General features: G+C 69.2%; 108 protein-coding genes, 3 pseudogenes and 1 CRISPR repeat array (1 of these 112 only partly in view). Of the genes and pseudogenes, 38 read left to right on the top strand and 73 right to left on the bottom strand.

The window, feature by feature from the left end:
* Positions 1-1,448, bottom strand: partial view of a CRISPR-associated helicase Cas3' gene (gene cas3, locus AC3EO7_RS20595; protein ID WP_435592106.1) — the 5' portion only. It extends 760 nt beyond the left edge of the window; only the first 1,448 of its 2,208 coding nucleotides appear in the window; the start codon lies at positions 1,446-1,448; its stop codon lies beyond the left edge, outside the window.
* 92 nt (positions 1,449-1,540) lie between these two features.
* Here cas3 and AC3EO7_RS20590 point away from each other — a divergent pair, with 92 nt between their 5' ends.
* Positions 1,541-1,756, top strand: a complete 216-nt coding sequence (locus tag AC3EO7_RS20590; protein ID WP_435592105.1) for a hypothetical protein — start codon at positions 1,541-1,543, stop codon at positions 1,754-1,756.
* 393 nt (positions 1,757-2,149) lie between these two features.
* Here the strand turns inward: AC3EO7_RS20590 and AC3EO7_RS20585 are convergent, their stop codons facing one another.
* A complete protein-coding gene (locus AC3EO7_RS20585; protein WP_435592104.1) occupies positions 2,150-2,419 on the bottom strand; it encodes a hypothetical protein in 270 nt (89 codons plus the stop codon).
* Between the two features lie 193 nt (positions 2,420-2,612).
* Positions 2,613-4,021: a CRISPR direct-repeat array (repeat unit 37 nt; unit sequence GTTGAGATTCTCGCCGGACCCGGAGGTCCGGCGCTGC).
* Positions 4,022-4,966: 945 nt separating this feature from the next.
* On the opposite strand from AC3EO7_RS20585, the gene AC3EO7_RS20580 reads away from it, so the two are divergent.
* From AC3EO7_RS20580 to AC3EO7_RS20550, 7 genes are all read left to right on the top strand, one after another.
* Positions 4,967-5,389, top strand: a complete 423-nt coding sequence (locus AC3EO7_RS20580) for a peptidase inhibitor family I36 protein (RefSeq protein WP_431969365.1) — start codon at positions 4,967-4,969, stop codon at positions 5,387-5,389.
* Between the two features lie 710 nt (positions 5,390-6,099).
* On the top strand, positions 6,100-7,623 hold the full coding sequence (locus AC3EO7_RS20575; RefSeq protein ID WP_435592103.1) for a WS/DGAT/MGAT family O-acyltransferase: 1,524 nt from the start codon (positions 6,100-6,102) through the stop codon (positions 7,621-7,623).
* Between the two features lie 2 nt (positions 7,624-7,625).
* Positions 7,626-8,279, top strand: coding sequence for a TetR/AcrR family transcriptional regulator (locus AC3EO7_RS20570; RefSeq protein WP_431969369.1), 654 nt, complete (start codon positions 7,626-7,628; stop codon positions 8,277-8,279).
* Between the two features lie 304 nt (positions 8,280-8,583).
* The gene (locus tag AC3EO7_RS20565; RefSeq protein ID WP_435592102.1) at positions 8,584-9,636 is read left to right on the top strand and encodes a beta-keto acid cleavage family enzyme; all 1,053 of its coding nucleotides are present in this window, start codon (positions 8,584-8,586) and stop codon (positions 9,634-9,636) included.
* Positions 9,637-9,770: 134 nt separating this feature from the next.
* Positions 9,771-11,105 carry an MFS transporter gene (locus AC3EO7_RS20560; protein ID WP_435592101.1) on the top strand — a complete coding sequence of 445 codons (1,335 nt, stop codon included), beginning with the start codon at positions 9,771-9,773 and terminating at the stop codon, positions 11,103-11,105.
* Between the two features lie 25 nt (positions 11,106-11,130).
* Positions 11,131-11,733: an RBBP9/YdeN family alpha/beta hydrolase gene (locus tag AC3EO7_RS20555; protein ID WP_431969373.1), complete on the top strand. Its 603-nt coding sequence runs from the start codon at positions 11,131-11,133 to the stop codon at positions 11,731-11,733.
* A 263-nt stretch (positions 11,734-11,996) separates the two neighbouring features.
* A complete protein-coding gene (locus AC3EO7_RS20550; protein ID WP_431969375.1) occupies positions 11,997-12,914 on the top strand; it encodes a YeiH family protein in 918 nt (305 codons plus the stop codon).
* Positions 12,915-13,071: 157 nt separating this feature from the next.
* Here AC3EO7_RS20550 and AC3EO7_RS20545 read toward each other — a convergent pair whose 3' ends face one another.
* From AC3EO7_RS20545 to AC3EO7_RS20530, 4 genes are all read right to left on the bottom strand, one after another.
* Positions 13,072-13,683 (bottom strand): TetR/AcrR family transcriptional regulator, encoded by a 612-nt coding sequence (locus tag AC3EO7_RS20545; RefSeq protein ID WP_431969377.1) that lies wholly within the window; start codon positions 13,681-13,683, stop codon positions 13,072-13,074.
* Positions 13,680-14,765: a saccharopine dehydrogenase family protein gene (locus AC3EO7_RS20540; protein ID WP_435592100.1), complete on the bottom strand. Its 1,086-nt coding sequence runs from the start codon at positions 14,763-14,765 to the stop codon at positions 13,680-13,682. Before AC3EO7_RS20540 ends, AC3EO7_RS20545 begins: the two co-directional genes overlap by 4 nt.
* An 83-nt stretch (positions 14,766-14,848) precedes the next feature.
* The gene (locus AC3EO7_RS20535; RefSeq protein ID WP_435592099.1) at positions 14,849-15,373 is read right to left on the bottom strand and encodes a L,D-transpeptidase; all 525 of its coding nucleotides are present in this window, start codon (positions 15,371-15,373) and stop codon (positions 14,849-14,851) included.
* Between the two features lie 261 nt (positions 15,374-15,634).
* Positions 15,635-16,222, bottom strand: a complete 588-nt coding sequence (locus AC3EO7_RS20530; RefSeq protein ID WP_435592098.1) for a TetR/AcrR family transcriptional regulator — start codon at positions 16,220-16,222, stop codon at positions 15,635-15,637.
* Positions 16,223-16,308: 86 nt separating this feature from the next.
* On the opposite strand from AC3EO7_RS20530, the gene AC3EO7_RS20525 reads away from it, so the two are divergent.
* A complete protein-coding gene (locus tag AC3EO7_RS20525) occupies positions 16,309-16,836 on the top strand; it encodes an anthrone oxygenase family protein (RefSeq protein WP_431969385.1) in 528 nt (175 codons plus the stop codon).
* A gap of 80 nt (positions 16,837-16,916) precedes the next feature.
* Here AC3EO7_RS20525 and rox read toward each other — a convergent pair whose 3' ends face one another.
* Positions 16,917-18,341 carry a rifampin monooxygenase gene (rox, locus tag AC3EO7_RS20520; protein WP_435592097.1) on the bottom strand — a complete coding sequence of 475 codons (1,425 nt, stop codon included), beginning with the start codon at positions 18,339-18,341 and terminating at the stop codon, positions 16,917-16,919.
* A gap of 194 nt (positions 18,342-18,535) precedes the next feature.
* Here rox and AC3EO7_RS20515 point away from each other — a divergent pair.
* The 3 genes and pseudogenes from AC3EO7_RS20515 to AC3EO7_RS20505 form a co-directional block, all read left to right on the top strand.
* Positions 18,536-18,904, top strand: a pseudogene (locus tag AC3EO7_RS20515) (ketopantoate reductase family protein); the annotation flags it as partial.
* A gap of 187 nt (positions 18,905-19,091) precedes the next feature.
* Positions 19,092-19,418 (top strand): hypothetical protein, encoded by a 327-nt coding sequence (locus AC3EO7_RS20510; RefSeq protein ID WP_435592162.1) that lies wholly within the window; start codon positions 19,092-19,094, stop codon positions 19,416-19,418.
* Between the two features lie 301 nt (positions 19,419-19,719).
* Positions 19,720-20,334, top strand: coding sequence for a hypothetical protein (locus AC3EO7_RS20505; protein ID WP_431969391.1), 615 nt, complete (start codon positions 19,720-19,722; stop codon positions 20,332-20,334).
* Between the two features lie 4 nt (positions 20,335-20,338).
* Here the strand turns inward: AC3EO7_RS20505 and AC3EO7_RS20500 are convergent, their stop codons facing one another.
* The 4 genes from AC3EO7_RS20500 to AC3EO7_RS20485 form a co-directional block, all read right to left on the bottom strand.
* Positions 20,339-21,586: a PucR family transcriptional regulator gene (locus tag AC3EO7_RS20500; protein WP_431969393.1), complete on the bottom strand. Its 1,248-nt coding sequence runs from the start codon at positions 21,584-21,586 to the stop codon at positions 20,339-20,341.
* A 205-nt stretch (positions 21,587-21,791) separates the two neighbouring features.
* The gene (locus AC3EO7_RS20495; RefSeq protein WP_435592096.1) at positions 21,792-22,895 is read right to left on the bottom strand and encodes a mechanosensitive ion channel family protein; all 1,104 of its coding nucleotides are present in this window, start codon (positions 22,893-22,895) and stop codon (positions 21,792-21,794) included.
* A 74-nt stretch (positions 22,896-22,969) separates the two neighbouring features.
* Complete coding sequence (locus tag AC3EO7_RS20490) at positions 22,970-23,116, bottom strand: hypothetical protein (RefSeq protein WP_357400409.1); 147 nt, start codon at positions 23,114-23,116, stop codon at positions 22,970-22,972.
* Positions 23,117-23,324: 208 nt separating this feature from the next.
* Complete coding sequence (locus AC3EO7_RS20485; protein WP_435592095.1) at positions 23,325-24,830, bottom strand: MFS transporter; 1,506 nt, start codon at positions 24,828-24,830, stop codon at positions 23,325-23,327.
* 75 nt (positions 24,831-24,905) lie between these two features.
* On the opposite strand from AC3EO7_RS20485, the gene AC3EO7_RS20480 reads away from it, so the two are divergent.
* Positions 24,906-25,814: a LysR family transcriptional regulator gene (locus AC3EO7_RS20480; RefSeq protein ID WP_431969400.1), complete on the top strand. Its 909-nt coding sequence runs from the start codon at positions 24,906-24,908 to the stop codon at positions 25,812-25,814.
* 52 nt (positions 25,815-25,866) lie between these two features.
* Here AC3EO7_RS20480 and AC3EO7_RS20475 read toward each other — a convergent pair whose 3' ends face one another.
* From AC3EO7_RS20475 to AC3EO7_RS20460, 4 genes are all read right to left on the bottom strand, one after another.
* The gene (locus AC3EO7_RS20475; RefSeq protein ID WP_431969402.1) at positions 25,867-26,448 is read right to left on the bottom strand and encodes a TerD family protein; all 582 of its coding nucleotides are present in this window, start codon (positions 26,446-26,448) and stop codon (positions 25,867-25,869) included.
* Positions 26,449-26,632: 184 nt separating this feature from the next.
* Positions 26,633-27,505 (bottom strand): aldo/keto reductase, encoded by an 873-nt coding sequence (locus AC3EO7_RS20470; protein WP_431969404.1) that lies wholly within the window; start codon positions 27,503-27,505, stop codon positions 26,633-26,635.
* Positions 27,506-27,550: 45 nt separating this feature from the next.
* A complete protein-coding gene (locus AC3EO7_RS20465; RefSeq protein ID WP_431969406.1) occupies positions 27,551-28,177 on the bottom strand; it encodes a TetR/AcrR family transcriptional regulator in 627 nt (208 codons plus the stop codon).
* A gap of 2 nt (positions 28,178-28,179) precedes the next feature.
* Complete coding sequence (locus AC3EO7_RS20460; protein ID WP_431969408.1) at positions 28,180-28,875, bottom strand: type 1 glutamine amidotransferase domain-containing protein; 696 nt, start codon at positions 28,873-28,875, stop codon at positions 28,180-28,182.
* Between the two features lie 357 nt (positions 28,876-29,232).
* Here AC3EO7_RS20460 and AC3EO7_RS20455 point away from each other — a divergent pair, with 357 nt between their 5' ends.
* The 5 genes from AC3EO7_RS20455 to AC3EO7_RS20435 all read left to right on the top strand — a co-directional run bounded on the left by AC3EO7_RS20455 (position 29,233) and on the right by AC3EO7_RS20435 (position 35,323).
* On the top strand, positions 29,233-30,108 hold the full coding sequence (locus AC3EO7_RS20455; RefSeq protein ID WP_431969410.1) for a metal-dependent hydrolase: 876 nt from the start codon (positions 29,233-29,235) through the stop codon (positions 30,106-30,108).
* Positions 30,105-31,178 (top strand): PDR/VanB family oxidoreductase, encoded by a 1,074-nt coding sequence (locus tag AC3EO7_RS20450; protein ID WP_488186280.1) that lies wholly within the window; start codon positions 30,105-30,107, stop codon positions 31,176-31,178. The genes AC3EO7_RS20455 and AC3EO7_RS20450 overlap by 4 nt, the downstream gene beginning before the upstream one ends.
* A gap of 42 nt (positions 31,179-31,220) precedes the next feature.
* Positions 31,221-32,699, top strand: a complete 1,479-nt coding sequence (locus AC3EO7_RS20445) for a flavin-containing monooxygenase (RefSeq protein WP_435592094.1) — start codon at positions 31,221-31,223, stop codon at positions 32,697-32,699.
* Positions 32,696-33,631 carry an SDR family oxidoreductase gene (locus AC3EO7_RS20440; protein ID WP_435592093.1) on the top strand — a complete coding sequence of 312 codons (936 nt, stop codon included), beginning with the start codon at positions 32,696-32,698 and terminating at the stop codon, positions 33,629-33,631. The genes AC3EO7_RS20445 and AC3EO7_RS20440 overlap by 4 nt, the downstream gene beginning before the upstream one ends.
* 63 nt (positions 33,632-33,694) lie before the next feature.
* Positions 33,695-35,323 (top strand): FAD-binding oxidoreductase, encoded by a 1,629-nt coding sequence (locus AC3EO7_RS20435; protein WP_435592092.1) that lies wholly within the window; start codon positions 33,695-33,697, stop codon positions 35,321-35,323.
* 80 nt (positions 35,324-35,403) lie between these two features.
* Here AC3EO7_RS20435 and AC3EO7_RS20430 read toward each other — a convergent pair whose 3' ends face one another.
* Positions 35,404-35,790 (bottom strand): hypothetical protein, encoded by a 387-nt coding sequence (locus AC3EO7_RS20430; RefSeq protein WP_431969420.1) that lies wholly within the window; start codon positions 35,788-35,790, stop codon positions 35,404-35,406.
* A gap of 163 nt (positions 35,791-35,953) precedes the next feature.
* Complete coding sequence (locus AC3EO7_RS20425) at positions 35,954-36,379, bottom strand: DUF6010 family protein (RefSeq protein WP_431969422.1); 426 nt, start codon at positions 36,377-36,379, stop codon at positions 35,954-35,956.
* A gap of 213 nt (positions 36,380-36,592) precedes the next feature.
* Between AC3EO7_RS20425 and AC3EO7_RS20420 the strand changes: the two genes are divergently transcribed.
* A complete protein-coding gene (locus AC3EO7_RS20420) occupies positions 36,593-37,531 on the top strand; it encodes a GlxA family transcriptional regulator (RefSeq protein ID WP_435592091.1) in 939 nt (312 codons plus the stop codon).
* A 55-nt stretch (positions 37,532-37,586) separates the two neighbouring features.
* On the opposite strand, the gene AC3EO7_RS20415 is transcribed toward AC3EO7_RS20420, so the two are convergent.
* Complete coding sequence (locus AC3EO7_RS20415; RefSeq protein WP_431969426.1) at positions 37,587-38,129, bottom strand: LppU/SCO3897 family protein; 543 nt, start codon at positions 38,127-38,129, stop codon at positions 37,587-37,589.
* A 246-nt stretch (positions 38,130-38,375) separates the two neighbouring features.
* Here AC3EO7_RS20415 and AC3EO7_RS20410 point away from each other — a divergent pair, with 246 nt between their 5' ends.
* Positions 38,376-41,084 carry an AAA family ATPase gene (locus AC3EO7_RS20410; RefSeq protein ID WP_435592090.1) on the top strand — a complete coding sequence of 903 codons (2,709 nt, stop codon included), beginning with the start codon at positions 38,376-38,378 and terminating at the stop codon, positions 41,082-41,084.
* Between the two features lie 4 nt (positions 41,085-41,088).
* Here the strand turns inward: AC3EO7_RS20410 and AC3EO7_RS20405 are convergent, their stop codons facing one another.
* A complete protein-coding gene (locus tag AC3EO7_RS20405) occupies positions 41,089-42,264 on the bottom strand; it encodes an NAD(P)-binding protein (RefSeq protein ID WP_435592089.1) in 1,176 nt (391 codons plus the stop codon).
* The gene (locus tag AC3EO7_RS20400) at positions 42,261-42,911 is read right to left on the bottom strand and encodes a TetR/AcrR family transcriptional regulator (protein ID WP_431969432.1); all 651 of its coding nucleotides are present in this window, start codon (positions 42,909-42,911) and stop codon (positions 42,261-42,263) included. The genes AC3EO7_RS20405 and AC3EO7_RS20400 overlap by 4 nt, the downstream gene beginning before the upstream one ends.
* A gap of 156 nt (positions 42,912-43,067) precedes the next feature.
* On the opposite strand from AC3EO7_RS20400, the gene AC3EO7_RS20395 reads away from it, so the two are divergent.
* From AC3EO7_RS20395 to AC3EO7_RS20385, 3 genes are all read left to right on the top strand, one after another.
* On the top strand, positions 43,068-43,928 hold the full coding sequence (locus AC3EO7_RS20395; protein ID WP_431969434.1) for a helix-turn-helix domain-containing protein: 861 nt from the start codon (positions 43,068-43,070) through the stop codon (positions 43,926-43,928).
* Positions 43,929-44,011: 83 nt separating this feature from the next.
* The gene (locus AC3EO7_RS20390; protein WP_431969436.1) at positions 44,012-45,406 is read left to right on the top strand and encodes an APC family permease; all 1,395 of its coding nucleotides are present in this window, start codon (positions 44,012-44,014) and stop codon (positions 45,404-45,406) included.
* Between the two features lie 143 nt (positions 45,407-45,549).
* The gene (locus AC3EO7_RS20385) at positions 45,550-46,041 is read left to right on the top strand and encodes a hypothetical protein (RefSeq protein ID WP_431969438.1); all 492 of its coding nucleotides are present in this window, start codon (positions 45,550-45,552) and stop codon (positions 46,039-46,041) included.
* 288 nt (positions 46,042-46,329) lie between these two features.
* Here the strand turns inward: AC3EO7_RS20385 and AC3EO7_RS20380 are convergent, their stop codons facing one another.
* Positions 46,330-46,755: a DUF4254 domain-containing protein gene (locus AC3EO7_RS20380; RefSeq protein WP_431969440.1), complete on the bottom strand. Its 426-nt coding sequence runs from the start codon at positions 46,753-46,755 to the stop codon at positions 46,330-46,332.
* Positions 46,756-46,888: 133 nt separating this feature from the next.
* Positions 46,889-47,485: a P-loop nucleotide/nucleoside kinase family protein gene (locus AC3EO7_RS20375; protein WP_435592088.1), complete on the bottom strand. Its 597-nt coding sequence runs from the start codon at positions 47,483-47,485 to the stop codon at positions 46,889-46,891.
* Positions 47,486-47,623: 138 nt separating this feature from the next.
* Here AC3EO7_RS20375 and AC3EO7_RS20370 point away from each other — a divergent pair, with 138 nt between their 5' ends.
* Positions 47,624-48,121, top strand: coding sequence for a peroxynitrite isomerase (locus AC3EO7_RS20370; RefSeq protein WP_435592087.1), 498 nt, complete (start codon positions 47,624-47,626; stop codon positions 48,119-48,121).
* 25 nt (positions 48,122-48,146) lie between these two features.
* Here the strand turns inward: AC3EO7_RS20370 and AC3EO7_RS20365 are convergent, their stop codons facing one another.
* Entirely contained in the window at positions 48,147-49,484 is a 1,338-nt protein-coding gene (locus tag AC3EO7_RS20365; protein WP_435592086.1) for a serine/threonine protein kinase, read from the bottom strand.
* A gap of 205 nt (positions 49,485-49,689) precedes the next feature.
* Here AC3EO7_RS20365 and AC3EO7_RS20360 point away from each other — a divergent pair, with 205 nt between their 5' ends.
* Positions 49,690-50,826, top strand: coding sequence for a BTAD domain-containing putative transcriptional regulator (locus AC3EO7_RS20360; RefSeq protein WP_435592085.1), 1,137 nt, complete (start codon positions 49,690-49,692; stop codon positions 50,824-50,826).
* Between the two features lie 105 nt (positions 50,827-50,931).
* Positions 50,932-51,273 (top strand): peptidoglycan-binding domain-containing protein, encoded by a 342-nt coding sequence (locus AC3EO7_RS20355; RefSeq protein ID WP_435592084.1) that lies wholly within the window; start codon positions 50,932-50,934, stop codon positions 51,271-51,273.
* 46 nt (positions 51,274-51,319) lie between these two features.
* Here AC3EO7_RS20355 and AC3EO7_RS20350 read toward each other — a convergent pair whose 3' ends face one another.
* The 5 genes from AC3EO7_RS20350 to dxr form a co-directional block, all read right to left on the bottom strand.
* The gene (locus AC3EO7_RS20350) at positions 51,320-53,107 is read right to left on the bottom strand and encodes a penicillin-binding transpeptidase domain-containing protein (RefSeq protein WP_435592083.1); all 1,788 of its coding nucleotides are present in this window, start codon (positions 53,105-53,107) and stop codon (positions 51,320-51,322) included.
* Positions 53,108-53,223: 116 nt separating this feature from the next.
* Entirely contained in the window at positions 53,224-54,087 is an 864-nt protein-coding gene (locus AC3EO7_RS20345) for a GNAT family N-acetyltransferase (RefSeq protein WP_431969451.1), read from the bottom strand.
* A gap of 69 nt (positions 54,088-54,156) precedes the next feature.
* Entirely contained in the window at positions 54,157-55,314 is a 1,158-nt protein-coding gene (ispG, locus tag AC3EO7_RS20340; protein WP_435592082.1) for a flavodoxin-dependent (E)-4-hydroxy-3-methylbut-2-enyl-diphosphate synthase, read from the bottom strand.
* A gap of 153 nt (positions 55,315-55,467) precedes the next feature.
* Entirely contained in the window at positions 55,468-56,664 is a 1,197-nt protein-coding gene (locus tag AC3EO7_RS20335) for a M50 family metallopeptidase (RefSeq protein WP_435592081.1), read from the bottom strand.
* Between the two features lie 236 nt (positions 56,665-56,900).
* On the bottom strand, positions 56,901-58,040 hold the full coding sequence (gene dxr, locus AC3EO7_RS20330; RefSeq protein WP_431969454.1) for a 1-deoxy-D-xylulose-5-phosphate reductoisomerase: 1,140 nt from the start codon (positions 58,038-58,040) through the stop codon (positions 56,901-56,903).
* Between the two features lie 154 nt (positions 58,041-58,194).
* On the opposite strand from dxr, the gene AC3EO7_RS20325 reads away from it, so the two are divergent.
* Positions 58,195-58,464 carry a DUF2631 domain-containing protein gene (locus AC3EO7_RS20325; protein ID WP_431969455.1) on the top strand — a complete coding sequence of 90 codons (270 nt, stop codon included), beginning with the start codon at positions 58,195-58,197 and terminating at the stop codon, positions 58,462-58,464.
* A gap of 80 nt (positions 58,465-58,544) precedes the next feature.
* On the opposite strand, the gene AC3EO7_RS20320 is transcribed toward AC3EO7_RS20325, so the two are convergent.
* Positions 58,545-61,157, bottom strand: coding sequence for an ATP-binding protein (locus AC3EO7_RS20320; protein WP_431969456.1), 2,613 nt, complete (start codon positions 61,155-61,157; stop codon positions 58,545-58,547).
* A 141-nt stretch (positions 61,158-61,298) separates the two neighbouring features.
* Between AC3EO7_RS20320 and AC3EO7_RS20315 the strand changes: the two genes are divergently transcribed.
* The 3 genes from AC3EO7_RS20315 to AC3EO7_RS20305 all read left to right on the top strand — a co-directional run bounded on the left by AC3EO7_RS20315 (position 61,299) and on the right by AC3EO7_RS20305 (position 63,679).
* Entirely contained in the window at positions 61,299-62,237 is a 939-nt protein-coding gene (locus AC3EO7_RS20315) for a dihydrodipicolinate synthase family protein (RefSeq protein ID WP_431969457.1), read from the top strand.
* Entirely contained in the window at positions 62,234-62,716 is a 483-nt protein-coding gene (locus AC3EO7_RS20310) for a hypothetical protein (protein ID WP_431969458.1), read from the top strand. Before AC3EO7_RS20315 ends, AC3EO7_RS20310 begins: the two co-directional genes overlap by 4 nt.
* Positions 62,717-62,806: 90 nt before the next feature.
* Complete coding sequence (locus AC3EO7_RS20305) at positions 62,807-63,679, top strand: DUF4231 domain-containing protein (protein WP_435592080.1); 873 nt, start codon at positions 62,807-62,809, stop codon at positions 63,677-63,679.
* A 17-nt stretch (positions 63,680-63,696) separates the two neighbouring features.
* Here AC3EO7_RS20305 and AC3EO7_RS20300 read toward each other — a convergent pair whose 3' ends face one another.
* Positions 63,697-64,650 carry a LysR family transcriptional regulator gene (locus AC3EO7_RS20300; protein WP_435592079.1) on the bottom strand — a complete coding sequence of 318 codons (954 nt, stop codon included), beginning with the start codon at positions 64,648-64,650 and terminating at the stop codon, positions 63,697-63,699.
* A 97-nt stretch (positions 64,651-64,747) separates the two neighbouring features.
* On the opposite strand from AC3EO7_RS20300, the gene AC3EO7_RS20295 reads away from it, so the two are divergent.
* Positions 64,748-65,170, top strand: a complete 423-nt coding sequence (locus tag AC3EO7_RS20295) for a DUF5997 family protein (RefSeq protein ID WP_435592078.1) — start codon at positions 64,748-64,750, stop codon at positions 65,168-65,170.
* 96 nt (positions 65,171-65,266) lie between these two features.
* On the opposite strand, the gene AC3EO7_RS20290 is transcribed toward AC3EO7_RS20295, so the two are convergent.
* From AC3EO7_RS20290 to rpsB, 10 genes and pseudogenes are all read right to left on the bottom strand, one after another.
* Positions 65,267-65,905, bottom strand: coding sequence for a Uma2 family endonuclease (locus tag AC3EO7_RS20290; RefSeq protein WP_435592077.1), 639 nt, complete (start codon positions 65,903-65,905; stop codon positions 65,267-65,269).
* Positions 65,906-65,977: 72 nt separating this feature from the next.
* Positions 65,978-67,624: a serine/threonine-protein kinase gene (locus tag AC3EO7_RS20285; RefSeq protein ID WP_435592076.1), complete on the bottom strand. Its 1,647-nt coding sequence runs from the start codon at positions 67,622-67,624 to the stop codon at positions 65,978-65,980.
* Between the two features lie 16 nt (positions 67,625-67,640).
* Positions 67,641-68,750, bottom strand: coding sequence for a dual-specificity RNA methyltransferase RlmN (rlmN, locus tag AC3EO7_RS20280; protein WP_435592075.1), 1,110 nt, complete (start codon positions 68,748-68,750; stop codon positions 67,641-67,643).
* A gap of 132 nt (positions 68,751-68,882) precedes the next feature.
* Positions 68,883-69,314: pseudogene (locus tag AC3EO7_RS20275) on the bottom strand (alpha/beta hydrolase); the annotation flags it as partial.
* 140 nt (positions 69,315-69,454) lie between these two features.
* Positions 69,455-69,820: a LapA family protein gene (locus AC3EO7_RS20270; RefSeq protein ID WP_431969465.1), complete on the bottom strand. Its 366-nt coding sequence runs from the start codon at positions 69,818-69,820 to the stop codon at positions 69,455-69,457.
* A gap of 61 nt (positions 69,821-69,881) precedes the next feature.
* The gene (locus tag AC3EO7_RS20265; RefSeq protein WP_431969543.1) at positions 69,882-70,739 is read right to left on the bottom strand and encodes a phosphatidate cytidylyltransferase; all 858 of its coding nucleotides are present in this window, start codon (positions 70,737-70,739) and stop codon (positions 69,882-69,884) included.
* A 195-nt stretch (positions 70,740-70,934) separates the two neighbouring features.
* Positions 70,935-71,492 carry a ribosome recycling factor gene (frr, locus tag AC3EO7_RS20260; protein ID WP_431969466.1) on the bottom strand — a complete coding sequence of 186 codons (558 nt, stop codon included), beginning with the start codon at positions 71,490-71,492 and terminating at the stop codon, positions 70,935-70,937.
* 50 nt (positions 71,493-71,542) lie between these two features.
* Positions 71,543-72,271: a UMP kinase gene (gene pyrH, locus AC3EO7_RS20255; protein ID WP_357445914.1), complete on the bottom strand. Its 729-nt coding sequence runs from the start codon at positions 72,269-72,271 to the stop codon at positions 71,543-71,545.
* Between the two features lie 254 nt (positions 72,272-72,525).
* Positions 72,526-73,350, bottom strand: a complete 825-nt coding sequence (gene tsf, locus AC3EO7_RS20250; RefSeq protein WP_431969467.1) for a translation elongation factor Ts — start codon at positions 73,348-73,350, stop codon at positions 72,526-72,528.
* 97 nt (positions 73,351-73,447) lie between these two features.
* Positions 73,448-74,263, bottom strand: coding sequence for a 30S ribosomal protein S2 (gene rpsB / locus AC3EO7_RS20245; protein WP_357445920.1), 816 nt, complete (start codon positions 74,261-74,263; stop codon positions 73,448-73,450).
* 920 nt (positions 74,264-75,183) lie between these two features.
* Between rpsB and AC3EO7_RS20240 the strand changes: the two are divergent.
* Together AC3EO7_RS20240 and AC3EO7_RS20235 are read left to right on the top strand one after the other, a co-directional pair.
* Positions 75,184-75,705 (top strand): annotated as a pseudogene (locus tag AC3EO7_RS20240) (M23 family metallopeptidase); the annotation flags it as partial.
* Between the two features lie 175 nt (positions 75,706-75,880).
* The gene (locus tag AC3EO7_RS20235) at positions 75,881-76,402 is read left to right on the top strand and encodes a DUF1990 domain-containing protein (RefSeq protein WP_431969468.1); all 522 of its coding nucleotides are present in this window, start codon (positions 75,881-75,883) and stop codon (positions 76,400-76,402) included.
* 197 nt (positions 76,403-76,599) lie between these two features.
* Here AC3EO7_RS20235 and AC3EO7_RS20230 read toward each other — a convergent pair whose 3' ends face one another.
* Both AC3EO7_RS20230 and AC3EO7_RS20225 read right to left on the bottom strand, forming a co-directional pair.
* The gene (locus AC3EO7_RS20230; RefSeq protein WP_431969469.1) at positions 76,600-77,199 is read right to left on the bottom strand and encodes a sigma-70 family RNA polymerase sigma factor; all 600 of its coding nucleotides are present in this window, start codon (positions 77,197-77,199) and stop codon (positions 76,600-76,602) included.
* Between the two features lie 195 nt (positions 77,200-77,394).
* Positions 77,395-78,096: a GAF and ANTAR domain-containing protein gene (locus AC3EO7_RS20225; RefSeq protein ID WP_431969470.1), complete on the bottom strand. Its 702-nt coding sequence runs from the start codon at positions 78,094-78,096 to the stop codon at positions 77,395-77,397.
* A 242-nt stretch (positions 78,097-78,338) separates the two neighbouring features.
* On the opposite strand from AC3EO7_RS20225, the gene AC3EO7_RS20220 reads away from it, so the two are divergent.
* Positions 78,339-79,067, top strand: a complete 729-nt coding sequence (locus tag AC3EO7_RS20220) for a GAF and ANTAR domain-containing protein (RefSeq protein ID WP_435592074.1) — start codon at positions 78,339-78,341, stop codon at positions 79,065-79,067.
* 4 nt (positions 79,068-79,071) lie between these two features.
* Here AC3EO7_RS20220 and AC3EO7_RS20215 read toward each other — a convergent pair whose 3' ends face one another.
* The 18 genes from AC3EO7_RS20215 to AC3EO7_RS20130 form a co-directional block, all read right to left on the bottom strand.
* Positions 79,072-79,770, bottom strand: coding sequence for a GAF and ANTAR domain-containing protein (locus AC3EO7_RS20215; RefSeq protein ID WP_435592073.1), 699 nt, complete (start codon positions 79,768-79,770; stop codon positions 79,072-79,074).
* A 71-nt stretch (positions 79,771-79,841) separates the two neighbouring features.
* Positions 79,842-80,213, bottom strand: coding sequence for a GatB/YqeY domain-containing protein (locus tag AC3EO7_RS20210; protein ID WP_431969473.1), 372 nt, complete (start codon positions 80,211-80,213; stop codon positions 79,842-79,844).
* Between the two features lie 54 nt (positions 80,214-80,267).
* On the bottom strand, positions 80,268-82,169 hold the full coding sequence (locus AC3EO7_RS20205; protein ID WP_435592072.1) for an alkyl/aryl-sulfatase: 1,902 nt from the start codon (positions 82,167-82,169) through the stop codon (positions 80,268-80,270).
* A 46-nt stretch (positions 82,170-82,215) separates the two neighbouring features.
* Entirely contained in the window at positions 82,216-82,530 is a 315-nt protein-coding gene (locus AC3EO7_RS20200) for a DUF202 domain-containing protein (protein WP_435592071.1), read from the bottom strand.
* Complete coding sequence (locus tag AC3EO7_RS20195; protein ID WP_431969476.1) at positions 82,527-82,892, bottom strand: YidH family protein; 366 nt, start codon at positions 82,890-82,892, stop codon at positions 82,527-82,529. The genes AC3EO7_RS20200 and AC3EO7_RS20195 overlap by 4 nt, the downstream gene beginning before the upstream one ends.
* Positions 82,893-83,118: 226 nt before the next feature.
* Positions 83,119-83,874, bottom strand: coding sequence for an acetoacetate decarboxylase family protein (locus AC3EO7_RS20190; protein ID WP_435592070.1), 756 nt, complete (start codon positions 83,872-83,874; stop codon positions 83,119-83,121).
* Between the two features lie 73 nt (positions 83,875-83,947).
* Complete coding sequence (locus tag AC3EO7_RS20185; RefSeq protein ID WP_431969478.1) at positions 83,948-84,871, bottom strand: tyrosine recombinase XerC; 924 nt, start codon at positions 84,869-84,871, stop codon at positions 83,948-83,950.
* A gap of 87 nt (positions 84,872-84,958) precedes the next feature.
* A complete protein-coding gene (gene dprA, locus AC3EO7_RS20180) occupies positions 84,959-86,098 on the bottom strand; it encodes a DNA-processing protein DprA (RefSeq protein ID WP_435592160.1) in 1,140 nt (379 codons plus the stop codon).
* A gap of 119 nt (positions 86,099-86,217) precedes the next feature.
* Positions 86,218-87,726: a YifB family Mg chelatase-like AAA ATPase gene (locus tag AC3EO7_RS20175; protein WP_431969479.1), complete on the bottom strand. Its 1,509-nt coding sequence runs from the start codon at positions 87,724-87,726 to the stop codon at positions 86,218-86,220.
* The gene (locus AC3EO7_RS20170) at positions 87,726-88,082 is read right to left on the bottom strand and encodes a YraN family protein (protein WP_435592069.1); all 357 of its coding nucleotides are present in this window, start codon (positions 88,080-88,082) and stop codon (positions 87,726-87,728) included. Before AC3EO7_RS20170 ends, AC3EO7_RS20175 begins: the two co-directional genes overlap by 1 nt.
* Positions 88,083-88,253: 171 nt before the next feature.
* Positions 88,254-88,559 carry a DUF2469 domain-containing protein gene (locus AC3EO7_RS20165; RefSeq protein ID WP_011210678.1) on the bottom strand — a complete coding sequence of 102 codons (306 nt, stop codon included), beginning with the start codon at positions 88,557-88,559 and terminating at the stop codon, positions 88,254-88,256.
* A gap of 124 nt (positions 88,560-88,683) precedes the next feature.
* Complete coding sequence (locus tag AC3EO7_RS20160; RefSeq protein WP_435592068.1) at positions 88,684-89,439, bottom strand: ribonuclease HII; 756 nt, start codon at positions 89,437-89,439, stop codon at positions 88,684-88,686.
* 57 nt (positions 89,440-89,496) lie between these two features.
* Entirely contained in the window at positions 89,497-90,270 is a 774-nt protein-coding gene (lepB, locus tag AC3EO7_RS20155; protein ID WP_431969481.1) for a signal peptidase I, read from the bottom strand.
* An 83-nt stretch (positions 90,271-90,353) separates the two neighbouring features.
* Complete coding sequence (gene rplS / locus AC3EO7_RS20150; protein WP_357400359.1) at positions 90,354-90,695, bottom strand: 50S ribosomal protein L19; 342 nt, start codon at positions 90,693-90,695, stop codon at positions 90,354-90,356.
* Between the two features lie 253 nt (positions 90,696-90,948).
* Complete coding sequence (locus AC3EO7_RS20145) at positions 90,949-91,830, bottom strand: hypothetical protein (protein ID WP_435592067.1); 882 nt, start codon at positions 91,828-91,830, stop codon at positions 90,949-90,951.
* A gap of 34 nt (positions 91,831-91,864) precedes the next feature.
* A complete protein-coding gene (locus AC3EO7_RS20140; protein WP_435592159.1) occupies positions 91,865-94,204 on the bottom strand; it encodes a Tex family protein in 2,340 nt (779 codons plus the stop codon).
* A gap of 377 nt (positions 94,205-94,581) precedes the next feature.
* Positions 94,582-96,216 (bottom strand): AMP-binding protein, encoded by a 1,635-nt coding sequence (locus AC3EO7_RS20135; protein WP_435592066.1) that lies wholly within the window; start codon positions 96,214-96,216, stop codon positions 94,582-94,584.
* Positions 96,213-97,856, bottom strand: a complete 1,644-nt coding sequence (locus AC3EO7_RS20130) for an AMP-binding protein (protein ID WP_435592065.1) — start codon at positions 97,854-97,856, stop codon at positions 96,213-96,215. The genes AC3EO7_RS20135 and AC3EO7_RS20130 overlap by 4 nt, the downstream gene beginning before the upstream one ends.
* A 96-nt stretch (positions 97,857-97,952) precedes the next feature.
* Here AC3EO7_RS20130 and AC3EO7_RS20125 point away from each other — a divergent pair, with 96 nt between their 5' ends.
* On the top strand, positions 97,953-98,804 hold the full coding sequence (locus AC3EO7_RS20125) for a helix-turn-helix transcriptional regulator (RefSeq protein WP_435592064.1): 852 nt from the start codon (positions 97,953-97,955) through the stop codon (positions 98,802-98,804).
* 115 nt (positions 98,805-98,919) lie between these two features.
* On the top strand, positions 98,920-99,288 hold the full coding sequence (locus AC3EO7_RS20120; protein ID WP_431969487.1) for a VOC family protein: 369 nt from the start codon (positions 98,920-98,922) through the stop codon (positions 99,286-99,288).
* Positions 99,289-99,553: 265 nt separating this feature from the next.
* Here the strand turns inward: AC3EO7_RS20120 and trmD are convergent, their stop codons facing one another.
* The 12 genes from trmD to ftsY all read right to left on the bottom strand — a co-directional run bounded on the left by trmD (position 99,554) and on the right by ftsY (position 112,008).
* Entirely contained in the window at positions 99,554-100,237 is a 684-nt protein-coding gene (gene trmD / locus AC3EO7_RS20115) for a tRNA (guanosine(37)-N1)-methyltransferase TrmD (protein ID WP_431969488.1), read from the bottom strand.
* 61 nt (positions 100,238-100,298) lie between these two features.
* Positions 100,299-100,823, bottom strand: coding sequence for a ribosome maturation factor RimM (gene rimM / locus AC3EO7_RS20110; RefSeq protein ID WP_435592063.1), 525 nt, complete (start codon positions 100,821-100,823; stop codon positions 100,299-100,301).
* Positions 100,824-101,066 carry an RNA-binding protein gene (locus tag AC3EO7_RS20105; protein ID WP_067782143.1) on the bottom strand — a complete coding sequence of 81 codons (243 nt, stop codon included), beginning with the start codon at positions 101,064-101,066 and terminating at the stop codon, positions 100,824-100,826.
* Positions 101,067-101,148: 82 nt separating this feature from the next.
* The gene (gene rpsP, locus AC3EO7_RS20100; RefSeq protein ID WP_431969490.1) at positions 101,149-101,580 is read right to left on the bottom strand and encodes a 30S ribosomal protein S16; all 432 of its coding nucleotides are present in this window, start codon (positions 101,578-101,580) and stop codon (positions 101,149-101,151) included.
* Positions 101,581-101,794: 214 nt separating this feature from the next.
* A complete protein-coding gene (locus tag AC3EO7_RS20095) occupies positions 101,795-102,349 on the bottom strand; it encodes a dihydrofolate reductase family protein (RefSeq protein ID WP_435592062.1) in 555 nt (184 codons plus the stop codon).
* Positions 102,350-102,444: 95 nt separating this feature from the next.
* Positions 102,445-103,539 carry an amidohydrolase family protein gene (locus AC3EO7_RS20090; RefSeq protein WP_435592061.1) on the bottom strand — a complete coding sequence of 365 codons (1,095 nt, stop codon included), beginning with the start codon at positions 103,537-103,539 and terminating at the stop codon, positions 102,445-102,447.
* 73 nt (positions 103,540-103,612) lie between these two features.
* Positions 103,613-105,181 carry a signal recognition particle protein gene (ffh, locus tag AC3EO7_RS20085; RefSeq protein ID WP_431969493.1) on the bottom strand — a complete coding sequence of 523 codons (1,569 nt, stop codon included), beginning with the start codon at positions 105,179-105,181 and terminating at the stop codon, positions 103,613-103,615.
* Between the two features lie 102 nt (positions 105,182-105,283).
* On the bottom strand, positions 105,284-105,601 hold the full coding sequence (locus AC3EO7_RS20080) for a hypothetical protein (protein WP_245668712.1): 318 nt from the start codon (positions 105,599-105,601) through the stop codon (positions 105,284-105,286).
* A gap of 129 nt (positions 105,602-105,730) precedes the next feature.
* A complete protein-coding gene (locus tag AC3EO7_RS20075; protein WP_435592060.1) occupies positions 105,731-108,184 on the bottom strand; it encodes a [protein-PII] uridylyltransferase in 2,454 nt (817 codons plus the stop codon).
* Between the two features lie 156 nt (positions 108,185-108,340).
* Entirely contained in the window at positions 108,341-108,679 is a 339-nt protein-coding gene (locus tag AC3EO7_RS20070) for a P-II family nitrogen regulator (RefSeq protein WP_040868325.1), read from the bottom strand.
* Between the two features lie 4 nt (positions 108,680-108,683).
* Positions 108,684-109,982, bottom strand: coding sequence for an ammonium transporter (locus AC3EO7_RS20065; RefSeq protein ID WP_431969546.1), 1,299 nt, complete (start codon positions 109,980-109,982; stop codon positions 108,684-108,686).
* Between the two features lie 457 nt (positions 109,983-110,439).
* On the bottom strand, positions 110,440-112,008 hold the full coding sequence (gene ftsY, locus AC3EO7_RS20060) for a signal recognition particle-docking protein FtsY (RefSeq protein ID WP_435592059.1): 1,569 nt from the start codon (positions 112,006-112,008) through the stop codon (positions 110,440-110,442).
* A gap of 330 nt (positions 112,009-112,338) precedes the next feature.
* Here ftsY and AC3EO7_RS20055 point away from each other — a divergent pair, with 330 nt between their 5' ends.
* Positions 112,339-112,728: a DUF2237 family protein gene (locus AC3EO7_RS20055; protein ID WP_019048221.1), complete on the top strand. Its 390-nt coding sequence runs from the start codon at positions 112,339-112,341 to the stop codon at positions 112,726-112,728.
* Positions 112,729-113,025: 297 nt separating this feature from the next.
* Here AC3EO7_RS20055 and AC3EO7_RS20050 read toward each other — a convergent pair whose 3' ends face one another.
* Complete coding sequence (locus tag AC3EO7_RS20050; protein WP_431969496.1) at positions 113,026-113,811, bottom strand: TetR/AcrR family transcriptional regulator; 786 nt, start codon at positions 113,809-113,811, stop codon at positions 113,026-113,028.
* 115 nt (positions 113,812-113,926) lie between these two features.
* Between AC3EO7_RS20050 and AC3EO7_RS20045 the strand changes: the two genes are divergently transcribed.
* Positions 113,927-114,844, top strand: coding sequence for an NmrA family NAD(P)-binding protein (locus AC3EO7_RS20045; RefSeq protein ID WP_435592058.1), 918 nt, complete (start codon positions 113,927-113,929; stop codon positions 114,842-114,844).
* Positions 114,845-114,957: the final 113 nt, after the last annotated feature.

Below are 114,957 nucleotides of genomic sequence, written 5' to 3'. Positions count from 1 at the left end.
ACAGCGCTCAGTTCCCGGTGCAGTCGGGCAGCATCGCGAGTGGTATTGACGATCAGCAACACTTGGCGCAGATCAGCGGATTCCTCCGCGATCTCGGCGAACGACGGCTTCGGGCGACAGCGCCACTCGAAGCGCACCCGGCGAAGTTCATCGAACAGTTGCTGCGGCTCGGTGATCAACGGCGCCGCTGGCACGTCCCGGAAGATGTCGAGTGCGAAGTACTCCGGCTGCGTCGCCGAAGCCAACACCACACTGGTGTCGAAGTACTCGACCAGATGCCGCAGGACTGTCAGGATCGGCATCAGCATCGCATCCGGAAGAGCCTGCACCTCATCCAACACGATCACCGCGCCCGCCAGACGGTGAAGTTTCCGCATCGCCGCCGGACGGCAGTCGAACAGAGACTCGAACAACTGCACCGTTGTGGTCACCACCACTGGAGCGTCCCAATTCTCGACCGCAAATCGATGCTGTCGTCGCCGATCATCGGCCATGTCGTCGACGTCCACGCTCGAGTGGTGTTCAAGCACATTCTCCGCGCCGAACAAGCTCCGATAGACCTTCGCGTTCTGCTCGGTGATCGACGTGAACGGAACCGCGACGATCATCCGCCGCAGACCACGTCGTCGCGCGTGGTACACACCGAAACCAGCCGCCGCGATCGTCTTACCTGCACCGGTGGGCGCCGCGAAGGGGTAGATCCCCGGCTCCCCGGCCCCAGACCCGGCCGCCACCGCCTTCGCATACACCCGTGCCCGAACCTCATCAACCGGCGACGATCCCCATCGCCGCAGCTGCTCGGCTAGATAGCGACCCCGATTCGCTTCGAACGACTCCACCAGCGACGACAACGGCTGCACCTTCACCGGCGCCTGACCAGTCCGATGCTCACGGGTGTCGATCACATCGGCATCGACTACTGCGCTGAAGACCATCCGCACCATCAACTCCACGGCCTCAACATCAGCGTCGCGAGTCAACCAGTCCGGAAGGACTACCGGCAGCACACCTTCGATCTCCGGCACGAGACCAACAACATTCTCGACAGCCTCTTGAACCGCAGCCGAACCCGCCCGATCAGCCTGTATCACAGCGTCTTTCAACATCTGCCTATCCCTCAGCCCGCCGTGATGACCCCACACGACCATCGCGAAAACGCCCAAGTTGGCCCGCCGCGCGGCAAGCCACGTCCCCGCTCGCTTGTGATCGATCCCCCGCCCATCGACGCCAAGGACCCGAGAGTTCGTCGCCTCGGCGCGAAGCAACCCCTGCTGCCACGCATGAGTCGCCTTTCCTACGTCATGAACCAAGCCCAAATAGAACGCGAGCGCACCCGCACCGAACACCTCAGCGAACGCCTGTGCACGCCACGCCGTGCCGCGCAGATGCGCCACCAGCCCGTGACGGCGCCGCTGAAAGTTGTTGCTATGCGCCCAGAATCCCGTCATACCACCCCTGTCGGACCGAAGACCTCAACGACGCAGCGACCCTACGCCACAGGTCCGACATTGATGATGTAAGTCGTGTTCCCGCACTGGTCGTGACTCTGGCAGCCTCGCACTGGGACCCGGCCCAGCACCGGCGGGTCTGGGGTCGAACGATCGCCGATGTCGGCATCGCACGCTGGGAATATGGCGACCACCCTGGAGCAGCGGACGCTTGGGGCACCGCGGTGCCGATCCTGAAATCGCTGCAATCGACCCGCGCCGACGACGCACTCAACCGCATCCGGCGCCGTGCACCAGAACTGGTGTAGCCCACCAGCCCTTCGGCGCCGGTCGGTGCACGACAAGTGTCCCGCTGTCGCTGAAAGCGCCAGCGGGACCCCTGGATTCGACGCCCTGGGTTAGGTCAGGTGAACCAGTCGGTTGCGGCAGTCAACCGCGGCACCGTAGCGATCTGCGTGCCCACAGACCGAGCAGGTACAGATCTCGGTTCTGCTGTCGTCGGACAATCTGCCCGGCGCGAGGTCGACGTGTTTGCCGTCGCAGCCGGCGCAGGGCATGTAGGCCCGCCAGCGAACCAGCTGGCCGTAGGAGTTATTGTCGCTGAGCATTATTCGCTCCGCCCGGACTCGGCGAGTTCGCGACCCCTGACCGCGGGGTTGCTCAGCAGCTGGTCGTAGGGTTCCAGCAACGGGACGAGGCGGCTATCGGGCAGCGGGATTGCGCACGGGCAGGACCGGAATACCGTGCGCGGCGCCCATCCAGTCTACCCAGCGAATGAACTCGAGCGCCGATCCGGCAAACATCCGGCGGACGCGGTCCTGCATGGCGCGCACGTCGTGACCGGGCAGGAAATCGCGCGTGCTGATCTCGGCGCAGCCGCAACCGCAAGGGCGTCCGCGGAACCCCGCCTCCTCGGGAAGATCGCAGTAACCGATGCGGTTCTGCGAAGCGTGGTCCGGAGTTGTCGCCAAACGACTACCGCGGGCGCGGCGGGGAGGCTTCGGACGGATCCCACTGCGAGTTGAGATTCTCGCCGGACCCGGAGGCCCGGCGCTGCATTTCGACCAGCGCGGCAGCGAGGCGGACACGCTGTTGAGATTCTCGCCGGACCGGAGGTCCGGCGCTGCCCCACTCGAGCGCCCGTTGACGGCGCTGCAACTCCTCGTTGAGATTCTCGCCGGACCCGGAGGTCCGGCGCTGCGACACCGAGACGGACGGCTCGCTGAGCGTGATGTCGTTGAGATTCTCGCCGGACCTGGAGGTCCGGCGCTGCGCTGGACCTCTACCACCTCATCGGCAAACAGATCGGTTGAGATTCTCGCCGGACCCGGAGGTCCGGCGCTGCGAGCCTGCTCCGGGGAGCGCGGACTCGACCAGGTTGAGATTCTCGCCGGATCCGGAGGTCCGGCGCTGCCTGCACCGAGTCGTTCGATGGTGGCGATGGCGAGGTTGTTGAGATTCTCGCCGGACCCGGAGGTCCGGCGCTGCGGCCAGGCGCTGCTCGAGGTCGATCTCTTCGTAGAACAGGTTGAGATTCTCGCCGGACCCGGAGGTCCGGCGCTGCGCGCGAGATCGCTGCCAGGTTCGGCTGGTCGGACGCGTTGAGATTCTCGCCGGACCCGGAGGTCCGGCGCTGCAGCCAGACTTCGTTGTTCGTCGGGTTGTCCATCTGGTTGAGATTCTCGCCGGACCCGGAGGTCCGGCGCTGCATGCCCTCACGTTCGGTTGCCTCCGTCTCCACATGGTTGAGATTCTCGCCGGACCCGGAGGTCCGGCGCTGCGATAGCGTCCGCCGACGCCGGGTTGTCAGTGACGTTGAGATTCTCGCCGGACCCGGAGGTCCGGCGCTGCTCCGGGGCGTCCAACCACTTGTCCGGGATCGACCAGTTGAGATTCTCGCCGGACCCGCAGGTCCAGCGCTGCACGTTCCGGGCATCGGAGGCGAGCCGCTCAGCGGCAGGTTGAGATTCTCGCCGGACTCGGAGGTCCGGCGCTGCCTTTGGGGTTACCTTGACCTGTCCCTGCGGAGTGTTGAGGTTCTCGCCGGACCCGGAGGTCCGGCGCTGCCGGCCACCGTCTTGATAACCGGGGTCAGCGCTTCGTTGAGATTCACGCCGGACCCGGAGGTCCGGCGCTGCCTTGGACTATCAGTACGAGAACGGCCTGTATTACAAGTTGAGATTCTCGCCGGCCCCGGAGGTCCGGCGCTGCACACCTTCGGGGTCTCGACCCAAGTGCGGATCATGTTGAGATTCTCGCCGGACCCGGAGGTCCGGCGCTGCAGCGAGCCTCTCGGGTCACGCTCAGGCCCTTCGGAGTTGAGATTCTCGCCGGACCCGGAGGTCCGGCGCTGCCTACGCCGACCGCAACGCCGACTTCCTCCGGCGGGCGTTGAGATTCTCGCCGGACCCGGAGGTCCGGTGCTGCAGGACGCCGTACAGCCAAGTGCGCCAGGTTGCAGTGGTTGAGATTCTCGCCGGACCCGGAGGTCCGGCGCTGCCCGCCACCTCGGCGCGCGAGATATCCGCCATCAGCGGTTGAGATTCTCGCCGGACCCGGAGGTCCGGCGCTGCCCTGTATGAGCTGCAGTTATGCTCCCCGAGACAGTACACCGGTATGTCAAAGACAACTCGTCGACGCAGTCTGCCCACGTCGCCAGTTCAGAACCCTCCTGGGATTTCGGCTGCACCCCAGGTTCCGAACCGAACACACAACCCAGAACAACCACCCATCACCACCTGGCAACCGTGCGTTTCGCAGCCTAGACGGCTCCCTAGACCAACCCCGCAACCCTCGCTGGGTTCGCGGCACGATGCCAACGGCTGCCTCGCATTACCCTCGGAATCACATTGGCGGAATGGGTTTTACGGGCTGACCGTGCCGTCGATGCGAACTCGCCAGGGCATGAACGTGCGACCTGCAGACGCGGGCCTTGGACCACGCAGTCATTCCAGGAGATAACGGAGGTGTAATCTCGCTCGACATGAACACATTCGCGTTGCAAGCGTGCAGCGCGCCGTGGACTCTTACAGATGCAAGAACACAACAGAAAACGCAATATTGCGTTCCCTCTGCGGCGACTTGCTTCCACCTGGCTTCCACGCAGCGGCAACCATGCAGCTAGGACGTGTTCCGGGTCACAGAATCGGCCGAATGCCGGTGCGTAAGGGGGCTTTCCGCAACCGGTTCCGGTAGCCGAAACTTCGCCCGAACCGGACGAAACCCCCTGCCTTGTCGAATGCGTGTCGGACAACGCAGGGAGACATACTCGAGCTCTAGCCAACCCTCATGATCCACAGGCGGCTGTCGACCTCGGCAGCACGAGCATGGGGCCATTCCTCGAGCCCTCGCCGCATTCAAACCGGTTGAACAAGTCCGGTAGCGGGCTGGCCGCCGGCCGGCCACCACCGCTCCGAATGAGTACGGGCGGTGAGTATTTCGGCGGACGTCGCGGGCATCGGCGGTTCGTACGCTCGCAACATCACCCGCAGGGGGTGATTTGCCAGAGGGAGGAACCCATGTTCTACAGAAACGCCACGCGTACGGTCCCACTCGCCGCGGTCGCTCTGACGCTCGGCGCGCTCGCGGGCGCAGGCGTCACGACGATCTCGCCCGCCCCGGCATCCGCGGCGCCGGGCTACAGCTGCCCGGGCGGGATGTTCTGCGGCTGGGACGGAGCCGATGGCAAGGGCAGCATGATCATTCAGGTCGATGCCAATTGTTTTCTGCACGATATCGGCAACGGCGGCGTCGGCGACCGCTTGACCTCCTACTGGAACCGCACCGGCCAGACCGTGGGGGTGTACAACTGGACGGGCGAACGCTGGCAGCTGCTCGCCTCCATCACGGACAACAGCCGGGGCACCCTGTCACCCGGCGCGGACAACAGAGCCGACGCGGTGATGCCCGGCGGGAACAGCGGTGCGACCGGCTGCGTGTGAACACACCGCGAGGATTGTGGGTGCGGAGACCGTGGGTGCCGCGGTCTCCCGCTTCGCCGGATACGCCTCGACCGCACGGTAGTCGTTACGCACCACCGGAATGATCATGCGCAGACGCTGGTCACCATCCGCCCCGGACGCTCGGCGAACTCCGATTCCAGCGCCTCGAGTGCGACTCGACCGGGCGTCGCATCGTCCGGAAGCAGCGTCGACTTCGACACAGGAAATACGTCTACGACGCAACAGAATTCGGCCGACGAGGCAGCGGTGCCAATTCTTTTGATATCAGCCGGAGGCCCATCCGGCCACCCACTCCGCAGGCGACCACCTTGATTTTCCCGCGCCCATTCGGCGATATCGCTGGTCTCAGCACATTTGGACAGATGAACAGAATGCAGCTGTGAGATATGTCAACTATCAAACCCTGGCACCGTGCCCCGCCAGTGTGATACAGCACGTTCTCGCTGCTACCGACCCGAAACCACGCTTCAGCACTAGCTATTAACAGAGCGTTACACGCACCAACTGTTAACGCGAAATACACAATTCGCGGCGTGGGATCGGGCAGCGAGTGCTGCCGATCGAAACTAGACTTGCGCTCACGTTCTCGGAGCAAGGTCGAATTACGCCCGCCGACAGCTCCATTCGAACGGCTTTCCGCCGCCGTGCCGCGATGCACGAAAACTCACCGTGACTCCTGAGAGGGAAGCATGCATTCCTCAGCGCCCGATACACGTGCTCCGCGCGACGTCGGCCTCCGAATCACCACACCCGGCGAGTCGTTGTACGCCGCCCGAGATACCCCGACACCCGCGCGGACGTCTACGGTCACCATTCCCGCCGCACCCGAGCCGGGCAGGCCACGCCAGTTGAGTTCGCTGGATCTGCAACTGCTCGACCTCGAAACCGACTCGGCGCCAATGCATGTCGGCACGGTCACCGTGCTGGACTCCGCCGCGGCCCCCGAAACGCCGCTGGATGTCACCTCCCTGCGGCAGCTGTTCGCCGACCGCCTCCACCTGATCGCGCCATTGCGCCGTCGCCTGCGCACGGTCCCGTTCGGGCTCGATCTGCCGTACTGGGAGGACTGCGACTACATCGATCTCGGCTACCACATACGGCACATACGACTACCCCACGACGCCGGCGACGAACACCTCGCCGACTACGTGGCACGACGGCACGCCGCACCGCTGGACCGCACCAGACCACTGTGGGAATGCGATCTGATCTCCGGGCTCGCCGACGGACGGCAGGCCGTCTACACCAAGATCCACCACTCGGTGATCGACGGCATCTCCGGCGCCGAGATCATGGCGGTCATCCTCGACCTCCACCCCGAGAGTCTGCCCACACCGCCACCCGCGGACGGCATCTCCCGCGACCGCAACCCGTCCACCGCCGAACTGCTCGCCCGCAGCCTGCCGAACATGATCGGCCGCCAGGCAATCCGCGTTCAGTCCCTTCTGCACGCGGGTCCCGCCCTGCTCCAAGCCCGCGACGACCTCCGCGCGAAACACCCCGACGTTCCGATCAAGGCACCCACCACCCCCACACGCAGTCTCGCCTACACCTCGCTCCCCCTCGACGCGGTCAAAAACATCAAAGACCGCGTCGACGGCACCGTCAACGACGTGGTGATGGAGCTGTGCACCTCGGCGCTACGACGCTGGCTGCTCGACCACGACCAGCCCGCCGACCATCCCCTGGTGGCCGCGATTCCAGTATCCGTACGCACCCCCGAGCAATTCGGCACCGCCGGAAACCAGTTCTCCCTCATGCTCACTGCGCTACCGATCGCCGAACCCGACCCCGAACATCGGCTCGAACAGCTGCACAGCAACCTGCTCGAAGCCAAGAAGCGATTCCAGACCCAACCGCCCACCCTGCTGCACAAAGCCACCTCCCTGCTCACACCGCTGCTCCACGGCCGACCCACCCGCGCCCTCCTCCGAGCAGCAGCACCGAGCCTTCCCCTGGTCGACCTCGTCGTCTCGAATGTCCCCGGCCCGCAAATTCCGTTGTACCTCCGCGGAATCCGCGTCCAGCACAGCTACCCGGTCTCCCTGCTCACCGAACTGGCAGGCAGCCTCAACATCACCGTCATGTCCTACGACGGACACCTCGACTTCGGCATCGTCGCCTGCCCCGACGATTTCCCCGATGTCTGGGACCTCGCCGATCACCTGCACAAGGCACTGGCCGACCTAGAGCAGTCGCCCGGGAGGCCATAGCGATGACCGCAGACCCCATACCCCACGAATACCCACTGTCCACATCACCGCAGAGGCCGGACCGTGCCGCCCAGCGGGACTTCCGACGTCGATACGCCCTCGCCGCCGCCACCGAGGTCTTCGTCTCGCGCGGCTATCACGCGACCACCATGGATGAAATCGCGCAGCGCGCCGGCTACACCAAACCCATACTGTACAAACAGTTCTCCGGAAAACTGGACCTGTATCTCGCCGTCCTGCAGGACCATATCGACACCCTGACCGAAAGCCTGCGACAAGCACTGGCCTCGACATCGATCAACAAGCAGCGTGTGCGCGCCGCGGTGCAGACATACTTCGACTTCGTCGACCACGAGACGCACGGCTTCCGGTTGGTGTTCGAATTCAGCGCGGCCAGCGAACCCTCGGTGCAGTTGCGTATCGGCCGCGCCACCGACGCGTGCGTGGACACGGTCTGCGAGGCGGTGACACACGACTCCGGGCTGAACCCACAACAGGCCCGCCTGCTGGCCGCTGGGCTGGTGGGCGCGAGCCAGGTCGCGGCGCAGTACTGGCTCGACACCGGCCGGGCGATCCCGAAATCCGACGCCATCGATGCCGTGATCAGATTGTGCTGGGGTGGGCTGTCGCAAGTGCCTTTGCACCCGACCGAATGAACGCCGGCCGACTTGCAGCGCTCCTGTGTCCGCAACGGCGCGCGGTCGCATCCCTGGCCTCGTGCGCGAAGAGCATCCGGCCGGCCATTGCACCTGGATGCGGCAGCCATGCGCATGTCCCGAAATGAATAAATTCGCGTCCCGCGAGGATAAGCATCGGTGAGTGATCTGGATTACCGTGGGTTACATCACAGCGAGTTGATCAGCGAACGGAAGACGCCGTGTTCGGTGAGCGCACCCGGCACGGTCTTCTGCCGACAACTCGCACGCGATCCCACGATTCGATCCCGATCGGAGCACTCTCATGTATTTTCACGACGACTCGCTGTTCCCGGAGAACCAAGAGAAGCTGGTCATCACCGCCGCCCCGTACGGCCCGGAGTGGGAAATCGACGACTTCCGCGAGGACCTGCCGCTGACCGTGGACGAGCACGTCCAAGCCGCGGTGGACTGCTACAACGCGGGCGCCACCGTACTGCACATCCACGTGCGTGAACTCGACGGCAAGGGTTCCAAGCGGCTGTCGAAGTTCAACGAGCTGCTCGGCCGCCTGCGCGAGGCGGTGCCGGACATGATCCTCCAGGTCGGCGGCTCCATCTCCTTCGCACCGGAAGGCGAAGGCGCGGACGCCAAGTGGCTTTCCGACGACACCCGGCACCTGCTCGCCGAACTCGACCCGCGACCGGATCAGGTCACCATCGCCATCAACACCAACCAGATGAACATCGTCGAGCTGATGACCGGCGACGACATCGCGGGCACGTCGTTCACGCGACCGGAGGTATACGAGGCCTACCGGGAGATGTACGTCCCCGCCGGCCCCGCTTGGGTCGAAGAGCACGTGAAGCGGTTGCAGGCCAACGGGATTCAGCCGCACTTCCAGCTGGCCAACATCCCGCAGCTCGAGACGGTGGAGCGGTTGATCCGGCGCGGCGCGTACACCGGTCCGCTCTTGGTGACCTGGGTCGGCATCGGCGGCGGCTTCGACGGACCCAACCCCTACAACATGATGGAGTTCATCCGCCGTGTTCCCGACGGTGCGGTGCTGACGCTGGAGACGCTCATGCGCAGCGTGCTGCCCATCAACACCATGGCCATCGCCATGGGCCTGCACGCGCGCTGCGGTAACGAGGACACCCTGTGGGGCCGCAAGGGCCAGAAGATGACCTCGGTGCAGCAGATCGAGCAGCTGGTCCGCCTCGCGGGTGAACTCGGCCGCGAAGTCGCGACCGGCAAGGAAGCGCGCGAGATCTACAAGCTCGACGAGCGCTACGCCAACGCGGACGAGACGTTGGCCAAGATCGGATTCGCTCCCAATCGCAAGCCCGGCCAGGTCGGATTCACCCACCACGCCTGAGCATTCCGGGCGATGCCACGCCGGGCGTCGCCCGCCTCGGGGCCAACGGCCCAGGTGAGCCCCGGGCTCACGATTCCTTTCACAGCTCCGGTGCGCGCGCACCGTCTCCGCGCACCGGATTCGTAGGAGCACCAATGGAGTTGCACACTACCGCCACCGGGACGGCAGGCTCCCCTGCCGCCGTCCCGGCCATGGCGGCCACCCGCGCCCCAGCAATCCGCCGGGTCTATCCGTGGGTCGTCTTCGCCCTGGCCTTCGGCCTGCTGCTGGCCGACTACATGTCGCGACAGGTTCTCAGCGCGGTCTTCCCCTTCCTGAAAACCGAATGGGCACTGTCCGATTCGAAGCTGGCCTCGCTGAGCAGCATTGTCGCGCTCATGGTCGGCCTGCTGACGTTGCCGCTCTCGCTCCTGGCCGACCGGTGGGGCCGGGTGCGCAGCCTGGTTCTGATGGCTGTCCTGTGGAGCGCGGCCACCTTGGTGTGCGCGACCGCCACCGATTACGAACAGATGCTCGGCGCTCGCTTCCTGGTCGGGGTCGGTGAGGCCGCCTACGGCAGCGTCGGCATCGCGGTGGTGCTCAGCGTGTTCGCGCCCCACGTGCACGCCGCGCTGAGCGGGGCGTTCATGGCAGGCGGCTCGTTCGGATCGGTCCTCGGCGTGGCCGCGGGCGGCGTCATTGCCGTCCAGTTCGGCTGGCGGTGGGCCTTCGCCGCGATGGCCGTCTTCGGCCTGATTCTTGCCGCGCTGTTCCGGACCCTGATCAGCGATGCGAAGCTGGCCGGCCACGCCGCCGTGCCGACGCCGCGCGCGAACGCCAGAGGGTTCCGCGCGCCGGTCTCGACACTGTTCACCGATCCCGCAGTGCTGTGCGCCTACCTCGGCAGCGCCCTGCAAATCTTCACCGCCGCGGTGCTGCTGTCGTGGATGCCGAGTTTCTTCCACCGCTACTACGGTCTGGCGCCGGACAGAGCGGGCGCGACCGCCTCGATATTCGTGCTGCTCGTCGGCGCGGGCATGGTGGGCTGCGGGATGATCACCGACCGCGTCGGCCGCGCCGACATATCCCGCAAATGGACCGCCGCGATCGTGTTCTGCCTGATCTCGCTCGTGTGCCTCACCCTCGGCTTCAGCCTGGACACCGGTGCGCCGCAACTGCTTCTGATCGGCATCGGCGCGTTCTTCTCCGGCGGATCGTCCGGGCCTGCCGCGGCCATGGTCGCCACTCTCACCCACCACTCCGTGCGTGCCTCGGCCTTCGGCGCCCTCACCCTGGCCAACAGCCTGCTCGGCCTGGCCCTCGGCCCGTTCGTCGTCGGCGTGCTCGCCGACCACCTCGGGCTCGCCGGTGCGCTGCGGCTGGCGCCGCTGACGTACCTGGTCGCCATCGCCGCGCTGATTCTCGGCAAACGCGCCTACCCGGCCGGGTTGCGCAGGCTCGCCGTACTGAATTCCACCGCCTCGCTGTGATCATCGAAAGGATGCGCCACACGCCATGAGCAGCATCGTCGAACCGACCGTCGTCATCGTCCCCGGAATGCGCGACCACGTGGCCGAACACTGGCAGACCCTGCTCGCCGACCGGCTCGATCGGGTGCGCACGGTACCGCCGCTCGAACACCACCGGCTCAGCCGGACCGCACAGGTCGCCGCACTCGATGCCGTGCTCGGCGACATCGACGGCCCCGTGGTGCTCGTCGCACACAGCGCGGGCGTCATGACCACCGTGCACTGGGCCCAGCAGGCCACCCGGCGGGTGCGAGGAGCGTTGCTCGCCGCCCCGCCTGACTTCGAAACGCCTCTGCCGCAGAGATATCCGTCGATCGAGGAGCTCGACTCGCACGGCTGGACGCCGATCCCGTGGCGGCGGCTGCCGTTCCCGAGCATCGTGGCCGCAAGCACCACCGACCCGCTCGCCGCCTTCCGCCGCGCGGCGGCGATGGCCGAGGCATGGGGCAGCCGGCTGGTCGGCCTCGGTGATGTCGGCCACCTCGATCCCGCCTCCGGTTACGGCTACTGGCCGCGCGCGGAGGAGCTCCTGCGGGAGCTGCTCGACACGTCCGCACGGGCCGCGACCGGAGCAGAGGTCGCCGGGTGAGCAAGGTCTTCACTTCGGCGGCCGACGCCTCGGGGGTACCCGCATCCGGGCGCGCGGCCCGAGCGCCATCGCCGACCGCCACCGACCCGCGACAACATCAGCCGAGGATCATGGTTCACTCCGAAACATTCTCTCCGCCAATCATTCTTGAAGACGCCGGCGCATCGGCGCGACCGCACGGAGTCACCGGCCGTACCACGAGTTGGGTACAGGAGTACTGGCCCGGGCTCGCGCTCGCCGCCGTCGCCGTCACTGCCGTCTCGATGTTGGGGCGGTTGCTGCCCGGTCTGAGCCCGCTGCTGGCGGCGATCGTCGTCGGCGCGGTCGCCGCGAACACGGTCTCCCTCCCGCAGCGAGTCCAGCCCGGATTGCAGTTCTGCTCGAAACGCCTGCTCCGTATCGGCGTCGCACTGTTGGGCCTGCAAGTGACGTTCACCGACATCCTCGGGCTCGGACCCGCGGCGCTGGCGGTGGTCGTCACGGTCGTCGTCTTCGGTATCGGCGGGACCATGATGCTCGGCAAGATGCTCGGCCTGAACTGGACCCAGCGACTGTTGATCGCCTGCGGCTTCTCCATCTGCGGAGCCGCCGCCGTCGCCGCGGTGGACAGCGTGGTCGACGCGAAAGAAGAAGAACTGCTGACCACCATCGCGCTGGTGGTCGTGTTCGGAACGGCGCTCATCGCGATCATCCCGGCGACCGCCCACGCCATGGAACTCGGCGACTCGGCCAGCGGTATCTGGGCCGGAGCCGCGATCCACGAGGTCGCGCAAGTCGTCGCCGCGGGCGGCGCGCTCGGCGGCGGCGCGCTCACCATCGCCGTCGTAGTGAAACTCGCCCGCGTCGTCCTGCTCGCCCCCGTCCTCGCAGTCATCGGCTGGCAAGTCCGCCGCCACACCCCAGACTCCGCGAAACACCGCACCACACCGTTGGTTCCGCTGTTCGTCCTCGCCTTCCTTGCCTTCGCGGCGCTCCGCACCACCGGCGCGGTGCCCACCGTCGCCGTGGAAGCCGCACGCACACTTCAGATCACGCTGCTCACCGCCGCGATGTTCGCACTCGGCACCGGCGTCCACCGCAGCACCCTGAGCCGGATCGGCATCCGCCCCCTTGTGCTCGCCACCGCGGCCACCATCTGGATCACCGCGCTGGCGCTGGCCGGTGCACTACTCGCAGCTTGAGCCGCAATGACGTCGCCGAATCTCGCACCACCGCAACGATTCTGCGCGTCTTCCCGCACAGCAGCTGCGGCAACCTTCGGCAGGCTCGGGTCCAGAGCTCTCTGCCCGGTCATCCCGCACCCAGCACACGCCAGGCTGATCCGGCCGGGTCCGGCACCTAACGCCCATCGAGAAGTGCTGCTGCGGTGGCAATCAGCACTCGGTCTGCGGTTTCGTCGCGGTGAGCGGCTATGCCCGAGCGGAACAGTGCGGCTCCTTCGACGATGATGGCGAACACTCGGGCGCGAGCTCGGCAGATCTCGGGGGCGAGGTCGGGATTGCGCGCGACGATGACCTCGATGACATGGGATTGGTAGCTGCTGTAGAACTTCTGGATCTCGGAGGCGACAGTCTCGTCGCGTCCGGCCAGCGCCCACAGCTCGGTGTAGATCCGCGTCAGCCGGGGATCGTCGTGTTCGGCGAGCAGGGTGCGGACGAGGTCTTCGGCGGATTGTTCGGCGACCGGCCGCGCCAGCAGCGGTTCGAGGCGCCGGAGCGACGATTCCAAGGTCCGGCGCAGGACCGCGCCGACCAGGTCGGTACGGGTGGGGAAGTAGTACTGGAGATGGCCGAGGCGCACTTCGGCTTTCGCGGCGACGGCGCGCATGGTCAGCTCACCGTAGCCGGAGTCGACGAGGATCCGTTCGGCGATGTCGAGCAGATCGGCCCGGCGCTGCTCGCCTTTGGTGGTGGCTCCCGCGCGCCGGGCCTCGCCGCCGGGGTGGGTCATGCGGCCCTACCGGTCGCGATGACGGTGTCGATTCGCGTCTCGACACCGTAGGCGGCGAGTGCGTCCGGGACGTGCGACGGCACCGGAGTCTGCTCGGGGAAGCGCACGCCGTTCGCTGCGGGCGCACCGTCGAGGCCGAGTACTCGTCGCACTCCGAGGAACGCACCGACCGCGGTGAGATGCGCCTGCCCGGCGGGATCGGTCACCACCGCGCGGCGGGTCAGGCCGTCGCGGGTGACGTCGACGCGCACCTGAGCGGTGCCGCCCGCACCGGGCGCGTACAGCAGGGCCCGGCGGGCGCCGGTGAAGCAGTCCCCGCGTCCCCATCGGAAGAATCCGAGCCGTTTGACCGCCAGCAACGCCGAAGTCGAAGCGGCGGAGCTGAATCCGATCCGGGTAGCCGCGGTGACGGTGCCCAGCGTCAGCGGCAGGGTGAACTGTTCGGGGGTATCGATACGGACGACCCGGGTCAGGGTGTCGCCGATGCGGACGCGGCGGGAGTCGGTGAGCGGCATGATGGTGTGCCGCTGCCCGTCCTGGACCACCTCGTAGTCCAGTCCGAGACGGTCCATGAACTCCACCGAGTCGGCGCCCGCACGGTCGCGCAGGTCCCAGCGGATCGCCACCTCCACGGTGTCGGCGCCGCCGAGCTCCTCGGCCAGATGTGCGGCCACGAGACTGGTGACCCCGCCCATCCACGCCGACGACAACAGCACCGGCGCAACCGGATTCAGCATCGCCGCCACTGTCGCGGCGCGCTGTAGACGCGCGGTCCAGCGGGTGATGTCGACCAGCGGCGCCCCGCCGACGATCGCCGCCCGCAACACCCGATCGTCGGGGTCGTTGACCGCACTCACCACCGCCCGCACCCGAGCACGGAACGGCGCGGGATCGGACAGATCCCAGACCCGCAACGCCGCTCCGGTCGCCGCGGCGAGGTCGCGCCCTCGTTCCACCGATCGCCCGGTGAGCAGCAGCGGCAACGACGGGGCCGCCAACCGCGCCAGCTCGGCGCCGACGGTTCCGTATCCGCCCACGAGCAGGACCGGGCCATTCGCATCGAATTCGAGTTCATCGCTCACGTACCCAATATAGGTCAACCGACCTAAAAACGATCGGGCGCCTATGGGTGACCGATCGGACCGCAAGATCCAGCGGAACGTCGTTACGGCACGACTTCGATGATGTCGCCGGGCTCCAGGTAGTAGAAGAACTCGCGCGCACCGTCGGGGGTCATGCGGATGCACCCGTGTGACTGCTCTTCGATCGGGCCGATGTGGGTGGCGATGTCACCGTCGAAGAACACCGCGTACTTCATCCAGACGTGGTGCATCGTGCTCCAGTGGTCCTCGCGCTTGAAGTCGACGTCGAAGACGCCCGCCCGGGTCAGGTAGCCGGGCCTGCCGTGCGAGATCGGGGTCGGGCCGTAGGTGACCCGGCCGTTGTCCATCAGCCACGCCTCATTGGTCGACAGGCGCATACACCCGCGCGCCTGGGCGGAGCACGGCGCCACCACCGGCGCGGGCGGAATCAGTGGGGGCGCGATCAGCGGAGGCACGCCGGGGATGTCCGGTCCGCCGGGCCACAGCGGTTCGGCCTGCGCCGGGAGCGCGACGGCGAGTCCGGCCACCGCCGTGCCGATCAACAACGCGAGTCGCGCCACTGGGCGCAGTCGACTCTGGCACTTCATGGATCAGACCTGCCTTCCCCTCACCCCGTCGTGGGGACGTGCCGACCGCGGGGCGAGGGAATACGCATGGGCGACACGAGAGTCCGAGCTGACCTAGAAGTGTTTTCGATCATTGTGAAGCGGCTCTGGACCCCCGCGGGACAAATCGGACGCGACCGGTAGGCAACCGAGTCGATCTCGATAGCGTGGCGTGCTTGCCATCTTCGAGTTGTTGTGATTCCGCCGGAGATGGCGGCGTCAGGGCACGGAACTGATGTTCGGTCAGCCGAAGAGGCCGGCGCGTGCGGCCGTCAACGCCAGTGCCGCGGCGGCGTCCGCTGCGCTGTCGGTCACCCGCTCGCCGGTGATCAGGACTCGGAAATAGATCGGCGCCGCAAGGCTTTTGATCAGTTCCGCGGGATCGGCGCCGGAGGGAAGCTCGCCGCGCGCGATCGCGCGCGGCACGACCGGCAGCGCCTGGCGGATTCGATCACGGAAGACGTGCCGAATGCTGTCGGGCGGCGACGGCAGCCCGGCGGCGTTGGACACCATGACCGTGAGGACAGCCTGGCCGGACGGGCTGTTGATCCACGCGACCAGACTCCGCGCGAGCGCGCGAAGATCGCCCTCGATCGAACCCGTGTCGGGGATCGCTATCTCCGCGGCGACGCTCTCGGCCAGCGCATCGGCGATCAGGGCGTCACGGTCGGGCCACCGCCGGTAGACGGTCGTCTTGTGCACACCGGCGCGCTGGGCGACGTTGTCGACGGTGAACGCGGTGTAGCCGTGTTCGCTCAGCTCGTCGACGGTCGCGGCGAGCACGGCGGCACGGACCTTCGGCCCGCGTCCGAGGGGTGCGGCAGAACTCATTGCAACTCCTTGTTGCGATATCGACGGCAACCGGGCATGCTGACGATATCGCAACTCGGTGTTGCGATCGTGCGATGGGAGTTGCGATGCTGTCGAAATCCGTCCGTGCGGCGGCGCTGTTGTTTCCCGGGCTGCTCGCAGGGGCGTTCGGATACGGCGCGGTGAACGTGCTGTACGCGTTTCGTGAGGTGCCCCTCGAGGTTCGGTTCACGTTTCATACCGCGCTGATGCGAGTCAACGGCGTGGTGATGCAGTCGCTGATGGGCTTGGCCATCCTGAGCACGCTGCTGCTGGCAGCGCGATCGAGGTCATGGCCGCGATGGGTCGCGGGGAGCGCGTCCGCGCTGACGCTCCTGTCGTTCCTGGTGACCCGCCTCGGGAACGTGCCGATCAACCAGCAGATCAAGCGCTGGGCGGTGGGGACGCCACCGGACGATTACGCCGACATCCTGCGGCGCTGGGAGCTGTTCCATATCACCCGGACCGGGTGCGCGCTGGTCGCATTCGTCTTGGTGATCGCGGTCGTCACCGGATTCATCGGGGCCGGCGCAGACGATCGGCCACCGAGCGCTGCCGCCGACCGGCCCTCGATGGATGCCAACGCCGCACACTGAAGGAGGATGACCGGGTCCGTGGAGCGGGCCGGTGCGATATCCGCACCGGCCGCGTCACATCCCTTCCAGCCCTGGCGAATTCAGCTCGCGGCGCCGAACCAGCGAGGCAACTTGTCGAGCAGATCCCGCTGATCGTCACCGACCCATGCCACGTGGCCGTCCGGCCGCAGCAGCACGGCGGGCACGTCCAGTTCCTCGCTGACGTCGACGACGTGGTCGACCCGATCCGCCCACCCGGCAACCGACAGCAGGCCGGTCTGGTCGAGCAGCAGTCCGCGGCCGCTGTGCATCAGCTCGTAGAGGCGCCCCCGCTTCAACCCCACGTCCCGCATCCGCCGTCCGAGCAGCTCATGCCCCTCGCCGAAGTCGTAGCGGACCCCGATCGCGGTGATCTTCTCGATCAAGTACCGGTTGACCTCTTCGAAATCCATCAGTTCCGCCACCAGTTTTCGCACAGCCTGCGGTCCCGGCTCGAGGGACATCAGCTGCATCATCGCGCGGGTGTTGTCCAGCACGTCGGCGGCCACCGGATGCCGTTCGGCGTGGTAGCTGTCCAGCAGCCCCTCCGGGGCCCATCCGCCGACCTCGGCGGCCAGCTTCCACCCGAGGTTGAACGCGTCCTGGATACCGAGGTTGAGCCCCTGCCCGCCGGTCGGCGGGTGGATGTGCGCCGCGTCGCCCGCCAGCAGCACCCGGCCGACCCGGTAGCGCTCGGCCTGCCGGGTCGCGTCGCCGAAACGGGACAGCCAGCGCGGTGAGTGCACGCCGAAGTCGGTGCCCGCGACCGCCCGCAGCTGCTGCTTGAACTCCTCGAGTGTCGGCGAGACGGTACGGTCCTCGGCCACCCCCGCGGCGGGCACGATCACGCGATGCACCCCGTCCCCGAGCGGCATGGCGCCGAACCGCTTCTCGGTCTTGCGGACTTCGGCCATCACGGCGGCCAGTGTCTCCGGCGGCGCGTCCACCACCATCTCGCCCAGCAGCGTCTCGACCCGGCTCGGCTCGCCGGGGAAGCCGACGCCGATCAGCTTGCGCACCGTGCTGCGTCCGCCGTCACAGCCGACGAGGTAGCGCGAGCGCAACTCCGTGCCGTCGGCCAGCTCGACGGTCACCCCGTGCTCGTTCTGGGTCAGGCCGACCAGCTCGCAGCCGCGCCGGATCTCGGCGTCCAGCTCGGCGGCGCGTTCGGCCAGCAGGCGATCGGTGATGGGCTGCCGGATGCCGAGCACGTAGGGATGCGCGGTGTCCAGCCGCGTGGGCCACGGCTTCTCGATACCGGCGAAGAAACCACCCACCGCGAACTGCTGGCCGTGCGCGAGGAACCGCTCCAGCAGACCACGCTGGTCCAACACCTCGACACTGCGCGCGTGCAGACCGAGCGCGCGAACGAACGGAGTCTGCTCCGCCTCCTTCTCCAGCACGAGAACTCGCACCCCGTGCAGCCGCAACTCACTGGCCAGCATCAAGCCGGTCGGTCCGCCCCCGGCAACGATCACATCGAACATGAACCGCCCATTCCCTCGAGGTTTGCGTTTTCGGCCAGCTGCTTCGCGCAGCTCCGCGACGCACACGCACGTCACAGATCCCTGATTTTCAGCAGGTACTGGCTTCGGCCGGACATTCTGCGGCACGACCGGGGTCTTGCCGCAAGACCCCCAGTGCGCTATATGTTGAAAGTGGCAGAGAGTTTTTCTCGCCTATGGCGTCCGGTTCGGACGAACGAATCCCTCCCGAAACGGTGACTCGCTGCGCACACGGCAGCACTTTCGCCTTTCAGCTCTCCCGCGCGGGTCACGATGTCACCGTCGTCGCGCGCGGATCCCGGCTGGAGCGCCTGCGCCGCGATCAGGCGATCGTCACCACCACCGGCGCACAGGCCGCCGTGCGCGTCGCCGCCGAGTTGGACACGACGACGCCATGGGATCTCGTGCTGGTCACGGTCCTCGGGTCGGAGGTCGACGTACTGCTACAGCGCCTGGCCGACTGCGCCGCGCGCACTGTCATGTTCATGTTCAACATCTTCGAATCCCTCGACCGCTTCCGCGACGCGGTGGGACCGGAGCGCACGGTAGTCGGCTTTCCGGCGGTGGTGGCAGCCATTCGAGACGGCGAACTGGAGTTCACCGTTCTGCGCCGTGGCACGCCGTCGACCGTTTCGGACGAGCGTTGGGCGACAGTCTTTTCCGACGCCGGGATCCCCTCGACCGTGCACCCTGATATGCAGGGTTGGCTGCGGACCCCACGCGGCATTCGTCGTGCCGGTGCTGCTGGCGGGGCAAAGTGCGCATCGCACCGGCCACGGTCTCGGCCGACGCGAAGCGACCGCACTGGCCCGCGCCCTGCGCGAGGGATTGAGCCTCGTGCGCCAACTGGGAAACACCCTCACCCCCAGCCCGATCGGCATTCTCGGCCGCCTGCCCATCGTCGTGATCGCCGCACTACTGTGGACGGCCACCCGGCTGCCGGTGTTCGTCAGAACGAGCTCGGTGGCGCCGACAGACGAACTGGCGGCCCTGATCGACGAAATGGATTCCACCGCACCACCAGGCACACCGGCTCTACTGGCCGTCCGCCCCGAATAGCACCAGACCTCCCCGACTCACGGCCGACAACGGTTTTCGCCGGACGAAGCGAACCACCGGCGAATCGACGCCGGGCTGCGCCAATGCCGTTGGCGAATTCTTGTCGTCAGCGACATATGCTCGGAGACAACGCATCCGGCGCGTCCATGTGTTTTCCACGAATGGCCGATTTCGGCGATCGATACCGGCGGACGCACCTTATCGTCGAGACGTGCAGGCGAAAAAGGCGCTCCATGGATTCGATCTTCCTGGTTCGCAAAGGCACTCCGAGACGGCGGCTGCCAATCCTTCGGCGACAAGAGTGGACGACACACCCGTCCACGGACTGTGGCGGACGCAAAGATTGCCGCAGGGATTCGAGTGCCGCTGGCGAAGTGCCGATTTCGGCCACGAGTCACCGGGCGACGCCTTCGCGCGACAATCCTTCGCAATCGCCGAATTCACCGTGTTCTCCTCCGGCGGAGCACATGTCGTCGAGAGAACACTGCCCACACTGTTCGGTGGCGGCAGCATCATCGCCGACATCGACGTGCCGGAAGCCGCATCCCGCGGACTCCTGTTCGCCCTGGGCAACCGGGGCGGCGGCGTGGCCGTCTATGTCATCGACTCGACACCCCGAGTCGCCGTCACGACCGCAGCCGGAACACTGCACGTGCGAGCCGACCGGATACTGCCCCCGGGTCTGCACCGCGTCGGCTGCGTACTGCGCCCCATGGGCGAGAACCTGCACGTCGGCGCGATGGTGGACGGCACGGTGGCCGGAGGCGCCCACGGCAACCACCGGCTCCCGCTGACGAACCCGCGCGAGCCCACGATTCTGTCCGTGGGCTACGACTGCGGACTCCACGTCGGCGATCGATACCAGCCGCCGTTCGCCTGGAATGGAACGCTGCATCGTCTGAGCATCGACGCATGATCCGCTACCGCGCGGCCCGCCGCGGAATGACGTCGGCGTCACGGTGACTGCGGGCCACCATCGCCGAGCGCAGATACCACAGCCCGGACGCCTGGGTCGGGTCGAAATCGATGAGCTGACCGATCCGTTTGAGGCGGTAGTCGACGGTGTTGGTGTGCACATACAGCAGCCGCGCCGTACGCTGCCGGTTCAGATTGGTGGCGATATAGGTCTTCAGCGTCTCGAGGAACTCCGGATACTCCTCCAATGGATCCAGCAGCGAGCCCAGGAAGTCGCGGGCCGGGCCGGGCCGGGTCAGCTGATACTCCAACGCCATGTCGTTGAACCGGTACAACCCGGAGTCGAACTGCAACCGCTGCACCATGTCCAGTTGCTCGTGCGCCTCGTCAGCGGCCTCGGGAATCCGCCGCAGTCCCGCCTCCACCACGGTCGCCCTGACCGGAGTCTGCGCGGCGTCCGTCAGCCACTTCACCAGGAATTCCAGTGCGGCGTCGTCGAACTCGGCGGCGGGCAGCAGAATCGTTCCGCCGTCGACGCTCAACAGCGACAGCGCGCTCTCCCCGCACCGGGTGGCCAGCTCCGCCTGCACGCGACGTAGTTTGCGCCGCGCCACCACTTTCGGATCGAGCTTGGGGTTCGATTCGTCACGGTGGGGCGGAATGTGCACCGCCAGCACGTGATAGGCGTCGGCGATCGGGACGCCGCACTCGCGCGCCATGGTGGAGGTGCTGTTGCCGCCGAGCAGCGCCGAGGTGAGCGTATGCACGGCGGTATGGTGCTCGCTGACAACCGCTTTCAGCTCCCGCACGTAGGCGACCGACACGGTCGAGCTGATGGTGTCCAGAATGTCCATCAGCCGGCGCGCGACATTGACCAGCCTCTGCTGGTCGCTGGTCGTCGCCTTCGCCAGGACGATATCGAAGCCCAGCTTGAAACCCTCGTGTATGGCGTGCTGGATGGTGTCGATCGGGATGCCCTCGCGCGCCCATTGCGCGGCGGTCGCGCCGATCCGCTCGATATCCGAACCGATGCCCTCCCCACCGTCGAGCATGCGCATCGCCAGCTCGATGCACACGCGCGTCACCGCGGCCACGTCACCGCCCAAGGCGTCACCCGGCAGGGTGTTACACGGTGCGACGGTTTGCAGAAAGTGCCCGACCATTCGCTGTGAGATCGCGCGAACGTCCTCGAGATGTGTCGATGCCGGTCGACCTGACACCGTAAGATCCGGATCGGCCTGCTGTGCGGACATGAAAGCCTCCCGCGGGGTAGTTCACGTCCCGCCACCGTAACCCGCACAATCTTCGGCGACCGCCGCTCTCGGGCGAGTTTGTGGCAGCTGAGCAACGTCCCGACGCGCTTTGTGCGGAGAGACAGATTGATAGAACGACCAGTCCCACCAACAACTTCGGTTCTCGTCGGCTAGCTGCTACCGAACGGACATCGGCGATTCGTTCTCATTCGCCGTCGCGACCGCCCGAATCGCCGGACCCGTTGGCCGCCATGGCCATTGCGCGGCGCTCGCCATCGGCGTCGGTGATCGCGGTGGGAATCTTCGGCAGGGCGTGCGGATGGTGACGGCCGAGCCAGTCCAGCAGTTCCTCGCGGACCGCGCAGCGCAGGTTCCACGCGTCGTCGGCGTCCGCCGCCGACATCGTCGCGCGCACCACGATGTTCGTCGGTGTGCTGTCGGTGACGACCAGATTCCAGTTGCGGCGATCCCACTCCGGGTGGTCGCGAAGGTAGTCGTGCAGGTGTTCGCGCAGCAACGGCACCGGCGTGCTGTGGTCGAGGTGCAGGAACACCGTGCCGGTGAGCTGCGAACCGCCCCGCGACCAGTTCTCGTACGGCTTGCTGTTGAAGTAGGAGACCGGCATGGTCAGCCTGCGGTCGTCCCAGATCCGCACGGTGAGAAAGGCCAGGGTGATTTCCTCCACGGTCCCCCATTCGCCTTCCACCACCACCGTGTCGCCGATCTTCACCGAATCGCCGAAGGCGATCTGCAACCCGGCCATGAGATTGCTCAACGTCGACTGCGCCGCGACGCCCGCGATGATGCCGATCACGCCGGCCGAAGCCAGCAGCGAGGTGCCCAGCGTGCGCAGACTCGGGAACAGCAGCAGGATCGCCACCGCGGCGGTCGTGACCACCAGCACCGAGGTGACGATGCGGCGCACCAGTCCGAGCTGCGTGCGCAGCTGACGCACGCGCGAAATCTCGTTCGTGCGTCCGGCATAGCGCCGCAGCATGTTCTCGGCGACCGCGTCGGCGGCCCGGATGACCAGCCACACCGCCGCCATGATCGCCGCCGCGGCCAGGATGTTCCGTATCACCGCGTCTTGTCGCAAGTTCAACTCCGCCAAGGGATAGGCGGCATGCAGCGCGATCGCGCCGAGCAGGGCCTGCACAGGCGACTGCACCCGGCGCAACAGCATCGGCAGGTGCGTATCGGGACGATGTCGCGCGCTGTAGCGCAACATCCCGTCGACCAGCAGCCCCGCCGACACGGTGATGGCGACCGTGCCGAACAGGACGATCAGCGGCCGCAGTACGTCCTCCACGAGATCGAACTCCTCTCGTCGTCACGCGGGCCACGGTGCGCTTCGGCAGCGGAAACGCACCGCGGCCCGGGTTTTCACAGCAGTGCCAGCGTGAAACTCAGCACGCAGAGCACGAGAACCCATGCGGCGATGGTCAGGTGGATGGAACCCGCCTGCTCGGCCGAGCCGGAACGGTGTCGGCGATCGGCACGATACTGCGGGCGCGAAGCCGAAACGGCCACGTTGTCCTCCTTCGGTCGACTTGCCTCAGCCACACGCATACCCGCTCTCGCCGAAGATCGACATGAAGACTTTGTTGCGCATCCCACCTCGGCCGCCCCGGCTCGTCAGCGTGGTCCGTCGGGGAGGCGAGTGTCAGGATTCGGCGTACTCACCGGCGACCCGATTGGGCCGCCGGTGGTCTGCGGGGTCGGCTTACGACCGCTCCCCTCAGTGCGATTGCCCGCGTCGAGACAGCAGCGATTGCAGGACGACCAAGGCCCCGAGGGCGAGCACAGCCACGCCGATCACGCGCAGTCCGAACTCGGCGCCCGAGACGAACGCCGCGACGACCTCGTGGGCACGCGCGGAGGTGATGGTGGCGAGCGCCTCGGCCACGGTGCGCGGATCGTGGCCGGCGCGAATATCGGGTGGCAGCGCGGCGACGAACCGGGAGTTGAGCGCAGTGCCGATGACCGCGACGCCGAGCGCGCTGCCGAACTCGCGGGTGGTGGCCTGCAGTCCGGCTCCGACTCCGGCCTGGGCGGGCGGCAGTGACGTGGCGATCGCGCCGGACAGCGTCGGAAGTGCCAGTGTCACACCGATTCCGGTCACGACAAGCCATGCGGCGTAGGCGGCGTAGGGCGTCTGCTCGGCGCTCGTGGAGATGCCCAGCAGTCCGCCGCCGACGAACACGAAAGCGAGGGCGACGGTGGCGTCGTGACCGATGCGGTGCACGAGGCGTCCGACGTGCCGGGTGCCGAGAATGACCGGGACGGTCAGAGGGATGATGCCCAGCCCGGTGTGCAGGACGCCGAATCCCTTGCCGTATTGGAGAAACGACGCGTTGACGTAGAACAGCGCGAACATGCCGAAGAAGACCGCCGTCATACCGAGGCAGGCGCTGCGCAGGCGTGGCAGGCGGAGTATTCGCGGGTCCAGCAGCGGGTGCTCCACTTTCAGTTCGACGAACGTCCAGATTGCGAACAGCGCGGCGGCACAGCAGAATCCGGCGATCACCAGCGCGCTGTCCCAGCCCGCCTCCGGACCTTGAACGATGCCGATCAGCAGCGCGACCGACGCGCCGACGAGCAGCACGGTGCCGAGGGGGTCGAGGCTTCGGTCACTGCGCGGCGACACCGGCGCGACCAGGCCCACGAGCGCGGCGAGGATCAACGCGGCCGGGATGCCCGCACCGAAGAGCCAGCGCCACGACCCGCTCGTCAGCAGAGCTCCGCCGCCGATGTTGCCGACGACTCCGCCGATCCCGGTCATCGAGGCCCAGGTCGCTATCGTCGCGCTCCTGCGTTCGGCGGGTACCGCGTGCAGCAGGATCGCGAGCGTGTTCGGCAGCACGGCGGCGGCGCCGATCCCCGTGACGGCGCGGCCGGCGAGCAGGACGGCGACATTCGGCGCCGCCGCGGAGATCAGCGCGCCGACCCCGAACAAGGCCAGCCCGGCGAGCAGTATTCCCTTGCGCCCGAAGCGATCCCCCGCCGCTCCGCCGGGGATCACCAGGCAGGCGAAGCAGATCACGTAGGTGTCGACGATCCACACCAGCGCCGACGCGGACGGGTGCAGTGCGCTCGCGGCGAATATAGGAACCGCGAGGTTGATCGCGGCGACCATCCCGACGACGAGGACGACGCATGCGCACATGACGGCGAGTAAGCCGCGCCGGGCGACGGGGCGCGCGGACGCGGCCCGTGATGGTGGGCTCAGAACAGTTGATCGCATGGCGATGACGGTATTGACCTGCGACATCTCCGTGCCACGCAACTTTTACAATTGACGATTGCGTAGTATGCAATTGTGCCTGGGCAGCTCGACCTGAACCTCCTGCGTGTGTTCGACGCACTGCTGCGGGAAGGGAGCGTCACGGCGGCGTCGGAACGGCTGAATCTGTCGGTTCCGGCCACCAGCCGAGCGTTGGCCCGGTTGCGGCGCACGATGGGCGACCCGATCTTGGTACGCGCCGGTCGCGGGCTCGCGCCGACACCGTTCGCGCTGCGCACCGCTCCGCGCGTGCGGTCACTTCTCGACGAAGCCGAGGCGTTGATCAGCGCCGATCGAGAGATCACCGTCGCGGAATTGCAGCGCACGTTCACCATTCGCATCAACGACGGCGTCGCGGCGACGCTGGTGACGACAGCGATCGAAGCCGTCTCCGCGGCTCCCGGCGTGACCTTGCGGTTCGTGACGGAAGGCACCGAGAGCATCGAGGCGCTGCGTGACGGCTCGGTCGACCTCGACGTCGGTGTCGGCGATGTCGACGCTCCCGACATCCGGAACGCCGTCCTGTATCGAGAACGGCTCGTCGGCGTCGTCCGCGCGGGCAGCGCACTGGGCCGTCACCGCAGCCCGACCTTGGCGCAGCTGTGCCGATATCCCCACGTCTCGGCCTCTCGCCGGGGGCGCGCTCGGGGACCGCTCGACGACGCGCTCGCCGCCGCGGGCCTGCACCGCCACGTCGCCGTCGTCGTGCCGACCTCGGCCGTCGCCGCGCTGTTGGTGTCCGCGAGCGACTACGTCGGACTCATCCCCCAGCGCCTCGCCGAACAATACGGCCGAACCCTCGGCATCCGCTGGTTCTCGATCCCCGCGGACCTGCCGGACATCGATGTGCGACTGCTCTGGCATACGCGGCTCGACGCGGACCCGGCACAACGCTGGCTGCGCGACACGATTCGCGAGGCGCTCAGCGCTCCTCGTACCAGTTGACGGCCGCCGACCGCGGGCCCCGAAAGCCGTTCCCGCGGTGGCCCGCTCGTCGCTACTGCATGGCGAAGCGGAGCAGCGCCTGCTTGTCGCCCTGCTTGATCTTGCCCTTGCGGTTCAGGACTTCCAGCTGCCACGCACCGCCGTTGCGGAAGGCGCGGGCCACGGCGTTGGCGTTGTCGGTGCCGAGCAGGGAGGGCCAGATGTCGGCGACCTGCTGGCTGTTGCCGCCGGTGGCGTCGTAGATCTTGAAGGAGATGTTGTTCGCCTTCTCGAACGAGCTGCCCTTCTTGAAGGCCGCAGCCACGAAGACAATGGCATCGATGCCGCCCGGCACTTCGGCGAAGGTGACGTGCACCGTCTCGTCGTCGCCCGCGGCCGCGCCCGTCTGCTCGTCGCCGGTGTGCAGGACCGCGCCGTTGCCCAGCGGGTCGAGCGAATCCAGGCCCGCGAAGCGGACCGGCTCGCTGCCCTGCATGAGAATTGCGATCAGGTCCAGGTCCACGCCGCGCTTGCGGCGCGCCCAGCCGAGCGCTCCGCCGCTGGTGCCCGCCGAGGGATCCCAGCTCACCCCGACGCTCAGCTTGGCGATGCCGGCGAGATCCGCCGCGCCGTCTTCTTTCCGGAGCGTGATCATTGCCCGCTTCCCCTTCTACCGTCCGAGTCTCGGCGGTGGCTCTCGCTCGGGCGCAACGCCCCTGGTCTCGACCACGACACTACCCATGAACTCCGGGGCCGTACAACACGAATCAGGCCGGGGCGACGAGCGGGATTGCCCGGCCGTGCCTTTCGCGGGCACGGCCGGGCAGCGGCGGCTCGGATCAGGCCGCGGCGGACAGTGCCGCGAATTCGTCGTCGGTGAGCGTGATTCGAGCGGCGTCGATGTTCTCCTCGACGTGGCCGACCGAGGAGGTGCCGGGGATCGGCAGGATCACCGGGGAGCGGCGCAGCAGCCAGGCCAGTGCCAGCTGGGCGGGCGTCGCGCCGTGTTCCTTGGCGATGGCGTCCAGCGGGCCGCCCGGCCGGGCGAGCTCACCGGTGGCGATCGGGAACCACGGGATGAACGCGATGTTCTCGGCCTCGGCGTACTCGAGCACTGCCTCGTCGGCGCGGTTGGCCAGGTTGTAGAGGTTCTGCACCGAGACGATCGTCGCGATCTCACGCGCCTGCCGCAGCTGCTCGACGCTCACCTGGGAGACGCCGATGTGCCGGATCTTGCCCTCCTGTTGCAGCAGGACGAGTTCACCGAGCTGGTCGGCCAGCGGCACCTGCGGATCGATGCGGTGCAGCTGGTAGAGGTCGATGCGGTCGACGCCGAGGTGGCGCAGGCTGAGTTCGGTCTGCTGGCGCAGGTATTCCGGCCTGCCGACCGGCCGCCAGTCGCCGGGACCGGAGCGGGTCAGCCCGCCTTTGGTGGCGATGACGAGATCGTCGGCGTAGGGGTGCAGCGCCTTGCGGATCAGCTGTTCGCTGACGAACGGCCCGTACGAGTCGGCGGTGTCGATGAAGTTCACGCCGAGTTCGACGGCGCGGCGCAGCACCCGAACGGCCTCGTCCGGATCCGCCGGATCGCCCCAGACGCCGGGACCGGTGATCTGCATGGCGCCGTAGCCGAGGCGGTGGACGGGGAGGTCGCCGCCGAGGGCGAAGACGCCGGACGACTCGGCGGGACGGGAGGTGTCCGTGGTTGACATGGGGAAACCTTTCTGATGGAAGACGATTCGCGCGGGCAGCGCCGGCTACGCGCCCGCGTCGCGCATCATGCCCGGGAACGCTTCGACGGGCTCGTCGATTCCATCGCGCGAGGAACCGGCGGATGGTCCGGCAGCGAGCAGCCCGGCGAGCACCGCGTCGATCGCCGGATCGAACAGGCCTCGGGGATCCGACGCGGATTCCAGGCCGATCACCAGCGCGATGCAGATGTCGGCGGCGGTCGCGGGCGGCACGGAATCCGCGGCGCCCGCGGTGTCGAACAGCTCGATCAGCAGCGCGCGCAGGTCGCCGGTGAACGCGGCGCAGACGTCGCCGAACAGGCGCGCCTTGGCGTCGAGCAGCTCCGCCGCGTGCGGTGAGTCCCCGCGCAGGCGTAGCACCAGCTCCAGCTTCGCCGCCAGAACGCCCCGAATGCGTCCGTACGCAGGGGCATTCGCCGACGCGGCGGCACGGGCGCCCGTGAGCGCCTGATCGTGCAGCCGCTCGGCGAGCCTGCGCACGGCGTCGTCCTTGCCGCGAACGTACTGATAGACCGCCGACCGGGACACGCCCATGGTGGCGCCGATGTCGTCGACCGTGGTGCGCCGCACGCCGTATCGCGCCAGGCACTCGTAGGTGGCGTCGAGGACCTCGTCGAGCCGGTCGGTGGCCATGATCAGAACAGTTTCCGCAGCAGCTCCTCGGCGACGCCTGCCGAGGAGGCGGGGTTCTGGCCGGTGATCAGCGTGCGATCGGCGACCACGTTCGGCGACCACGGGTCGGCCTCGCGGAAGTCGGCGCCGATCTGCACCAGCCGGTCCTGCAAGAGCCACTTGGCCTTGTCTGCGAAACCGGCTTGCGTCTCTTCGGCATTGGTGAAGCCGGTCAGCGTGTAGCCGGCGAAGGCGTTGGTCCCGTCGGCCTTGGTCGCGGCGAGCAGCGCGGCGGGCGCGTGGCACACCACGGCCAGCGGCTTGCCGGAATCCAGTGCGGCGGTGAGCAATGCGCCGGAGGTGGCGTCGACGGCGAGATCCTCCATCGGCCCGTGCCCGCCGGGGTAGAACACGGCGTCGTAGTCGGCGAGGTCGACGTCGGCCAGCGCGATCGCGTCGGCCAGCTCGGAACTGGTGGACACCACCCGCGCCCGGTGCTCCGCCGTCTCCTGACCGCCGTTGACCTCGGGCGCCAGGCTGCCCTTGTCCACGCTGGGCACGACGCCGCCGGGGGTGGCCACCACGACCTGGTGGCCCGCGGCTTTCAGCGCCTCGAACGGCACGACGAATTCCTCGGCCCAGAATCCGGTCGGGTGCTTGGTGCCGTCGGCCAGTGTCCAGTAGTCGACACCGGTCATCACGAAAAGAACTTTCGCCATTCTCGTCTCCTTGTTCGGATTGTTCGGAACCCGCGAGGGTTCGGTCATCGGTGCACGTCGTCTCGTCCGGATCAGGTCGCCATGTCCACGGACTGACGTTCCGCGTCCGATCCGTCAGTGGCGACACCGACGACGGTAGGCCCGATCCGCCGGGCATCGCCAATAGGAATCGACATGTGAGACATCGAAATTTCTATGGATGCGCAGTGTTGACATCACGTGATGTCAACAAATACCGTCAATGGAGCCTGTTTCAACGATGAGACGCGAGGACGGCGATATGAGCGAACGAAGTGAGCGAATCATGTGCCAGCGCGCCGTGCGCATGCCGAAGCCGAGCGACAGCGAGGCGAAGGCATGAGCACAGCGGCGTACGACGACCAGGCGCACGCGATACACGCGCGCGACGTGCGGTTCGATTTCGATTCGGTCCCCATGCACTACATCCCCGGCGAGGTGATGGCGACCCACATCATCAACGTCATGCACCTGGTGCTGCCCGAAGGCGAGCGGGCCATGGCGCAGGCGCTGGCCGAAGCGCTGCCGCTCATCGACGACGAACGACTGCGCGAGGAAGTCCAGGGGTTCATCGGCCAGGAGAACATGCACGCCAGTTCGCACGAGAAGGCCCGCAAGCATCTGGAGTCGATCGGGCTCGACGTCGCCCCGATGGTCGACACCGTGTCCTGGCTGGTCGACCGGGTGCTCGGCGATCACGGCCTGACCGGGCGCGCCAAGCACGAATGGCTCTGCGAGCGGCTCGCACTGTTCGCCGGGATGGAGCACTACACCGCGGTCATCGGTGAGTGGCTGCTGACGAACGACCAGCTCGAGGCCAAGAACATGCATCCGGCGATGCTGGATCTCATCCGCTGGCACGGCGCGGAGGAGGTGGAGCACCGCAGCGTGGTCTACGACGCGTACATGCACGTCGACGGCGGATACCTCCGCAAAGCGCGGACCGGTCTGCTGGCGAGCTTCGGCCTGCTCGCGCTGTTCGTGATCTCCGGCGGCTACCTGTTCCGCAAGGATCCCGAGCCGGACAAGGGACGGCACTGGCCGCTCCAGATGCTCAGCGCTTCGGCTCGCGGCGTGATTCCACGGTTCACCACGTTCGTCACCGAGATCCCCCGCTATCTGCGGCCGGGTTTCCATCCGTCCCAGCTCGGCCCCATGGACAACGCGATTCGCTACCTCGCGCAGTCGCCAGCGGCCCGCGCGGGTGAGGCGTGAGCGCCGTCGTGACCGGGAGCTATCGTCCGCCGCTCCCGGCGCGCGCAGTGGCGGGCCTGCTCGGCGCCTACAAGCGCGCGTTCGCCTCCGCGACGACGGCCGATCTGCTCTCGCGACCGAATCCGGTGCGCCGCACAGGTTTCGAACTACAGCTGCGGATCGACGCGCGCGCCATCGAGGCCGAGGGCGTGATCAGCCTGACGCTACGATCACCGAGCGGCGCGGATCTCCCGTCCTGGATTCCCGGAGCGCACGTCGATGTGTTCCTGCCATCCGGCCGCCAGCGGCAGTATTCGCTCACCGGCGATCCTTTCGACCGCAAGACGTATCGCATCGCGGTGCGCTACCTCGCCGACGGCGACGGCGGTTCCCGCGAGGTGCACGACGAGCTGCGGGAAGGCGACCTGCTGCGAATCAGGGGCCCGCGCAATGCCTTCACCTTCGTCGAGGCGCCGGACTACCTGTTCGTCGCCGGCGGCATCGGCATCACGCCGATCCTGCCGATGGTGGCCGAGTGCGCGCGCCGCGGCGCGCCGTGGCGGTTGATCTACCTCGGGCGATCGAGGGCGAGCATGCCGTTCCTGGAACGACTGGAGCGCTGCCGAGGCGGCCGCCTCGAGGTGCGGCCGGACGACGAGTTCGGCGCCCCCGATCTCGATGCCCTCATGGCCGAGGCGCCGCGCGGCGCCGCCGTGTACGTCTGCGGTCCGCCGCCGCTGATGGAATCCGCGCGACGGGTGCTCTCCGCCACCGACCCCACCGCCTCGGTGCACACCGAGCGCTTCTCCCCGCTCCCGGTCCAGGACGGCGCACCGTTCCGTATCACGTTGCTGCGCAGCGGAACAACGGTCGAGGTCGGCGGCGACGAGTCGGCGCTGGCCGCCATCCTGCGCGTGCGACCCGGCACCGCGTTCTCGTGCAGGCAGGGCTTCTGCGGCACCTGCAAGACGCGCGTCTTCGCCGGCGAGATCGATCACCGCGACCGGTTGCTGCCGGAGTCCGCACGGGATTCCAGCATGCTCACCTGCGTGTCGCGCGCGCTCGGGGACGACCTCGTCCTCGATCTCTGACCCCACGGGCAACGGCGCCCGTTCCGGAAAGGAAATCTCCTCATGTCCGCACCGAGCGGAACCGACCCCGAGCACCGCGCGATCGTCGTGATCGGCGCGGGCATCGCGGGCATCGGCCTCGCCGTCAAGCTGCGCGAAGCGGGTTTCGACGATTTCGTCCTGCTCGAGCGCGCGAGCAGGCTGGGCGGGACCTGGCAGGCGAACACGTACCCCGGCTGCGCCTGCGACGTGCCCTCGCACCTGTACTCGTATTCGTTCGCGCCGAACCCGGACTGGTCGCGCACGTACGGGACCCAGCCGGAAATCCTCGCCTATCTGCGCGTGGTGGCCGAGCGCCACGATGTGGTGCGGCACATGCGATTCGACACCCCGCTGATCCGCGCGCGCTGGGACGAGGACGCGCTCCTGTGGCACATCGAGACCGAACGGGGCGAGCTCTCCGCCGACGTGCTGATCTCGGCGGTCGGCCCGTTCAGCGAGGCCAAGATTCCCGACTTCCCTGGGCTCAGCGATTTCGAAGGCGCGCAGTTCCATTCGCTGCAGTGGGATCACGAGCACGACCTCACCGGCGAGCGCGTCGCCGTGATCGGCACCGGCGCGTCGGCGGTGCAGTTCATTCCGGAGATCCAGCCGATCACCCGGCGGCTCACCGTATTCCAGCGTTCGGCGCCATGGATCGTCTCCAGGATGGATCGCCGGACGCTGGGCGTGGAGCGCGCGCTGCTGCGGCGAATGCCCGTGCTGGGCAAGGCCATCCGTGGCGCGTACTTCGCGGGGATCGAGAGCTTCGGCCTGGTCGGATTCGTGGATCGGCGCTTCCGGCATCCGTTCCAGGCGCTGTCGCGGTGGCAGCTGCGCCGGCAGGTCAGCGACCCCGCGCTGCGTGCGAAGCTCACGCCCGACTACATGATCGGCTGCAAGCGCGCCATCTTCTCCGACGCGTATTACCCTGCGCTCGCCCAGGACAACGTGGAGGTCGTCACCGAGCGCATCGCGGAGATCCGGCCGCGATCGATCGTCACCGACGCCGGCGCGGAATACCCGGTGGACACCATCGTCTGGGGCACCGGATTCGGTTCGCTGCCGCAGTTGTACGAGCGGATTCTCGGCAAGGACGGCCGGTCGATCGCCGAGGCGTACCGGGAACGACCCGGCAGCTATCTCGGCGCGGCCGCCGCCGGTTTCCCGAACATGTTCTGCACGCTGGGCCCGTTCGGCGCGGCCGGGAACCAATCGGCCATCTACATGATCGAGGCCCAGATCGGCTACATCGTGGACGCGCTGAAGACGATGCGCGACAGAGGCATCCGCCGCGTGGAGGTGCGTCCCGGCGTGCAGCGGTCATTCCTGGACGAGATGGAGGAGCGCAGCAGGGAAACCGTCTGGCTGAAGGGCGGCTGCGACAGCTACTACACCACCGCCGACGGCCGCAACGCCGGTCTGTATCCGGACTGGAGCTTCCACTACCGCCGCCGCGTGGCCGAATTCGACGTCGCGTCCTACGAAGCGAGTGTCCGATGAGCGCGCGCACCCTGGACACCGTGCGAAAACTGTTGCGGGCGGTTCCGTCCGCGCTGGCGGGCGGCCCGGGCGGGTACGACGTCGAGGGCAAGGTCGTGGTGATCACAGGCGCCGCGACGGGCATCGGATACGCGCTGGCCCGGCTGTTGTACGCGCGGGGTGCGCGTCTCGCGCTGGTCGACATCGACGGCAGGGCGGCCACCGCCGCGGCGGCCGGACTCGGCGTTCGCGCCGTCGGAATCGGAGCCGACGTGGCGGATCGCGCGGACATGCGCGAGGCGATCGATCGGGTGCGCGAGCGTTTCGGTGGCATCGACGTCGTCGTGGCCAACGCGGGCATCGTGCCGAAACCGTCGAGCATCCGGCTGATGGATCCGGCGGATTTCGATCGCGTCCTCGCGGTGAACCTGACCGGCGTGTTCAACACCGTCCACCCGAGTCTCGACGACATCGTCGCCGCGCGCGGGCACGTGGTCGTCGTCTCGTCCTGCGCGGCCTTCGCACCGGGCATGGGCGGGTCGCCGTACATGGTGAGCAAGGCGGGCGTCGAGCAGTTCGGCCGGGCGCTGCGCGTCGAGCTCGCCGCCTCCGGCGCGACGGCGGGCGTGGCCTATTTCGGCATCGTCGATACCGCGATGACCCACGAGACGCTCGATGACGACGACATGGGCGCCGAACTCGGCGACCTGCTGCCCTGGCCGCTGAACAAGCGGATCAGCCCCACCGAGGCCGCCGCGTCCATCGCCGACGGCATCGCGCGGCGCGCGCCCCGCACGATCGCACCGGCGGGCTGGGAGCCCTACGCCATGCTGCGGGGCGCGCTGAACGTGGTTCTCGATCAGCAGCTCAGTACCGACGAGCGGGTTCGGTCGCTGACGAACCGCCTGGAGCAGCGCATTCGCGCGGAGCGGGGGCGCTCGATCGACGCCTGAGGGCACGGTTGTGAATTGACTCATAGTTAATTTACTATCGAGTCAATTCGAACCGTGGAGAGGATGCGGATGGCGACGCGGTCGTGGTGGGGCTGGGGGAACGTGGCGGACGCCGTGACCGGAGAGGAGCGGGCGGCGTTGACGCGCCGGGTGGCGGCGATGCTGCCCGGCGCTGATCTCACCGTGCACGAGGCGCCCGAACTGTCGTCGCTGGCGTTGCCCGCGCCCCGGGTGCGGGTGCCGGATGCGTTGGCCCCGTTGGCGTCCGAGGATCTCGTCGATCGCGTCGCGCACTCGCGCGGGCAGGCTTTCCGCGACGTGGTGCGGAATCTGCTCGGCCGCGTCGACAATGTGGTCGATCAGGTCGTGCGCCCGCGCAGCGAGCGGGACGTGATCGACATTCTGGACTGGTGCGCCGATGCCGGGGTCGCGGCGATTCCGTACGGCGGCGGCACCTCGGTGGTCGGCGGTGTCGAACCGCGCTGCGCCGCGGACTATCCCGCGACGATCGCCGTGGATCTCGGCGGCCTGAACCGAGTTCTGGAGATCGATCGCACCAGCCGCGCGGCGCGCATTCAGGCGGGCATTCTCGGCCCGGCGCTGGAAGACGGACTGCGCCATCACGATCTGACGCTGCGCCACTTCCCGCAATCCTTCGAGTTCTCCAGTCTCGGCGGCTGGCTGGCCACCCGCGCGGGCGGGCACTACGCGACGGTCTACACCCATATCGACGACATGGTCGAGTCGATGCGGGTGGTCACCCCGATCGGCGTGAGCGAATCGCGCAGGCTGCCGGGTTCGGGTGCGGGACCTGCGCCGGACCGGATGTTCCTCGGCTCCGAGGGCATTCTCGGCGTGATCACCGAGGCGTGGATGCGGTTGCAGGACCGGCCGCGCTGGCGGGCGGGCGCCTCGGCCGTCTTCGACGACTACGCGCAGGCTGTCGCCGCGACCAGGACCATCGCCCAGTCCGGGCTGTTTCCGGCCAACTGCCGGTTGCTGGATCCGGTGGAGGCGTTCCTCAACGCCGGAACCGCTTCCGCGGGCGGCGTGCTGGTACTCGGGTTCGAGTCGGCGGACCATCCGGTGGCCGAGCCGATGCAGCGGGCGATGCAGATCTGCCGCGACCACGGCGGCCGATTCCCCGACGGCGTGCGCACCACCGACGCGGCCGAGGAGAAGGCGAGCGCGGGCGCGGCGGACACCTGGCGGTCCTCGTTCCTGCGCATGCCCTACCAGCGCGACGCGCTCGCGGCGCAGTCGATGATCGTGGAGACCTTCGAAACCGCCTGCACCTGGGACCGTTTCGACGCGCTGCGCGCCGCGGTACTGGACGCGGCGACCTCAGCCTTCGACGCGCTCGGCGTGACCGGCGTGGTCAGCTGCCGGTTCACCCACGTCTATCCCGACGGTCCCGCACCGTATTTCGGCATCTACGCCGCCGGGCGGTGGGGCCGCACCGTGGAGCAGTGGGACGAGATCAAAGCAGCGGTCTCGGAGGCGCTGGCGACCAACGGCGCGACCATCACGCACCATCACGCGGTCGGCCGCGACCACCGGCCGTGGTACGACCGCCAGCGGCCGGACCCGTTCGCCGCCGCGTTGCGCGCGGCGAAGTCGACGCTGGATCCGGCGGGCATCCTCAACCCCGGCGTGCTGATCGACCCGGCACGCCCCGACGGGCGTCCATGACGCGGCGGGCGCCCGCGTATCGGAAAGTCTCGAACGCGCGACGCCCGCCGACGATCGGGCCGAGTGCTCGTCCCTCGTCGTCACGCCCGCCTGCGCCGCATGATCCACCAGACCAGCAGCGCACCCACCACGGCCGCCGTGATGGGCAGCGACCGCCCGCGCGCCGCGCCGAGCACCTGCTTGCCGACGCCCGCCACCGGGGGCGCGCCCGCGGTGGCGCGGTCGACCAGGTGCTCGATTTGCACGCGTGCCTGTTCCGCGGTGTCGCGCGCGTAATGCTTGGCGTCCGCGGTACGGTGCCGCGCCGCGTCGGCGGCCCGATGCATCTTGTCCTCGGCGCCGGTCGGGACATCGAACTTGTCGGTCAGTCCCCCGACCGTCTCGCCGAGCCGCCGCTTCACCTTGTCCCCGTCCCGCCGCAGGATATCGGGAATGTGCGGGACGTCCGGTCGTCCCTTGCTACTCATCGTCGGCTCCCTTTCTCGGCCTCGACTCATCGCGGAGGGCGCCGGTCCGCTGAGGCAGCGTCGCTTCGCCTCCGTTCGCTGGCCGATTACCCGGCCATATCCTCGTGAAACAGGGTTACGGTGCCGGTGCGGACGGAGCCGCGGGTCGCGGCGCGCAGACGCATTACGACTGGTGCACGGGCTCCCGCGATACGACCGCGCGCACGCGACCGCGAGCCCAGGCGATCACGTCGGGTCCGCCGCGCAGGCACCACACGGCGATGACCGGGTCGCAGATCGCGCAGCCGAGCGACGAGTCGTGCAGGAAGGGCACGATCGGGTTGCCTTCGATGTGGTGCAGGAGATCCCAGGCCGTGTGCAGCAGCCAAGCGATGCCGATGAAGGTCCACGACCGCAGGCCTCGATAGGCGCAGTAGGTGACGACCGCGGTGAACGCGAATTCCGCTGGGCCGAGGCCGCCGCCGCTGAGGTAGGCGGCGCCGGCGCCCGCGACCATGATCGCGTTGAACTGGCGGCGATGCGGTTCGCGAATCAAGGACATCAGCGTGATGTAGACGATGCCGACGAGCAGCGGCGCGACATAGTTCATGGCGGGACAACTCCTGGGGCGGGGATCGGAACGAGATCCGCTGCGGATCGCCACCGAAGTTATCGAGACGGTTTCGGGTCGCCCAGTGGCATTTATGCCATACAGCAACGGAAAACCGCCAACACCGAACAGCTAGCGCAACCAAGCCACCATCGATGCGACCAGAGCCGATGTGTGGATGGCGGGAATCCGTTGCCTGGGTAGATTAGGGCCATGCACGTGGTCGCCGTACTGGCCCTGGATCGGGTGATCCCCTTCGATCTGTCCACCCCGATCGAGGTCTTCACCAGGACCCGCCTGCCGGACGGACGCTCCGCCTACCAGGTCCGTGTCTGCGCCGAGCGGCCGGAGGTCGACGCGGGCGCGTTCAGATTGCGCGCGCCGTGGGGCCTGGACGGATTGTCCGGAGCCGACACCGTGATCGTGCCCGGCGTCGCCGACCCGACCGCCCCGCCCTCGCCCGCGATCGCCGATGCCCTGCTGCGAGCGGCCGCGGCGGGCACCAGGATCGCATCCATTTGCACAGGCACCTTCCCGCTGGCCGCCACCGGATTGCTGAGCGGTCTGCGCGCCACTACGCATTGGGCCGCCGCCGACGCGCTCGCGAGCGCACACCCCGACATCGCCGTCGATCCCGGCGTTCTCTACGTCGACAACGGCCAGATCCTCACCTCCGCGGGCGCGGCCGCGGGTCTGGATCTGTGCCTGCACCTGATCCGCCGCGACTACGGGTCGGCCGTGGCCGCCGACGCCGCCCGGCTGTCGGTCATGCCGCTGGAGCGCGAAGGCGGGCAGGCCCAGTTCATCATTCAGTCGTTGCCGCCGACGCCGCGCGGCTCCACGCTGGAGCCGCTGCTGATGTGGTTGCAGGACAACCTCTCCCGCAATCTGATCCTCGCCGAGATCGCCGCCGCGGCGGGCACCAGCACGCGCACCCTGCTGCGGCAGTTCCGCGAGCAGACCGGAACCACCCCGCTGCAATGGCTGCACCGCGCCCGCGTGCACCGCGCCCAGCACCTGCTGGAGACCACCGACCACACCGTCGAGCGCATCGGCGCCCAAGTCGGTTTCGGCTCCCCCACCGCCTTCCGCGACCGCTTCAAACGCACGACGGGCATCAGCCCCGACGCCTACCGGCGCACCTTCCGCTGACGAACGACGACCGGCCGCACCGAAAGCGGTGCGGCCGGTCCTTGCGTCGCGCGTGTCAGCTCTTGGGGCTGCCCAGGCAGAAGGTGGTCTTGGGCTCGGCCAAGGTGAGGAACTTGTCGGCGTCCTCGCCGCACAGCTGCTCGTCGGCCTGGCCGTCGATACGCTGCACGACCTTGAAGCTGGCTTCCGAGGCGGTGCAGGCCACGAACTTGTAGCCGGTGAGCATGCTCTCGTTGTAGCAGAGGCCCTGCTTGAAGTTCGGGGCCAGGCACAGGAACGCGGTGGTGCCGCCGTTGAGGGTCTCCTCGTAGGAGGTGTAGTCCTCGTGGCATTCGGTCTTGTTGTCGAAGACCTGCACGACCTTGTAGACGGCCTTGTCCGACGAGCAGTCCACCGGCTCGGTCTTGGAGTCGATCATCGATCCCTCGATGACGTTGATGCAGTCGCCCACGTTCGCGCGGGCGGTGTCGGACTTCCCGGCATCCTGGACCACCTGGGCGCCCTTCTCGACCGCCGAACAGCCGAGCGCGCCCAACGCGGCGACCGTGGCGAGCGCCAGCGGAAGCCGCGTGAGAATGCCAGAACCAACGAATTTCATTCGTGTCACTTTCTCGTCGATGCGAAGGCGGCCGACCGGAGTACCCCTCGTGGCGTCGAAAACTCCGGCCGTCGCCGTGCCCTTCGGCGCATCCCCCGGAGGGTCGCGATCGGCCTCGAACACCCAATCGCACAATCGTGCGGACAGCATCCGGGAAATCACGGGAATGCCCCGTGACGTTCCAGCACCCGTTAAGCTCGGCCCGGATTGTTTCGCGGCAGGTTTGCCGGAAGTCGGCGGAGGGTCATGGTCGAGCGCGCTTTCGTGGGACGCCGCGCTCAGCTCGCCACGCTCGACGACGCCCTGGAATCGCCCGATGGCCCGTGGGTGCTGCTGGTCGACGGGCAGGCGGGCATCGGCAAATCCCGGTTGCTCGCCGCGCTCGCACCGGCCGCCGCCCGCCGGGGACTGCGGGTGCTCGCGGTCACGGCCACCGAGGACGAGCAGTCGCAGCCGCTGCACGTGATTCACGATGTGCTGGAACGCCTCACCGACGCCGGGGCGGACGTGTCGGACGTGCCTTCCGATGGCGACCTCACCCCGGTCGGCCGCGCCCTGCGCAAGCATCTCGCCGCGACCGGCACGCTGCTCGTCGTCGACGACGCCCACTGGGCCGACGCCGAATCCGTGCGCGCGCTGGCCTATCTCGTCCGCAATCGCCCCGCGCCGTCTTTCCGGCTGCTGCTCTCCTATCGCTCCGGACAGTGCCCGGCCGCCCTCACCCGGGTGCTGACCGCGACCCACGCCGCGACGCGGTCGGTGCGGGTGCCGCCGTTCTCGGAAGACGACGTCGCCGCCCTGCTGCCGGAGGCGACGGCCGCGCGCCGCGATCGGCTGCTCGCCGCGTCCCGCGGCAACCCGCTCTATCTGCTGCTGCTCGCCGACCTCCCGGATCGAGAGGTGCAGCGGGCGATCGACGGCGAGGACCCGGCCGAGGGCGACTACCCGGGCCTGGATCGCACGCTGCGCGCCGAGCTGGCGCAACTGCCGCGCCGGGAACGGCTCGTCGCACAGGCCGCGGCCCTGTGCGGAGCCCACGCCGATCTCGAACTACTTTGTGCCACAGCCGAATTGCCGATCGACGAAGTCGCCGCCGCGCTGGACGAGTTGAGCCGACGCGGCCTGGTGCACGTCGCAGGATCATCGGTGACGTTCGGCCACCCGCTGATTCGCACCGCCGCGCATCGGCTGGCGGGCGCGGGCTGGCGCACGGCCGCGCACCGCAGGGCCGCCGTGCTGCTCCGGCATCGCGGCGCCGCCCTGCCCGCGCTGGCCCGCCACCTCGAACTCGGCCTCCTCGGCACCGACCCGGTCGCCGCGGCGGAGCTGAAAGGCGCGGCGACGGAGGTGCTGCCGAGTGCGCCCGCCACCAGTGCGCGGTGGATCGCCGCGGCCATGCGGGCAGCTCCCGGCGGGCAGCCCGAACCGCCCGAGGACCGGCTGTTGCTCGGGCGTGCGCTGCTGCTGTCGGGAGCGGGCGCTCAGGCGCGCGAAGCGCTCGAACCCCTGATCGCGAGTCCGGGACCGAATCGGCTGGAGGCGCTGTTGCTTTCGGCGCGCTGCGAACGCATGCTCGGCCGGGTCGACCTGGCGCGGGCGCTGCTGGCCGCCGCCGCCGAGCTGCCGTTGCTGCCCGGCGACGGACCCGTCCAGCTCGAGCTGGCCATCCTCGAGATGCAGGATCATCAAGACGCCGAAAGCCAGGCCCGGCTGGACGCGCTGTTCGCCTCGGAGGCCGTCGCCGATCCCGCGGTGCGCGCGGCCGCGACGGCGCTGCGCTGCCTCGGCGCGGTGGCCGAACTGCGCATCGAGGCGGCCCGCGCGGGATTCGAGCAGGCCGACCGGGAATTCGAGCGGCTCGACGACGGCGGGCTGCGAGAGGTGGTGCACGTGCTGCCCGCGCTGGGCTGGTCGGCGTACTTCCTCGACACGCAGGCACGAGGTTTGGCGCACCTGGACCGTGCGGTGCTGGTCAGCCGCCGCTTCGGGCGCAGCTACGCGCTGGCCGAACTGCACACGGTGCGCGCGTATTGCCTGCTGAAGCTGGGCCGCGTCGGCGAGGCGCTGGCCGCCGCCGAGGACGCCGACGACCTGGCCCGCCGGTTCGGCTATGCCGATCTCGTCCCGTTCGCGGGTGCGCTCGCTCTCCGCGCACTGCAACTGACCGCGCCGCGCGAGGACGTGCTCCGGCAGTGGGAGGCGATCTCGGGCTTGCCGCGACCGGTGATGCGCTGGTGGCGGCAGGTGGTGGAGTCGACGGTGCACGAGGTCGGGGTGCGCCTCGGTGTGCTCGATCCCGGCGTCGAAGCGCCCGTCGGCGACCGGCCGGGGCCGATGCAGCCGACCCAGCTGGCGCGGTACGCGGATCTCGCTCTTGCCCACGGTGATCGCGACACGGCACTCCAGCTCGTCGGCCGAGCCGAGATAGCCGCCGCGCACCTCGGACTACCGAGCCAACTGGCCGCCGCGTCCCTGGCTCGCGCCGAATACTGCTGCGCGACCGATGATCTCGACTCCGCCGAGGCCACGGCGACCGCCTCCGCCGCGCGGTTCGACCTGGCCGACATGCCGGTCGATCACGCGCGGGCGATGCTGCTCGCCGCGCAGATCGCCGGGCGGCGTGGCGATTTCACGCTGGCCACCCGGCGCCTGGCCGGTGCGCGCGAGACGTTCGTGGCCGCGGGCGCGACCCAGCCTGCGGCCGCGGCGACCTCGCTCCAGCGACGGCTGGCCGGTGGCCGGGCGCCCGGCGGGTCGGCGACGCTGACGCCGCGTGAGCGCGAGATCGCCGAACTCGCCGCGCGCGGCCATCCGAACAAGGAGATCGCCCACCGGCTCTACCTCAGCCCACGCACCGTCGAGGACCATCTGAGCCGCATCCTGCGCAAACTGGATCTGACCGGTCGCGCGGGCATCGCGCACAAGCTCGGCGAGCTGGATTCGCCAGGGACCTGAGCGATCACGGCCGGATCACAGTGGACGCGCCCGAACGCAGCGCGGCCGTCGCCTCGCGCGCGGCGTGCAGGGCGCTGTTGATCGAGATCTCGCCGCGCATTCCCGGCGCGGCCACCATGTCGCCCACGAGGTAGACGCCGTCGCCCCGATCGACGGCGGGCCGGTCGCGCCAGGTGTAGCCGGGCAGATCCAGTGCGCCCGTGCGGTTCTTGGCGGTGGCGGTGCGCTGGAAGGTGACGCGGTCGCGCCACCTTGGCACGCACAGATCGGCGAAGTCCGCCAGGCGCTGATGCGCTCCGCGCGGGGATTCGCCGTCGCGCACCGGCATCTGGAGCTGGAACAGCGACTCCCCCTGCGGGGCAACCGTGTCGTCCTGCATGGTGTAGCTCTCGTGGAAGCCGCCCTCGTCGAGGTCGAACACGATCGAGCGGTCGCGGCGATCCGCGGTGACGGCGAGGTCGAGCAGTACGCAGTAGCCGCCGGCCCAGGTCAGGCTGTCGTCGCCGAGCAGGCCGCGCGCCGCGTGCACGTCGGTGGCGACGATCACCGGGCCGCCTGCGGGCAATCCGTCCACGCGCGAACCGGTTTCGACGACGACGCCGAGCTCGGTCGCACGGGCGGCCATCCGATCGATCACGCGCTGCCACCCCCCGCGCACCCACCGCACGGCGGGGATGGGCGCGCTGAACACTCGCTGGAACAGCTCCCACACGAACGCCGCCGAGAGCCTGCCGGTGTCGGCGTCGTAGGTGACCACGCTGATCGCGTTCGCCATGCGGTCCGCCGCCGCCTCGCCCCATCGGCCCGACGCCCACGTCCGGAAGTCGACGTCGACCGGCGCGGTGAGCCCGAGCCGCGCCTGGGCCCGCAGCATCCGGACGGGCGGCCGCCGCCGGAGCACGCCGTCGATGCGGAAGCCGAATTTCGCCGCGTCCGACATCGAGGGCCAGCCGAGGTCGGCCACGAAACCGCGCTTCTTCAACCAGGTGTAGTGCGGTCCGTCGGCGTAGAACACGTGCGCTCCCTCGTGCGCGACGTGCGGCGCGGCCGTAGCTCGCGCGCGGCCGCCCAGCGTCCGGTGCGCCTCGTACAGCCGGACCGGGACGCCTGCCTCGGCGCACGCGATGGCCGCGGTGAGACCAGCCAATCCGCCGCCGATGACGGTGATGTGTGTGTTCACGGTGCTTCCTCTCCTCGGTGGCCCGCCCAGTCCAGCCGGGCGGCGACCAGCTCCGCAGTGGCACGCAGATAGCGGTCTTCCTCGACGGACGCCGGGTGGTCGCCGTCGAAGATGTCGCGGATCAGCCAGAAATGCGCGAGGGCGCCGACCAGCACGGCGGCCGTGGCCGCCCAGTCCTGCTCGCCGTGTCCTGGTCCGGCCAGCTGGGACAGCGCCCGCGTCACCACCGACATCACGACGCCGTATTCCTCGCGCTGGAAGACCTCCAGCACGCCGGAATCGATCGAGTTGTCGCGCAACAGGATCCGGGTCACGTCGCGATCGTGGTCCAGCCGCTCCAGACCGACGCGGCACAGCGCGAGCAGCCGGTCGACGACCGTACCTCCCGGCGTCGCCCCGTCGAGCAGCGCGACGAACGAGAAGTCCGGATCGAGGAAGGTCTCCCATTCCGCGCGCTCGGTCAGTCGGGTGCGCACCGCCTCGACCAGCAGTTCGTCCTTGGATCGGAAGTGCCGGTACAGCGCCCCCGATCCGCCGGAAAGCCCTGCGGCCTGCTCGATCTGGGCCACCGAGGTCCGCGCGAAACCCTGTTCGCCGAACAGCCGGAGGGCCTCGTCGATGATCCGCTCCCGCGACGTCCTGCTCATCCGGCCTCCGGTTCCACCGCTCTGCAAGTAACCACTTACTTACATTGAAGGCGAAGGTCCGATGGCATGCAACCCCCAAGTCTCTGTGGGCCGGAATCCCCCGAATCCGTGCGGAACACGGCGGTAGGCTCGCGCTGTCACACGAAAGGATTTGAGATGGCGGGCAAGCGCACGGTTCTCACGGCCGGTCTGCGCCGCCTCGCGGCGTTGCTGACCGAGATGCGCGACACGGTCGGGCTCAGCAAAGAGGAAGTCAGCGGGCGGACCGGGATCAACGTGACGACCCTGTACCGGATCGAACAGGCCCAGGCGCGTCCACAGCGCCGCACTCTGAACACGCTGCTCGACCTCTACGATGTGGAACCCGATCGGCGCAGGTACGCACTGGATCTGCTGTCGGACGCGCAGAAGCCCGGCATGTCCCGGCCGTGGGAAGCCAATCTCACCGAGGTGTACGCGGCCTACATCAACTTCGAGTCCGAGGCGCTCTCGGCCCGGCACTATCAGACTTCTTTCATCCCCGGCCTTTTGCAGACGCCGCAGTACGCGCTCGCGGTGATCGACACGTCCATGCCGAAGGTCGAGACCGCGATCATGGAGAGCCGCGTCCACGCCCGGCTGAACCGAGCGGTGGTGCTCACCAAGGAGAAACCGCTCGAGCTATGGGTGGTGCTGGACGAAGCGGCGATCCGCCGGGTGGTCGGCGGACCGGAGACCATGTGCGGCCAGCTCCAGAAGCTGCTCCAGGAGAGCAAGCGGAAAAACGTGATCTTGCAGATCCTTCCGTTCGACGCGGGCGCGCACCCCGGCATGGCGGGATCGTTCACGCTGCTCGACTTCGAGGACCCCAACGACCCCGAACTGGTGTACGTGGAGGGCATCGCGGGCGACACACTGGTGGAGGGCCACAACGAGGTCCGCCGCTTCGGCGTGATCTTCGACCAGCTCAGGGCGATGGCGCTGAGCCCGCGTGATTCGGTCGCGTTGATCGAGAAGATCGCCGCAGGAATGAGCTAGCGTTCCGGGGTGTTCCGGCGACTGGCTCGCCGGAAGAATGGGTACTCCAAGGTCCCATCCGCAACCGCGCACAGGAGTCTCCGATGGCCGATGTGACCGCTGAATCGCCCGCCACGCCCGAACCCAGTCTGCATCGGGTGATGGGACCTGGCCTGCTGCTGTTGTTCGTCGTCGGCGATATCCTCGGCACCGGCATCTACGCACTCACCGGCCGGGTGGCCGCCGAGGTCGGCGGCGCGGTGTGGGCGCCGTTCGTCGTCGCGTTCCTCGTCGCCCTGGTCACCGGGCTGAGTTACCTCGAGCTGGTCACCAAATATCCGCACGCCGCGGGCGCCGCCCTCTACACGCACAAGGCGTTCGGCATACACTTTCTCACCTTCATGATCGCCTTCGCGGTGCTCAGCTCCGGCATCACGTCGGCCGCCACCGCCTCCCGCGCGTTCGCGGCGAACTTCGCCGAGGCCTTCGAATTCGAGGTCGGCACCGGAATCGCGATCACCGCCGTCGCGCTGGCGTTCATGGCCGTCGTCGCGGCGATCAACCTGCGCGGCGTCAGCGAGGGCGTCAAGCTGAACGTGCTGCTCACCTGCGTGGAGCTGACCGGCCTGCTGATCGTCATCGCGATCGGGCTGTGGGCGCTCGGCTTCGGCAACGGCGATTTCGGCCGCATCACCGAATTCCAGACCGGCGAGCGCAGCGCGCTCGGCGGCGTGATCGTGGCGACCACGCTGGCCTTCTACGCCATGGTGGGTTTCGAGGACTCGGTGAACATGGCCGAGGAGTGCAAGGAACCGACCCGGATCTTCCCCAAGGTGCTGCTCACCGGATTGCTCGTCACCGGAACGATCTACGTGCTCGTCTCGATCACCTCGGTCGCCCTTGTGCCCGCCGAACAACTCGGCGAAGGCGACACCCCGCTGCTGAAGGTGGTCGAAGTCGGCGCGCCCGGATTCCCGACGCACATCTTCGCGTTCATCACCATGTTCGCCGTCGCCAATTCGGCGCTGATCAACATGCTGATGGCGAGCAGGCTGCTCTACGGCATGGCGCGGCAGGGCGTCGTGCCGCACGCCTTCGGGCAGGTGCACGCCCGGCGGCGCACGCCGCAGATCGCGATCGCCTTCACCACGCTGCTCGCCCTCGGTCTGATCGCCTTCGTCGGCGAGGTGCCCGAACTCGGCGGCACCACCGCGCTGCTGCTGCTCGCGGTGTTCACGGTGGTCAACGTGGCGGTGCTCGTGCTGCGGCGGGATCCGGTCGCGCACAAGCATTTCCGCACGCCGACCGCGCTGCCCGTGGTCGGCGCGCTGTCTTGCGGCTTCCTGGTGACGCCCTTCACCGATCGCAATCCCGAGCAGTACGTGATCGCCGGCGTGCTGCTGGCCATCGGTGTCGGGCTCTGGCTGGTGAACCAGCTGGTGATCCGGCGCCAGCGCACCGAGCCCGCGACACCCGCGACACCGACGCCCGAGCCGTGATCCCGGACCGGAAACACCGACGTTCGCGCAGGTGAGCGGGCCGAGGCAGCACGCGGAATACGGTCGGCCGCAGCCGATCACCTGCCCGGTGTGACCGATCACCGGGATGACGCCGGGCGGCGGTGTCGGTAGAGTGAGCGCCGATGACCAGCATGGAAGCCCGTCTCGGCGACGCTACCCGGACGGTGCCGCTGCCCAGTCCGTGGAACGTCAACGCCTACCTGGCCGAGGTGGCGGCGCACCGCGGGCGCTCTATCTCGCTGCAGCCGGTGCCCGCCGAGATCCTGGCCGAAAACGGTTGTCGCGGCAAGGGTCTATGGGTGGCGCGCAAGTTCGACGACATCATCGTGTACGACGCCGAGGCCACCGAGCGCAACGCCGACCACATCATCCTGCACGAGATCGGGCACATGCTGCTCGGGCACGGCAGGGACGACTCCGAGCCCGCCGCGCCGCTGTCGCCGAAGCTGGCCGCGCTGCTGCCCTCACTGGCGGCGCAGCATGTGCTGGGACGCAACGAGTTCGGCGCGGAGCGCGAGCAGGAGGCGGAGGTGTTCGCCGATATGACCATGGTGTACGCGACGCTGCCGCGAGCGCGCGGGCGCGGGTTCCGGCTCTTCGGGCGCGGGCGCTGAGAATTCGGGCGCGGGCGCTGAGTCGTCAGGCGCGGGCGCTGAGTCGTCAGGCGCGGGCGCTGAGTCGTCAGGCGCGGGCGCTGAGTCGTCAGGCGCGGGCGCTGAGTCGTCAGGCGCGGGCGCTGAGTCGTCAGGCGCGGGCGCTAGGTCTTCGAGCGCGGGCGCGGATTGCGGCTCTTCGGGCGTGCGCGCTGAGTCCTCTGACGGGCGCTGGGGTATATCACGCGCGGGCGCAGGGGATTTCGGGCGCGGCCAGGATCTTCGAACGCTGGCGCTGGACACGGTCGGTCACCGCGCGCTCTCGGTCTGTAGCGCGTCGACCAGGTCCTGATAGCGGTCGGCGAGTTCGACCACTTGGAGCCACGCGTCGTAGAACACCGGGTCCGGTGCGGCCGACAGCGGGACGCAGGCCTGCGCGACGAGCTGCGCCAACCGGTCCACCATGCCACCGACGGTCTCGTTGTGCGCGTGCGCGCCGCTGCCGGGCACCGGCGTCGCCAGCGTCATCCACCGGTCGATGGACCGGACCAGCTGGACGCGCCGCCGGTCCAGCTTCGCCATCTCGTAGCGCGGTGTGCGCTCGCGCAACACGTGCAGCTGCGCCAGCTCGCCTGCCGCCTCCAGCATCGGGTGGTCGTCGTGTGGCAATCCCCGGCAGGCCGCGACCAGCTGCTCCTTGCCGGGCACCATCCAGTTGTCGGTCGTCTCGGACATCGCACCGCCTCCCCGAACCACGTGATCCTCGGAGCCGCGCCGCGGCGGGAACCGGACAATCCGACCGCCCACCGCGCCCGCGCATGCCATGTACACCAGAGATGTATCACCCGCGGCCGAATTCCGCGGCGCTTCAACCAAGATCGATCGACGACACACCCGTGGCGAAGGCGGCGATCACGTCCAGTCCCGGCCGGTACTCCCCCGTGGTGTCCACCTCGAGAGCGGGCCCGTCCAGCCGCACCCGCTGGAAGGCATCGTGCCGCGCGCCGAGCGCCGCCCGATCCGGTTCGCCCGGCGCGGAATGGACGCGCCGCAGCGGCTCCGCGCGCCTGCGGTGACCGATACGAGCGACCGCGACATGCCGGTCGACCACGCAGTGCAGAAACCGGAGGTCGGCCAGCGCGGTCAGCGGCGCCAGCCCCGGCCGCCAGAGCCGGTCCTGGAAGGCCGCCTCGGCCACGGTGTCGACGCCCGCTCGCGTCAGGACGGTAAGCACCTCGAAGAAGGTGCCGAGGGTCCGCAGCGCGAGTTCGTCCTCCGGCGCGGGCCGGAACGCGGGATCGGCGTGCGCCATGCCCTGCTTGATCTCGTCGCGGCTGATGACCGGCCACCCGACGGCCCGGCCGAGCTCGTGGGCCAGGGTCGTCTTCCCCGAACCCGGCGGGCCGCTGACGACCACCAGCCGCGGGCGGCGTCCGGGGAGAGGACGTTGGTTCGCGTCTGTCACGTGGTCCGAGATTACGGACCGAGGACCGACCCGGCGCGCCGCTCGGCGGCGGTCTCGCGGCGGCGCGCACCACCCCTCACCGGTGCAATTTCGGGACTCGGGGAGCACGACGCCTGGCACCGGTCTAGGCTGTCCGCCGTGGTCGCACCCCAACCCTCCGTCGCTCCCCACCCGGATATCGCACCCCTCGCCTCGTTGCTCGGCACGTGGCGCGGCGGCGGGCACGGTGAATACCCGACCATCGAATCGTTCGACTACCTGGAGGAGATCCGGTTCGGTCACCTGGGCCGCCCGTTCCTCACCTACCGCCAGCGCACCCGCGCGGCCGACGGCAGCAGGTCGATGCACGCCGAGACCGGCTACCTGCGCTGCCCGCGGCCCGATCACGTCGAGCTGATCCTCGCCCACCCGACGGGCATCACCGAGATCTGCGAGGGCGGGCTCACCATCACCGACGGCGAACTGCACATGGAGTTCGACTCCACCAGCATCGGGCGCAGCAGCACGGCGAAGAGGGTGACCGCGCTCAACCGGTCGTTCCGGCTCACCGGCGACACCATCGACTACACGCTGCGGATGGCCGCGGTCGGCGAACCGATGACCCACCACCTCGCCGCCACTCTGCACCGAGCCTGACTCCGCAGGCCCTGACCATGCGGACTCAGGGCGGCCCGATCGCCACACAGGACTCGAACTCGCCGCCCGCGTCGCGATAGCGCGGCCAGCGCATCGCGCCCGAGGTCTGCGGCCCGAACACGCCGTCTCGATCCAGACCGTGCAGATCCTGGACGTAGAGCACGGCCAGGCCGGTCGCGGTGCTGTAATCGCCGTCACCGTCGGCCAGCTCCCGCTGGTAGCACCGGCGCAGCGCGTCCTGGAGTGCGCGGACACCCTCGATCGGCGCGGCCCGCGGCGCGCCGGGGCCGCCCGGATGGGAGTCGACGTAGGACAGGATGCAGCGGCGTCCGCCATCGTTCGTGGTGGGGAGCACGATGTGGTATCCGTCACCGGTGGGTACCTCGGTGGTGAAGTAGCAACGCGGCGAGACACCCGGCGCGCCCGTAGGCTCGGTCGACGCTCGCGAACCGGCATCGGCCCGCAGCGACCACAGCACGGCCGCGCCCGCGACCACCAAGGCGAGAACCGCACCGGCCGCCACCCGACCGCCCGTGCCGAATCGACGCTTCGGGTTGGCCGGCACCGCCTCCGCTCGCATCGCCTCGGTCAGCGCCGCCGCCAGCTCGCCGCACGTCCCGTAGCGCTCTTCCGGATCCCCCGCCATGGCTTTGGCCAGCACCGCACCGATGCCCGCTGGCAGTTGGTCCCGGTCGGCGAGCACCGCGTCGGGCAATCGGCCGGTCAGCAGTTCGTAGCAGGTGACGCCCAGCGCGTAGACATCCGCGCGCCGGTCGACGTGTCCGCCGCTGCGCTGTTCCGGTGGCGCGTAGGGCGCGGTGAACGTCCTGACGCTCGTATCGATCTGGGTGGCGGCGGGATCCGTCCGGCGCGCGATGCCGAAATCACCGACCAGCACCCGGTCCGCGCCCGCGTCGCCGGGCGCGACGAAGATGTTGGCGGGCTTCACATCCCGGTGCACGACATGGTTTTCGTGCGCGTAGTCGAGCGCTTTGGCCGCCTCGGTCACGATGTGCACCGCGCGGCCGACCTCGACGCCCGACCGGCCCGCACCGACCAGCGCCGCCGCGTCACCGCCCGGCACGTACCGCATGGACATCCACAGCGCGCCGTCTTCCTCGCCGAAGTCCTTGACGTCCACGATGTTCGGATGGTCCAGTCCGGCCGCCAGCTGTGCCTCGCGACGGAACAACGCGGTGTACTCGGGATCGTCGCGACCCGCGCCGACCACTTTCAGCGCCACCCGCATCGGCAGTGTCGGGTGCTTGGCGAGATACACCGTGCCCATCCCGCCGGAACCGAGCCGTCGTTCGATCTGATGACCCGCGAACACCGAACCGGCGACCAACTCCGCAGCGACCACCCTCCGCGCACCTCCCTGTGCCACCGCATCCGTGAGATCGGCACTCCACCTGCGTGAACCGCCTCGCGGCCCCGCGCCCCGCGCGGCGGTTTCGGCCCGAAGGGCTCCGCCGCCGACCGCGGGCAATGCGTATGCTGAATCCACTCACCGTCGCCTTCGCTTCGCGAGACGACTTGGCGCGCAGTGTAGTTGGGAGGCATGTGCAGTGGCCACGGCTGGTCCCGATCGGCCCTCGCTCGACGTGCGGATACTCGGCCCGGTGCGGCTGCTGGTCGACGGACTGCCCATCGCGCTGTCCGGCGCGAAACCCCGTGCGCTGCTGGCGATTCTGGTGGTCAATCGCCGTCAGGGCGTCCCTAAGACCGCACTGCTCCACGCGATCTGGGGTGACGACCCGCCACCGCGCGCCATGGACGGCCTCTACGCGTACGTGTCGAATCTGCGTACCGTCCTGCGCGGGGCCGGAATTCCCGATCGCGACGTCCTGCGCACCGTCGACGCGGGCTACCTGCTCGACATCACCGACGACGAGTGCGACGTCGGCCGTTTCGAGGCGGCGCGCACCCGTGGCGCCGCTGCCCTGCGCAATGGCGACTCGCGCACGGCCGCAGCATGTTTCGCGGATGCGCTGACCGAGTGGTGCGGCACACCGGTGACGGGCCTGCACGAACTCGGCTTCGCCGCCAACTTCGCCACCGACATGACCGAGCGCAGACTCGACGTGCTCGCCGACCGGATCGCCGCCGATATCGCCGACGGGCGCGCGAGCGCGGTGATCGGTGAGCTGACCGCGTTGACCGCCGAACGCACCGTGGACGAACGCGTGTGGCGACTGCTGGCCAGGGCGCTGTACGTGTCAGGGCGGCAGGCCGACGCGCTGACCGCCTTCCGGCAGCTGCGGCGCGACCTGGTGGAGGAACTGGGCGCCGATCCGCAGCCGGAGACCGTGGAGCTGGAGGAGGCGATACGCAACCATCGGCTGCCGCCGGAGTCGCCCTCCGCCCGGGGCGCCACCACCCGCGACGTGCCGAGCATCCGGCGCCGGGCCTGGCTGTGCGTCGGCGACGGCGACCGGATTCCGGTGCCGCCCTCGGGTCTGCGCATCGGCCGCGAGTCCGACAACGACATCGTGCTCGACGACGCGCGGGTCAGCCGCAAGCACGCGCGCATCCTGCATCGCGACGACGGGATCTTCATCAGGGACCGGGATTCGGCCAACGGGGTGTACGTGAACGAGGTGCCGATCCGCGCCGATACTCCGCTCGCGGACGGCGATGTCATCCGGGTGGGATCGACCCGGCTGCGGTACGGAGCGAGCGAGGAACCCGCGGCACCGGCCTGACCAGGCGATTGCAGAAAGTCTCGAGAATCACCGAAGGCACGGCTCCTAGCTTGCTCATTGGGAGCATCGCTCCCGGACCGTAGCACTCGACAATGGAGGATTCCCATGTCTTTTCGCACGCTGATCGCCGCCACCGCCCTCGCCGCCGGTCTGCTGACCGCGACCGCGCCCGCGTGGGCCGCCCCGGCCCCGACCGACGCCGACCCCGCCGAGCGCGGCAAGGGCTGCGGCTACACCGACTCGTTCCCGACCATCAGCAGCGGAAGCCGCGGCGACGCCGTCCGTCAAGCGCAGTGCCTGCTGCAGTTGCACGGTTACGGGGTGGCGATCGACGGGGCCTTCGGGCCGGACACCCAGGCGGCGGTGCTGGACATCCAGGCCGCGTACGGCCTGAAGGTCGACGGCGTGGTCGGGCCGGACACGTGGGCCGTGTTGTACTCGTACTGATTTCGCGGGCGTCGCCGCTCAGGCGGCGACGCCCACACCGCTTCGCTCAGTAGCCCGCGGGCAGCGCGGCGAACATGTCGCGGGTCACCGCCACCGCGTTGTCCGAGCTGCCGCCTTTGACCAGCAGCGTCGCGAAGGCGATGTCGCCGCGGTACCCGACGAACCACGAGTGCGAGCCGCCGTCGACCTCGGCCTCGCCCGTCTTGCCGTACACGTCGCCCTGATCGGCGATGCGTTCCGCGGTGCCGCCGGTGACCACCTTGCGCATCATGACGCGCAATCCCTCGATCACCTCCGGCGCTATCGCCGGTCGCTCCCCTTCGACGGCGGTGGGCCGCCCGGCGATCAGGTACGGCACGGGCGCCGTGCCGTGCGCGATGGTCGCGGCCATCACGGCCATGCCGAAGGGGCTGACCACCACCTTGCCCTGCCCGATCCCGTCCTCGGTGCGCTGCACCATCTGGTCGGCGGACGGGACCGACCCGGACGCCGTGGGCAGTCCGACCACCGAATAGCTCTGGCCCACACCCAGTTTCGCGGCGGTGACGTGCAGCGCGTCGGCGGGCAGCTCGCTGGCCAGCTTGGCGAAAGAGGTGTTGCACGACCGTTCGTAGGCGGTGGCCATCGGCACGCTGCCGACCGTGAAGTGGTTGTAGTTCGGAATGGTGCGCTCGCCGATGACGATGCTGCTCGGGCAGGGCAGCACGGTATCGGGCGTGGCCAGTCCGGCGGCCATGGCCGCCGCGGCCGTCACCGTCTTGAACACCGAGCCGGGCGGATACTGGCCGATGGTGGCCACCGGTCCGTCGCGGTCCGCCGCCTCGTTCTGCGCGACCGCCAGGATCGCGCCGGTGGACGGACGAAGCACGACCATCATGGTCTGCTCGGTGCGCACATCGACGGCGCTCTGGGCGGCGTTCTGCACATAGCGGTCGATGCTCAGCGCGAACGACGGCGCCGGTTGCGCGGGCACCTCGGTGAGCACGGCGGTGTCGGCGCCGTTGGCGTTCATGGTCACCACGCTCCAGCCCGACTTGCCGTCCACCTCGGCGATCACGGTCTGGCGCACCTGCGTCATCAGGTCGGGGGCGAAATGGCGGTCGGCCGCGACCAGGTCCCATTCCTGAGTGAGCGTCACTCCGGGCAGCCCGATCAGTCCGGAGCCGACCTGGTTGTATTCGATCTCGGTGAGCAGTAGCACCGTGTGGGCGCCCTTGGTGTTCTTCGCCGCCTTCAGGATCGCTTCGGGGGTGAGCCGTTCGTCGAAACGCGACAGCGCCCTGGACAGCGCGACCGCCACCGCGGCGGGGTCGGTGGCGTCGGCGGCGGTGAAGGCGACGCGGGACACCTTGCCCGGCACCAGCACATCGCTGCCGGATTGCTCGTTCACCCTGGCGCGTGGGGCCGGGTTCGCGCGCAGTTCCAGCGTTTGGGTGTCGCCGAGCTCGGGGTGGATATTCGACGACGTCCACCGCACCGTCCAGCGTCCGCCGCTGCGGCCCATCTGTAGCTGGCCGGCGTAGGTCCAGGTGCGGTTCTTCGGCAGGCGCCACTCGTAGGTGTACTCGACGGTGGCGGTGTCGCCGGTGACCCTGGCCGCGCCCGTCCGCGCGGTGAGCTGTTCGGCCTGTAGGTTCTGCCACGCGGAAGTCAGTGCGGCGGTGGCCTTCTCGGGATGCGTGGTGAGCTCGGCGGCCGCGGTCACATCGCGGTCGGCGAAGGCCGCGACGAAGGCGTCGGCCGCGGGCGCGGGGCCCTGCGGACCGGGCGAGCAACCCGCGGCCGCGGCGGCGAGCACCGCGACGGCCAGCGGAATCAGCATGCGTGTCGACATTGCTGCCGATGGTAATGGCCAACATCGGGCAAACGCCTGCGGCGCACCGCATCTCGGCGACGGAGATGGTGATCCGCGTCCGTGTCGCGGCGATCTCGGCCGATCGGTCCGGGATCTCAGTCCAGCAGGACGGTGGCGAAGGTCGCGATCTGGCGGAATCCGACCCGGCCGTAGGCCCGGCGGGCCACGGTGTTGAAGTCGTTCACGTACAGGCTCGCGGTCCGTCCGGAGGCCACCACCGCGTTGGCCACCGCCGCCGTGCCCGCCGTACCGACGCCTTTGCCGCGCCGATCCGGATGCACCCACACGCCTTGGATCTGGCCGGTGCGCCGAGACAGCGACCCGACCTCGGCCTTGAAGACCACCTCGCCGTCCTCGAAACGGGCCCAAGCCCGGCCGGATTCGATGAGGTGCTGGATGCGGCGCCGGTAGCCGCGGCCGCCGTCGCCCGCCCTCGGGTCGACGCCGACCTCCTCGATGAACATCGCGATCGCCGCGTTCAGGTAGCGGTCCAGCTCCTCCGGCCGCGCCCTGCGGACCTGCGGGTCGGCCGTGGCCAGCGCGGGCTGGCCGAGCGCGAGCAACGGCTGGGTGCCGCGCAGTTCTCGCTCCGGTCCCCAGCGTTCGCTGAGCATCTCCCACAGCGGCAGGGCCAGTTCTCGGCGGCCCACGACCGAGGAGCACACACGCGGCCAGCGGGTCGCGCGGTCGGCGAACGCGCGCAACGCGTCGTGGTCGCCCCGCAGCGGCACCAGGTTGGCACCGGAGAAGCAGAGGGATTCGGCGGGCCCGCCGCGGCTCCACAGCTCACCGTGCCCGCCTCTGGCGTCCAGGCCGAATTCCTGCAATCGGGCCGCGATCATGCACGAGGCGACCGGATCGCTGTCGAGTACTCGCAGGACCTGCGCCAGATCCCGGTTGGCGAGCTGACGCGCGGGGGCGAACTTCGCCCGTCGCGTCGGCTCCAGCAGACTCCGCACAATCGACAGCCTGCCACGAACTCGGCCGATGCGGTACGGGTCGCCGAAACCCGCTGGTCCTGACCGGTCTCAGCTGACGGTGACGACCGGCTCCCCCGCGCCCTCCTGCTCGCCCATCTCCTCGGCGATCCGCATCGCCTCCTCGATCAACGTCTCCACGATCAAATGCTCGGGCACAGTCTTGATCACCTCGCCCTTGACGAAGATCTGACCCTTGCCATTACCCGACGCCACCCCCAGATCCGCCTCCCGCGCCTCACCCGGACCGTTCACCACACAACCCATCACCGCGACCCGCAACGGCACCTCCATGCCCTCCAGACCCGCGCTGACCTCGTTGGCCAAGGTGTACACGTCGACCTGCGCACGACCACACGACGGACACGACACGATCTCGAGCTTGCGCGGACGCAGGTTCAGCGACTGCAGGATCTGACCACCGACCTTCACCTCCTCGGCCGGAGGCGCCGACAACGACACCCGGATCGTGTCACCGATACCCTCGCTGAGCAACGCACCGAACGCGACCGCGGACTTGATCGTGCCCTGAAACGCCGGACCCGCCTCGGTCACCCCCAAATGCAGCGGGTAATCACACTGCGCGGCCAACTGACGGTAGGCCTCCACCATGACCACCGGATCGTTGTGCTTGACCGAGATCTTGATATCCCCGAAACCGTGCTCCTCGAACAGGCCCGCCTCCCACAACGCCGACTCCACCAACGCCTCGGGACTGGCCTTGCCGTACTTCTCCATCATCCGCTTGTCCAACGAACCCGCGTTCACCCCGATCCGGATCGGGACACCGGCCGCACCCGCGGCCTTGGCGACCTCCTTGACCCGGCCGTCGAACTCCTTGATATTGCCCGGATTCACCCGCACCGCCGCACACCCGGCGTCGATCGCGGCGAAAATGTAGCGCGGCTGGAAATGAATATCGGCGATCACCGGGATCTGCGACTTCCGCGCGATCGTCGCCAACGCGTCCGCGTCCTCCTGACGCGGACAGGCCACCCGCACGATGTCACAACCCGACGCGGTCAACTCCGCGATCTGCTGCAAGGTCGCATTCACATCGTGGGTCTTGGTAGTGGTCATCGACTGCACCGAAATCGGGTGCTCACTACCCACACCGACACCACCCACCATCAGCTGACGGGTCTTGCGGCGGGGCGCGAGAACGGCCGCGGGTGCGGTCGGCATCCCCAGTCCGATTGTGCTGGTCACTTTCGGCTGCCTACTTTCGTCCGTGTGCTGCGGGCCGTTCGCCTACCGAGCTTAGCCGCGCTCGATGGACCACCACCCTGTGACGCCCGTGACACGGCCTGACAACGGGTTGTCCCGCGATTGCCCGCGACAGGTTACCCCGCCAGGGAGAACTCAGGGAAACAGCCGGATCGGGTTCACGATATCGGCGGCCAGCGTCAGCACCATGTACGCGCCGCCGAGTACCACGGCGACGTAGGTCGCGGGCAACAACTTGAGGTAGTCGACCGGACCGGCGGGCGCGAGGCCGCGCCAGCCGCGGACGGTGTCGCGGAGCTTCTCGTAGAGCACCACCGCCATGTGACCGCCGTCCAGCGGCAGCAGCGGCAGGATGTTGAACGCGCCGAGGAAGAAGTTCAGGCTGGCCAGCATCAGCACGAACACCTGCCACAGGCCGGCCTGGGCGCTTTCGCCGCCGATGCGGCTCGCGCCGTAGATGCTGACCGGGGTCTCCGGGTCGCGCGCACCGCCGGTGACCGCGTCCCACAGCGCCGCGACCTTGGCGGGCATCTGCGCCAGCGACTCGAAGGTGCGCACGAACAGGTCGCCGGTGAAGGACGCCGCGGCGGGGACGGCCGTGACGACGTTGTACTGCTCGATCGGCGGGTTGTCGAGCGTGACGCCGACCGCGCTGACCTGGGTCTTCGCGCCGTCTTTCGCGTAGCGCGTCACCTGCTGCGGCGCGACCGTCACCTGTACCCGCTGTCCGGCGCGGTCGACGGTGTAGGTGATCGGGCCCTGCTGCTTGCGAGTCTGCTCGGTGAACTCCGACCAGGTATCGACCGCGACGCCGTTCACGGCGGTGATGGTGTCGCCGGGCTGGAGCCCGCCCTGCTGCGCGGGGCCGAGACCGGTGCACGCCTGCAACGTCCCGTCGGGGTTCGCGTCCGCGACGCAGCTCAGGGTTCCCACGGTGGGGGTCGGCTCGTCCAGCCGCGGCAGGCCCCACCCGACGGCCAGCACCACGATCAGCAGGAAGCCGAGCACGAAGTTCATGGCGATGCCGCCCGCCATCACGACCATCCGCTTCCAGGTCGCCTGGCGGTACATGGCGCGGTCCAGTTCCTCCGGCCGCACCTCGTCCATGGCGGTCATGCCCGCGATATCGCAGAAGCCGCCGAGCGGGATGGCCTTGACGCCGTATTCGGTCTCGCCGCGGCGGGTGGACCAGAGGGTGGGCCCGAAACCGACGAAGTAGCGGCGCACCTTCATGCCGGTGGCTTGGGCCGCCCACATGTGTCCGCATTCGTGCAGGGCGACCGAGATGAGGATGCCGAGCGCGAACAGCACGAACCCCATGGCGAACACCATTTGCTCTCCAGCCCTCCTGCGTTGCGCAGCTCGTCGACATCCCGCGCACGCGTCGGCGCGGCCGCGAGCACCCCGACCACACTAATGGACGCGGCCGGATCGATTCCGTACCCAGCCCGCGCACAGCCGCAACGCACGTGCAGGTACGCCGCATGGAAGCCGCCGGACGAAGTCCATCCCCGATCCTTACGCCTCAGTCTGCCAGCGCGCGGCCGCGCGCGCCGAGAACCGGTGTATCAGGCTCCGACGACGCGCCGGGCGTAGTCGCGCGCCCAGCTGTCGGCGGCGAGCACCTCGGCCAGGCTCTGCGGCTCGGCCCGCCACTGGTCGGCCGCCTCCACCGCGCTGGCCACCGTGCGCACGATCGCCGGAAAGCCGATGAGACCGTCCAGGAACGCCTGCACCGCGACCTCGTTGGCGGCGTTGTAGACCGCCGTCACGCTGCCGCCCGCGGTGCCCGCCTGCCTGGCCAGGTCGACCGCGGGGAACACCTTGTTGTCGACCGGCTCGAAGGTCCAGGTGGACGCGGTCCCGAAATCGCAGGGAGCCGCCGCGCCGGGCACCCGGTCCGGCCAGCCGAGCGCCAGCGCGATCGGCAGCTTCATGTCCGGCGGGCTGGCCTGCGCCAGCGTGGACCCGTCGGTGAAGGTGACCATCGAGTGCACGATCGACTGCGGGTGCACGGTGACATCGATGCGGTCGTAGGGAATCCCGAACAGCAGGTGCGTCTCGATCAGCTCCAGGCCTTTGTTCACCAGCGAGGCCGAGTTCAGCGTGTTCATCAGACCCATCGACCAGGTCGGGTGCGCCTTGGCCTCGGAAGGGCCCACCGATTCGAGCATCTCGGCGGTCCAGCCGCGGAACGGACCGCCCGACGCGGTCAGCACCAGCCGGTCGACCTCCTCGGCGCGGCCGCCGCGCAGGCACTGCGCCAGCGCCGAATGTTCCGAGTCGACCGGCACGATCTGGCCGGGCGCGGCGGCGCGGGTCACCAGCGAACCGCCGGCGACGAGCGACTCCTTGTTGGCCAGCGCGAGCCGCGTGCCCGACTCCAGGGTGGCCAGGGTCGGCTCCAGGCCGAGCGAGCCGACCAACGCGTTGAGCACCACGTCGGCCTCGGTGCGGCGGACCAGTTCGGTCACGGCCGCCGGGCCTGCCAGCGGAATGTCCAGCGCCGCGGCGGCGGCCGGATCGGCGACGGCGACATTGCGGGTCCCGGTGGCCGCCATCTGCGCGGCGAACAGCTCGGTATTGCCACCACGCGCGGCCAACCCGACCACTTCGAACTTGTCGGGGTTCGCGGCGATCACCTCGAGCGCCTGGGTACCAATGGATCCGGTGCTGCCGAGCAGTAGGACTCTCACGATGTCGGACACCAAACCATTGTGGCCTACCGCGACTGCCCTCCGACCGTCCGCGTCGAACGCGGCCCGACTACCAACGACGCGGCGTCGTATGTCACGATATCGAGCAGTAGCCCCACCGAGTGTGTACCGGATGTTCGGTACCCGAACCACCTGAGGAGCGATCGTGGCCGCCACGGAAATCGAACCCGCCAAGAACGAGCGCGCCATCGTCACTCACGTCGACACCGCCGAGGTCCCCTCCGCGGCGTGGGGTTGGAGCGGCGAGTCGCGCCGCACCTTCCGCATCGCGGGCTGGATCGTCGCGTTCGTCCTGGTGGCCATGGTCATCGGCAACCACAAGGGCAAGATCGAAGACCTCTACCTGGTCGGCTTCGCCGCGCTCATCGTGGTCATCCTGGTGCGCGACACGATCCTGCGGCGCAAGCCCCGCTAATTCTTCGCGGCCGCGCACCCCGGTTCACGCCGGGGACGCGGCCGTTGTCGTGCCCGCGTGTCGCCCGGACTCGCCGCGGATCATCCGGCCGACTCCAGGGACCCGTGGAAGACACTGCCTTTCTTCTCCAGCGACCAGCGCTGGATCTCCGCCACGCCGAGCGCGTATCCGGTGAGCTGTTCGAATTCCTTGCGCGCCTCGGCCATCTGCGCGCTGTCCCAACCGAGTTCGCGCGACCGCAGCCTGCGCAAGGTCACCAGCACCCGGTTCAACGGGCACGGCAACGCCTCGTAGGCGAACTCCGCCTCCGCGTAGGCGTTGTCGGCGTCGCTCAACCGGCCCTCGGCCGCCGCGATATCGCCCTGTATCACCAGTGCGTTCGCCGCGCCGAGACGGTCGTCGATCCGGTCGTAGCGATCGGCGGCGGCCCGAATCCGATCCGCGGCCGATGTCAGGTTCTGTTCCGCAAGATCGGCTCTGGCGAGTCCGAGCAGCGCGTTGCCCTGCCCCTGCGGATCGCCGATCCGGCTGCTCGTGCGCAGCGCGCGGTCATAGTCGAGCCGGGCGCCCGCGACGTCCTCCTGCGCCCGCCGCGCCTCGCCGAGACTGAACGAGACATTCGTCAAGCCGACCAGGCCTTCAGGCACCGACCGGAACTTCCGCAGCGCGTCCTGATAGTGCTCGACGGCCTCGGGGAAGTGACCGATCGATCGCGCGACGTCGCCCAGGTTCTCGATGGCGTCGCCGAGGGACAGCGGGCCCGCGTTCGTCGCCTCGTGCAGCGCCAAACCGGCGCGGCAGCTGCGCTCGGCCTCGTCGTAGCGGCCCATCACGCGCAGCACGCCGCACATGCGCAAGCGGCAGACGGCCTCGCGCTGCGGAAAGCGTCGCGCCCACACCTGGATCGCCCCTTGGTACGCGCGCAGCGCCTCCGGCAGGCGGGCGCCCGCGCGCAGCAGATGACCTCGTTCCTCGAGCAGCGTTCCCGCGAGGTCGCCGCCCTCGGGCACCGTCGCCAGCGCCAGATCGAGATAGGCCAGCCCCTCCTCGATGCGGCCGGTGGCGCGGAACGCCAGCGAGGCCGCGATCACCAGGTCGACGGACGCGTCCACGACGGTGTCCGAGCGCAACCCCTCGTCGGCCAACGCGCCGACATTGGGCAAGTTCGCCGCCACCTGGGCCCATTCGGCCTCGCCGCCCAGCCCATACGCGCGAGCGACGTGCTCGTGCAGCAGGCGGGTGTGCACCTCGATCACCGTGCGCAACACCTGCTCGTCGGATACTCGCTCGCGCACGAATTCCCGGATCGGCACCAGCGCCCGCATCCGCGAATCCTCCTTCTCCACCAGCGATTTGCGCACCAGCTCGGCGGTGGACGACACGAGTGACACCGCCTGCGGCAGCGCCTCGCCGATCAGTTCCAGGCGCACGCCCGACGGGTGCAGCGCCACGACGAAGAGCACCTGCCGCGCCGTGTCGGTCAACGCCTCGAACGACAGCGCCACCGATACCGATACGCTCGTCGCGCGGTCGGGTGAATCGAAGCCGGGGAAGCACAGCAGCGCGGTGCGCGAGCGCTGCCACTCGCGCAGGAACGCCTCCACCGAGACCTCGCTGAGCCACGCCGCACTGATCACCAGGGCCAGCGGCAGCCCGTCGGCGACGGCTCGGACCGCGGCGAGCCCGGCCCGGTTCTCGGCATTCCTCGGCACCGCATGAGAATCCAGCAGCCGGTCCAGCAGCCGACCGGCGTCCGCTTCGGGTAGCGGGCCGACGTGCAGCACGGTCTCGGCCCCGCTCAATCCGAGTCGCTCCCGGGAAGTCGCCAGCACTCGGCAACTGCGGCACCGGTCGAGGAAGTCGCGCACGAATCGCCGGAAGTCCGTCGCGTGCAGCGCGAGAGCGGTCTCCGCGTTGTCGAGTACCAGCACGGTCTCGGTGCCGTCGACCGTCCGCGCGGTGTCTTGCCAGCTGGTCGCCGGGTCGAGCCCGAACGCCTCGGCGACGGCGGCGGCGAGCGAACTCGTCACGGTCAGCTGCGACAGGTCCACGTAGGCGACCGAGACGTCGTTCAGCCCGGCTGCCGCCGCGCGAGCGAGCTCGGTCTTGCCTGCGCCGGGTGGCCCGGCGAGCGTGACGATCGGGAAATCGGCCAGGGCCGTGCGGATTTCGGCGAGTTCGCGAACCCGTCCGGTGAACACCGCCACCGCCGCGGGCACGTGGCGTGGACGGCGTCGCGTAATAGTCTGCGCGAGCGGCCGGTTCGGCTTGTCCTGCCCCGTACCGCGCCGCAACGCCAGCAGCGCGCGCACCGCCTCGACCAGGCGCGCGATGTGCGCCTCCACCGGCGGCGGCAGCGCGTGCACCCAGTGCTGGCTGCTGAGGAAGTACTCGAGCACGCCGCTCGGCTCGATATCGGCGACCCGGAACGGGACCAGGCTCAGATTGCCCGCCGCGGCGCGTTCGACTTCCCGTCCGACGTGCGCGGACTCGTTGGCGTGGTCGGAGACCACGACCACCATCACCTCACAGTGACGGATCGCCTCGACGATGGCCTGGGGATAGCTGGTGCCCGCCATGATGTTCCGCGGCGCGATCCAGCAGCGAACGCCGACCGCCTCCAGTTCGTGGACAACCGCCTCGGCGAGATTCCGATCTCTCGACGAGTGACTGACGAAGACGTCGCACTCCATTCGCAGGCCCTCCCCGTCGCGTGTTCGACGTCACCCATGCGCTCGGCGTCACCCATGGTAGTGGCGAACGGACGACCCCGGCCATCGATCCCGATCCGATAGACTGGTCAACTGCCGTGTCGATGTGGAGGAGTGCCGCAGATGACAGTTGGACAGCCCGTGCCGCGCGTTCCCTGGCCGGGAACCGTGGAGCTCAACCCGATCGTCGCCACGGTCACGCCGTTCACCCGTGACCACGCCGTGGACACCGGAGCGCTGGGCGACTACCTCGGCTTTCTGCACCGGGCGGGCGTGCCCGCCATCCTCGTCAACGGCACCACCGGCGAGTTCGCGAATCTGACGATCGCCGAACGCAAGAAGGTCCTCGAGCAGGCCCGCGCACAGTGGCCGGGCCAGCTCGTCGCCCACATCGGCGCCACCGCGTACGGCGACGCGATGGACCTGCTCGACCACGCGCGGCAGCACGCCGACGCCGTCGCCGCCATCGCCCCCTATTTCTTCGCCGACCCGCCGGAAATCGGTGTCCGCGACTTCTTCGGCCGGTTGCTCGCCCGCACCGAACTGCCGATGCTGCTGTACAACTTTCCCCGCCACACCCAAACCCCGATCTCCCCCGAACTGCTCGGCGCGCTCGCCGCCGAGTACCCGATGCTGGTAGGCATCAAGGACTCGAGTGGCCGGCTCGACGTCACCCGGGCGTACACCGCGACCGGACTGGCGGTCTTCGCGGGCAATGACGGCGCCGCCGCGCGCATCGGCGAGCTCGGCGTGCACGGCATCGTCTCCGGTGGGGGCAATCCGGTGCCCGAGATCCCCGTTCGCATCGCCGCCGCGCTGCGCGCCGGCGACCGCGAGGCGGCAGCGCGCTGGCAAGCCGTGTTCGACGAATGTCGCGCCCTCCGCCACGAATCGGGTCTCTCCGACATCACCTTCGTCAAAGCCGCGCTCGCCGAACGCATTCCCGGCTTCCCTGCCGCCGTCCGCAGCCCGCTGCGCACCCCGGACGACACCGTGATCGCCGATATCCGCGCACACCTGCGCCACAAGATCCTGCCGCGCGTCCACGAGGGCACGCCGTGACGCGCATCGGGATCACCGGGCACGTCCATCTCACCGCGGCCACCGCCGAGCTGATCCGCGCCGCGCTGTTCGAACGGTTGCGCGCCTGCGACGACGAACTGGTCGGGGTGAGCTGCCTTGCGCCGGGCGCGGATTCGATCTTCGCCGATGTGGTGCTCGCTCTCGGCGGGCGGCTGAACGTCGTCCTGCCCGCGCAGCACTATCGCGACCGGGCCGTCCCGGCCGAACGCGTCGCGGTCTTCGACGACCTGCTCGCGCGGGCCGCGTCGGTGCGGGTGATGCCCTACGCCGAACCGTCGCCCGTCGCGTACCGCGCGGCGAACAACGCCGTCCTGACCGACATCACCCGGCTCGTCGCCGTGTGGGATGGCAGCGGCGGCGACACCGGCAGCACCGCCGACGCCGTCGACGCCGCGCGCCGGCGGCACATCCCGATCGACATCGTCTGGCCGACGGGGGCGCGGCGCGGCCCGGAGTAGAAAACTCTGGTCCCCAACGAATTTCGTTATCTGAGACAGTACGTCGCTGCTACCGTGTCCCCATGATCGTCACCCGAGCCGGTCGACGTCGTGCTGCGCGCTGAGGATTACCCGGGACTGTTCCGGGCCGCCGATGAAGCGGCGGTGTCGGGGGAGCGCTCCTTTCTCCGGACGTATGCGCTGCGTCTGTGGCTGGCGCTGTTCGCCGCCGCCTGCGCCGCGATCACGGTGCGTGTCGGCGCCGCACGCACCGATATCGCCGCGATAGCGACCGCGCTCGCGTTCGTCGGCATCCTGACCATCGACGTGAACCTGCTCCAGTCGCTTCCCGGCCGGACCTGGCACGAAGGCCGCGTCCTCGCGGAGTCGGTCAAAACCCTCACCTGGCGTTACGCGGTGTGCGGCGCGCCGTTCGACGGCACCCTCGCACCGGCCGAAGCGGACGCGCTGCTCATCGAACGCATCCGGCGGCTCCACCACGACCTTCCCGACATCGCCGTGCGGCCGACCACCTCCACCACGATCACCGACCGCATGCGTGAGCTGCGCAGGCTGCCGCACGCCGAGCGCCGTCAGGAATACATCTGCCATCGCATTCAAGAGCAGCAGCGCTGGTACGCGGACAAATCGGCGCATCACGATCGCCGCGGCGCCCGCCTGCGCACCGTCGCGCTCCTGCTCGAAATCGGAGGTGTGTCCGCGGCATTGGCCAAGGCGATCAACGTCATCGGCTTCGACCTCGCCGGCATCATCGCCGCGGGCATCGCGGGCATCGCGGCATGGACCTCCGCGCGCCGCGACAACCGCACCGCCGCCGTCTACGCGTTCACGTCCAACGAGCTCGCCATCATCGCCGACACGCTGCGCGACATCGACGAAACCCGCTGGGCCACCGCGGTATCCGGTGCGGAGGAGACGATCAGCCGGGAGCACACGGTCTGGCGCGCGTTCCATACCGAATAGCGCCCGACCGCCTCGGATCAGCGACCGCGACGCTTGCTCTTCGCACCCGAGGAGCGCGCCGCGGATGCGCCTTTCGAACCCAACGATTTCCGTTGCGGCGCAGGCTTTTTCGCTGTCAAGCCTTTTGCCGGTTGCTCGGTGCGGGTCGACGGTGAGCGCGAACTCCGTTCGGAGCGACCACGCACCACACCGACGAACTCCTCTACCAGCTCCGTGGTCTCGGCCACGGGCCAGGCCAGGGCGATCTCGGTGTCGGGATGATCGGTGACGGTCCGGTACACCAGATCGCGGCGGGCGTGCAGGCGCGCGATGGAGTGCGGGACGATGGCGAGTCCGACACCGGCGGCGACCATTTCGAGGGTGACCGCCGCCGCGTCGAGATCCGAGGCGTCCTGCATGCGTTCGTCCGCCAGCTCCGCCGCGCCGACCTCGGAGAACAGCGAGATCGGGTGATCCTTGGGCACCACGACGACCGGCACCTCGCGGTACAGCGGAATCGCGCTGAGTCCTTCGCGGTCGATGGGCAGGCGTACGAAACACATGTCGACCCGGCCCTCCCGCAGCGCGGTCAGCTGGTCGGCGGCCGCGAGTGGAATCGTCTCCAGCCGGATCTCGGGAAACCGCTCACGCCAGATCCGTTCCCACTTCGACACCGTGACACCGGGCACGAAACCCACCCGCAGACCCCGCCGGGCCTCCTCGGGCTCCGGCCGAGCCGCGTCGGCCTCCGCGCGGGCGATGACCTCCCGCGCGGCGGTCAGCAGCTCGCGACCCTCGTCGGTGAGCTGGGTCGGCTGGGCGCCGGGGACGAACAGCTTGGCGCCGAGCTCGTCCTCCAGGTCGATGACCGTCCGGCTGAGCCGCTGACGCGCGATCCCGAGCGCTTTCGCCGCCCGCGCGAAATGCAGCTCCTCGGCCACCGCGACGAACCAGCGCAACCGCGCGACATCGATCGACTCCACCTGACTCATTCGACCAAGGGTATTGCACGGCGCACACGGGTCAGGACGGCCGCCGCGACGCCGAGGCTCGGACGGAAGCGTTCCGGCGGTCGACTAGGCTGTCCCGGTGAGCCCGGACAAGAAACCGCAGATGATGAAGCCGCTGACCGCGGCAGACAAGCTCGGCATCTACCTCCCCGCCGCGCCGGAGGAGTTCCGGAACTCTCCGATCTCCCGCGCCGACCTCGACCGGTTGCGCAACGATGCCCCTGCCTGGCTCACCGAACTGCGCCGCACCGGGCCGTTCCCGCGCGACATCACCGCGCGCAAGCTCGGCGTCTCCAACAGCGGCCTGGCCCGCGGCGGCGTCTCCGACGCGCTGACCGCCGACGAGATCACCGCCCTGCTCGCCGACCCGCCCGAATGGCTGCTCCGCGAACGCGAGAACTACGAAGCCGTGCAGCGCGAGAACGAGCGCGTCAAGACGAAGGAAGCCGAACGCCGCGCCGCCACCAACCGCCCGGCCAAGAACCGATTTCGCGCTGACTGAATCCTGATCAAAGGTCACGGTCGCCGCGTGGGTCGCCTTGGGCCGAGATCTCGCCGCGATCGAAGCCGAACGGACTCGAGCAGGCAATCAGGACGGTCAGTCCAGGCCGAGATCGAGCTGATTCCAGCTGATCGTGACGTCGAGCGGGTCGGCGACATCGACCGCCACCAGATCGCCACGGGCCCGCAGGGACATGTTCTCCCGGACATAGGTGCCGTCGGCGGTGAGTCTCAGCATCTCGATCGATGACGCAGGCCCGTCGTCCTGAACCATGCGCACGATCCAGTAGTACGGGATGCTCAGTCGCGCGTACTCCGCACGTTTTTCCACCAGATCCGCCGTCACCGTATTCGGAGACACGACTTCGACAACCAGCAGGGTGTCCGACGCTGTCGGCTTGGTCTTCCACTTGCCCCGTGGCTCGTCGATACAGCGATACACGATGGCATCCGGCCGCTTGTAATGGAACGGAACCTCGGAGACCAGCATGTCGAGCTCACCGCTGGCCCGCAGACACGGCGCGTCACCGAGACGCTTGGACACCGCCTCGCGCAGCGCTGCCTTGATGTTGTCGCTGATCGCAACATGATTCGGCGACGGGGATTCGCAATGCACGATCATGCCGTCACGGATTTCGAGAGTGCGGGCGATGTCCTCGGGCATGTCCAGGTACATGGCCATATCGACGATCGGGATCGTGGTACGCAGCCATGACCAGTCGACAGCCTCGCTCATGCCGCTAGCGTAGCGTCTCGACCGCGCGGCCTACGTAGGCCTCCGGCCTGTTCGGGCGCGGCTGATGGCTGCTCAGAGCGGGGCGTCGCGGACTTTGGCGGCGAGTCCGTCGTCCAGGCGCGTCGGGCCGTGGAAGGTGAACACCCAGCGGTCTCGGGACGGGTCGGAGAAGGTCGACAGGATGAGCGCGGACTCCCCGTAGGCGTCGCGGTAGGTGAAGCGCTCGTCGGTCCTGGTGCCCTCCGTGTTCGAGCCTCCGGACTTCGCCCGGGACTTGAAGATTGTCACCGCGCGCCGTGCCGCGTCCGCACTCGGGTAGGCGTAGAAGTCGTACGCCAGCTTCGCGCCGCCCTCCAGCAGGCATTCCCAGCGCGCCTGCCAATGATCGAAAGCCGATTCGTCGCCCTTTTCGGCCTGCCAGTCCTTCCATTCGGACGCCGGACGGCAGGACGCGCCGTTGTAGCCCCGGCCGCTCTGGCGATTGTCGCTCGGCAGCATCAGCGGAAACGCCGCCGACAACGCCGCCAGATCTTTGTGCCCCTTCGAGCGACCGGTCACCTGGGACACCCAGGTCGAATCGTCGGTCCACACGAACGTCCCGCACCCGGCCAGCAGTGCGAACACGATGCCCAAGATCACCAGGAGCACCTTGGCGCTCGAGCCGCGCCGCGGCGGCGGAACGGGCGGACGATACGGAGCGGGTACAGCGCCGTAGCCGGGCGGATAACCCTGCCGCACACCGCCGTTCGCATAGTGCGGACCGGGCGGCGGTGCGGGCTGGGCGTAGCGCGGCGGGTGCGCCACGGGCATCGGGTTGGGCGCCGAGGCCTGCGGTCCCGCCACCGGATGCGGACGCGGCGTGGGTTGCGCGACGGCGTGCGGCGCGCTGGCCGGCACGCGCAACGCTTGCTGCACGGCGGCGGCGAAATCCGCGCAGGAGTCGAACCGATCCGCGGGCCGCTTGGCGAGCGCGCGATCGAGCACCGCGTCCAGCGCGGGCGGCAGGCCCGGCCGCACCGAGCTCAGCGGCGGAGGCGGCTGCTTGAGGTGTCCCTGGATCACCACGACGGCCTGCGGGGAATCGAACGGCACGGTGCCCGAGAGCAGCCAATACAGCGCGCAGGCCAGCGAGTACTGGTCGGTCCGGTGATCGAGCGTGGCGCCGGTGAGCTGTTCCGGCGAGGCGTAGGCGAGGGTGGCGGTGAAAGTGCCGGTCTGGGTGAGCTGCGTGGTGTCCTCGCGCGGGCGGGCGATGCCGAAATCGGTGAGCAGCACCCGCTCCTGCCCGGCCGAGCGGGACAGCAGGATGTTGGCGGGTTTCACGTCGCGGTGCAGCACGCCCATGCGGTGCGCGTAGTCCAGCGCGAGCGCGGTCTCGGCGACGATCTGGGCGGCCCGCTGCGGCGGCAGGGTTCGCGGGTCCACCGAGGACGCGTCCACGCCGTCGATGAACTGCATGGAGATCCACAGCTGCTCGTCCTCGATGCCCCGGTCGAAGACGGTCACGATGTTGGGATGATCCAGCTGCGCGACCAGATCGGCCTCCCGCTCGAACCGCGCGCGAATCTCACTGTCGGAGAACAGCTCCCGATTCAGCAGCTTGAGCGCGGTCTTGCGGGGCAGCCGTGGGTGCCCGGCGAGATACACCGCGCCCATGCCACCTCGGCCCAGCAGTCGTTCGATGGCATACCCGGCGAATACGTCACCTGGCTGCAGCAATGGCCCCCCTCGGGATTCAGTTCTCGGCGGCCAGCTGCCCGCAGGCGGCGGCGATCTCCTGGCCGCGGGTGTCACGGACGGTGCACGGCACGCCCTGGGCGTTGACCCTGCGGACGAACTCGCGCTCGACCGGCTTCGGACTGGCGTCCCACTTGCTGCCCGGGGTCGGATTGAGCGGAATGACGTTGACGTGCACGCGCGAGCCGAGTGCCTTGTGCAGTTTCGCGCCGAGCATGTCGGCGCGCCACGGCTGGTCGTTGATGTCGCGGATGAGCGCGTACTCGATCGACACCCGGCGACCGGACTTGTCGGCGTAGTAGCGCGCCGCGTCCAGCACCTCGGCCACCGGCCAGCGGTTGTTCACCGGCACGAGCGTGTCGCGCAGCTCGTCGTCGGGAGTGTGCAGCGAGACCGCCAGCGTCACCGACAGCTCCTCGTCGGCCAGCTTGCGGATCGCGGGAGCAAGGCCGACGGTCGAGACCACGACATTGCGCTGCGAGATGCCGAGGCCGTCCGGCGCGGGCGAGGTGATGCGGCGCACCGCGGCGACGACTCGCTTGTAGTTGGCCAGCGGCTCGCCCATGCCCATGAAGACGATATTGGACAACCTGCCCTCGCCGCCCGCCACCTCGCCGTCGCGCAGCGCGGCCGCGGCGGCGCGCACCTGGTCGACGATCTCGGCGGTGGACAGGTTGCGGTTGAGCCCGCCCTGGCCGGTCGCGCAGAACGGGCAGGCCATGCCGCAGCCCGCCTGGCTGGAGATGCACAGGGTGTTGCGGTCGGCGTAGCGCATGAGCACGCTCTCCAGCAGCGTGCCGTCACCCGCCCGCCACAGCGTCTTGCGGGTCTGGCCGTCGTCGCAGGCCACGTGCTTGACCACGGAGAGCAACGGCGGGAACAGCGCCGCGCCGACCTTCTCCCGCACCGGCGCGGGCAGATCCGTCATCTGCTCCGGATCGGCCTGCAACCGCCCGAAGTACTGCCGCGCGATCTGGTCGGCGCGGAACTTGGGCAGCCCGAGCTCCTCGACCGCGGCGCGCCGCCCCTCGGCATCGAGATCGGCGAGATGCCGGGGCGGCATGCCACGGCGCGGAGCATCGAAAACCAGGGGCAGGGAGGCGGTCATAGTTCTCCCAGTCTCTCATCCGTCCCCGGCTGCCGAATGGTCAGCCCGAAACAGTGCGCGAGGACACAGGGCCGATCGCCGCCGCGCACGGTGTGCGCGGGGCGACGATGCTCGCCGGTCCGATCCGCCCGCTCAGGACAGCCCGAGATCGCGCACGGCCTCTTCGATCAGATCGGAGATCGCGTGCGACTGCGAGGCGAGCGAGGCGTGGCTCGCGTCCAGTTCGATGGTCTTGCGCGGGTTCATGCGCGCGGCCATCCTGCGCTCGTTGTCGGGGTTGATCATCCGGTCGGCGGTCGAGACCTGGTACCAGCTCGGCTTCGCCTTCCACGCGGGCGCGGTGACGGCGTCGCCGAAGGTCGAGGCCAGCGGCGCCTTCTGGGTCACGGCCATGACCAGCGCCTCCTCGTCGGACAGGTCCTGGGCGAGGCTCTCGTGGAACTTGTCCTGCCTGATCCACAGGTAGCCGTCGGAGTCCGGCGCGATGTTGTCGAAGGCCGCGGGCGGCAGTTCCTGGCTGATCTGCCCTGGGCTCTCCCCCGCGTCGGGTGCGAAGGCCGCCACCGGAAGGCGCCTGGTGATGCGGTCGGACCCAGAACAACGCTCGGCGGGCATGCGAGCCGTTCAGCCGCGTGTTCCAGCGCGAGTTCGGCGCGCCACCGCTGCGCTGGCGTCGGGCTGCGCGAGCACGGGAATGACGGAGCTCAGTGTTTGGCGGCGCGCCGCAGCTGAATGATGCGCATGCCCCCGACCAAGGCCATCACCAGCGCTCCGCAGATCACCGAGAGCAGCACCGCGACGCCGATCGGCAGGTGGAACTCCCAGAAGAACAGGCTCACCTGGATGGTCTCCAGGTTCTGGAGAATGAAGATGAGCAGCACGATCATGATCAGCGTGCCCACCACGAGCCCGACCCAGGCGTAGCCGGTCCGCGAGGAGATCGACGGCTTCTTGCCGGTCGTGGCGGGTTTGGTCGCCGGCGGCGGAGGGTGCCCCGGCGGAGGGGTGGCCGGGGCGGTCGGCTCGTCGCGCCGGCTCGCCTCGGGCTCGTGCTCGGCATTCGTGGACATGCCTCGATCATGGACGATCGCTATCACTGCCGCCGGGATTTGGCGGTATATCGCCCTCCGGTCAGAGCAGCGTGCTCAGCACCAGCCAGGAGACGAACGCGGAAGGCAGCATCGAATCGAGGCGGTCCATGATGCCGCCGTGCCCGGGCAGCAGCGTGCCCATGTCCTTGATGCCGAGTTCGCGCTTGATCTGCGATTCGATCAGGTCGCCGACGGTCGCGACCAGTACCAGTCCGACACCGAGCACCACACCGATCATCGAATTCGCTTGGAGCAGCAGGGTGACCGTCAGCAGACCGCCGATGACGCTGAACACCAGCGAGCCCCCGAAACCCTCCCAGGATTTCTTCGGGCTGATCGACGGCACCATCGGATGCTTGCCGAACAGCACACCCGCCACGTAGCCGCCCACGTCGGAGCAGACCACCAGGATCATGAAGGTCAGCACCCGCAGGTTGCCGTCGGGCTCCAGCAGCAGCAGCGTCGCGAAGGACGCGAGCAGCGGGATCCAGGCGAGGGCGAAGATCGCGATCGCCGTGTCGCGCAGGAAGTTTCGCGGCGCGGTCTGCAAACCGTGATCGAAGAGGCGCCACACCATGCAGGTCAGCGCGGTGGCCGCGAAGGCGCCCGCGACACCGCTCGCGCCCCACGGCCAGCCGAGCCAGAACACCGCCTGCCCGCCGACGATGAGCGGGATCCGCGGAACGAGCACGTCCGCCTCGCGCAGCCGCTTGGCCACCTCCCAGGTGGCCACGCCGACGCCGGTCGCGGCGACCGGGATGAACACCAGCGGCGCGAACAGCAGGATCGCGACGAGCGACAGTCCGAGCCCGAGGCCGACCGCGAGCGCGGCGGGCAGATTGCGTCCAGCACGCGACGTCGTGGCGGCGGGCGCGGGGACCACGGGCTCGGCGGGCACGGCATGGTCGGGGTGCGCGGTATGGAACTGGCCGACCGCGAAGTCACCCGCACGGCCCGGGGTCGCTTCGGCGGCGCCGCTCCCCGGCGTCGGCTCCTCGGCCGCACCCGTTGCGGCGGCATTGTCGGCCACGATTGTCCCGTCGCTCACTCGTTGTTCCTCGTCCCCCGCCCGTGCGGGCCCTCGGATCTCTCGTCAGACCTCGAGCAGTTCGGCTTCTTTGTGCTTGACCAGCTCGTCGATCTGGCTCACGTACTTGGCGGTGGTCTTGTCGAGCTCCTTCTCGGCGCGCCCGACCTCGTCCTCACCCGCCTCGCCATCCTTCTGGATGCGCGAGAGTTCGTCCATGGCCTTGCGCCGCACATTGCGGATCGCGACCTTGGCGTCCTCGCCTTTGGCCTTGGCCTGCTTGACCAGCTCACGGCGGCGTTCCTCGGTGAGCTGCGGGATGCTGATGCGGATGATGTCGCCGTTGTTGGTCGGGTTGACACCTAGGTCCGAGTTGCGGATCGCGGTCTCGATGGGACCGAGCTGAGCGGCCTCGTACGGCTTGATCACCACCATCCTCGGCTCGGGCACCGTGATGCTGGACATCTGGGTGACCGGCGTGGGCGATCCGTAGTAGTCCACGACGACCCGGGAGAACATGCCCGGATTCGCGCGTCCGGTCCGGATGGTCCCGAGATCGTCCTTCGCCACCGAGACCGCCTTCTCCATCTTCTCCTCGGCGTCGAAGAGCGCTTCTTCAATCACGACCGTTTCCTCCACAGCGTCGTCATCGTCATGATCCGCGGTTCGCGGGCTCAGGACCGAACCAATGTGCCGATCTTCTCACCGGCGACCGCGCGGGCGATATTGCCCTTCGTCAACAGATTGAACACCAGGATGGGCATCTGGTTGTCCATACACAGGCTGAAGGCCGTCGCGTCCGCGACCTTCAGGTCGCGCTCGATGACCTCTTTGTGCGTGATTTCGGTGTACATCGTCGCCGTCTCGTCGACCCGCGGATCCGCGGTGAAGACGCCGTCGACCGCCTTGGCCATCAGCACCACGTCGGCGCCGATCTCCAAGGCACGCTGGGCAGCAGTGGTGTCGGTGGAGAAATACGGCATGCCCATGCCCGCGCCGAAGATGACCACACGGCCCTTCTCCAAGTGGCGCTTGGCGCGCAGCGGCAGGTACGGCTCCGCGACCTGGCCCATCGTGATCGCGGTCTGCACCCGGGTGTCGATCCCCTGCTTCTGCAGAAAGTCTTGCAGCGCAAGGCTGTTCATCACGGTGCCGAGCATGCCCATGTAGTCCGAGCGGGCCCGCTCCATGCCGCGCTCCTCGAGCTCCGCGCCGCGGAAGAAGTTGCCGCCACCGATCACCACGGCGACCTGCACGCCGGTCGCGACGACCTCGGCGATCTGCTCGGCCACGGTCTGCACGACGTCGGGGTCGAGACCGACCTTGCCGCCGCCGAACATTTCGCCACCCAGTTTGAGAAGTACCCGGCGATATCCTGGGCGGTCGGTCCCCGGGTCCGTCATCGGTGCTCTTCTCCTTTGGTGATGGTGGTGTTCTCAGCATGCTGAGGCATCAGGGCACAGCGGATAAGTTTGCGATCCCGCAATACAAGGCGGTGCCTATCCTGCCTTATTCGGTTTCGGCGACCGCAGAAGACCCCCTCCGACACCACGCGGGGTCGGGAATCGGGGTGTCGCGTCGCCGCGCGCCCGCCGGACGCGGACAGCAGAAGGCCCCTCATCCGTCGCGATGACGGTTGAGGGGCCTTCACAGGCTGTCAGGCCTGGCCGACCTCGAACCGGGCGAACCGGCTCACGGTGACACCGGCCTCGTCCAGCAGAGCCTTGACGGTCTTCTTCGAGTCGGTGACCGACGCCTGCTCGAGCAGCACGACGTCCTTGAAGAAGCCGTTGACGCGGCCCTCGGTGATCTTCGGCAGCGCGGCTTCGGGCTTGCCCTCTTCGCGAGCGGTCTGCTCGGCGATGCGGCGCTCGTTCTCCACGAGGTCGGCCGGAACCTCGTCGCGGGTCACGTACTTGGCCTTCAGCGCGGCGATCTGCATGGCGGCGGCGCGGGCGGCCTCGGCCGCGGCATCGCCCTCACCCTGGTACTCGACCAGCACGCCGACGGCGGGCGGCAGGTCCGAGGAACGCTTGTGCAGGTAGGTCGCGACCGGGCCCTCGAAGGACACGGCGCGACGCAGCTCCAGCTTCTCGCCGATCTTCGCGGCGAGCTCCTGCACGGCCTGGTCGGCGGTCTTGCCGCCCAGGTCGACGGCCTTGAGCGCGTCCAGGTCGGCGGGGCGGGCCTTGGCGGCCGCCGCGACGATCTGATTGGCCAGACCCTGGAACTCGTCGTTCTTGGCGACGAAGTCGGTCTCGGAGTTGATCTCGATCAGCACGCCGTCCTGCGCGACGACCAGACCCTCGGCGGTGGCGCGCTCGGCGCGCTTGCCGACGTCCTTGGCGCCCTTGATGCGCAGAACCTCGACAGCCTTGTCGAAGTCACCGTCGGTCTCTTCGAGGGCCTTCTTGCAGTCCATCATCCCGGAGCCGGTCAGCTCCCGGAGCCGCTTCACATCGGCAGCGGTGTAGTTCGCCATCGGTGGCGAGCCTCCTTTGGAGAAGTTCAGTTACTGGGCAGCGGTGATCACCATGGCACTCCTAGGTGATCACCGCTGAAACAGCGGATTACGAGCCTCAGGCCTCGGCCGGAGTCTCGGTGGAGGCCTCGGCGCCCGGCGCGGCCTGCGCCAGCAGCTCCTGCTCCCACTCGGCGAGCGGCTCGCCCGCGCCCGCTTCCGGCTTTTCGTCGCCGGAGGCCAGACCGGCCCGCGCCTGCACGCCCTCGGCCACCGCGGAGGCGACGACCTTGGTCAGCAGCGCGGCGGAGCGGATCGCGTCGTCGTTGCCCGGGATCGGGTAGTCGACCAGGTCGGGGTCGCAGTTGGTGTCCAGGATCGCGATGACCGGGATGTTCAGCTTGCGCGCCTCGCCGACGGCGATGTGCTCCTTGTTGGTGTCGACGACCCAGATGGCCGAGGGCACCTTCTGCATGTCGCGGATACCGCCGAGGGTCCGCTCCAGCTTGTTCATCTCACGCGTGAGCATGAGGATTTCCTTCTTGGTGCGACCCTCGAAGCCACCGGTCTGCTCCATGGCCTCGAGCTCCTTGAGGCGCTGCAGGCGCTTGTGCACGGTGGAGAAGTTGGTGAGCATGCCGCCCAGCCAACGCTGGTTCACGTAGGGCATCCCGACGCGCGTCGCCTCGGCCGCGATCGACTCCTGGGCCTGCTTCTTGGTGCCGACGAAGAGAACGGTGCCACCGTGGGCGACGGTCTCCTTGACGAACTCGTAGGCCTTGTCGATGTAGGTCAGCGTCTGCTGCAGGTCGATGATGTAGATGCCGTTGCGGTCGGTGAAGATGAACCGCTTCATCTTCGGGTTCCAGCGCCGGGTCTGGTGTCCGAAGTGTGCGCCGCTGTCGAGCAGCTGCTTCATGGTTACGACAGCCATGGCTCTCGTATCTCTCTTTCGTTGCCGGTTGACGCAGTGGGTCGGCGACCCGCTGCCCTGGCGCCTCCGAATCGTCGGACCCGGTCGGATCACCGATCGGGACCAGCCGACGATTCCCTGTTCCCAACTGCATTGCCGCGAACGAGCACTCTCGGAATTCGGGAGCTGAGGTTCGAACGGCGCCGTTGCGAACGAGCACGGGTGGCGCGCGAAGTCGGTCCGTGCCGGGCACAGACCGCTCGATCAGTCTACGACCAGGTGCGTCCCTGACCTAAATCAGCTGGTCACGACGTCGCGACCAGGCGAAACGGGCGATTTCCACAGGAGCCGATGTTGTCCCCACACGCCGGATCGGGGATCGTGCGCGCGGCCGGGACCGACGAAGGTCGAACCCATGCACCGACTTTCCCTCGCGATCACCGTGATTCTTCCCCTGATGTTCGTGCTGGCGCTGGCGGGCGCGCGCCCCGCGACGGCGCACGCGCGACCGGTCCCTGGCGCCGATCCGGGCTGTTCGGGATCGGCGTGCCTGCTGCTTCGAGCGCGGGAACTGCCGCTCCTCCGGCCCGCACCGATGCCGCTGCGCGTGCCGCACCCGCGGTTTCGGTCCGATCCCGACATGGCCTGTTCAGGGTCGGCATGCCCGCCGCATCGAGCGCGGGAACTGCCGCTCCTCCGGCCCGCACCGATGCCGCTGCGCGTGCCGCACCCGCGGTTTCGGTCCGATCCCGACATGGCCTGTTCAGGGTCGGCATGCCCGCCGCATCGAGCGCCGGATCTGCCGCTCCTCGAGCTCGCGCCGATGCCGCCGCGAGTGTCGGATACGCGGACGTCGATCGTGCCGGGCCGTCCGGTCCTCCCGAGCGGCTCGGCCCATCAGGCACGGTGGCAGCGGGCGTGAACCGGGCGTCGGCGGAGCCATGAAGGTGGCGCTGTTCAGGAGGAAAGCGGCGCTTTTCGCCGTTGCCGCGGCGCTGCTCGCACTCTCGACCGCGACGGCGGCGGCAGCGCCGAGCGGCGAGTTCGGGTGGCCGCTGCGGCCTCGGCCCTGGGTGGAGCGGCGGTTCGAACGGCCCGCGCAGGACTGGCTGCCCGGCCATCGCGGCGTCGATCTGGCCGGATCGCCCGGGCAAACGGTGCTGGCCGCGGGAGCGGGGATCGTGGTGTTCGCCGGGACGGTGGCGGGCAAACCGGTCGTGTCGATCGACCATCCCGGCGGCCTGCGGACGACGTACGAGCCGGTGGAAACGCGGGTCTCGGTCGGGGCGCGCGTCGCGCGAGGCACTCCGATCGGAACGTTGGAGAAGGGGCACCCGGAGTGCGCGGCTCCCGCCTGTCTGCACTGGGGTCTGCGCCGGGAGGCCGGGCGGCGCGGGCGGCCCGAATACCTCGATCCGCTCGGATTGCTGCACGTCGCACCGCTGCGCCTCGAGCCGGTGGGCCCCATCGCAGGAAAGGCCGGCGCGGTCGCGAACGACTGCCGATCGCGTCCCGGTGCGAGCGTTGCCACGATCGGTATCCCAACGCCGGGCGGCAGCGCGGGCGGTGCGACTCGGCGGGAGCGCACGCCGCGCGGGTCGGCTTCCGTGCCGCACGGAACCGGACGATGATCGAGAGATGGAGAATGCGCTCGACGGTCCCTGGTTCACGTATCGCGAGATCGGCGCCACCAGGGGCGAACTCCCGGAGGGCTACTACCACTTCCGGTTGCAGCGCCGCCTCGGCAACGGCAGAGAGCTGTTCGAGCGGGCGGGCGCGGAGATCCTCGCCTATCGGATGCAGAAGGGCGTCGGCATCTTCGATCGGGCGAGCACGCCGACCGCCGAACCGGGCACCCTGCTCACCGTGCGACTCGGGATCGGCCCGCTCGCCCTCGTGGCGCCCTGCCGCGTGGTGTACGTGCTCGACGAGGACGAGAACCGGCGCGGTTTCGCCTACGGCACGCTGCCCGGACACCCGGAGGTCGGCGAGGAACTGTTCTCGGTGGAGTACGACCCCGCCGACGACTCCGTCCACGGCGTCGTCACCGCCTTCTCCCAACCCGCGACCTGGTACACCGCACTGGGCGGCCCACTGGTTCGGCTCCTGCAACGCTTCTTCGCGGGCCGCTACCTCGCCACCCTGCCCACGAAGGCCTAAGCCCTGTCTCGAAGTTCGGCCGGATGCATCCGTGGATCGGATCGCCGCCTGGCAAGCGGAGGAGAAGAGCCGATACCGGGGTTGTCTCGGTGACGACGACAACGCGGCCAGGCGGCGATCTGGGCCGCGGAGGCGCCGGATGGGACTTGGAGACAGGGCCTGGACCCCCGGCCCGATCGAGCCGGGGGCCTAGAGGTTCAGACCGCGGCCGCGAGCGCCGACGCCAGCTGGGCCAGTCCCGAGCGGATGCGGGATTTGACGGCGGGGAGACCTACGCCGAGGCGCTCGGCGACCTGCGGGTAGGTGAGGTCGTGATAGTAGGCGAGCAGCAGCGATTCGCGCTGCAGTGGCGTCAGGGCAGCCAGTCCTGTTCGCACACAGCGGTATTCGTGGCGGCGCAGCACCTCGTCGGCGACGTTGTCGGCGGGTCGGCCGTAATCTCCTGCGGCCCAGGCCTGATCGCGATCGGTGGCGGCGCGTTCCCGGCGCACCCGGTCCACCGCCTGCCGGTGCGCCAGCGTGCACAACCAGGTCGTCACCGAGCCGCGACGCTCGTCGAAACCCGCTGCACTGCGCCAGACCTGGAGATAGACGTCGTGACAGGTCTCCTCGGCGTAGTCGTGATCGCGCACGATCGCGAGTACCCGTCCGAAGACGAGCGGGCGCGTTCGGGCATAGAGCAGTGCGTAGGCGTCGCGATCGCCGACGCCGATCCGGCGCACCAACTCGGCGTTGGTGACGGTGTCCGGAATCCGATGGTGGGTGGACGTGCGAGTAGACAGAGCTGGCGAAACCATGATGCCCCCGATGGCAGCGGACGCTGACGAATGGACCACCCGTCGAGGACACGGACGATGGCGTCTACCGCGGATTCCGGTCCGGGGGCATGGGTTTCGGATATCCGCCAGTGGCCAGACTACCGGTCGGTTCGGACTCGCGCTGCCGCTTCGGGCTCGGTCGGCAGGCCCGCGGGACCGGCGGCCGAGCCCGGCTCAGATTCGCAGACCGAGCTCGACGATGCCGCCCGCGACCGCGTGCACGCTCACCCGATGGCGCCGGGCGTGCGCCCGGATCAGCTCGTAGGCGGCCTGCGGCGTCGTGTTGCGCGCGTTGGCGAGCACGCCTTTCGCCTGCTCCACCAGTACCCGCGAGTCCAGCGCGTGCTGCAACTGTTCGGCCAGCCGCTGCTGAGCGCGCAGCCGTTCGGCGGTGAGAATGTGCCCGGCGGCCAGGCTCGCCAGCAGCGCGCCCACCGACAGTTCGGGTTCGGTCCACTGGCGCGGGTGGTAGGCGTACATGCCCAGCGCGCCCACCATCGTCACGCCGGACCGCATCGGGATCTCCGCCACGGCGCGAACACCGTGGCGCACAGCGACACTCGTGTATTCCGGCCAGGCCTCGTGTCGCTCGCGGACATCGGCGACGGCGACCGGTTCGCCGTGGCGCAATGCGTCGACCGCCGGTCCGCGTTCGCTGCTGCGCTGGCTGAGCGCGACGTCCGCCAGCGCCGCGGGTGTGGCGGTGACGACGCTGGAGTGTCCGCCAGCCACGAGCAGCACCGCGCAGCCCGCCAGGTCGAGTGCGTCGGTGGCGCTGTCGATCACCCGATGGAGCGGTTCGACTACGTCGCCGGGTTCGGGCAGGAGCCCGACGATCCCGGACAAGGCCGTGACCAGCTGCTCACTGTCAGACATACCGAACCACCCCTGTTGCCGGCGAACGTCGCGCGTCCACCTCGGAGATACCGCACCGCACCTGCCCAACACTCCATGGTATGGACGGCGGGCGACGCGCCGAAACACTCCACTGTCATGGCGATTCGGCGCACGACTCCGCAAGTGCGGTCGACACGAACGCTATTCGGGTGCAAACATTGAAGGCGAGGCTCCACTCCGCTTGACTCAGCCGTCACTGCGATCACTCAGGGAGACCCACCATGGGAGCACACGCGCCGCTGCTGGACGTGCTCGTGCGGTCCGTCGGCACGATGACGAGCGATTTCGACGTAGTGGAGCTATCCCAGCAACTGGTCGACGCGTGTACCGAACTGACCGGCGGCGCCGAGGCCGGTTTGTTCCTCGGCGACCATCGCGGCGAGCTGCGGGTGCTCGCCGCCACCGACGAGCGAGCGCGATGGCTCGTCGAAACGGTCGACGGGCCGTCCAAGCAGGCCTATCGCACCAGCAGTCCGGCGATCGTGGACGACCTCGCCGCCGCCACCCTGGTCTGGCCCGAATTCGCCAGGCACGCACTGGAACACGGCTACCGGTCGACCTACGCGCTGCCGCTGCGACTGCGCACGGACAATCTCGGCGCCCTGACCATCTTCGGCGCCGCGCCGAGCGCACTGAACCGGTCCGCCGTGCGATCCGGGCAGATCCTGGCCGACCTCGCGGCCATCGGCATCGCGCAGCACGTGCTGCGGCCCAGGGTCGAGCCGATGCAGGCCAGACTCCCTGTCGCACTGCAGGACCGGGTGGTCATCGAGCAGGCCAAGGGTGTGCTGGCCGAGCGCGGCGATCTGGACATGACCGAGGCGTTCGGTCGCCTGCGCGCTCACGCGCGACGCTGCGGACTGCGGATGGCCGAACTGGCGGGCGCCGTGGTGGCGGGCAGCGTCGACGCGGCGGTCGTGCTGGCCACGCCCGTCGAGCGCCGGGCGTAGCGGGTCAGCGGGCTCCGTTGTCGAAACGGACACGCCTGCGGAGCACCCGCTCGGCCGCCTCGGCCAGCGAAATCCCCTGGCGCACGGCATAAGTCCGTAGCATGGCGTACGCGTCCGCGGCGCCGACACCACGTTGGGCGATCACCATGCCCGCGGCCTGGTGGATCGACGCGCTCGTCAGCGGCTGGCGCAGCCACTCCCCCGCGTGCTCGGCGGAACCGGTCCGCGCAGACACCAGGTGAGCGGTGATGATGTCGGCGACGTGCAGCCCGGCCGAGATCACCCCCCCGTCCACGTGACCGGGGCTGACCCGGTACAGATCCAGCGCGCCGAATCGCACCGCCCCCAGCCGCAGCGGCATCGCCGTCATCGCGCCGGACACCGGTTCACGGGCCAGCGCCGCGGCGAAACCGGGCCAGCGTCCGCAGTTCTCGGTCAGATCGACGACGGAGACGGGCACACCGGTGGCCACCGCGTCTACCGCGGGCCCCTCCCCGACCGTCGCCTGCATCGTCTCGACTCGCGCGGCGATCTCGTCGCTGCTGCACCACGGCTGCACACCCACGTCGCGTTCATCGATCATGATGGCGGCCCGCTGCACCGGGAGCACCTGCACGGCGGCCTGGCAAGCGGCCGTGAGGTCGCCCCCGCCTCGGCGCAGCGCCGAGAGGAATCTCTCGGTGAGTAACTCGAACTCCGCCACGCCCATCCTATGAACCGCCTGGAATCGACCGGCAGCAGCCAGAATAGCGAAATCCCTTGGCGTGTGGCGGACTACAGCACGGCGGTGAGCGCGTCCGCCTCCGCGCGCAGCATGTCGCCGCGATCGACACGTCCCAGTTCGTCGTAGCTCGCCGCGGCCGTCAGGCGTTCGGCGATCTCGGCGCGGACGATGCCCTCGATATCGGCCTCGCTCAGCTCCCGCCGCGCGACCTCCGCGCCGCCGAGCCCGGCCGCGCTCTCCTCGATCGCGCCCGCTCGCGCGCCACCGATCTCGACGGCCTCGGCGTTGTCGATGGCGCCGAGCGCCGAGCGCAGCGCCGCGGCGACGTGGCGGTCGCGCACCTTCACGGCGGCGGGCAGCGCGACGCGCAATCGCTCGCGCAGCGGCAGGGACCTGTCGACGGTTTCGATGGACCTGGGCATCGACCGTACGCGGGCCGGCCGCCGTGGGTCGAGCGATTTCCGGCCCGCGGTCGCTCAGGGCGTCACAATGGCGAAATCCGGGTCCGGTTCGTCGAACACGCCGACCAAGGCGGCGAGCTTGGTCGGATCGCCCTCGATGGCGATGTCACCCGCGGCGGCGGCCACCCCGAAGTCCTCGCCCTGCAGCAGGACTCGGATCATGGTCGCCCTGGTGAGGGTGAATTCGGCGTCCGCGGCGGGCAGCGCGACACCCTCGGGCCGGTCGTAGTGGGTCAGCCTGCCGTTGCGCAGTTCCAGCCGGTAGACGCGGCCTTCGTCGGTGAGGTGCCAGTCGGTGATCACCCGCATGTCCCACGCCTTCGGACCGTCCACGCGCAGCGCCATGGCGTCGAAGATCTGCTCGACGGTCAACGCGGTCAGCATGGCCATCGAGTCGACCTTGGTCGGGGTGCCGAACGAGCCGTAGCGCAGTTCGTAGGCTCCGCTGAGATAGAAGTTGCGCCACGTCGCGTTCTCGGCGCCGTAGCCGAGTTGCTCGTAGGCCGAGGCGAGCAGGTCCTTGGCCGCCTCGTTGCCCGGTTCGGCGAACACCACGTAGTCGACCACCTGCGCGACCCAGCGGAAGTCTCCCTCGGCGTAGGACTCGCGCGCCTTGCGCAGCACTTCCTCGGCGCCGCCCATGAATTCCACGTGGCGGCGGGCCGATTCGACGGGCGGATGCGCCCACAGGTGGGCCGGATTTCCGTCGAACCAGCCGAGATAGCGCTGGTAGATCGCCTTGACGTTGTGGCTGACCGAACCGTAGTACCCGCGCGCGTGCCAGGCGTTCTCGATCGCGGGCGGCACCGTCAGCTGCTCGGCGATCTCGGCGCCGACGTACCCCTGGTTCAGCATCCGCAACGTCTGATCGTGCAGGTATCCGTACAGATCACGTTGCAGCGCCAGGTATTCCACCAGGCGCTCGGTGCCCCAGGTCGGCCAATGATGCGAGGCGAACACGACATCGGACTCGCGCGCGAACAGATTGATGGCCTCGGTCAGGTACCGGGCCCACACGTGCGGGTCGCGGACCAGCGCACCGCGCAGGGTCACGATGTTGTGCAGGGTGTGGGTGGCGTTCTCGGCCATGCACAGCGCGCGGCGATCGGGGAAGTAGAAATTCATCTCGGCGGGCGCCTCGGTGCCCGGCGTGACCTGGAAGACGATCCGCACGCCGTCGATCGTCATCTCCTGGCCGGTGTCGGTGATGTCCACGGTCGGCGCTATCAGGGTGACCGTGCCGAGCGAGGTGGTCTGCCCGAGACCGGCGCCCACTTGGCCCAGTGGACCCCTCGGCAGCACGGCGCCGTACATGTAGGCCGCACGGCGCGCCATCGCGGTGCCCGCGAAGATGTTCTCGGACACCGCGTGTTCCAGGAATCCGGCGGGCGCGACGACCGGAATGCGGCCCTCCGCGGCGTCTTCCGCGCTCGCGACCCCGAATGCGCCGCCGAAGTGGTCGACATGCGAATGGGTGTAGATGAGCCCGGAGACCAGGCGCTCGCCGCGGTGCTCGCGATACAAACGCAGCCCCGCGGCCGCGGTCTCGGCGGAGATCAGCGGATCGATCACGATGACGCCCCGCTCGCCTTCGACCAGCGTCATATTCGACAGATCCAAGCCGCGGATCTGATAGATCCCGTCGGTCACCTCGTACAGTCCTTGCGCGGCGACCAGCCCGGACTGCCGCCACAGGCTGGGATGGACGGACGCGGGGCACGGCTCGCGCAGGAAACCGTAGGAGTCGTTGTCCCACACCACGGATTCGTCGTCCTGGGCGACCACGCCGGGCTCCAGCGCGGCGACGAATCCGCGCTGGGAGTCGGCCAGGTCGGCCTCGTCGGCGAACGGCAGCATCGCCGCGGCGCGCTGGTGCGCGGCGACGATCACCTCGGTCGGCTCCGTCACTTCGGGCATCGTCCTCCTCCTTCGTCTCGGCCGAACTCGTCTGTCCTGGAATGGATCACCTTGGTGGTTCCGTGAAACCGAGTGCGGCCGCGACACAGCCGGCGAACAGGATCGCCAGCGTCGTCGCGGCGATGACGCCGTCGGGTCTGCCGCGGTGGCCGTGGCGCAGCCACCGGCTGCGCAGATAACCCGCGACCGCCACCGCGATCATGGTCAGCGCCGCGACGGCGGGGGCGATCGCGGCCGCCCGCCAACCGGAGCCCACCACGTGATCGATGCACAGCGCGGCGACGACCATGGCGCTGATGGCGGTGCGGCGCCACGCCAGCGCGGTGCGCTCGGCGGCCAGACCCGCGTCCCTGGCCGTCATCGCAGCAGCACCGCGATGCACGCCATGATCGACACGGCGCCGATGCCCACGGACAGGATCGGCACCAACAGCGTCTGCGGCAGCGGCTCGCCGCGGCGCATCGCGCGTCCGATCCGGCGCCAGTGCAGGTAGGCGCCGAGCGCGACGACGACCGCGAGCACGATGCAACTGACCGCGAGCAGCCTACGCAGACCGGCCATGTGGAACGGCTGCACCAAGGTGTGCACGGCGACGCCGCCCGCGAGCAGGCCGAGCGACGTGCGCATCCACGCCAGGAAGGTCCGCTCGTTGGCGAGCGTGAAGCGATAGTCGACGTTCTCCTCGCCGTCCTCCGATTCCGCGCCGACGTCCGGCAGTGTCACGCCACCTCCCCGGGGAACGAGTGCGGAACGAGCGCGGCCGCGACCGAATCGGCCGGGCGCTGAAGAGCGTCCGGGGTCACGCTTCGTTCAGGGTGCACGGGCACCACTCCGTCTCTGGTCCGATTCGTGCCGCAAGCAAACGTTCCGCAACGTCAGCGTATCGGCAGACCGAACGGTCGTCCACGAACCTCGCTGAAGCGTGCGACACGCCCGCGACGACCCGGAATCACACCGGCGCGGCGTCGTGGAAGATCATCGCGAGCCGATCCACGGTCGAGGTCAGCGGTGCGCGGGTGGGCAGTTCCAGCGCGGCCAATTCGGCGGCCAGCGGATGGTCGCCGAGGATCAGTTCGGCCCCGCCCACGCGAGCGCGCATGCCCGACTGCTCCATCCGCCACGGCGTGCGACGCGTGACGCCGTCGATGTGCGCGTAGGCGTCGTACGCGCCGCCCGCGCCACGACGCGACGGCGTTCGCAGACCCGGACGCACCGTCAGATCGACGACCAGCTTGCCGTCCATCCGCAGCACGCCGCGGCGGGCGCCCTCGTGCTCGACCTCGAAATCGGCCAGTTCCTTCGGAAATCCCCAGATCCCCCGGCCCGCGGCGAGGGTGAACTCGCCGTCGACCGGCAGCCGATGGATGAACACGCCCGCGGTGCCACCGGACAACGCCCGCAGGTCGGCCAGTCCGCCGACCTCCGCCGCCGTGTGGTGCCGGACCATGAAGGCCACGCCGAACTCGTGGTACGGACCGAGGTCGCCGTCCACGTACTCGACGAAGACCAGCGTGCACAGCGCGCGATCCCGCGGCAGCTGGATCACCCGGAGACCCGAGTAGGCGATCACTTCCTGCGCCACACCGGCGGGCACGCGGTACGACGCCATGAACGCCCGCGCCCTCCGGATCCGCACCGGCATCGGAACCGGCCTGCCCAGCACGGTGTGGGCGCTCGTCGTCGGCTCGCCCGCGTTCTCCGGCATCCGAATCCTCCACAACTAGAACTCGTTACAGAGGTATCACGGATTCCCTACCAGGTCGCGCCTTTCCGCCGCTTCAGGCGCGCGGGTGCGCCTGGTCGTGCACCTTCTTCAGTCGTTCGATGGACACGTGCGTGTACAGCTGGGTGGTGGCCATGCTGGCGTGGCCGAGCACTTCCTGCACCACGCGCAGATCCGCGCCACCCTCGAGCAGGTGGGTGGCCGCGCTGTGGCGCAGTCCGTGCGGGCCGAGATCGGGCGCGCCGGGGATCGCCGAAACGACCTCGTGCACCACGCTCCTGGCCTGCCGCTGATCCAGACGGCGACCGCGCCTGCCGAGCAGCAGCGCGCGCCCCGATTCGGCGATCGCGAACGCGGGACGGCCGTAGTGCAGCCACTCCGCGACGGCACGGTCGGCGGGCGCGCCGAACGGGACGGAGCGCTCCCGGTTCCCTTTGCCGAGCACCCGCACCAGATGCCGCTCCCGGTCCACGTCGTCGATGTCCAGGCCGCAGAGTTCGCTCACCCTGATCCCGGTCGAATACAGCAACTCGACGATCAACCTGTCCCGCAACGCCATCGGATCGTGCTGCGCCGCACCGGATTCCGCCGCGTCCATGGCCTCCACCGCCTGCTGCCTGCCGAGCACGGCGGGTAGCGTCCGGTGCGCCTTGGGCGAACCGAGCCGCAGGCCGGGGTCGACCTCGAGCCTGCCGGTCTTGGTGAGCCAGCCGGTGAACGTGCGCGCCGAGGACGCGCGCCGCGCCATCGTCGTGCGGGCCGCGCCGTTCGCCGACTGCTCCGCGAGCCAGGAGCGCAGCAAGGCCAGGTCCAGTTCCCGGATCGCGGAATCCGGGGAGCGGGCGTACAGGTGGGCCAGCAGAGACCGGGCGTCGCCGAGGTAGGCGCGCACGGTGTGGGCCGAGCGGTTGCGGCCGAGCCGCAGGTGCCGCCCGTATTCCGACAGCAGCGCGTCCAGGTCCTCCGGCAAATCCTCCACCCCACCACGGTTGCCGTGAACGCGGCGGTTGGCAAGGACCCGCGCCGGGCCGCGCGTCCAGGAGTGTCGCGCATCGCACGAGTCTCCTCATCGTCTCACCTGCATACGGTGCCAACCGCTTTCGTCGAGACCGATCAATCCCGCCAGGTCGAGCGCGACGAGGGCCGCGCGGATCGCGGGCAGCGGGAGTTCGCAGTGCCTGGTCAGTTCGTCGGGCAGGCGGGAGCCTATCGCGGGCAGCGCGGCGAAGACGGCGGCCTCGTCGCCGGTGAGCTGCTCGGGGGTGTCCGGAACCCGACCCGCGCTGCCTGGCAGGGACAGGCGCAGCGGTCCGGCCTCGTCGACGACTTCCTCGGTGCGAGTGACCAGCAGCGCCTCACCGTCGCGGATCATCCGGTGACATCCTGTCGAGGCCGCCGAGGTGACCGGTCCGGGGACCGCCAGGGCCGGACGACCCAGTCGCCGCGCCCATTTCACGGTGTTGCGCGCACCGCTGCGCAGCCCGGCCTCGGTGACGAGCACGCCGTCGGCGAATGCAGCGACCAGCCGATTGCGGGCCAGGAAATGATGCTTCCTCGCCACCGTGCCCGGCGGGTACTCGCTGACCACGAGACCGACCTCCGCGATCTCGGCCAGCAGCCGTTCGTGCTGGGCCGGGTACGGGCGATCCACACCGCACGCGAGCACCGCGATGGTGGGCCCGCCGACCGCCAGCGCCGCCCGGTGCGCCATCGCGTCGATGCCGAACGCCGCGCCGGACACGATGGTCCAGCCCTGCGCGGCCAGCTCTCCCGCGATCTCGGCCGTGACCCGATTGCCGTATCCCGTGCTGCACCGCGACCCGACCACGGCCAACGCCCGTTCGCTCGACTCCAGCAGCGAGCGCGGTCCCCGCACCCAGAGCACCAGCGGCGTCGCGCCGTCCGGATCGCGCCCCGCTTCGAGCTGACTCAGTCCGAGCAGCCGCCACGCGGGCCACTCGGGGTCGTCGGGTGTCACCACGCGGCCGCCGATCCGCTCGATGACCGTCAGATCGCGTGCCGCCGAGTCGATCTTGCGTCGCCGCCGCGTCGGCCCGCGCAGCGACTCCGGCAGATCGCATTCCCGCACCGCCCGCGCGGCCTCCACCACCCCAACCGATTCGATCAACGCGGACAGCGCCGCACACGGCCCTTGGACGACCCGCGACAGATACACCCAAGCCAGCCGCCGCTCGTCCGCATCCACCGCACCCACACCGCTCGGCGCCCGCGCCGCCGTGCCCGGCGACTGTCGCGAATCACTGCGATCGAAACGGTCTCGAACCCCGATCTCCACGACACACTCGTCCTTTCCACGCAGCTCGTTCACTGCACACCCCGCTGGCGGAAGTTGAGCGCGAGCATGACGTCTTGGGCGCTCGGAACGTCGGCCCCGCGCAGATCGGACACCGTCCAGGCAACACGAATGGCGCGGTCGGCGCCCCTGGCGGACATGCGGCCCATGCGCAGGGCCGCCTCGACCGGAGCGACGGATTCGCGCGGCAGCCGGAACCGCTGGCGCAGTGCGTGTCCCGGCACCTCGGCATTGGTGAGCCAGCCGTCCTCCCGCCAGCGGTGCAGCGCGGCCTTCCTGGCGGCGGCGACGCGTTCGCGCACCACCGCGCTGCTCTCGGCGGCGTCGGCGCTGAACGTCGCACCGGACTGGCCGTGCATCTGCACCCAGATGTCGATCCGGTCCATCAGGGGACCCGACAGCTTGCCGAGGTAGCGGCGGCGCGCGAGGGGCGCGCAGATGCAGTCCACGTCGCGGGCGGGCGCGCAAGGGCACGGATTGGCCGCCAAGACGAGCTGGAAGCGCGCCGGATACCGCGCCACCCCGTCGCGGCGGGCGATGCGAACCTCGCCCTCCTCCAACGGTGTTCGCAGCGCCTCGAGTACCTTTCCGCCGATCTCGGCGCATTCGTCGAGAAAGAGCACACCGCGGTGGGCGCGGCTCACCGCGCCGGGACGGGCCGAGCCCGAGCCACCGCCGATCATCGCGGTCGCCGAGGTGGAGTGGTGCGGCGCGACGAACGGGGGCTCGGTGACGAGTGGATGATCGCCGGACAGCGCGCCCGCCACCGAGTGAATCGCCGTCACCTCCAGCGCCTCCGCTTCCGACAGCGGCGGCAACAGACCAGGAAGACGTTGCGCCAACATTGTTTTGCCGATCCCGGGCGGCCCGGTGAGCAGGAGATGATGCCCACCCGCCGCGGCGACCTCGAGCGCCCATCGAGCCTCGTCCTGACCGACCACCTCGCTGAGATCGCCGCAGGAACGCGCCGTGTCGGGCAACTCACCGTTCGGCTCAGGCAGCGCGCCCTCCCCGCGCAGCCAGGCGATCACGGCGCGCAGGCTGGCCGCGCCGAAGACCTCGACGCCCTCCACCAAACCCGCCTCGGCCATGGCGCATTCGGGCACCACCACCGTCGACCAGCCCGCGTTGCGCGCGGTGATCACCGCGGGCAGGATGCCGCGCACCCGGCGCACCCGCCCGTCCAGTGCGAGCTCGCCGAGCAGCACCGTCTTCGCCAGCCGCTCCGAGGGCACCGCGCCCGCCGCGTCCAGTACCGAAATCGCGAGCGCCAGGTCGTAGACGCTGCCGATCTTGGGCAGGGTCGCGGGCGACAACGCGAGAATCACCCGTCCGTCCGGCCACTTCTCTCCCGAATTCGCCACCGCGGAGCGGACCCGGTCGCGGGATTCCGAGAGCGCGGTGTCGGGCAGTCCGACCAGATGCACCGAGGGCAGGCCCTGGCCGATGTCGGCCTCGATCTCGACCAACTGCCCGTCCACGCCCGCGACCGCGACCGAATGGGCACGCCCGAGCGCCATCAGAAGACCGCCTCGAGGTGGTCGATCACCGGGCGTCCGCCGGGCGCGAGCAGCACCGAGATCACATCGAAGCGGACTCGCCGCCACGGGCCGTCCTGCTCGGCCAGCCAGAGCAGCGCCAGCCGCCGTATCCGCTGTTGCTTGACGAAGGTGACGGCCTCGGCCGGCGTGCCGAAGCCGAGGCCGCTGCGGGTCTTCACCTCGACGAAAGCGGTGGTGTCGGAGTCACGCGCGATCAGATCGAGTTCGCCGTACCGACACCGCCAGTTGCGAACCACGATCTCCATGCCCGCGTCTTGCAGGAACCGTGCCGCCAGCTCTTCCCCGTACGCGCCGAGCGCCTGTTTGTCTGCCACCCGACGATCGTGACCGCACCGCGCCGCGGCCCTGCCGCGACGACCTGGGCCGATACCAGCCCTGTGGACGACGCCTTCGCTGTGGACGACACGCCGTCGCGGCGCTCGTCGCCGGGCCGCTCTGTCGGCGCGGTGTGCTAACGGGCGCCGACAGCGGGTCGAGCCGCGGGCTTACTCGGGAAGCCGCAGGTCGGGCTTCTCCAGCTCCTCGATGTTGACGTCCTTGAAGGTGATCACCCGGACGTGCTTGACGAAGCGCGCGGGCCGGTACATGTCCCACACCCAGGCGTCGCTCATGCGCACCTCGAAATACACCTCACCGTCGGCGTTCTGCGGGCGCAGCTCCACGGAATTGGCGAGGTAGAAGCGGCGCTCGGTCTCCACCACGTACGAGAACTGGCCGACGATGTCCTTGTACTCGCGATACAGCGAGAGCTCCATCTCGGTTTCGTACTTCTCGAGGTCCTCGGCACTCATCGGGTGGGACGTCCTCCTTCTCGCCGCACTGCATCGTATCGGCGGCGTTCGCGTGGCCTGCGTGGTTACCCCGCGCTCCTGCCTCGTGGCCTGACGCTCACACCGCCTGGTCGTCTCTGCTCAATCATCCCGCATGGGCGGCATCGGTAGCTACCCGGCCGTCCTCGAGGCCGTCTGCCAGCACCGCGCCGGCGTATTCGACGACCGGATCGAGTGGCCGTAATCCCGCCGTCTCGCGCACATTGCGCCACGATCGCCGGTGCTCGCTGCACGGACCGAGGGCGTTGAGCGCTGCGGTGTGTTCGGGCGTGTTGTAGCCCTTGTGCGCCGCGAATCCGTAACCGGGGAATCGCTGATCCATCTCCACCATGATCCGATCCCTGGTCACCTTGGCCAGGATGCTGGCCGCCGCGATACAGGCCGCCGCGGCGTCGCCGCCGATCACAGGGAGCGACGGCACCGGAATGCCCGGGACGCGGAACCCGTCGGTGAGCACGTAGCCAGGAGTGTGCCCGAGGCCCGCCACGGCGCGGCGCATGCCCTCGATATTGGCCACGTGGATACCGATGGAGTCGATCTCCCAGGCCGGGACCACCACGACCTTCCAGGACAACGCCAGCCGGGTGATGACCGGATACAGCTGCTCGCGGGTGGCCTCGGTGAGCTTCTTGGAGTCGTCGAGGCCCGCGAGTCTGTCGTAGGCCTTGGGAGCGAGCAGGCAGGCCGCCACGACCAAGGGTCCGGCGCACGGGCCACGACCGGCCTCGTCCACGCCGGCCACCGGGCCGAGCCCGCTGCGGATCAGCGCCGCCTCCAGCGTGCGAAGGCCGCCCGCCTTGCGCATCACCACGCGCGGCGGCCACCCGTTGCTCGCCGTCATTCGGTTACCCATTGCTCCGGCCTGCCCCACCGTCCAATTATCCTGCGGCCGCGCGCCTCAGTTCGTCTGAGGGTCCTGAGAACGGATGAGACCCATCCGGTTCGGCGGCCAGATCTTCATGACGGCCTTGCCGCGCACGTTGTCGATGGGGACGGTGCCTTGCAGTTCGTCGCCGACGTGGGCGCGGGAGTCCGCGGACTGGTTGCGGTTGTCGCCCATCACCCACAGGTGCCCCTCCGGAACCTTCACCGGACCGAACACGCGGCCCGCGGGATAGGTGGCGTTCTGCTGGCCGGGCAGCCAGCGGTAGTCGTTCTCGACGTACGGCTCGTCCAGTGGTTTGCCGTCCACCATGACCCTGCCCTGCGCGTCGCAGCACTGCACGGTCTGGCCGCCGACCGCGATGACCCGCTTGACCAGATCGTTCTCGTCGGGCGGCACGAGCCCGAAGAAGGAGAAGAAGTTCTGCACCCCGCGCACCACCGCGTTGTCCGAGCGGATCGACTGGTAGCGGGTGTTCCAGGAGGACGGTCCGACGAAGACCACCACATCACCGGGTTGCGGGTCGCTGCCGTAGTAGCTGACCTTCTGCACGTAGATGCGATCGCCGATCTGGAGGGTCTCCTCCATCGACTGGGAGGGGATCACGTACGGCCGCCCGACGAAGCTGACCATCAGTGCGGCGATGACGGCCGCGATCACGATGAGGACCGGAAGCTCCTGCCAGAACGGACGCTGCTTCTTCGCCTTCTTCGCCTGCCGCCTGCCGCGGCGTCCCGCCCCCTCGTCGCCCGATCCGGACACCGACACCGACCCACTTTCGTCTGCCACGCGGAACAGACTAGCCCGGCACCATGACTCGCGTCCGGTGCCGGGCCAGTGAAGATCATTTGTGCCGGGTCACGGCGAAGCGCTCAGCGCTTCTCCTTGATCTTGGCCGCCTTACCGCGCAGGTCGCGCAGGTAGTACAGCTTCGCCCGGCGGACGTCACCGCGGGTCAAGACGTCGATGTGGTCGATGTTGGGGCTGTGCACCGGGAAGGTGCGCTCCACGCCGACACCGAACGACACCTTGCGGACGGTGAAGGTCTCACGGATGCCACCGCCCTGGCGACGGATCACGACGCCCTTGAAGACCTGGATGCGCTCCTTCGAGCCTTCGATGACCTTCACGTGCACATTGAGGGTGTCGCCCGGACGGAAGTCGGGGACGTCGCTGCGCAGCGACTTTTCGTCGACGAAGTCAAGGGTGTTCATTTCCATCCTTCTGGAGTTCGCGCGAACAGAGGACCCTGGCGGCACGGACGTGCTCGACCGGTTCATGCTCCGAATTAAGGGATGCTCCCGGGGTCGACATGCACCCAGGGCAACCTGTGCATTGTGCCAGACGAGAGGGCCTCGCCGAAAATCGGGCCCGCAGGATCGGGTCGCTGTCCGGCCGACCGAACGAGACCTGCGGGCACAAACGGCCGCCCGGCCGGTGAGCCCCGCTATCGAGCACCAACGCCGATCAAAAGTGCTCCTCGGCGTGCTCGGCCGCCCACGGCAGGTGGTGGTGGTGCTCCCGATGCGGCGCAGGGGGCGCCGCCATCACGGTCCTGGCCAGCTCAGCCTCCGTCGCGGTGCGGACGTGCTCGACACTCGGTTTGCCCGCGACCAGGTCCTGCACGAAGATCTTGGCCCGGATGACCGGCCTGCGATACCGACGTTCCCGCACGATCGCCCGGGACATCAGCCGCTGCCGTTCGGCGTAGCGCCACCGCGCCCACGGCGCGCTCGGCCTGCTCAGCCGCAGCGCGCCGACCATGAGCAGCGGCGGGAAGAACATACCGAACAGGCCGGTCCAGATCTTGCCCTTGGCGATGACGATCGCGGCGAGCATCAGATTCACGATGGCGAACACGGTCACCACGATCCGCGCGCCGGTGCCGACGGAAGCGCGGAAGTCGTTGATCTCCAGCAGCGACAACGGATGGAAGCCGAGCAACAGCAGCCCGGTCACCGCCAGCGCGACGAACACCGCGTCCACCGAGGTGCGGCCCTGCTCCTCCCAGTACACATCGCGCAGGTAGTAGATCAGCGCGAACTCGTCCAGCACCAGGGCGGCGCCGACGCCGAACGCCGCCGACAGCGCGGCTCCGGCGGCATTGCTCCCGTCTTCGAAGACGGCGACCAAGCCGAGCCCGGACCCGAGCACCAGGATCACGCCGAACACCATGTGGTGGACGTGCACCGACCCGGCGCGCAGATTGCCCGGCCACCAGCGCACCTTGGCCCTGATCATCCGGACGCTGACCCGGATGAACAGGAACCCGATGATGAAGCCGAAGAGGAAGAACAGCAGGGGTAGGCGGCCCTGCGCGATCACGTCTTCTTCGAGCCACCGTCGCATGGCCGCCTACATCCCTCCGCCCCCGCGCTGAGGTCTACTGGCCGAAACCGGCCCGGCGCAGCGCGTCGGCCATGGAACCGCTCGGCGCGGGGGCATTGCGCCGCTGATTACCCTGACCGCGGCCTTGCTGCTGCCGTCCTCGACCATTCTGCCGCTGCTTGCCGTCTTCGCCCTGCCGCCCGCCGCCCTGGCCGCGATTTCCGCCGCGCTCGGTCTTCGCGGGCGCGCCCGGCTCGTCGTCCAGGCGCAGCGAGAGCCCGATCCGCTGACGGGCGACGTCGACCTCGAGCACCTTCACCTTCACCACGTCACCGGACTTCACGACTTCGCGCGGATCCTTGACGAAGGTGTGCGACATGGCCGAGACGTGCACCAGACCGTCCTGGTGCACGCCCACGTCGACGAACGCGCCGAACGCCGCGACATTGGTCACCACGCCTTCGAGCACCATGCCCGGCTTCAGGTCGGCGACCTTCTCGACGCCCGCGGCGAACTCGGCGGTCTTGAACTCGGGGCGCGGGTCGCGACCCGGCTTCTCGAGTTCGCTGATGATGTCGGTGACGGTCGGGACGCCGAACGTCTCGTCGGTGAACTCCGCGGCCCGCAACGCGCGCAGCACCGCGGTGTTGCCGATCAGCTCGGCCACCCCGCGCCCGGTGGATTCCAGGATGCGCCGGACCACCGGATAGGCCTCTGGGTGCACCGCGGAAGTGTCCAGCGGGTCCTCGCCACCGCGGATGCGCAGGAAGCCCGCGCACTGTTCGAACGCCTTCGGACCGAGCCGGGGCACGTCGCGCAGCGCGGTGCGGCTGCGGAACGGACCGTGCTGGTCCCGGTGCGCCACAATGCTTTCCGCCACCGAGGACGCGATGCCCGAGACCCGGGAGAGCAGCGGCACCGAAGCGGTGTTGACGTCGACGCCGACCGCGTTCACCGCGTCCTCGACCACCGCGCCGAGCGAACGGGCGAGCAGCGTCTCGGAGACGTCGTGCTGGTACTGCCCGACGCCGATGGACTTCGGGTCGATCTTCACCAGTTCCGCGAGCGGATCCTGGAGGCGGCGCGCGATCGACACCGCGCCGCGCAGCGACACGTCCATGTCCGGCAGTTCCTGGGAGGCGTAAGCGGAGGCCGAGTACACCGAGGCGCCCGCCTCCGAGACCACGATCTTGGTCGGCTTGTTCGCCCCGTTCTCCGACGTTGCGGCGATGCGTGAAATCAGCTCGGCGGCCAGAGCGTCGGTCTCGCGCGACGCGGTGCCGTTGCCGATCGCGATGAGCTCGACGCCGAATCGCGCGACCAGCGCGCCGAGCACCGCGAGAGACTTCTCCGTCTGCCCCTGCGGCTTGTGCGGGTAGATCACCTCGGTGGCGACGACTTTGCCGGTGGCGTCCACGACCGCGACCTTCACACCGGTGCGGTAGCCCGGGTCCAAGCCCATCGTGGTCCGCGTGCCCGCGGGCGCGGCCAGCAGCAGATCGCGCAGGTTGGCGGCGAACACGTCGACCGCGTCCTTCTCCGCGGCCTGGCGCAGCCGCATCCGGATGTCGATGCCGAGGCTGACCTGAAGCTTGGTGCGCCACGCCCAGCGGACCGTGTCCAGCAACCAGGAATCGGCGGGGCGGCCACGGTCGGCGATGCCGAAACGCACCGCGATCCGGCCTTCGTAAACAGTGCGCTCCCCCGGCTCCGGCTCTTCTGTGTCCGGCTCCAGGTGCAGGCTGAGCACGTCCTCCTTCTCGCCGCGCAACAGCGCGAGCACGCGGTGCGAGGGCAGCTTGTGGAAGGGCTCGTCGAACTCGAAGTAGTCGGCGAACTTCGCGCCGGCCTCCTCCTTGCCGGGGCGCACCTTCGAAGTGATCTGGCCGCGATTCCACATCAGCTCGCGCAACTCGCCCACCAGATCCGCGTCCTCGGCGAACCGCTCGACCAGGATCGCGCGGGCGCCGTCGAGCTGCTCGGCGGCGTACTGGGCTGGGTCGGTGGACGGATCGCCGATCAGCGCGTCGGCCACCGGCTCGTGACCCGCCTCGCGCGCGATCTGCGCCTTGGTGCGCCGCTTCGGCTTGTACGGCAGATAGATGTCCTCCAGGCGGGCCTTGGTCTCGGCCAGCATCAGCTGCTCGAGCAGCGCGTCGTCGAGTTTGCCCTGGCCACGGATGGATTCGATGATCGCGCCCCGACGCTCGTCGAGTTCGCGCAGGTAGGACAGCCGCTCGTCGAGCTGGCGCAACTGGGCGTCGTCCAGCCCGTCGGTCGCTTCCTTGCGGTACCGCGCGATGAACGGCACGGTCGACCCCGCGTCGAGCAGCTCGACCGCGGCGCGGACCTGACTCTCGCGCACCCCGAGTTCGTCGGCGAGCCGCCTGCCCACGCTGGCCGGGGCGGCGCCGGTCGGTGCGGCGGCGGTCGGTGCGGCGGCGGTCGTGTCGGTGCTGTTCGGATCTGGACTGGCGATCTCGGGCGCTGTCGTCACGACCCGCAACACTAGCTGGCAGGCCCGCCTCTCCGCGTCTCAGGCCGGTCGTAAGTGCCTCGGGAGTTTCGTACCGGACCGGAGGTCGGGGACGGGGGCGAGTTTGGGCGTAGCCGGTGAGTTACCCGGCCCGTGCGAGATCAGTTGTCGCCTTGGGGATGCCCAGAACAGTTGTCACCTCGGCGGACTCCGCGGTCAAGGGCTCGGGCGAGTTCTCGGCGTGCCCGAGCCCTTGTTCTCGCGAGATCAGTTGGTGTCGTGGCAGGCCTCGTGAGTCAGCCGAGGAGCTCCTTTGCCATTTCCCGCATTTCGGCCTTGCGGATCTTGCCTGTCACCGTCATGGGGAATTCGTCGACGAGGTGGACGTAGCGGGGGATCTTGAAGTGGGCGAGTTTGCCGGTGCAGAAGGCACGCAGGGCTGCGGCGTCGAGGGGAGTTGCGCCCTCGCGCATGCGAATCCAGGCCATCAGTTCCTCGCCGTACTTCTCGTCGGGGACGCCGATCACCTGCGCGTCCAGGATGTCGGGGTGGGTGTAGAGGAACTCCTCGATCTCGCGGGGATAGATGTTCTCGCCGCCGCGAATGACCATGTCCTTGATTCGTCCCGTCACGGCGATGTAGCCGTCGGCATCCATGACGCCGAGGTCGCCGGTATGCATCCAGCGAGCCGCGTCGATGGCTTCGGCGGTCTTCTCCGGCTGGTCCCAGTAGCCGAGCATCACCGAGTAGCCGCGGGTGCACAGCTCGCCGGGCTCACCGCGCGGAACGGTCAGCCCCGTTGCCGGATCGACGATCTTGACCTCGAGGTGCGGGCCGACGCGGCCGACCGTCGCGGTCCTGCGGTCCAAGTCGTCGTCGCGGCGGGTCTGGGTGGACACCGGTGACGTCTCCGTCATGCCGTAACAGATGCACACCTCGTGCATGCCGAGCCGGTCGATGACCCGCTTCATCACCTCGACCGGGCACGGCGAACCCGCCATGATCCCGGTGCGCAGGCTGGACAGATCCGATGTCGCTCCGGTCTTTTCGAGCGTGGCATCCAGTTCGGCCAGCACGGCGATGAACATCGTCGGCACGCCGTACAGGGAGGTGCACCGCTCCCTCTCGACAGCGGCGAGAGTGGCGGCCGGCTCGAACGACGGCGCCGGAATCACCACCGCCGCACCGTGACTGGTGGCGGCCAGATTGCCCATCACCATGCCGAAGCAGTGATAGAAGGGAACCGGCACGCAGATCCGGTCCTGCTCGGTGTACCCGCACAGCTCACCGACGAAATACCCGTTGTTCAGGATGTTGTGGTGGCTGAGCGTGGCGCCCTTCGGGAAACCCGTTGTGCCCGAGGTGTACTGGATGTTGATCGGATCGTCGGCCGAGAGCGTCGGTGCGATGGCGTCGAGCCGCTCACCGTCGACCGCCGCGCCCGCCACCGCGGCCCACGCCGAGTCGCCGATGATCAAAACCTGCTCGAGGTCGGGGCATTCGGGCCGCACCTCCTCGATCATCTCGACATAGTTCGAGGTCTTGAACTCCGGCGCGGCGATCAGCACCCGAACCCCGGCCTGGCGCAACACATACCCGAGCTCGCTGGTGCGGTAGGCCGGATTGATGTTGACCAGGATCGCTCCCAGCTTGGCGGTGGCGTACTGCACGAGGAACCACTCCGCGCAGTTCGGCGCCCAGATGCCGACGCGCTCGCCCTTGCCGAGACCCCCGGCGGCGAGCCCGGACGCGAGCGCGTCGACGGCCGCGACCAGCTCGCGATAGGTCCAGCGGCGCCCGGTCGGCAAGTCCACCAACGCTTCCCGGTCCGGATGCGCCGCCGCCGTCCGATCCAGATCGGCGCCGATGGTATCGCCGAGCAGCGGCACGTCCGAGGTGCCCGAGGCATAGCTCGGCAGCGCGGGGGTCATCGCGCACCTCCCTGCTGCCGCAGCACGAAACGCTGCACCTTGCCGCTGGGCGTCTTGGGCAAGCTCGTCACGAAATGCACCCGGCGCGGATAGGCGTGCGCGGCGAACTTCTCCTTGACCAATTGTTGTAGCTCGGCGGCCAACTCTTCGCTGCCCGCGGATTCGTTGCGCAACACCACGAATGCTTCGAGCACCTCGCCGCGCAGCTCGTCCGGCAGACCCACCACCGCGGCCTCCGCCACCTGATCGTGCAGCACGAGCACGCTCTCCACCTCGAACGGGCCGATGCGGTAGCCCGCCATGATGATCACGTCGTCGTCGCGGGCGGAGAAGTGGAAGAAGCCGTCCGCGTCACGGGATCCGGCGTCACCGGTGAGGTACCAGCGACCGTCTGCGGTGTAGCGCTGCGCGGTGCGCTCGGGGGCGTCGAGATAGCCGAGGAACCACAGCAGCGGGCTGTGTTCGGTGTCGATCGCGACCCGGCCCAGTTCGCCCGGCGCGGCCTCGCGGTCGGCGTCGTCGGCGAGCACGGCGCAGGTCCAGCCGGGCAGCTGCCTGCCCATCGACCCGAGCGGGGCTGCGGCGCTGAGCTCGTCGTGCCACGCGTTGCAGACGACCATGCCGTGCTCGGTCTGCCCGTAGTGGTCGCGGACGGCGACACCGAGGTTCTCGGTAGACCACGCGACGACCTCGGGGGTGAGCGGTTCACCCGCGGAGGAGGCGCGGCGCAGCGCGAAATCCGGTGGCGGCGAGATGTCGTCGGCGCGTAGAGCCCGGTACACGGTGGGCGCGGCGGCGAAATTGGTGACCCCGAACCGCTCCAGCACGTGCCAGGTGAGCGGTGCGGAGAATCCGGCGTGCAGCAGCAGGCTGCGGGTTCCGGAGGCGAGCGGGCTCAGGATCGCGTAGTACAGCCCGTAGGCCCAGCCGGGATCGGCGGCGTTCCAGTAGACGTCGTCGGGGCGGACGTCCAGCGCGAACTCCTGATACGCGTGGAAGGGGGCCAGCGCGCGCACCGGGATCGGCACGCCCTTCGGTGTCCCGGTGGTGCCGCTGGTGAACAGCTGGACCAGCAGTCCGTCACCGCCGACCGAGACCGCCGCCCCGCGCGGGTCGTCGGCGGCGTACGCGTCGAGCAGGTCGGCGAAGCGCAGCGTGTCCCGACCGACCTCCGCCGGCGCGCCCGCGACGATCAGCCGCCACGGCGCGTCGGCCGGAATGTCGTCGCCGGGAGCGAGCTTCGCGGCCTGATCGGCGTCCGCGACGACGAGCACGGCCCGGCTGGCCGCCAGCCGGAAGGCGATGGCGGGCGGCGCGAACGCGGTGAACAGCGGCACGTGCACCGCGCCGCGGCGCCAGATGCCGAGCAGCGCCACGATCAGATCCGCGGACTTGCCCATCAGGGTGGCGACGCGATCGCCCCGGCCGACGCCGAGACCGGCCAGCGCCGCGGCGAACCGCGCCGAACGCTCTCGCAGTTCGCCGTAGGTGAGGTCGGTGGCGCGCAGATCCGCCTCGACCACCGTGAACGCGACCCGGTCGGCGGGATGCCGGTCGCACAGTAGTTCCGCCGCGCACGCCTCCGGTCCGTCGTAACTCTCCAGTAGTTCGCGTACCCGCGATTCCAGGTCCGTACTCATCTCGCCTCTCCTCATCGGTGATCCACGCCACCCTCGTGTCCAATAGGATGTGGGTCACATCACGTTCGTCACTACCCCCGAAAAGGGGTGAGTCGTTTGACCACCACTTCGCTGCTACGCCCCCGTGACGCGGACGCGCTGCGCGCCGAGATTCGCTGGGTGGCGCACCGGGCGGGCGTCCCTGTCGTATTCGGTGGCGAGGTGCACGAGGATGCGTTGCTGCTCACCGAGTTCGTCGGCACGATGACCAACGGTCTGCGCGGGCTGACCGTGCTCCGCAGATCCGGCCTCGGCGGCCAGGTGATGGACATGCGCAGGCCCGCGTCGGTGGCGGACTACCGCAACGCCGCCTCCATCACCCACCACTACGACGCTCCGGTCTCGGGCGAGGGCATCCGCGCGGTGCTCGCGGTGCCGGTGGTGGTGGACGACCGCTCGCGCGCGGTGCTCTACGCCGCGACCCGCGGGGCCAGCCCGCTCGGCGATCGCGCCGCCGACCTGATGGTGCAGGCGGGCAAGCGGCTGGCCACCGAGATCGCGATCCGCGACGAGGTGGATCGGCGGCTGCGCCTGCTGGAGGCGTCGGCCACCACGCCCGACACCGCACCCGCGGTCGCGGAGGAGCTGCGCGACATCGGCGCCGAGCTGCGCGGCCTGGCCCGCACGGCAGGCGACGAACGAATGCGGGCGCGGCTGCACGGAATCTGCGACCGCATCGGCCGGGTCCTCACCGGCGAACCCGTCCCCGACGCACCGCGCCTGTCCCGCCGGGAACTGGACGTGCTCGCAGAGATCGCGCTCGGCTGCACCAATCAGGAGGCAGCGCAGCGCCTTTCGCTCGGCGCGGAAACGGTGAAGAGCTACCTGCGCAACGCCATGACCAAACTGGACGCGCACACCCGCCACGAAGCCGTGGTGACGGCGCGGCGGCTCGGCCTGCTCCCCTGATCACCGTGCATTTCGGGTCGGCCGGACGAATTCGCCCGGCCGCCAACGGAATGCGGAGCGCCGCGATGACCTCCCGCGTCGGCGCGGGAATGTGGTCGGCCCTACACTCCCTTGCGTGACAGAGCCTTTCCGTATCGCGGGATTGTCCCTGGACTGCGCCGACCCCGATGCGCTCGCGCGGTTCTACCTCGATCTGCTCGGCGGGCACATGCTGTGGAACAAAGACCGCAGCGCGGCGATCCGCATTCCGTCCGGGCTAGCGGTCATCGCGCAGCGGATCGCCGACTACGAGCCGCCGGTGTGGCCCGGCAGCGCGATCGTGCACCTGGACCTGTCGGCCGACGACGACCTCGATGCGTGCGAGCAGCGTGCCATAGCCCTGGGCGCCGTGCCCGCGCCGACTCAGCCCGGCGACCGGTGGAGGGTGTTGCTCGACCCGGCGGGTCACCCGTTCTGCATCACGACGGCGCAGTTGCCCGACTAGCCCGTTATCGACCCACGAAAATTACTCTGCCGGAATGCTATTCGGCACTCGCCGCAGCATGCCCTGGAGAGGTTCGCAGGGACGATCGCGGCATCGGCGCCGACCTTCGCGTGATCGCCGCACGATGCCGCCGTCCGATGTCACGCGCGCGATGCGAGCCGACGACGTTCGGCGGCAACGGCGCACGCGGTCGCCGCATGGGGTCGTCCGCCGGGTTCCGCGGTGCGAAGACACGCGGCGGACGAAAGACCCTGTGGGCGTTGTCTCAATCCGGCGGCAGCAGGTCCGGTCGGCGTTCACGGGTGCGAGCGACGGACTGTTCGCGGCGCCAGGCGGCGACCTTCGCGTGGTCGCCGGAGAGCAGGATCGGTGGCACGTCCAGACCGCGCCAGCTGACGGGGCGGGTGTAGGAGGGTCCTTCGAGCAGCCCGTCGGAGAACGAATCCTCTTGGTGGGACTGCTGATTGCCCAGCACGCCGGGCAGCAGCCGCACCACGGCCTCGGTCATGACCAGCACCGCAGCCTCACCGCCGATGAGGACGTAGTCGCCGATGCTCACCTCTTCGACGCGCACCCGGCGCGCGGCGTCGTCGAAGACGCGCTGGTCGATGCCCTCGTAGCGGCCGCAGGCGAACACCAGATGCCGCTCGGCGGCCCAGCGCTGCGCGGTGGCCTGGGTGAACGGCACGCCCGCGGGCGTGGGCACCACGAGCAGCGCGTCGGCGGGACACACCTCGTCCAGCGCGTCGCCCCACACGGTCGGCTTCATGACCATGCCGGGGCCGCCGCCGTACGGCGAATCGTCGACCGACTTGTGCACGTCGTGGGTCCAGCGCCGCAGGTCGTGCACGTCGACGGAGATCAGTCCCTTGTCGATGGCCTTGCCGAGCAGCGCCGTCCGCAGCGGTTCCAGATACTCCGGAAAGATCGTGATGACGTCGAGCCTCATCCCAGCCCCTTCGTTCCACCGAGTTGTCCGCGCCCGGTCGCGACAGCGCGTGGTGTGCCCATCACTCGGGATCGAGCAGGCCCTCGGGCGGATCGATGACCACCAGCCGGTCGGCAATCGACACCGAGGGCACGATCGCGGTGACGAACGGGATCAGGATCTCCCGCCCGTCGTCGGCGGCGCGCACCGAAAGCAGTTCTCCCGCGGCCGAATGCAGCACCTCGGTGACCGTTCCGACGACGGCGCCGTCGGTGAGCTGGACGGTGAGGCCCTCCAGCTCGTGGTCGTAGAACTCGTCCGGATCGTCCGAGGGCGGCAGATCTTCGCTGTCCACCAGGAACAGCGTCCCGCGCAGCGCGTCGGCGGCGGTGCGGTCGGCGATCCCGGCGAGAAACACGAGGAGCCGGCCCGAGTGCTCGCGGGCCGACTCCACGGTGAAGTCGCGAACCTCCGTCGAGCGCGGCAGGCGGCCACGCAAGGTGGCGCCCACCGCGAAACGCTCTTCGGGTTCGTCGGTGCGGATCTCGACGACGAGTTCGCCGCGCACGCCGTGCGACTTGGCGACACGCCCTACGACGAGTTCCATCTACTGATCGGTGTCGACCACGTCGACCCGGATGCCACGGCCGCCGATGCCTGCGACGAGGGTGCGCAGCGCGGTCGCGGTGCGTCCGCCACGGCCGATCACCTTGCCCAGGTCCTCGGGGTGGACGTGCACCTCGACGGTGCGCCCGCGGCGGCCGGTGATCAGCTCGACGCGGACGTCATCGGGATTGGCGACGATGCCGCGCACCAGGTGCTCGACGGCATCAGCCACGACCGCGCTCACGACTCCACCTCGCTAGCGCTCGGCTCCGTCGCGAGCGCGGTGCGCGCTGTGTCGATGGTTCGCTCGCTGCGCTCGCTCACGATTACTCGGCAGCCTCGGTGGCGGCTTCGGCCTCGGCCTCGTCCTTCTTGGCCTTCTTCTTCGGGGTGACGGCCTCGGCGACCGGCTCGTTCTCGGCGGCGGCCAGCGCGGCGTTGAACAGGTCCAGCTTGGACGGCTTGGCCGGCTTCACCTTCAGCGTGCCTTCGGTGCCCGGCAGGCCCTTGAACTTCTGCCAGTCACCGGTGATCTCCAGGAGGCGCTGCACCGGCTCGGTCGGCTGCGCGCCGACACCCAGCCAGTACTGCACGCGCTCCGAGTCGATCTCGATCAGCGACGGCTCTTCCTTCGGGTGGTACTTGCCGATGGACTCGATGGCCCGGCCGTCACGACGGGTGCGGGCGTCCGCGACGACGACGCGGTACTGCGGGTTGCGGATCTTGCCCATGCGGGTGAGCTTGATGCGAACAGCCATGCTGATCTGCCTCTTTCAGATAGTTGGTCACGGCGCAATTCAGCGACTCGCACGGTCTGCGAGCCCGGTTTTGCGCTTGAAGTGTGTGACCGCCGCGCGGTACGTAACCGGAGACGGGCTGACACTGTCCGGAAGGACGGTGGTCCATTCTGCCAGACCGGGCCGCCCCGCCCGAAATCGCCTCTCGACCTCGGTGACGCGACCGTACCGCTGATCAGGCGGGGCGATAGCGCAGCAGCACCACACCGGAACGGAACGGCTTGCTCTCGACCAGTCGCAGTGCCGGAATCTTCGCGCCCTCGGCGAAGAGCCGGGCGCCGCGGCCGAGCACCACGGGATAGACGAACAACCGGTACTCGTCGACGAGACCGGCGTCGATCAGCTGGTGCACCAGGTCGATGCTTCCAGTGCTGACGATGTCCTTCCCCGGCCGTTCCTTGAGCGCGCGCACCTCGTCGAGGCCGCGCAGCACGGTCGAGTTCTGCCATCCCGGGTCGCCCATCGAGCGCGACACCACGTATTTCGCCATCGTGTTCAGGTCGTCGGTGATGCCGGTCCGATCGTCGGTCTGCTCCGGCCAGTACCCGCGCATGTCCTCGAAGGTGACACGCCCGAACAGCACCGCGTCGCAGGCCGCGGTGTGGGCCATCAGCTCGGCCAGGATGTCGGATCGATCGTCCACCGCATCGTTGCCGACCGTGAACCACCCCTCCGTCGCATCGATCACCCCATCCACCGTGATGTTCTCCGTCACCACCAGATCCCGCATCCGCCGACCTCCCTAGTGCGAAAAGCCCTTCTCGACTACCGACGACGCCCCGGCCTCCGATTCATCGGCCAGCGCGCGAATCGGCTGGATCGTGGTCAGCGGTGGCCGGTGACGGGGCCCGCGGAGCGGTGGACGCGGCCGCGCAGGACGACGTATTCGGGGGTGCCGAGGGTCGCGGGTTCGGTGCGCGGGTCGTCGCGGTAGACGACGAAGTCGGCGGGGGCGCCGTGTTCGATGCCCGGGCGGTCGAGCCAGGTGCGCGCGTTCCACGAGGCGGCGCCGAGCGCGTCGTGCGAGGACAGGCCCGCGCCGGTGAGGGCGATGATCTCGTCGGCGATGCGGCCGTGCCGGATGGAACCGCCCGCGTCGGTGCCCGTGTAGAGGGGCACGCCCGCGTCGTACGCGTCGGCGACGGTGCGGCGCACGCGGCGGTGCAGGTCGCGCATGTGGGCGGCGTAGACAGGGAATTTGCCCGCACCGTCGGCGATGGACGGGAAGGTGTCGATGTTGATCAGGGTGGGGACCAGCGCGGTGCCGTGTTCGACCATCATCTCGATGGTCTCGTCGGTGAGCCCGGTGCCGTGTTCGAGGCAATCGATGCCCGCGTCGATCAGGCCGGGCAGGGCGTCCTCGCCGAACACGTGCGCGGTGACCCGGGCGCCGTTGGTGTGCGCGGCGTCGATGGCCTCCTTCAGGACGGCGTCGCTCCACAGCGGACGCAGGTCGCCGACAGAGCGGTCGATCCAATCGCCGACGATCTTCACCCAGCCGTCCCCGAGCCGCGCCTGCTCGGCCACGATCTCCGGAAGGTCGCGCTCGTCGTCGAGTTCGATGCCGAGCTCGCGGATGTAGCGCTTGGGCCGCGCGATGTGCCTGCCCGCCCGGATGATCTTCGGCAGCTCGTCGTGCTCGTCGACGAAGCGGGTATCGATCGGCGACCCGGCGTCGCGGAGCAGCAGCGCACCGGCGTCGCGTTCGGTCACCGCCTGGGCGATCGCGCCTTCGCGGTCCTCGTGGCCACCGCCGTAGCGGATACCGACATGGCAGTGCGCGTCCACCAGGCCGGGCACGATCCACCCTGTGTCACACAGGGTTTCGGCGCCGGACACCGGCTCGAAGGACACCAGCCCGTCGTGCACCCAGAGATCGCGCACCTCGTCGTCCGGCAGAACCACCCCGCGTAGATGCACAGCGACCTCCTGGACCTGCTCGGCTGGTCTCCCAACCTACCTTCGAGCCGTCGCCCGTCGAGAGCGCGTACGCCTACTTCTTGGGGAACTTGAGCTTGGACAGGTCGAAACCGTCGAGGCCAGGCGGCAATTCGTTGAGCCCGGCGGGCATGTTCGACAGGTCGGGCATGCCCGCGGGCATTCCCGGCATCCCCGGCATGGGCATGCCGGGCAGACCGCCGCGCACCTTCGGCGGGGTCGGGCCGCGTCCGCCCTTCTTGCCTTTCTTGCCCTTCTTGCTGCCGCCGCGCCGCGCGCCGGGCAGGCCCATCTGGCGGCCCATCATGGCCATCATCTTCTTGGCCTCGAAGAAGCGGTCGACGAGCTGGTTGACCTCGGAGACCGCGACGCCGGAGCCGTTGGCGATGCGCAGTCGGCGGGAGGCGTTGATGATCTTCGGGTTGTCCCGCTCGGCCGGGGTCATGCCGCGGATGATGGCCTGCACCCGGTCCAGCTGCTTGTCGTCGACCTGGGCGAGCACGTCTTTCATCTGGCCCGCGCCGGGCAGCATGCCGAGCAGGTTGCCGATCGGGCCCATCTTGCGGATCGCCAGCATCTGCTCGAGGAAGTCCTCGAGGGTGAGCTCGCCGCTGCCGATCTTGCGCGCGGCCTCCTCGGCCTGCTGCGCGTCGTAGACCTGCTCGGCCTGCTCGATCAGGGTGAGCACGTCGCCCATGCCGAGGATGCGGCTGGCCATGCGGTCGGGGTGGAAGACGTCGAAGTCCTCCAGCTTCTCGCCGCTGGAGGCGAACATGATCGGCTCGCCGGTGACGTTGCGGACCGAAAGGGCCGCGCCACCACGCGCGTCGCCGTCGAGCTTGGTGAGCACGACGCCGGTGAACCCGACGCCGTCGCGGAACGCCTCGGCCGTGTTGACGGCGTCCTGACCGATCATGGCGTCGAGCACGAACAGCGTCTCGTCCGGCTGCACCGCGTCGCGGATGCCCGCGGCCTGGCGCATCAGCTCCTGATCGATGCCGAGGCGACCGGCGGTGTCGACGATGACCACGTCGTACTGCTTGACGCGCGCCTCCTCGACACCGGCGCGCGCGACCTCGATCGGGTCGGCGGCGGAGATGCCGAGCGGGTTGTCGCCACCGCCGACGGAGGTGCCGGGATGCGGGGCGAACACCGGCGCGCCCGCGCGCTCGCCGACCACCTGCAGCTGGGTGACGGCGCCGGGGCGCTGCAGGTCACAGGCCACCAGCAGCGGCTGATGTCCTTGTCCCTTCAGCCATTTCGCGAGCTTGCCGGCCAGCGTGGTCTTACCGGAGCCCTGCAGACCGGCGAGCATGATCACCGTCGGCGGGTTCTTGGCCAGGTTCAGCCGCCTGGTCTCGCCGCCGAGGATGCCGATCAGTTCCTCGTTGACGATCTTGACGACCTGCTGGGCCGGATTCAGCGCCCCGGAGACCTCGGCGCCCTTGGCGCGCTCCTTGATCTTGGCGATGAAACCGCGCACCACGGGCAGCGCGACGTCGGCCTCGAGCAGCGCCAAGCGGATCTCACGGCACGTGGCGTCGATGTCGGCCGGTGACAGACGCCCCTTACCACGCAGATCCTTGAGGGCACCGGTAAGCCGGTCGGACAGGGATTCGAACACCGATCGCGCTCCTGATCTCGAGTGACGTCAACTTCCTCCCAGCGTAATGGGATCGCCTGCGTGTTCGCGCAGGCGGTGCGTCCTTCGAGCGGAGCGCGGTATTTATTCGAGTGCGCGACGGCGTGGTTTGGAAGTCTTGCGGTAGTCGTGGTTCTCCAGCCGGACCATGTACGCGGCCTCCCGGCCGGTCAGTCCGAGCTCGAGCGCCAGATCGTCGAGCATCGCCCAGTCCGCGCCCTCCGGCGCGTCGGGCGTGGTGGAAACCGTGGAGGCGATGGTCATCGCGGTCACGGCCTGCCGTCCGGTCAAGGTCCGGCCGGGCAACCAGGAAACGACCCATCGATCTCCGCCGACACACCGCGCCATGTGCGTGGTCTCGTCGCTCGTCATCATCGAAGCCGAAACAACCTCAATTGCCACCGACCTGCTCCCCTCGTGCTCGCGATAGCCAGACGCTCTGATAGTAGGGTGCGTCACGGCGCACGGAGCGAAGATCCAGCAAATCGCGTGCAACGCCGTCGTCCGCGCCGAGGCACGGCCCGTCGCGGCTCAGGAAACGTTGTCGGGAAGCGCCGGGTCCGGCGTCTTCGGCGCGGGTCGCGGCACCACGTCCAGCACCGCCTTCTCGATCGCGCCGCGGCGCTGCGGCGCGTCTTCGCCGCCCAGCTCGAGGCAGAACGAGTCGACCACGGCCGAACCCATGGTGACCACCTTCGCCCAGCGCACGTTCGCTCCGCAGCCCGCGAACGCCGCGGCCAACCGGCTCAGCAGCCCCACGCGATCCTCGGCGCGCAGCTCCAGGATCACCTGGCCCGGCGTCGAGGTCGACGACCAGATCATCCGCGGCTGGGCCTGGGCGTACGGGCTCGGGCCCACTCCGCTCGCCTCGCGTTCGCGCTTGGCGAGCAGCGCGGGCAGATCGAGGTCCCCGGCGATGGCCCTGATCAGTTCCTGGCGCAGCAAACCCGCGTCCGGCGGGTCGCCGAACTTGGGCGAGACCACGAAGGTGTTGACGGCCGACGCTCCCTCGCCGCCGAGCGCGGCGGAGAGCACCCGCAGCGAATGCAGCGCGAGCACGCCCGCGGCGTCGGAGAGCAAACCGGGCGTGTCCGGCGCGATCACCGTCACCACATAGGTGTACTTGCCCTCGCCTGGCTTCAGGTCGACGTGAACGCCGCCCGCCGCCGCCTTGGCCAGCAACTCCGGCGCGATGGGCTCGGGGGTCGGCAGTTCGAAGCCCGCCATGACCGTGCGGCAGCGCCGCACCAGATCGCCGATGAGCGAGGCCTTCCAGTCGCCCCAGACGCCGGGGCCGGTGGCCAGCGAGTCGGCCTCGGCCAGCGTGTGCAGCAGTTCCAGCAGCTGCACGTCGCCGTCGAGCGCGTCGACGACGAGCTGCACCGTGTCCGGGTCCGCGAGGTCGCGGCGGGTCGCGGTCTCCGGGAGCAGCAGGTGGTGGCGGACCACGGCGCTGAGCGTGCGCACGTCGGAGGGCCACAGCCCGAGCCTGCGGCCGATGTGGGTGGCCAGCTCGGCGCCGACCACGCTGTGATCGCCGGCGCGGCCCTTGCCGATGTCGTGCAGCAGCGCGCCGAGCAGGAGCAGGTCGGGGCGGGCCACCCGCGTGCTGAGCGCGCTCGCGTACGCGACGCTCTCCATCAGATGACGGTCGACGGTCCAGGTGTGCAAGGCGTCGCGCGGCGGCAGATCACGCACCGCGCCCCATTCCGGCAGCAGCCTGCCCCACAGCCCGGTGCGATCCAGCGCCTCGATCGCGTCGATGGTGCCGCGCCCGGCGCCGAGCAACACGAGCAGATCGTTGAGCGCGTCCTTCGGCCACGGCTCGCGCAGCTCGGGCGCGTCCTCGGAGAGGCGGTTCAGCGTAGTGGCCGACATCGGCAGCCCGGTCTGCGCCGATGCGGCGGCAACCCGCAGGATGAGCCCCGGATCGCGTTGCGGCCGCGCGTCTCTGGCCAGCACCACCTCGCCCGCGTGTTCGACCACCCCCTCATCGAGTGGTCGTCGCACGGGCATGCGGCGCAGTCGAGCGAGGCCGCGGCGCGGCAGCGCGTTGGCGGCCGTGCGCAGCCCGACGTCGACGGAGTAGCTGACCGTCCGCGCCGAATCGCTCAGCGTGCGAGCGAGATCGAACCGATCGCCGATGCGCAGGGCGGCGCCGATCTCGTCGGCGTCCTGCGCGCGCAGCTGATCGCGGGATCGTCCCGCGACACGGTGCAGCTCGGTGCGAACGTCGAGCAAACGACGCTGCGCTTGTTTCACGCCGCCGCCGGGCACATCAGGACCCAGCCCCGGCATGGCGTCGGTCAGCTGGGCGACGGCCAGCGCGTCCAGCAGTTGGATGTCGCGCAGACCGCCGCGGCCGTTCTTCAGATCGGGCTCGGCGCGATGCGCGATCTCGCCGCTGCGCTGCCAGCGGGCCTGTGCCTGGGCGATCAGCTCGTCGAAGCGGTTGCGGATTCCGGTGCGCCACTCGCGGCGCACCCCGCCGATCAGCAGGTTGCTCAACTCCACGTCGCCGACGATGTGCCGGGCCTCGAGCATGCCGAGGGCCGCGATCAGGTCGTCGTTGGCGACCCGCAGCGCTTGGGGGACGGTCCGCACGCTGTGGTCGAGTTTGATGTGGGCGTCCCAGAGCGGATACCAGAGCTGGTCGGCGACCTCGGCCACCCTGGCCGGATCGACGTCGTCGTGCAACAACACCAGATCCAGATCCGAGTAGGGCAGCATCTCCCTGCGCCCGAGCCCGCCGACCGCCACCACCGCGAGACCGCTGTCGGCGGTGATACCCAGCTCGGCGCCCTTGCTGGTGAGCCACAGTTCGAAGAGGTCGACCAGCGCCGACCGGAGGGACTCGGCGTCCAATCGCGGATTGCGCGGCATGCCGCCGTCGAGCAGCTGATCTCGCGCGGCGACCAGATCGGCCGCCCCGTTGGAGACCCGTTCGCCGTTGTCCTGCTTGCCGTTTCCGCTACTGCTGCCCACAACCCACCGCCCAATTCAATGCGTGCGGCCCCGCCCCTACCGGTCTCCGGTGGGAGCGGGGCCGCCGCTCGTTGTCCCGTATCGCATGCGCGCCGCTCACGGGCCCTTCGTGGTCACGCTGCGCTACCGCCTCCGGGCCCGATGCTCACGCCGCGGTTACAGCGCGTCGGTACCGCGTTCGCCGGTCCGCACGCGGATGATCGACTCCACCGGAGTGACCCAGACCTTGCCGTCACCGATCTTGCCGGTGCGCGAGGCCTCGACGATCACCTCGACGACCTTGTCGACCGACGCGTCGTCCACGACGACCTCGACGCGCACCTTCGGCACGAAGTCCACCGAGTACTCGGCGCCGCGGTAGACCTCGGTGTGGCCCTTCTGCCGCCCGTAACCCTGCACCTCGCTGACGGTCATGCCGAGCACGCCAGCCTGCTCGAGCCCGGACTTGACGTCCTCGAGCGTGAACGGTTTGACGATTGCGGTGATCAGTTTCATGTCGTCATGCCTCCTTGACGAGCGAGCGTGCCGTGCCACCCACAGCAGCGAAATCGTATGCGGTTTCCGCGTGCTCGGACTCGTCCAGGCCCACCGACTCGCCCTCGTCCGTCGCGCGCAGACCGATCGTGAACTTCACGATGTAAGCGATCACCGCCGTCGCGACCAGGGAGTACGCAAGCACGGTGAACGCACCGACAGCCTGCAGCTTCAACTGCTCGATCCCACCACCGTAGAACAAGCCTTCGACCGCCGCCGGAGCTTCGGGCGCGGCGACCAGGCCCACCATCAGGGTGCCGACGAGACCGCCGACCAGGTGCACGCCGACCACGTCGAGCGAGTCGTCGAAGCCGAACTTGAACTTCAGGCCGACCGCGAGGGCGCACAGCGCACCCGCGACCACGCCGATGGCCAGCGCGCCGACGACGTTCACCGAGGAACAGGCCGGGGTGATGGCCACCAGACCGGCGACGATGCCCGAGGCCGCACCCAGCGAGGTGGGGTGGCCGTCGCGGATCTTCTCCACCAGGAGCCAGGCCAGCATGGCGGCGGCGGTGGCGATGGTGGTGGTCAGGAAGGTCGCGCCCGCGATGCCGTTGGAGCCGACCGCCGAACCGGCGTTGAAGCCGTACCAGCCGAACCACAGCAGACCGGCGCCGAGCATGACGAACGGCAGGTTGTGCGGGCGGAACGGCGTGCCCGGCCAGCCCTTGCGCTTGCCGAGCACGATCGCGAGCACCAGACCGGCGGCGCCGGCGTTGATGTGGACCGCGGTACCACCGGCGAAGTCGATGGCCTTCAGGTTGTTGGCGATCCAGCCGCCCTCTTCACCGGTGTAGCCATCGAAGGCGAAGACCCAGTGCGCGACCGGGAAGTACACGACGGTGACCCAGATACCGGCGAACGCCAGCCAGGAGCCGAACTTCAAGCGGTCGGCGACCGCGCCCGAGATGAGTGCGACGGTGATGATCGCGAACATGAGCTGGAACGCGACGAACACCGACAGCGGAATGGTTCCGTTCAGGGGAACCGCGGCCGGGGCCGCCGGGTCGGTGGAGGCAAGGTAGCTACCGCCGAAAACGCTCTTCAGGCCGAAATACTGTCCCGGGTCACCGATGAGGTTCGCTTTGTCCTCACCGAAGGTCATGGAGAAGCCGTACAGCGACCACAGGATCGTTACCAGTCCCATGGCGCTGATGCTCATCATGATCATGTTCAGCACGTTCTTGCTGCGGACCATGCCGCCGTAGAAGAACGCGAGTCCGGGTGTCATCAGAAGCACGAGTGCTGAACTCGCCAGCATCCATGCGGTGTCACCGGCGTCCGGCGCGCCGATTACGGGAAATGCCACCTTAATGTCCTCCTCATCTCGGGCCCAGCCGCCTTCGGCAAATGGACCTGCACAGAAGGGTCGCCATTCGGTGTTTCATCCGTTGAGCTGTCGTGTTGCGCCTGCGTGAACGGATAGCGCCGTTGTGTTGCTACCACGTTTCGTGGTGTACACCACACGTTTCCCGCCTGGTGTGAGGTTTGTGTCGGCGCACCGCGGCGACCGGTTACCTGCGAGTAGGACACCGCAAACTTTCCGTTCACCGACCTGCGCGGCGGAACTCTCGAGATCGATGGCGGAATGCTCGAGAGAAAGGGCGTGAAAGCGGCCTGAAAGCGGCCTCGGACCTCGATCGTCCGCTATCGATGCGCAAACGTCGGACGGCCGAGCGGTGTCCGCTCGACCGTCCGACGTGATGCCGAGCCCGGGCTCAGCCGAGGAGCGCGTCCACGAAGGCGCCGGGCTCGAACGGCGCCAGATCGTCCGCGCCTTCGCCGAGACCGACCAGTTTCACCGGCACGCCGAGCTCGTGCTGCACCTGGAAGACGATGCCGCCCTTGGCGGTCCCGTCCAGCTTGGTCAGCACCACGCCGCTGATGTCGACGACCTCGGCGAACACCCGCGCCTGCATCAGGCCGTTCTGCCCGACGGTGGCGTCCAGCACCAGCAGGACCTCGTCGACCTCGGCCTTCTTCTCCACGACGCGCTTGACCTTGCCGAGCTCGTCCATCAGGCCGGTCTTGGTGTGCAGGCGGCCCGCGGTGTCGACGAGCACCACGTCGACACCGCGCTCGATGCCCGCGCTGACCGCGTCGAACGCGACCGCGGCCGGGTCGGCGCCCTCCTTGCCGCGCACCGTCTCCGCGCCGACCCGCTCGCCCCAGGTCTGCAACTGGTCGGCGGCCGCGGCACGGAAGGTGTCGGCCGCGCCGAGCAGCACCCGGCGGCCGTCGGCGACCAGGACCCTGGCCAGCTTGCCGGTGGTGGTGGTCTTCCCGGTGCCGTTGACGCCGACGACCAGCAAAATCGACGGATGGTCGGCGTGCGGCAGCGCGCGGATGGAACGGTCCAGCTCGGGACGCAGCGCCTCGACCAGCACGTCGCGCAGCACGGCGCGGGCCTGGTCGGTGGTGCGCACGCTGCGCGCGGCCATCTCCTCGCGCAGGCGGCCGACCACGGCGCTGGTGCTCGCGGTGCCGAGATCGGCGAGGACGAGGGTGTCCTCGATCTCTTCCCAGGAGTCCTCGTCCAGGTCGCCGCCGCCGAGCAGTCCGAGCAAGCTCTTGCCGACCGCGTTCTGCGAACGGGATAGTCGGCCGCGCAGACGGACCAGGCGGCCCGCGGTGGGCTCGATCTCCTCGAGTGCGGGAGCGGTCTCGGCGGCGGCCGCGGTGTCGGGCACGACCGGGGCCGGTCCGACGGTCGTCTCGGGCTCGGCGACCGCCGTGTCGGACGGTGCGGGCGGCTCGACCGAAGTCGCCGGCTCGTCGACGGGGAGCTGCTCGGCCGGGGCCTGGTCGGTCGCTTGCGTATCGGCGAGGGTCTCCGGATCGGCGGGAGCCTGCGATTCCGGAGCGGCCTGCGTCGCGGCGGACGTGCCGTCCTGCGCCGATTCGACCGGCTCGGCCGTCGGTCCCTCGGGTTCCGCGAGGACGTCGGCGTCCGGCAGCGCCACATCGGTGATGCCGCGCCGCGGGGCGTCGCGCGGGACGGCCGCGTCGTCACCGACGTGCGGTTGCCCCTCGGTGTCGGTCCGTTCCAGGTTCGGTTGCGGGCTCGGTTCCGGGCGTGTCGCGGTCGCCGCGCCGCCCTGACTGAAGTTGAACCCGCCCGCCGCCGTGTAGCCGCCCGACCGATCGGTCAGCTCCTTCTCCGGCGCCTGCGCCGTGATCGAGACGCGGCGGCGCCTGTGCAGCACGAATCCGCCGACGAACGCCACCAGTAGCAGGGCGGCGATCGCGGCTATCAGAATCCAGACTTCGGAACTCACGCCGACCATCCTTGCAGAACGTCGCATCGCCGCTGATAGGCGCGGTCCGCCGACCGCGCCCACGCCGGGCTCGCGCCGACGCGCCATGTGAGTCCGATCACCGGCGCGACCATCCCATGACACGCGCGGCCCGAGACGGTCCCGCCACGGTCCGCACACGGCGGGAGCGAAGGCGGCGGCACGCGACCGGCGCGGTCGCACCCGGTCCTCCGGACACCCGCACCCGGCCGGAGCAGCGGCGCAACCGCGCCTTATCACGCCACGCGCGAGACCGAGACACAGCCCCCGAGATTTCTTGTCCTGCGGAACTTCTCGCGAACTGACAATAGGATCGGCGACGTGACCGATCGAAACGTGCTTGGGGGGCCGCTGGAAGAGTGCGGCACCGATCCTCTGACCGGTTTCTACCGGGACGGCTGCTGCAGCACCGGGCCGGAGGATCTGGGCAGCCATACCGTGTGCACCGTCGTCACGGCCGAGTTCCTCGAACATCAGGCGTCCATCGGCAACGACCTCAGTACGCCGCGCCCGGAGAACAACTTCCCCGGCCTGCAGCCGGGTGACCGGTGGTGCGTGGTGGCGGTGCGCTGGCTGCACGCCCACGAGGACGGCGTCGCCGCACCCGTGGTGCTCGCGGCCACCCACGAGAACGCCCTGGAAGTGATCTCGATGGACATCCTGCGCAAGTACGCCGTCGACGTCCCCGACGATGTGAGCGATCTGCTGTAGGCCTGCCCGGGGCTATCCCGGTCCTTCCTCGCACCACGCGTCCGATCGCGGCTACCCGTTCCTGATCGATCGGCGGTGAACGGCAACCGCAGCCACCGTCGGCCCGAATGTCTCTCGCGGCCGGGCTGTTTCCGCGCCGAGCCCCGCCTGGTGGGCGCTCGGCAATCCGCGCCGGTATCGCGCCACCGCGTCGATCACGATGCCGGGTGACGCCACCGACATCCTGTGCTTCGACCGCCATCGGTCGTCGCGGACTTCGGCATCGCACGATTCGCGCGGTGCGATGTCGCGGCCAGTTCAGCCCATGGCGCGGGCGGCGGCACGGGAACGGTGCGCCTTCTGACGGCAAGCCGCCGAGCAGTAGCGACGGGGACGACCGGTCCCGGGTGCGGCCAGTGCCGAGCCGCAGACCGGGCAGCGCGAACCCCCGGCAGTTTCGTTATGAGCCTCTGTTTCGTCACGCGAATCCGGGACAGCGCGGAGTTTCGTTACGCTCGTGCCGCCGGGGGTGGCGCGCAGCGCGTCGAGCAGGATCACCGCGGCGCGCGCGAGTTCACTCCCCGCGGGCCTGTTCCGTTGGATGGCAACGCATCCGGTGAAGACGTCGAGCACGTCGGCCAGCACGATGTCGGCGCGGACCGCGCCCTGCCGCTGCGCCGCGAGCAGCAGCGCCTCGAGCGCGCGGTGGAATCGCAGTCCCGCACCGCGCATCAGCGTGCGCGGCCACCCGTCGTCGGACTGCACCACCTCGCACAGCGCCTGGTTACGCGGCGTGGACAACACCACATCCACGCAGAACTCGAAGAACGCCGCGCCCGGATCCCGCGCACCCACCTGCGCGGCGGCGAGCCGGGCCAGCCGGTCCACCCGCTGCTGCATAACCGCTTCCAGCAGATCGGATTTCGTCGGGAAGTGCCGATAGACCGTGCCCGCGCCGACACCGGCTCGGCGCGCGACCTCGGCGAGGGACACCGCGAGTCCGCGCTCGGCGAAAGCCCGCTGCGCGGCGGCGAGCACGAGCGCGCGATTGCGCTGTGCGTCGGCCCGCGCAGCGAGGGTCGAAGGTGCCACGGGGACCGTCATTTCGTTACGCACCTTCCATATATGGCCTGGCCAACCGGGTGGGGTCACCCGTAACGTCCGAAAACGGGTCGACCGACCCGATTCTATCGAGACGATTCACCAGAAGAAGGCGAACATGTCCTCTCAGCACGACCCGATCCTCGTCACCGGCGGCACCGGAAAGCAGGGCGGCGTGACCGCCCGCAGGCTCCTGGCCGACGGCATCCCGGTGCGCGTCCTGGTGCGCGACCCCGACGTGCCCGCCGCGCGAGCGCTGGCCGCGGCAGGCGCCGAACTGGCGATCGGCGACTTCGACGCGCCCGACACCCTGCTCGCCGCGGCGGCCGGAGCCCGCGGCGTATTCGCCGTTCCCCCAGCGACTTACCGCGTCGCGGGCTGGGACGGCGACCTGGAGGCCCGGCGTGGCATCGCGCTGATCGAGGCCGCGCGCACCGCGGGTGTCGACCACGTCGTCTTCACCGGCGTCGGCTCGCTGGGCGACGACATCGCGTGGGGCGCGCACGGCAAACAGCGCATCGAGGAGGCTTTGGTCGCCAGCGGCCTGCGCTACACCGTCCTGCGGCCGGTCCGTTTCATGGAGAACTACCTGCTCCAGGGTTCTCCGGTGGACGGCATCGCGCACGGCGTGCACCGCCATCTGTTCCCCGCCGACCGGCCGCTGCAGATGATCGCGGTCGACGATATCGCGGTCTTCGCCGCGCTGGCCTTCGCAGATCCGGACCGATTCCACGGCCAGATCCTCGAATTGGCAGGCGACGCGGTCACTCCCGTCGCCGCCGCGGCGGCGATCGCTCGCGCCACCGGACATCCGGTGCGGTACGAAGAGGTGAGCGAGGCCGAGGCGGAGGCGATCGGCCCCGAGATCGTCAACGTCTGGCGGGTGACGCGCGAGACCGGCGGTTGGCACGCCGACCTTCCCGCGCTGCGCGAACTCCACCCGGGGCTGTGGACCCTCGACACCTGGCTCGCATCCGGCGGGGCCGACCGGATCGGGGCGCTGCTCGATGCCCAGAAGGCCAGCGCCGCACGCTGATCCGCCGGGCTTCGGCGTCCGGTACGACCGGGATACTCGGACCATCACGCCACACGGGCGAACTCGGCACACGGGCGAACTCGGCACACGGGCGAACTCGGCACACGGGCGAA

The organism is Nocardia sp. bgisy118, from assembly GCF_057708605.1.
Note: the sequence above shows the minus strand (reverse complement) of the source record. Positions and strands in the feature narration are given on the sequence as shown.

Bases quoted from the DNA above. Each gene is read 5' to 3' on its own strand.
- AC3EO7_RS20130 (WP_435592065.1), bottom strand. From the start codon at position 97,856: ATGAGTACGGACCTGGAATCGCGGGTACGCGAACTACTGGAGAGTTAC.
- AC3EO7_RS20230 (WP_431969469.1), bottom strand. From the start codon at position 77,199: ATGGTTTCGCCAGCTCTGTCTACTCGCACGTCCACCCACCATCGGATT.
- AC3EO7_RS20235 (WP_431969468.1), top strand. From the start codon at position 75,881: ATGGAGAATGCGCTCGACGGTCCCTGGTTCACGTATCGCGAGATCGGC.
- AC3EO7_RS20270 (WP_431969465.1), bottom strand. From the start codon at position 69,820: ATGTCCACGAATGCCGAGCACGAGCCCGAGGCGAGCCGGCGCGACGAG.
- AC3EO7_RS20355 (WP_435592084.1), top strand. From the start codon at position 50,932: ATGTCTTTTCGCACGCTGATCGCCGCCACCGCCCTCGCCGCCGGTCTG.
- AC3EO7_RS20385 (WP_431969438.1), top strand. From the start codon at position 45,550: ATGACCAGCATGGAAGCCCGTCTCGGCGACGCTACCCGGACGGTGCCG.
- AC3EO7_RS20220 (WP_435592074.1), top strand. From the start codon at position 78,339: ATGGGAGCACACGCGCCGCTGCTGGACGTGCTCGTGCGGTCCGTCGGC.
- AC3EO7_RS20065 (WP_431969546.1), bottom strand. From the start codon at position 109,982: ATGCTGGCGAGTTCAGCACTCGTGCTTCTGATGACACCCGGACTCGCG.
- AC3EO7_RS20500 (WP_431969393.1), bottom strand. From the start codon at position 21,586: ATGTCCGCACAGCAGGCCGATCCGGATCTTACGGTGTCAGGTCGACCG.
- AC3EO7_RS20560 (WP_435592101.1), top strand. From the start codon at position 9,771: ATGGAGTTGCACACTACCGCCACCGGGACGGCAGGCTCCCCTGCCGCC.
- AC3EO7_RS20165 (WP_011210678.1), bottom strand. From the start codon at position 88,559: ATGAGTGCCGAGGACCTCGAGAAGTACGAAACCGAGATGGAGCTCTCG.
- AC3EO7_RS20380 (WP_431969440.1), bottom strand. From the start codon at position 46,755: ATGTCCGAGACGACCGACAACTGGATGGTGCCCGGCAAGGAGCAGCTG.
- AC3EO7_RS20400 (WP_431969432.1), bottom strand. From the start codon at position 42,911: ATGAGCAGGACGTCGCGGGAGCGGATCATCGACGAGGCCCTCCGGCTG.
- AC3EO7_RS20460 (WP_431969408.1), bottom strand. From the start codon at position 28,875: ATGGCGAAAGTTCTTTTCGTGATGACCGGTGTCGACTACTGGACACTG.
- rimM (WP_435592063.1), bottom strand. From the start codon at position 100,823: ATGGAACTCGTCGTAGGGCGTGTCGCCAAGTCGCACGGCGTGCGCGGC.
- AC3EO7_RS20455 (WP_431969410.1), top strand. From the start codon at position 29,233: ATGAGCACAGCGGCGTACGACGACCAGGCGCACGCGATACACGCGCGC.
- AC3EO7_RS20535 (WP_435592099.1), bottom strand. From the start codon at position 15,373: ATGAAGTGCCAGAGTCGACTGCGCCCAGTGGCGCGACTCGCGTTGTTG.
- trmD (WP_431969488.1), bottom strand. From the start codon at position 100,237: ATGAGGCTCGACGTCATCACGATCTTTCCGGAGTATCTGGAACCGCTG.
- AC3EO7_RS20225 (WP_431969470.1), bottom strand. From the start codon at position 78,096: ATGTCTGACAGTGAGCAGCTGGTCACGGCCTTGTCCGGGATCGTCGGG.
- AC3EO7_RS20435 (WP_435592092.1), top strand. From the start codon at position 33,695: ATGCGGATGGCGACGCGGTCGTGGTGGGGCTGGGGGAACGTGGCGGAC.
- AC3EO7_RS20430 (WP_431969420.1), bottom strand. From the start codon at position 35,790: ATGAGTAGCAAGGGACGACCGGACGTCCCGCACATTCCCGATATCCTG.
- AC3EO7_RS20300 (WP_435592079.1), bottom strand. From the start codon at position 64,650: ATGAGTCAGGTGGAGTCGATCGATGTCGCGCGGTTGCGCTGGTTCGTC.
- AC3EO7_RS20565 (WP_435592102.1), top strand. From the start codon at position 8,584: ATGTATTTTCACGACGACTCGCTGTTCCCGGAGAACCAAGAGAAGCTG.
- AC3EO7_RS20445 (WP_435592094.1), top strand. From the start codon at position 31,221: ATGTCCGCACCGAGCGGAACCGACCCCGAGCACCGCGCGATCGTCGTG.
- AC3EO7_RS20175 (WP_431969479.1), bottom strand. From the start codon at position 87,726: ATGGCGCTCGGGCGTGCCCATTCGGTCGCGGTCGCGGGCGTGGACGGG.
- AC3EO7_RS20045 (WP_435592058.1), top strand. From the start codon at position 113,927: ATGTCCTCTCAGCACGACCCGATCCTCGTCACCGGCGGCACCGGAAAG.
- AC3EO7_RS20205 (WP_435592072.1), bottom strand. From the start codon at position 82,169: ATGCCCGAAGTGACGGAGCCGACCGAGGTGATCGTCGCCGCGCACCAG.
- AC3EO7_RS20290 (WP_435592077.1), bottom strand. From the start codon at position 65,905: ATGAGCGAGGCTGTCGACTGGTCATGGCTGCGTACCACGATCCCGATC.
- rpsP (WP_431969490.1), bottom strand. From the start codon at position 101,580: ATGGCTGTTCGCATCAAGCTCACCCGCATGGGCAAGATCCGCAACCCG.
- AC3EO7_RS20200 (WP_435592071.1), bottom strand. From the start codon at position 82,530: ATGACGGCCAGGGACGCGGGTCTGGCCGCCGAGCGCACCGCGCTGGCG.
- AC3EO7_RS20415 (WP_431969426.1), bottom strand. From the start codon at position 38,129: ATGAAATTCGTTGGTTCTGGCATTCTCACGCGGCTTCCGCTGGCGCTC.
- AC3EO7_RS20440 (WP_435592093.1), top strand. From the start codon at position 32,696: ATGAGCGCGCGCACCCTGGACACCGTGCGAAAACTGTTGCGGGCGGTT.
- pyrH (WP_357445914.1), bottom strand. From the start codon at position 72,271: ATGACGGACCCGGGGACCGACCGCCCAGGATATCGCCGGGTACTTCTC.
- AC3EO7_RS20410 (WP_435592090.1), top strand. From the start codon at position 38,376: ATGGTCGAGCGCGCTTTCGTGGGACGCCGCGCTCAGCTCGCCACGCTC.
- AC3EO7_RS20465 (WP_431969406.1), bottom strand. From the start codon at position 28,177: ATGGCCACCGACCGGCTCGACGAGGTCCTCGACGCCACCTACGAGTGC.
- AC3EO7_RS20530 (WP_435592098.1), bottom strand. From the start codon at position 16,222: ATGAGTTCTGCCGCACCCCTCGGACGCGGGCCGAAGGTCCGTGCCGCC.
- AC3EO7_RS20470 (WP_431969404.1), bottom strand. From the start codon at position 27,505: ATGTCAACCACGGACACCTCCCGTCCCGCCGAGTCGTCCGGCGTCTTC.
- AC3EO7_RS20395 (WP_431969434.1), top strand. From the start codon at position 43,068: ATGGCGGGCAAGCGCACGGTTCTCACGGCCGGTCTGCGCCGCCTCGCG.
- AC3EO7_RS20545 (WP_431969377.1), bottom strand. From the start codon at position 13,683: ATGACCCACCCCGGCGGCGAGGCCCGGCGCGCGGGAGCCACCACCAAA.
- AC3EO7_RS20160 (WP_435592068.1), bottom strand. From the start codon at position 89,439: ATGACGGCGAGCAACGGGTGGCCGCCGCGCGTGGTGATGCGCAAGGCG.
- AC3EO7_RS20485 (WP_435592095.1), bottom strand. From the start codon at position 24,830: ATGCGATCAACTGTTCTGAGCCCACCATCACGGGCCGCGTCCGCGCGC.
- AC3EO7_RS20475 (WP_431969402.1), bottom strand. From the start codon at position 26,448: ATGATCACGCTCCGGAAAGAAGACGGCGCGGCGGATCTCGCCGGCATC.
- AC3EO7_RS20135 (WP_435592066.1), bottom strand. From the start codon at position 96,216: ATGACCCCCGCGCTGCCGAGCTATGCCTCGGGCACCTCGGACGTGCCG.
- AC3EO7_RS20420 (WP_435592091.1), top strand. From the start codon at position 36,593: ATGCACGTGGTCGCCGTACTGGCCCTGGATCGGGTGATCCCCTTCGAT.
- AC3EO7_RS20095 (WP_435592062.1), bottom strand. From the start codon at position 102,349: ATGCGGGATCTGGTGGTGACGGAGAACATCACGGTGGATGGGGTGATC.
- AC3EO7_RS20315 (WP_431969457.1), top strand. From the start codon at position 61,299: ATGACAGTTGGACAGCCCGTGCCGCGCGTTCCCTGGCCGGGAACCGTG.
- tsf (WP_431969467.1), bottom strand. From the start codon at position 73,350: ATGGCGAACTACACCGCTGCCGATGTGAAGCGGCTCCGGGAGCTGACC.
- AC3EO7_RS20190 (WP_435592070.1), bottom strand. From the start codon at position 83,874: ATGCCGGAGAACGCGGGCGAGCCGACGACGAGCGCCCACACCGTGCTG.
- AC3EO7_RS20570 (WP_431969369.1), top strand. From the start codon at position 7,626: ATGACCGCAGACCCCATACCCCACGAATACCCACTGTCCACATCACCG.
- AC3EO7_RS20070 (WP_040868325.1), bottom strand. From the start codon at position 108,679: ATGAAACTGATCACCGCAATCGTCAAACCGTTCACGCTCGAGGACGTC.
- AC3EO7_RS20335 (WP_435592081.1), bottom strand. From the start codon at position 56,664: ATGGTGTTCGCCATGGGGTTCGTGCTGTTCGCGCTCGGCATCCTCATC.
- AC3EO7_RS20210 (WP_431969473.1), bottom strand. From the start codon at position 80,213: ATGCCCAGGTCCATCGAAACCGTCGACAGGTCCCTGCCGCTGCGCGAG.
- AC3EO7_RS20050 (WP_431969496.1), bottom strand. From the start codon at position 113,811: ATGACGGTCCCCGTGGCACCTTCGACCCTCGCTGCGCGGGCCGACGCA.
- AC3EO7_RS20425 (WP_431969422.1), bottom strand. From the start codon at position 36,379: ATGAACTATGTCGCGCCGCTGCTCGTCGGCATCGTCTACATCACGCTG.
- AC3EO7_RS20320 (WP_431969456.1), bottom strand. From the start codon at position 61,157: ATGGAGTGCGACGTCTTCGTCAGTCACTCGTCGAGAGATCGGAATCTC.
- rpsB (WP_357445920.1), bottom strand. From the start codon at position 74,263: ATGGCTGTCGTAACCATGAAGCAGCTGCTCGACAGCGGCGCACACTTC.
- rox (WP_435592097.1), bottom strand. From the start codon at position 18,341: ATGTTCGATGTGATCGTTGCCGGGGGCGGACCGACCGGCTTGATGCTG.
- AC3EO7_RS20390 (WP_431969436.1), top strand. From the start codon at position 44,012: ATGGCCGATGTGACCGCTGAATCGCCCGCCACGCCCGAACCCAGTCTG.
- AC3EO7_RS20350 (WP_435592083.1), bottom strand. From the start codon at position 53,107: ATGTCGACACGCATGCTGATTCCGCTGGCCGTCGCGGTGCTCGCCGCC.
- AC3EO7_RS20145 (WP_435592067.1), bottom strand. From the start codon at position 91,830: ATGCGACGGTGGCTCGAAGAAGACGTGATCGCGCAGGGCCGCCTACCC.
- AC3EO7_RS20555 (WP_431969373.1), top strand. From the start codon at position 11,131: ATGAGCAGCATCGTCGAACCGACCGTCGTCATCGTCCCCGGAATGCGC.
- AC3EO7_RS20575 (WP_435592103.1), top strand. From the start codon at position 6,100: ATGCATTCCTCAGCGCCCGATACACGTGCTCCGCGCGACGTCGGCCTC.
- rlmN (WP_435592075.1), bottom strand. From the start codon at position 68,750: ATGACCGCCTCCCTGCCCCTGGTTTTCGATGCTCCGCGCCGTGGCATG.
- AC3EO7_RS20580 (WP_431969365.1), top strand. From the start codon at position 4,967: ATGTTCTACAGAAACGCCACGCGTACGGTCCCACTCGCCGCGGTCGCT.
- ftsY (WP_435592059.1), bottom strand. From the start codon at position 112,008: ATGGTCGGCGTGAGTTCCGAAGTCTGGATTCTGATAGCCGCGATCGCC.
- AC3EO7_RS20550 (WP_431969375.1), top strand. From the start codon at position 11,997: ATGTTGGGGCGGTTGCTGCCCGGTCTGAGCCCGCTGCTGGCGGCGATC.
- rplS (WP_357400359.1), bottom strand. From the start codon at position 90,695: ATGAACACCCTTGACTTCGTCGACGAAAAGTCGCTGCGCAGCGACGTC.
- AC3EO7_RS20525 (WP_431969385.1), top strand. From the start codon at position 16,309: ATGCTGTCGAAATCCGTCCGTGCGGCGGCGCTGTTGTTTCCCGGGCTG.